Source organism: Desulfosporosinus nitroreducens (genome assembly GCF_023897015.1).
Lineage (GTDB): Bacteria > Bacillota > Desulfitobacteriia > Desulfitobacteriales > Desulfitobacteriaceae > Desulfosporosinus > Desulfosporosinus nitroreducens.
In genome coordinates this window covers 1-115,343 of the sequence record NZ_JAMHFY010000006.1, presented here as the reverse complement: position 1 = coordinate 115,343, position 115,343 = coordinate 1, and the positions used below count along the sequence as shown (strand labels likewise).

Sequence of the window (115,343 nt, the reverse complement as noted above, 5' to 3'; positions counted from 1 at the left end):
GCTGCCTTTTCCCGCATTTTCTCGACTTCCCCTGGATTCATTAGAAAATGGTTTATAAGCTGTCCCAATTCGGCTTCAGTATGAGCGACTATTCCCGCACCAATTTTTTGTACATAATGTGCATTTTCTTCTTCTTGGCCGGGTATCGGCTTATAGATAACAAGCGGCAAGTGCTTGGTAAGTGCCTCAGAAACCGTTAAGCCGCCTGCTTTTGTAATAATCAGATCAGAAACCGACATCAATTCTTCCACATTATGAACATATTCTAACCTTACTATAGGGTTACGGGCCTGAACGATCAGTTCTTTTAAGGATTGATACAGCTTTTCATTTTTCCCGCAAACGATAATAGCTTGGACTGGAACCTTAGAATTTGCAAGCTTTTTGCAGATTCTATTTGCACTTTTTAAAACTCCATATGATCCTCCCATCACTAAAAAGGTAGGGAGATTTGACTTTAGGCCTAACTTGGAAAGTATGTACCCACGATCTGTTTGATCTTCAAATTTTGGGCTTACAGGGATACCGGTCACATGAATACGAGATCCTTCAATCCCCCACGCTATTAAACTATCTTTAACCTCTGTGCAAGCAACTATATATCTATCGACACTTGGATGAACCCAATGACTGTGAACCGTATAGTCTGTGATTATCGTAACCACCGGAACCTTTAGGACCTTTTCGTATCTTAGTTGGGCCAAAACTGAAGAAACGGTAGGATAAGTACATATAATAAAATCCGGTTTAAACACATTAATATATCTAAGAAATTCTTTTCTTCCCAATTTATTTAAAAAACGCTGGCTTAGCGAACGGGGCTGAACCATAGATGTTTTATAATAAAAACGTCCCCAAAGTTTTGGAATATGGTTTATAATTTCACCATAGATATTTTTGATCATTGTATTAATCGGTTTACTCAAAAAATCTCCAAAATCGAGATGCATAATTATTGCAGAAGGTTCCTGAATTCGTATTCCTTCGATAACAGCTTCAGCTGCCCGCAAATGCCCGTTTCCGAACGAAGCGGAAAATACGAGAACCTTTAATTTTTTCAAAGTTGTTACAACCTCCCCTCAACCTTTAAACTTGCAAGAGAAAATTTAATTATACAAATTTACAAGCTCGCAAGATTATAACTTCTATTATAGGGATATCCTTCTTAAAAGAAAAGCAGAATTAGTCTCTGCATCGAATTGATTTTAAAAAGTACCCTTTTAATTACATCATAAGGAGCGGAAAACATGTCTCATAAAACAAACGCAGCTCGTATTCTGGATAAGGGTAGAATACCCTATGAATTAAAGGAATATGTTGTCGATGAATCTGATTTATCTGCGGTAACCGTTGCTCAAAAGGTTGGTTTAAGCATTGAACAAGTATACAAGACTTTAGTCGCCCGCGGCGATAAAACAGGTATCATCGTTGCTTGTATCCAAGGAAATCATGAGCTCCATCTCAAAGGATTAGCAACCCTTAGCAGGAATAAAAAAGTTGAGATTGTCTCCCTAAAAGAAGTTCAACCTCTGACTGGTTATATACGAGGCGGTGTTTCTCCCATCGGAATGAAAAAAAACTATCCCGTCTTCATTGACTTAGCCGTAACTAAACAAGAGAAAATCTCTGTAAGTGCTGGTTTACGCGGGCTTCAACTCTATCTCAGTCCCAACGATTTAATTTCTATAACCAAGGCTCAGTTAGGAATGATTTCGGCAGCGCTTTGACGACTCCCAGGAGCTTCGACATAATTCCACGTTAATTGACCGCTCCCAATGGGGAATTAAGAACATCAAAAAAGGGGTACCTTTCGACACCCCAAAACTTTAACTTCTTTAGTTAATTACATACAAAAAACGGATTGCATCCCTGCAGAGTTATTAAAACTACAACAAACTTCAGAGATCAAATTACTCGTCTGGCTCCTACATAAACGGATTTCCAGTACGGTCCAATTGTATAGATTGTTACTCCTTTAGATGAAGAAGAATTAATAAATTGCCCTCCCCCTAGATAAATTCCATCGTGATCTACAACGCCATTTCCGGAAAACGAAAAGAACACTAAATCACCTGGTTGGAGATTTTCGAAGGATACCTTAGTTCCTACTGTATATTGATCACGTGAAACCCGCGGCAACGTAATTCCATTTTGCTTAAATACATAGTAAACAAATCCGGAACAGTCAAAACCTGTTGAAGGTGAGGTCCCCCCCCATTGATACCAAACGCCAATATATTGTTTTGCAGTACTCAGAATGCTATTAACTTTGTTCTGAGTTTGAGTTTGGAGCTGAGTTTGGGTCTGTTTTTGTAAGTAGACTTTATAAAGTGACTGTACTGTCATGGGACCAACTTTTCCATCGACCACTAGACTGTTTGCTCTTTGAAAATCCATGACGCCCTCTTTGGTCATATTTCCAAAGATACCATCTGCCTTACCCACATTGAAGCCAACATAATTAAGTTTTGTCTGTAACTCCACAACATCCGGGCCTCTAGAACCTACCTGGAGTAAAACATCCCCAAGTGATGCCTTAGCAGTCCCAGGCAAAGAAAGCATGAGACAAATTAAAAAGAATACAAGGACAATTTTCTTTTTCATTCTTTTCCTCCTTAATTGTTAAACTTACTTTTTAGCGGATATCTTACGAGTGAAAAACTCCACTACTTTTATATCGGAATGTATGGTGTATAATCTCATTCTAAAAATGTCCCACTTTTTCAAGTTATTTACAACTAAGGAGACAGTGTGAATAAAGCGTCCTTAAACCTGGCATATTCTCTTGAGGCATAGAAGGCGGGCCCTTTGCCCTTTTGGGCACTGCTTAGAGCTCAGGCACCTGTCAAGTTTTCAAATCTATTAGGCAAACTATTCTTACATGTTTTTACTTTATTTTTCATATTTGGGTAAAATAAGTTGAGCTATGTAAGGAGGGTGACAAATGAACTTTCAAATACCGAAATATAAGCAGCCAAATTTTGAGCAAGAACCTTTTCTATCTGCACCAGACGTCCAGATTGTTGAGGTTAAAATCGATGGGGTGGCGCCAGAGCACTATCACGGCCTCTCAATATATCCAGAGTATTTTAAAATTAGTGGCGAGTGGATTTTAGCCAGCGAAAGTAGAATGGATGGCGTACCAGTCTTAGGATCAGATGGAAACATCCACGTTGTTGAATTTAGAAATCTGAAAATTGGAGATAAAGTAATAGTTGGTCGAACTGAAGATGGCCGTGAGGGAATCTTCGTTTATGCTAAGGGTTTCAGTTCGAACGATACCGATTCGGAGTTATTCGCATTTCGGTCTGGTCGTTCTAGAGAAACGGCTTATTCCAAGGATTACAACGAACTCTATGAACTCTTAAATTATGAGAAGGATAATGGCTATATTGTCTGGGTCTTGGGTCCAGCGGTTGTCTTTGACTTCGATTCAAGGCAAGCCCTTTCCAGCTTAATATCCAATGGTTTTGCTCATGCTATCCTTGCCGGAAATGCCATGGCAACCCATGATCTTGAAGCCGCTTTGTTCGGAACTGCTTTAGGTCAAAATACCTATGACCAACAATCACCTCCGAATGCTCATTACCACCACTTAGACTTAATCAATAAAGCGCGGAGAGCTGGTTCAATTAAAGCACTCATGGAAAAGGAAGGCATTAAAGACGGGGTTGTCTATTCTGCCATTACAAATAACGTGCCCTTGGTCCTTGCGGGCTCAATACGTGACGATGGTCCGCTCCCACCCGTTATCGCAGATGTATATCAAGCTCAAGATGAGATGCGAAAGCACACCCGTAAAGCTACTACACTTATTTGTTTAGCCACTCAGCTTCACACCATCGCAGCCGGAAATATGACTCCTGCCTACACACAAAGAAACGGAGAGATCCGGCCGGTATTTATTTACTGTATTGATATCGCCGAATTTGCAGTAAATAAACTTAGAGACCGTGGTTCGTTGGAGGTTACAACTTTAGTAACTAATGTTCAGGATTTCGTAGTACATGTAAAAAATAATCTTATTAAAATTGGGGTCGGCTCCTGAGTTGACCATATCTAAAAATTCACAGCAGAGCCTAATTCAAAGGCCGCCTACATCTTAGATGCAGGCGACCTTAAGTGCATTTGATTTGAAATAAGCTGTAAGCTAATTAGGGCTTGCTAACACCAACCCCCTTTTTTTCTCTTAGGCAGCCAGAATATTACGATTTTCCGCCTTAATATCCAACTCAGACTTTGGGCAATCCGACAAGGGTGGATTGGCGCTATAGCCCTCACGCTTGTCTGGGGCTCGGCATATCCTATAGCGGGATCTGAAAAGACATTCCATAAAGGGGTTGGCAGCCGGTATGAGGAGGGAAATTTCCAACAGGACGCCTGAGCAAATCCCGTCCGAGGTTAACTTTGTCAAGGAACAAAGCAGCAAAATGCTGCTTAGAACGCCGTTGGGATCGGACGGCGTTTGACGGAACCAAAGAGCTGGTACCCCATGGGGAGTGGCTCAAATGGCTGACTGAATCAGTGAGTTACTCCCCCCGTCGGGGAAGAGAGGCCAAATGGTGCACCGGTGCACCATTTGATTTTAACTCCATGTACACGGTTTTTGACGCCAAAGGCTATTTTTTCATGCACATATTAGGCAAAACTACCCGCAAACCCTTGCAAACTCTATACTTTTCGATAAATTAGCAAACCCTAATTAGGACATTCTTACCTTAATGAAGCAATATTAAAGCTTTTGTAAATGCTGTTATAAATAGCAAAAGAGTAGAGACAAATTTCTTCTTTGTCTCTGCTCTTAAATACATACTTTACTGTTTTAAATAATCAAGAAAATGTCAGCTCTTTGACCTCAGAATTTCTAAGTTTCTGCTGACTGAGCCCGATAGAATCATCTAATTGATTAGTTAGAGTACCATTTTCATTGCCTTCATCCACCTTGGCTTCGCCCTGATCAAGTACAAATTCTTCGTTAGGCATACCTTACCCCCTTTAATATAGTTTCTTCCAGTATCCCCAATAATACTAAAAAAAACCTGATTTATGGGGTAAAGTTAGGAATGCTAAATAAAAGTGATTAAAGGAGACATTTTTATTGTCAGAACCCTCAATTAGAATTTCATAAAAATCGCACTAAAATCCCCCGCTATGAAGTGAAGCGAGGGAATCTTTAGCCTTTTTTATTTAGTTAATTGAAAGGAACTCTTCAAGGATACAATTCTATTGAAAACAAGCTTCTCCTGTTTAGAACTTATAGGATCGACGTTAAAGTAGCCATGCCTAAAGAATTGGAATTTATCTTGGGGCTTCGACCCCTTAATATTCGGCTCAACAAAGCCTTGAACTATCTCTAAAGACTGGGGATTAATATGCTCTATAAATGAGCTCTCGTCGTCCTCATCTTGATCTAAAATCAAAGGTTCATATAATCTAAACTCTGCAGATACGGCTTGCGCAGCATTCACCCAGTGGATCGTACCTTTGACCTTTCTGCCCGTGAAACCTGATCCACTCCTGGTCTCAGGATCATACGTACAGTGCAGTTCAATGACTTTCCCACTCTGATCCTTAACTATATTATTGCATTTAATAAAATAAGCATTTTTCAGCCGGACTTCGTTTCCAGGGAAAAGCCTAAAATATTTTGCAGGTGGGTTTTCCATGAAATCATCTTGCTCAATATAAATTTCGCGTGAAAAAGGAATTTGCCGAGTACCCATTTCCGGGTTTTCCGAATTAATTTCAGCTTCTAACATTTCCACTTGGTCTTCCGGATAATTTGTAATGACAACCTTTAGTGGCTCAAGAACAGCCATCGTTCTCGGTGCTTTGAGCTTCAAGTCTTCTCGAATAAAAAACTCAAGCATTTTGCTGTCCACAACACTGTCAGCTTTGGCAACCCCAATTTCACGGGCGAAGCTGCGAATCGCTTCTGGCGTATACCCTCTGCGCCGAAGTCCTGAAATGGTAGGCATTCTCGGATCGTCCCATCCATCTACAACATGCTCGTCGACCAGTTGCTTAAGCTTCCGCTTACTCATAACGGTATTGGTAATGTTTAAACGGGCAAATTCGTATTGATGAGGTATCTCTTCCATTTCACATTCTCGTATAACCCAATCATACAGGGGACGATGATCCTCAAATTCCATCGTACAGATAGAGTGAGTAACTCCTTCAATAGCGTCTTCCAACGGATGTGCAAAATCATACATTGGGTAAATACACCACTTATCTCCAGTATTATGATGAGTTGCATGAGCAATTCTGTATAGCACAGGGTCACGCATATTGATATTGGGAGAAGCCATATCTATCTTAGCGCGTAAGACTTTTTGGCCATCTTTAAATTCGCCTTTGCGCATACGTTCAAATAATGACAAATTTTCTTCTGCGGACCTGTCTCGATAAGGACTTTTTTGTCCCACCTCTATCAGAGATCCTCGCATTTTGCGAATTTCCTCGGCTGTAGAATCACAAACGTAGGCCATACCTTTTTTGATTAGAAGCACGGCGCGATTATACATTTCCTCAAAATAATCTGAGGCAAAAAACAAATTGTCCCATTCATATCCCAGCCACAATACATCTTCCTTGATAGATTCTACGTATTCTGTGTCCTCTTTCACCGGATTAGTATCATCAAAACGCAGATTAGTCTTACCCTTAAATTCATCCGCCAATTCAAAGTTCAAAATGATGGACTTGGCATGACCAATATGTAAATAACCGTTAGGCTCCGGTGGGAACCGTGTGATAATGTGATCAACTTTACCTGATTTCAGATCCTCGTTAACAATGTTCTTAAGAAAATTCGAGGAGGGCTTGTTTTCCATCTGTTATCAACCTTTCTCACTATGCTGATCCTAATTCTGCCAATTTTAACCTTACCCTAAATAATACTGCATTCATGGCGAGAGTTCAACTTCTTCGCCTCTTTTTTCGTTCAACAAGATATATGACAAGAAACCAGACACAATCTTTGACACGAAAAGGATGCCTCGACCTGTCCCTTGTAACTCTTCTTTAACAAATAGTGTACTTCCAACAATCGTATCAGGTTGAAATTGCTGCGATAAAGCAAGCAATATCGACCTCGACGTGTGGCCAAGGCTCAATTCTATAGGGTGCAGGAAGATGGCCGATAAATCCACTTCTCCCAGCCAGCGAGCAAAGGTCAAGTTTATTTTGTTCCATCCTAACTCCGGTACTTGCAATCAATTTACCCCTCACCATCCCTCTTTAAATCAATCCTATTATTCCTTTCAAAATTACTGCCGAAGTCCTTGTATTCAGGCATCAAGAAATAAGGCTCTAAATCGTATGCTTGAGCCTTTTCTTTTTAGTTTACTCTATATATTTGGAAAATCCGGAGTCAATGCAGGTTCCGGATCTTTAAAAAATTAGGCAGACAGCAGTAAATGCACTTCTTTGTCTAACAGCGTCAAATATCGCTCTTTTCTTTCATTAATCCTTAGTAGTGATTTTTATGATATATCTTTCGCCATTTTATTACAATGTACTAAAGTACAGCCCCCATTAATAAAACTTTCTCTTCCAGGTTGCACAGGCCTAATAACAGTAGATTTGTACAATCTAAAAAGCCTGTAACTTCAGTTGTTTATCAACCTAAGTTACAGGCTTAAGAAATTATCCCTCTATTGCGACTTTATTTCCGTAAGTACTACAGAAACTTCCACGGTCTTATTATCTCGATAAACTGTGACTGTAACCGTATCACCCGGTTTATGCTTCAATAACTGATGGGTTAATTCCAGCGAACTCTTAACTGCTATTCCATTAATCTTAGTCAAGATGTCCCCAGCACGAATTCCTGCCTTTTCAGCCGGGCCGCCAGGAGTAACTTTGGAAATATAGGCACCTTTCGGCCATCCTCGTTGACTGGCATATTCAGGAGTATAACTAGGATCAATTTGAACATTAAGTCCGGGATGACTGGCATATCCCTTCTCAATTAGTTGTTTGATTGTTGGTAAAGCATCTGTAATAGGGATAGCAAAACCCATTCCCTCAAATCCTGGTTCCTGATTCTTAGCCGAATTTATCCCGATCACTTGACCTTGATAGTTCACAAGCGGCCCGCCACTGTTCCCAGGGTTTATGGCAGCATCAGTTTGGATGAGGTTAAAACTTGCTTCTCCCGGAATATTTAAGATTCGATTTGTTGCGGAGACAACGCCTGTAGTAACTGAGCGAGCAAATTCTTGTCCGCCAGGATTTCCAATCGCTACCACCGGTTCACCAACTTGAAGTTTTGATGAATCCCCTATTTGCGTAGCAACTAAGTCTTTAGTATCTGCGATCTGAACCACCGCTAAGTCTGTTCGTTCATCGCCGCCTACAAGTTTTGCATCAAGATTGCGGCCATCAGCCATACTTACGATAATCTTTTCTGCTCCAGAGATTACATGATTATTAGTGACAATGTAACCATGTTGTGCATCGACGATAAACCCCGAGCCACTGCCTACTTCAGTCGACCCACTTCCTCCAAATAAAGATCCTCGGGATTGAAAATTAGCAATCCCGACAACTGCCGGGCCAGTGGCTTTAGCAATCTGAGTTACTGGGAAATTTGCGCCACCGTCTGTTGGAATGGATGGAGTCGTTGGGCCTTCATTCAAACTAACTTGGCTCGTGGGCGTCACTTGTTTATTCCCGTACACGGATGGAACCAGCGCCACGGCGATAATTCCGCCTAATAAGGCACTGACTAAAGCAACTAAAACCGTCGAAAAAAAGCCAGGACCTCTCCGCGAATAATTATTATCCTTATAGTAGTCCATAACTTACCTCCTAATTGCTATTATTCCATTAACCTAATCAATTCATGCGGGGAATGCCTTGGAGCAACATCAACAGGGAGCTTTGAATACTCTTTCGATCTTTTCGAGTCTTGAAGAATACGTAAAACAGTAGCCAAAGCGATTTCCGGAGTATTGTTTTCTTGACTTAAATGGGCCAGCACAACTCGTTGGGTGTTTTCCTTAATCCACTCTAAAAGCCCTTCCGCTAACTGTTTATTTTCCAAATGGCCATATTTTCCCCTGATTCGCCTTTTCAGATAGGCCGGATATGGCCCATTCTGTAACCGCTCATCGTCATAATTCGCCTCAACAACAAATGCATCACACCCTTGCAAATGTCGATGCATTTCCTCTGTAATCATGCCGCTGTCCGTGGCAATCCCGACTGCCAAGTCCCTCTTATTCTTCTGCTTGGGTCGTGAGACCTTCAGACCATAACTCTCTCGACTGTCATGTGATGTAGGGTAGAGCAAGACATCCATACCTGCGCAAGAAAATGATTCTTGAACCTCAATTCGTTGACCTTCTTCGATCTTCCCTAAGGAATGACTCATAACATTCCAAAGTCCAGCTGTAGCATAGATTGGGATTTTTAATTTCCTGGCTAGAATACCCACTCCACGTATATGATCTACATGTTCATGCGTAACTACAATTCCCTCAATGTCTGAGCAGGAGAGGTGAATCTGGGAGAGGTTATGTAACAGACTCTTTCCACTAATTCCACAATCCACAAGTAAATGTCGATTATTCTCTCCAACAAGAATTGCGTTTCCGGAACTTCCGCTCGCCAAGGTTGTAAAATGCAATATTTGTTCCTCCGTTTTCAGCATATAAAGAAACCTTTTTTGGGTGAAGTTCTTCTTAAGCAAAGTTAGTGAACCTATTAGGGTCTAATAGTCACTAATAGAAGAAAAAGATCAGTGACGCCAGCCTTATTCATTGCCGATTTTACTCGCCGTTTTTTAAGATAGGATTCGACACGCCGTCCGTTGTCTGATTAGCATTGAGTTGGCTTTGAGCTTGACGAATCATCTCCTCGATAGTCTCTTTCTCCGAACTGTTCTGAGTCAATGGCAGGGCTTTTTGCCACTGATTGATGGCTCCAGCCCAATCTTGCTTTGCTTGAGACAGGAAAATTCCATAGTTAAACAAGGCATTAATGAAATCCGGTTTAATGACTAATGCCTCATTATAACTTTTTTCTGCTAAGTCATAATCCCCGCTATAAAACGCAGAGGTGGCCATATCTACTATGATATTAGGATCTTTATTTGTTTTTAATACCTTTTGGTAAGCCTCAACAGCCTTTTTGAAATTTTCTTGTATCTCAGTAGGAGCAACCGTTTGAGCTGACATTCCTGCATTATAATATTCATTTCCCAGAGCCGTTTGTAACGGAACATTCTCAGGGTCTTTCTTAGCCTGCTCCACCATCGCATCTATGCGCAACTTTTGAGCTTGGTATTCTGCTTCAGCATTAGCTGCACTATAGGCTCCTGTATTAGGTAAAGGGGTATCAGAATCAAAAAAATAACCGATAAAAGCTGAACCAACCATAGCAATACTTACGAGTACAGCAAGAATGCCAGCAAAAATGCGTTGTGATTTTTTATTCAAACAGTTCGCCTCCTTGACCATTTAATCCCAAATACCATTGTACCATGTCTTTTTAATCCATCCAACTTTTAATCTTCAAAGTGTTCTTATGCCGTTTTCCTCTCTGAGAGTAAATATAATGCTGGTGTTTAAACTTTTACATTAAATCTTGTTGGATTTCTTTAATCTTTATATAAAATGCTACTTCTAAACGCTTTTTCTGAAGCTCACACCCCAAAGTATAAACGTCTGTTAAGCTTTGAGTAAAGGAAACGTTAGCTGCATGGCATCCCCCACTGCAGGCAAAGCGAGCCCAACATTCTCTGCAAAGCGGCTTACTATATACATGAGCTGAACGAAAACTCTTCACCACTTCGTCCTTTAGTTGATGAGGGTTTTCATCGTAAAGTGACCCTAGTTTGTAGGCCTCCTGCCCAACAAACTGGTGACACGGATAAAGATCTCCCTCCGGAGATATGGCCACATACTCATGACCAGCTCCGCATCCTGAAAGGCGTTTAATCATGCAAGGTCCCTGATCTAAGGCAATATTAAAGTGGAAGAAATTAAAATCTCTATCTTGAGCACGGCGTAATAATAGCTCCTCACCGAGGCGATCATAGGCTTCATGTATTTTTTCAAGATCTCCCTCTTGAAAAGCATAAGCGTCCTTAGGGCTTGCTACAACAGGTTCCACAGAAATTTGTTTTATCCCTAAATCTGCCATGTGCAAAACATCCCGATCGAAATCCAGATTAAAATGGGTGTACGTGCCCCTAACATAGTAATATGTCCCCTGCGCATAAGGTGAGCTTTCTGGTCGTTTGGCAGCAAACTGTTTGATTAGAGGGGTAACTTTGGCGTAGCTCCCTCGACCATCAGCGTAGGGCCTCATTCGGTCATGGACTTCTGGTCGACCATCTAAGCTCAAAACCACACTGATTTCCTCTTGCTCAAGAAATTCCTGGATTCTGTCATTCAGTAATACGCCGTTAGTAGTCAGAGTGAATTTGATGGTTTTACCATGGGCTTTTCCAGCCTTTCTGCCGTATTCGACTAAGGACTTGATCAACCCAAAATTAAGTAATGGTTCACCGCCGAAGAAATCAACTTCACAGTGATCCCGATGTCCCGACGACTCTATAACAAAGTCAATCCCCTTCTTACCGGTCTCCACATCCATCATCGTTCGACTTCCGCCAAAAGCCCCTGTCCCTGCAAAACAATATTCACAGCGTAAATTGCAGTCATGAGCCACGTGGAGGCAGATGGCCTTGACAATTGGCTTTTCTGGGTACATCGGAAGCACGTTCTCCGCCTCTGCGGAAAAAAGTGTACCTTCCTTGCGCAGTTCCTCCAGCTCATCAAGAATCTCAGAAAGTTCTTCCGCGATTACTGTTTTACCTGCTTGCCTAAGGATCTGGCAGATCCCCTCTGTGGTTACAGTTTCCAACATCTCCTGCAACTTCTCAATAGCCTTAATTACATCATAAGCTCCCTCATCAAGGACATGTAACGAGCCAGAATTGACATCATGTGCGATGAATAAGTCTCCTTGGCGATAACTGTGTACATTCTTTTTAATAGAATAATCCTTGAAATACACTAAATTTAACATTGATATCCAAATCCTCTCTTTTCTGACCCTTGCCAACAGTTACTCTAAATAAAAACAGAAACAGAACCCAACCCGGTATGCGGGGTGGGTTCTGAGATCCTATGTTTCAAATTAAGCCTGAAGGCCTTATTTAACACACACTTGGTTACCAACCGTGCACGACGTCTTACAAGCAGATTGACAAGAGGTCTGGCACTTGCCACATCCTCCAGTTTTTGCAGTAGAACTTAAGTTTGCTTTCACAATTGTCTGAATGTGTTTTGCCATTCAAACACCCTCCTCTCGAGACTATCACGTCATTTAATTCATTCTCGATTATAACACAATATTAAGCGGAAAGGCAAAGCCTAACCTTCGTCAAACAGTCTTCTCTTAGTGTATTTTATCTCAAAATATTCTCAATATATTTGCAAAGTAAGTCAAAAGAAAATCCTTTAGAAGTAGACCTTAAGTTATTAAAAATTTTCATAAAATGTTGACGAATTTGCTAGGTTATACATATAATGAAGTGTCCCATAAATAATCTCTGTTAGGTGAGGCTCCTGCATAAACATAGGCCACTGCCCAGAAATGTCGAGAGACGCCAATTGGGTAGAACAGGTATTGCCGACATAAGGTTTTACTTAAGGTGGCTGAGAATACTCTACGCTATGCAGTGCTAAAGCTCAACGAGTAGGGAGGTCAAACGTTTGTTGAAGACCTTCTATTTTGCCATAGAGGTCTTTTTTATTTTACCCAATATTTTATCTTTTTTAGGTTCAATAAAGGAGGTGGATTTATGGATTCTGGCCCTTATCATTCGTATTATCCAATAATTTATTGCGTACAGAGTCGCTTTGACATTAGGCGCCAGACTCCGTCGCTGAAAGGAGGAAATTAAATGGAGGACTTGAAAGTTCTAGGAGAATTTTACTTCAGTCAATTGCTTAATAAGCCTATTCGAGATGATAAAGGACGTCGGATTGGTCGATTACTTGACATGGCCATCCGTTGGGACAATGTCTCCCCTCATGTTACAGGGATTCGATATACCAAAGGGGTTCATGATTTAATTCCCATCAAATTTGTCGCCTCTTTGGATCATGACGGGATGCACCTTAATACCACTTTTAATCCCCTGCTGACATGCCCTTTACACGAGGACGAAACTTTTATTGGCAAATGGCTGTTAGATAAACAAATCATCGACTTAGAAGGCTCAAGATTAGTTCGTGTCAATGACATCTCTTTGTCCTGGGTCTCTCACGATGATCATAAATATCTCGTTTTAGTTGCAGTAGATATCGGTGTGCGAGGCTTATTTCGCCGATTAGGTGTAGAGTTTTTCTTGAGTCGGATTGAGAATAAATTTGTAGGTTGCCAGTATATTAAACCTTTAGAAAATCGAACTTCTGCCCTTCAACTCACTCGGGAAAAAGAACAACTTCGTCAACTTCATCCTGCAGATATCGCAGACCTTATTGAAGACATGGACTATAAACAAAGAGCGACTTTCCTCGATGCTCTTGATTCACAACAAGCCATCGATGCATTGGCTGAGATGGAATTGGATGTCCAGGTTGAAGTGATCACTCAAATGGATGAGGAACGGGCTTCAGATATCTTAGAGGAGATGCCCCCAGATGAAGCTGCAGATATTTTAAGCGAATTGTCCTCAGAAAAATCCGAAGAACTTCTGAGCTTAATGGAATCGGACGATGCCGAAGATGTTCGAGAATTAATGCAATACGAAGAGGACACCGCCGGCTCGCTCATGACCACTGAATATATTGGATTACCGATTTGGATCACTGCCGAACAAGCTATCAACGAATTAAGACGCTTAGCTCCCGAGGCAGAAACAATTTATTATCTATATGTTGTGGATGAACAAGAAACCCTTGAAGGGGTTCTTTCCCTGCGGGAACTTATTATTGCTTCTCCCGAAACTACATTAAGAGACTTAATGCACACAAAAATTGTGAAGATCTCTCCGTATGACGATCACGAAAAGGTTGCCGATATCATTCATAAATATGGTTTACTGGCAGTGCCCGTTGTAAATGCTCAAGACCAAATCTTAGGGATCATCACGGTTGACGATGTATTAGAATTATTAATGCCTGATCGTCCACGGGTCGAAATCTACTCCACCTTGATCGCCCGCCGCCGCCAAGCGAAAGGAGGGCATAGTGAATGAACCTAAAAGCACGTTTTGCACTATTCTTTGCCATCATGGGGCCAGGAATAGTCACAGCCTTTGCGGATAATGACGCCGGAGGAATTGCCACTTACGCTGCGGCAGGGGCTAAATATGGCTATTCGCTTATCTTCACTATGCTTATTAGCACGGTACTTCTGGCCATAGCCCAAGAAATCTCAGCCCGTACCGGAGCAGTAACCGGTCGGGGACTATCAGATTTGATCCGAGAAAATTATGGGGTTAAATGGGCATTCTTTGCTATGAGTGTCCTCTTGATTGCTAATCTGGGGACAACTGTTTCTGAGTTTTCCGGGATTGCCACAAGTTTTGAGATTTTTGGAATAAGTAAGTATATCTCAGTACCTGTCATGGCTTTTATCATCTGGTGGCTAGTCATTAAAACAGATTACGCTAAAATGGAGAAAATACTACTGTTCCTCTGCTTAACCTTTTTTAGTTATGTCATCTCAGGGATTATGGTTAAACCTCCCTGGCCTCAAGTTCTTGTAGAATCCATTACTCCTACACTCCTAGGCACCCCTGCCTTTTTACTGATGGTGATCGGAGTGATCGGAACCACAATTACCCCTTGGGGGCAATTTTATGTTCAGTCTTCAGTCGTTGATAAAGGAATAACCGCCCTGGATTATCGCTATACGCGCTGGGACGTTCTCATCGGGACCTTCTTTACAGGATTTATCGCTTTCTTTATCATAGTATCCACTGCAGCTACGCTTTTCGCCAACAATATCCCCATAGAGACTGCTAAAGATGTCGCCCTCGCGCTAAAACCGTTAGCTGGGGAATATGCCAGTTTACTGTTTGGTTTTGGATTACTTGGCGCATCTATGTTAGCTGCCTTTGTACTTCCACTAAGCACCGCATATGCTGTTTGTGAAGCGTTCGGCTTTGAACATGGGATCAGTAAATCCCATAAAGAAGCTCCCGTGTTCTTTAGTCTTTATACTGTCCTTATCGTCTTAGGGGCAGCAATTGTCTTATGGCCCGGATTATCCTTGTACCACGTCATGTTAACAACCCAAGTCGTCAATGGAGTACTATTGCCTCCTATACTCATCTTTATGGTTCTAATAGCCAGTAAGAAAAGTATTATGGGCGAGTACGTTAATTCTAAATTTTTTAATGTCATCTCTTGGACTTTTACCTTAATATTAGTATTTCTCACCCTGCTTTTGCTTATATCAACCTTATTTCCTGAATTTATAACCAGTGTTTTCAAAGTCTTGGGTTTTTAGTTGAGAAGCATTGCTAGTTGTCATTCTCACCCTTTCAAGACGCGATATGACGTGTTTCAGTAATTGAATAATATTTATTGATTAAACTATCTAGTCTTTGGCTCATTTCGATAATACTAGGATCAGTAAGGCTTCGATGTTTTGCTGAAGCATTTAACTTTACTCGTGCATCTTCAATTAAGTGAATCAAGAATTCAATATCTTCGAATATCACAACTAACACCTCCTTTCTTACGATTTGACTTTTCACCATATACTATTAAGCAAAAGCTCTTAACGAAAGGCCTGTAATTTAATTACAGGGCTTTTTGTTTTAGGTTCAAAAGAAGAGATAATTCCTTGACTATAGGTCTTTATGACAGTTCAAGTCTACTTAGATTTGTGCCTTAGCTGTATTCTTGGCTTTATACATTTCCATATCTGCATTTTCAATAAAGGTATGGCGATTACTCTCAGTTAAGGCAACCAATCAAATACTATGCAAATTTTATCATAGAGGTCATTTGTCCTAAAAGAATTTCGTAGGGTAGCGAGTGTTTGCTCACCCTATCTCTGAAAACATTATTACACATAATCAGTAAAAAACGTGTCATAAATAGTCGAGATGACTTAAATGACCTTATTTTCCTGTCGTTAATACCCATATTTTACCTCTCAATGTAATAAAAGTTTGGGGATATATATCAAATCCCTGCTTGGCTGTCAATAAAATGTATATTCCTTCGAATAACGCTTAATCTAGCAGCAGAGATAAATGAAGGAGTGTATTTTATGGGTTTAGGACAGTTGGCATTAGAACTAATTATGGGCTTTTTTAGTTTATTACTTTTTACTAGATTAATAGGTAAAACTCAAATCACACAGCTTACTGCATTTGACTTTATCTCGGCTCTAATTATGGGTGAGCTTCTAGGTAACGCAATCTATGATGATAATACGGGCGTTGTTGAAATTTTGTTTGCTATTTCTGTTTGGGGTCTCCTAATTTTTGCTATACAACTTGTGGGTCAGAAATCCATTACATTTAGAAAGCTTTTAGAGGGTGAACCTTCCTTAGTCATTAAAAAAGGAGTCATCGATCGCCAAGCACTTAAGAAAAACCGTATGAACATCAACGAGTTTCAAAGTTTACTAAGGGATAAGGATGTTTTTTCGTTTCGAGAGGTTGAATATGCTGTACTCGAGGCAAACGGGTCTTTAACTGTTTTACGAAAACCCGAATTCGATGCCCCTACACTTAAAGATCTTAGTCTTAAATTAAGCCCTAAATCTCTACCTATACTTCTTGTAAGTGATGGGATAATTCTCTATCAAGACTTGCTGAAAATAAGTAAAGATGAATCTTGGCTAAAAACTGAACTAGAAAAGCAAGGTTATGTTAATATAGATAATATTTTTTGTGCTGAATGGAGGGAGGAAGATGGTTTATTTGTCATCGAAAAAGATCAATTAATTAATGAAAGTTAAATGCTCGCTTAAAAGATCCTATTGTCGATTGAACTCAGTATTCGAGAGCGCTCTAAGCTCCAATTCAGGAGCCTTGTTCTAAACAAAAACTCTCACGCTTTTCATTCAGCTGAAAACCGTGAGAGTTTTGATATTAATGGCTTTTGCCTTCTAAAAAAACACCATACTAAAATAGGTTATTGAATTAGCGCCATTGTTATATTTGATATTGCATAGAGGAGCTTGTTCAATAACCATAATCCCGAAACTCTCTGTCGCAGGAAACATGCGATTCGGATATCTGCATAGTTTTTCTGGATAAGTACATTTAGGGCATAAGTTACATCCTTCAGTAGATAGAATTAGTGCCTCTCTAAATTCATCTCGAAAAATTCGAGCTACTTGCTCGGTGATTAATTCATGAACTAGACGGGTTTCACTCCATTCGGCCATATCATACTTCTTCTTAAGTTTGGCTAATGAGGTAAACATGAAAGCATTTTCAAAATCAGTACATCTGTTTTTACACTCTTCGACACTTCCAACAGCAGGGGGACAAGCCCAAGAAGTGCCATACATGCCACAGACGTTTTTTTCACATAATCGTCTTACCTCATCCGAAAAGATTACTGTATTGGATTTCATAAAAGCATATTCGTGAATGTTTAGATTAGCTTTTTCTCGAGAAATTATTTCTTCAATTTTGGACATTCGCACCCTCGTTTCATTAATAGACTATCGGTATTAGCTACGTTAGATTTACCAAATAATTTCTTGTATTCTATTTCCATCGTAATACTTTTTATTTCTAGATTGCAAATCGCTTTCATTTGCTTAGATCCAAGATATCAAAAATAAAACGAGATGTATATAGATCATCTCAAACTTTGAACTTCGCATTTCGGTATTAGACTCAAACAACAGAAACACCAAAATCAGGCGCTGATCTGGTGTTTCTTGTTGTGTACCTTTTTTATCAAATGCGAACAGTGATACACATGGAAATAAACTATTAGAGACTAAGATGACTATTTAAGAATACATATTTATTCGGGTCAGGGGCCAAGTATTATTAACCCCCTTCGTAAACAAGAATTGATGAAGATCGATATTACCCGAATGGAAAGAAGCGGCACATGAGTTTAGATAGAGCCGCCACATCCGGATAAAAGTTTCATCTTTGATCTTCATGGCTAATGTGAGGGAACCCTCAAAATTCCTGCTCCAGTGTTCCAAGGTTCGAGTGTAGTGTTCACGAAGGCTTTCTAGGTCAATGAGATAGAATCCATTGGCGGCCATTAGCGAAACTAGTTCTTGCACTGCAGGAATATATCCGCCAGGAAAAATGTACTTATTAAACCAGCTATTAATTGCCGATTCTTTATATCCTGTAATACAGTGTAAGAGAGATACTCCGTTTTCATTCAATAGGGCGCTTACAGCCGAAAAATAACTATTAAGGTGCGCCTTACCTACATGCTCAATCATCCCTACACTTACCACCCGGTCAAAAGTTCTGCCCTCTAATTCCCGGTAGTCGATGAGCTTAACCTCAACCATATCTTGTAATCCCTCGTTTTCAATTCTTTCAGCGGTCTTATAGTATTGTTCCGAACTAAGAGTGATCCCGAGAGCCTTGACCTGATAATCTTTTGCAGCAGCAATAATAAGCTCTCCCCACCCGCAGCCTATATCGAGCAAGGTTTGACCAGGCTGTAAATTCAATTTGCGCAGGATATGCGATACTTTGTTACGTTGAGCCTGAAGCAAACTATCTTCTGGAGACTTAAAATACGCGCAGGAATAAGTCATAGTTTCGTCAAGCCATAAACTGTAAAAATCGTTTCCAATGTCATAGTGAAATTGAATATTCTCTTTGCTTTCTCGAATACTGTTCGAGAAAATTTTAAACAACTTTTTATAACCTTTTTTCTGATGGAGAAAGCTGCTCTGATTCTTATAGAGAGATTCAATGACCTTTTGGACAGTTCCCACAATATCAATCTTCTTCAACATATACCCTTCGCCAAAGGCCATATAAGGATCACTAAAAACTTCTAATTTAGCAATTGGCTTGTTGAAATTAATTCGAAACTGAGGGATCCCCTCTCCATACTTAACAACTTCACCATCCCAAAATCTTACTTCACAAGGATCTGCAAACAGGTTCTTCATTACATACCGGTAAAATACTTTGTCAATATCCATTTTCCCGCCTCCATAAATGGCCTACCAGTTCCTCTTAAGAGATAGTCCATAATATGCATAGCTTGGCCTATGTGGAACAATATGAATATGATAACTCCTATTATTTGCGTTCATGATGGTATATCTTTTACTTATATCCCTATCAAAATATATGCAAACAATCTGTCGGGATGACAGGCGAGACAAAAGATCGGTTTTAACCCGATCTTTTCATTTTGAAGCGTATTTTTACCCAGTTGCAGGAAAATTGCAGTCAAAAGGGATTTTTGAGATTTGTAAATACAAATAAAAAAGCACTGCAATTCCTTGCAGTGCCTACATTACATATGGAGCGGACGACGAGATTCGAACTCGCGATCCTCGGCTTGGGAATTCGATTCCTATGGTTTAGGGGTTTTTCAATTAATCCTCTGCCCCTTGGTATTACTGGCTTTTCTGCTATTGATCTACAATTAACTTCTATCCTTTTTCACTTTCTTTTGTCGTGGTTGCAGTACTCTTTGCAGTCAAAATTCTATTGAATACAATATTAGTAGTTTCATTTCTCGGACTGGCAAATCCGTCAAATACGAAGAGCCGTAGCTGAACAGGGTTGAGTGGCAACGAGGCGGTACTGCTGGTAACCTAAAAAGATCTCGCCCGTTCTATTATTCTTGGTTACCTATTTTCCGGCAAGTGACAAAAGTCTCGATTGTTCTCGACCGTCCTATCCGACAGCTTCTTTGAAAGTGTTACAATCCACCTATTAAATTGCTTATAGCTTAAATATTTTTATTACATTGTTAGATATGCTTTTGAAGCGCGTAATGAATCTATTTACCTTCTTAGAGTTTAATTCACTATTTTTTGCCGTATTATAAACCTGTTCTACTCTTTCATTATGCTTTTCTTCTTGATTTTCTGGTTTTCCGACAGTTGGATCTTCCTTTTTAGCTGCTTCCCCATAGGCACTACCCTCTCGAAAGCTTGCATGGCTCTCTACAGTGTTCCTTTTTTCTAAATTCATTTGCCTGATGGGTTCGTTTACTCTTTTAGTTGTAATTTTTGGGGTCATTACTTTGTATTGAAAGAGTTCTTTTAACTCTTCTTCTTTCATCTTAACAATGCTTAAGTCACTCAATGTATTTAGATAGTATATATTTTTCGGCTCGTAATAATTAACTGTACCAAAGGCAATTATATAGTCATTTTTTCGGATATTTGTTTTATTTTTTTCTGATGGATATTAAAATGAGGTTGCTAAATTTATACCACTATATTCATATGAATTTATATAGATTGTTCCCTTCTGAACTTTTACACTTTCAACTTGATAAATAATAAACCTCTGACGTCGATGTAAGCATGGTTCTAATTCATCAACTAGTTTGACGACTTCATTGATACTTAATTCTTCGTCACCCATCTTATATTTAAATTTAATCTTATTGAGTTCATCAATCGTGTTTTTCTTAATTAATTTCTTCATCTGAGTAACTGTACGAACAATATCGCGAACAACCCTTTGATACTTTAAGTATCTGATGTATCGTTCTTCTTCACCAGATGAATTATCATTTGGTTTAACAGGCTTAGTAGTTTTCTGAAGCGTTCTTCCCATATATCCCAACTGATTAATGTCAATTTTCACCTCGATTTTTCCACCTTGGAGACCTATTGTCTCTACCAGTTTACGACCTTCCCAATCCGCATCTAAATAAATCGCAGCTCTTCTACCACAATTATGACCACCGCGATTAGGAAGAGCACGAAAAAATTTGTTTTCTACTCCTGTTATTTCTAAAGGTGGATTGCAAAATGGACAAAAGACTTCTCCTAGTCTATGGATTGACTTATTATAATCTTCAATTCTTATATAACCATCCTTAAATTTTGCAACTGTTAAACTATTCATAGTGCCTCCCAATATTCTAATTTAAATTTCAACTAGTATCGTTTATCCATTCTATTATCTCCTTTGGCTATATAGATTGACAAACAATAAACAAAACGCGTTACCAATTTCTCACTGATTGATGCTATGTTTGTGCTCATCTTCGAATTTAAACATTTAGCCCTTCACCTTTCTAAACTCCAGCTAAAATATAAACGAGCCTCATTGTGATAATAAGGCTCGTTTCTTAACTACTCCTAGACTTGTTTCAATCTGTCATTTGAAACGTGATGTTACGTTTTTACTAAGGGGTTTATCTATTGTGCATTGCAATTTGATCAAATACCTCAAATGGAATTAGCTGGTTCCTGGGCATATATTGTGTCAATGTTCACAAAACACTTATAAGAGGTGGCAGTCGGCAAGTATTTTTTCAATCGATTCCCAAATTGAAAGGGACGGATTCTCTTTATAATATTTGTACCCTTTGTATTCGTGGAGTGTGTAACCAGCTTGTGCGTTTCTCTGCATAATACATTTTGAACGAGTAATTGCATCCTTCACATCAGCTAGGGTTAGTTTGCTTAAGACACGATGAAAGTTTGTTTCTTGTTTATACTGATCTAGATTCGGGAAATTCTCTATATACGCACGATTAATTGATTGAAGGTATTGGCTTCTACGTGTAAATGACCGATTGCAATCCACCTTGTGTAGAACCATCCAGAGTTCAAATGTGAAGTTGCTATAGCCCAACTGATATTTAATTTGCTTCCCCAAGCGCTCAGATTTTTTCATTGCGTCTAACGTGTCATAAAACTGTTTGGTGTGGACTTCTTCTTCGCTTTCTCGATCAAAAATATGGGTAATCACAGTTTTGTTTTTTACGCCAGTTAAGATTAATGACTTAGCCCGCTTCAGAGGATTTTTTTCGATCGGGCAATTTAAAGTAACTGTATGCGTTGAAGAAGCCTCATTGTTAATTTGACCCTGTAACCATAGTAGGTACCACCTTTCTGTTTCGCCTTCCACAGTAAAGTAGTATTTTTTATTCGATTTCATCTTTGCCAACTTTAGCTAACACCTCATTTTCATCTACAAGTTTTTCGAAAATAGAAGTAAAATCGATGTCATTAATAGCTCCGTACTGACTAATGAAATAATTGTGCATGTAGTCTTCGTGTAGACGTACCCCTTTTTCTCCAGTGGTTCCAAAGTCAGATAATGAGTAGTGCTTGCTAAAATGTGTTTCATCATCGCGTTCAACAAATTTAATCTCATCACGCCTAAATAGATTTGAGTTCAAAAAAATCGGATTATGGGTATTAAAAATAAGTTGTGCGTTTTTCCTATTTATATCATCGTTGTGGAAAATGCTAATAATACTCATCAGCGCCATTGGGTGCAAGGAGGCATCAAATTCATCAACAACCAATGTTCCGCCGGTTAATATTGCCTTGATAACAAGCGGAAACATATTTACGAATCGAATAGTACCATAGGACTCAAACATTTCTGCGGCTATTACTGCTTTTTTATTTTTGAAAATCGAGCATAATTTGGCCTCTAGATCATCTTCTGAAACTACGTATCCAAGGGCGTTAGAGTTGATACCAAACAGTTGTGCAGCATCGTTTGTTGTTTTTTCGATATATACTGTATGCTTTCTAGGATCAGCGAACTTCTGAATCAAATGAAGAGTGTCAGCGCGATATATAACCATGAATTTATTTTCTAACCAATTGAGGATTAGATTTACAAGTTTTGAACTGAACATTGCCTTGAATCCATTTGTCAGGAACATCTCTTCTTGATTTAGATTGCTCCTGGCCAAAGATGTTGCACTATTAGAATTCTCCTCAAACTCATTGATTAAATAGTCTTTTATAGTTTTTAGCGAACCAAATTCTAATTTTTCCTTTCTTGAAAAAACCATCTCTTCATTTACGGTTAATGTTTCGGACAAAATCCTCCGTGGGTATTCAGCATCTAGGAAATTACCAATATCGATAGAAAGATCATATTGAATTAAAAGTTTGTTTTCAATGAACTTAATTGCAAAATCAACGGGATTTAGTTCGGTCAAACTGCTGTTTGGTATTAGCTCTAATGTGCTTCCCGCCGGGTTTGGGGCATTCTTTACATCGGCGTTACGAATATTACCTCTCAGGATAATCGATTTGTAAGCCTCCATTGCCCCAATAATATTCGTTTTACCAGAGGCGTTAGGTCCATAGATTACTGCAGAACTTAACCCTTTATATTTTTTAGAACCAATCTTTTGATTTAAAATGCTATAATTGAGCCCTTTTTGTTTAGGCGCAGGAACCATTGTAAAAACCAATTCATCTTTAAAGGACTTATAATTTTTGGCTTTAAATTCAAGCAACATATTTTTTTCCTCCATTCTGCAATAATTTTGCAAAATTATATTTTATTATATGACTTATCCTGCCCCACAGTCAATGGTTGTATTCTATTTTGCAAAATTTCTACAGAATGAATGATATTATTTGTGTAAATACGAAAAAGCGACGTGTATTTAGAAGGTATACCCCCCTTTTTTTCAAATTGTCGCTCTCTGATCTGGAAGCCCCTCGAAAAGGGCTTTGAATCAGCCCTAGAAGTAGTAAGCAAAAACAGTAATTGGACGCTCAAGCCTTAATTTGAGCGAATATGAGGAAATGAACTTGAGTCAAAGACTCTAATGCAAGGTAAGAATCTAAGCAATAGAATAATTTTATATAATAACTCAAAAATATTAACTATTTTTCACTATGTGTTAACCGTTTGCCAGTTCAAATATGACCTAGCGTGTGATCTGGAGTGTATATGACAGTGATTCCTCCGCAAAATGGCAATTCTTCACCATCGGAAATTGCTTTATTTACATTGGGTTCACTATTTTCATAAAAGGCTTTGAGTTTCTCACCCTGGATATGCTTTTCTTCTTTATGGGCAAGTACTTTGACACTATTAGGCAACTCTCTTAGAATGCATGAGAGGCTTCCAACATGGTCTTGATGAGTGACCATTACCATGTTAAGTTTATCAAATGATATCCCTTTATACTAAATTGTATTTTATCGAGCTATTGTCATAACGACGTTTAAGAATTGTTTAGCAACTGACCTACGCTAAAGACCCGTTTAGTGTACATAATGCAATTGGTGCTAAAAAGGGGTTGCCTCAAAATGATGTCTATGATCATCACGACAAGGCAGTTCCTTCTACTTCAGTTGATACCAAATAATTTTTGAGAGACCACCTTCTAACCTCGGCATTATCTTAAGGCACCGGGATCGCCATCATATTTAATATTGACTTTGTCCATACCAGAGCGTCTGTAGCCTTTACCGCTTACGAGCCACTTAAAACCTTCAAGGTGAATTTGCACGGAAGCATTGTGACCTATACCAGCAACTTCTCAAAGCAAGATCAAACTTGCACCCTCGACTTGGGAATTCAATTCCTGTGATTTATCTTGATACTGGCTAACCTCTAAAATCCCTATGTAAACGTTTTAAGGCTTTGGGCAAGATTGATGTTATGCCTTTTTGAAGCTTTTTTGGGGGTAGTTGTCGTCAAAATTGTCGTCAAGCGAATGCATCTTTATGAACAGTTTCCATCCTACATTTTTAACATTATTTTAAACTATATTAAGAATTAACTATTAAGATCAATAATCGACCAGCCAATGTAAGATGCCCCTGTTCTAGACTCCTAAATAGTCGATGAACCCTAAAGTAAAATTCATATTTTTACTCAAATTACATTGATACATAGAATTTACCGGATTATTTTTCATATATAGAGAATATTTTACAAATAATTCACTAAGTTCTATGTTATGATTATTTCAAACAATTAGCTTTTTCTAAAAATGAAAGGGGATTAACTATGTACTATCTAAGAAAATTCAAAAAGGTAATAGCCGTTTTAATTTGTACAGTATTATTTGTTGCGCCTGTTTTTGGTGGGAGTTTAAGCGCTAAAGAAATGAGTTCTAAATCACCTTATACAAATATTAAAGAGCTTTCAATCTCTGAAAATGTTCAAAAGTTTAAAGCTGTATCAGAGAAAGATCAATATAAAGAATTGCAAAAATCCATACTGGTCGGAGATTATAAAGTTGGTAAAACAAGTTTGATCGAAATAATTGATACTTCGGATAATACACCTGTCCAGGTATTGTCTACAATTTTTGTTAAAGACGGCAAACCTGGAATAATGGGTATTGCCACAAAAAATGGGGAATCTTTTGCTGGTGCAATCATTGGAGAATCTAGCGATTCAGAAGGGATTAATGTTTCTGTAATAAATGTTGATGCTAATAAAAAAATTATTACTGAAACTAATAGAATTCCGAAAAAAGAAAATAAAATTTTGAGCTATTTCATTAAACCTGCATATGCAGATTCTTTTTGTGAAGAATTCTGTAATGGTATGTGTACTATGGGAATATCAATGGGAGGATGTTATGTTTTCTGCACTTCAGCATCTCTTGGTGCAGGAGTATTCACATGTGCATTTTTGTGTGCTGGATTCACTTGGGGAGCGTGCACTTATGGATGCCCTTGGTATTGTGATAATCTATAATCTAAAATTATGGGAGTTAATAATATGACTTTATTTATTTGGCTCGGAGTGCTAGTTGTCGGTATTTTTCTGTATTTATTCTCAAATACACAGATCTATATTGACTTTATAAAGAAATTATCTAACGATATGGATTCAGTAATTATTAAATCCGGGAAAGTGCAAGCAATAATTTTAATAACAATTGGTCTATTAAATGTAATAAAATTATTGCTTTAGGAATATTCAAGAAAAAGCTAATTGTTTTAATATACTTTTCGAACTTGGCTATTTTTACTAAGGATTAGACCAAATGCAAGTTAAATTTTGTTCCTATAAATGGATTATACAAAAAACTGCTCAACCATTCGCTAAAGGGATTCATCATCTATTGGTTCAAAAGAAAGGAGTAATATATAAGGTTATGAATATGAAAAGCATAATTAAATTCCGCAGTCTACTTATTCCTTTTATTTGTTTAATCAATATTATTCTTATAGCTTATACTACTTGGGATAAATATAGAACAAGCAGCTGTGCTATATGCCATAATGTTCCTTACCTACCTATAAATGAAAAGACATTAGCTATTCTGGCAATCGCTTCTATTTTATTATTTTTAATTTTATACTATTTCTCAGATAAATTTAAAATTATTGCTTATATATCCCTATTTTTCAGTATCTTCTTCGTCGGATTTAGTAGTTTTCTTCAAATCAGTCGTTACGAACTTTATCAAGCTATCTGTACAAATTGTGTGATTTCTTCTATTCTTTATTGCTTTATTCTAGTGATAATGCTTTACGATATTATTCTAAAACCGATATGGAAAATGAATCCTTAGTAAGGTTATTTTCTGAACCGAGTGATGAGAATTAGGGCGAAAATAAAAAGACTTAAAATGAAAAGTTCATTGAAATTCCCCCGGTTCGAAGAACCGGGGAATTTTGTTGTCTAAACGAAAACCACGTGCTGAACGGATGGTCATAATTATGGAGTGTTGACTCAGGATGATCGTAAGCGTCAAATAACTCGGTGGATATAAAAAAAGCAAAAACTCGTGTAAACTGAGTTTTTGCTCTATTGGCACGCTTCTTGAACTTCTGGACTCCACGGAAGGTAATCTTCAAGGAATTCCGGATGTGGACCAAACTGCACCCCCGGCAATTCACTAAAGATAAACTGAAGAATTTATACGGATTGAGACTATTTGCCTTAGCACTTTCGATGATGCTGTATACGGCGGCACTTGCTGAAGCTCCTTTTGGACTTCCGCTGAATAACCAGTTTTTCCGTCCGATGGTAAAAGGCCGGATACTGTTTTCCGCAAGGTTGTTAGAAATGGAGCAATTGCCATCCTTAAGATAATTCATAAACTCTTCCTTATGGTTAAGAGCATAAGCCAAAGCCTCACTCAGTTTGGATTTTGGCAGCACCTCACCTCTAGTCGAATCAATCCACGCCCAAAAAGCCTCTAAAACGGGTTTTTCCTGTTTCAGACGCTCCGATTTGCGTTGTTCGGTCGAAAGACTCTCGAGAGTCTTTTCAATCTCGAAGAGTTTGTTGCAGAATGCAATGCCTTGGCTTGGAAGGGTGGCTTCCGGGTTATGGATATCTTTCGGAAGGGCATCGACGAAGTTCCTTCGAAGATGTGTCTTATTCCAGTTCTCGAATAAGAGCCATTATCCAAGAGAAATGATTATCCGAGAAGAATCCCTGCATGTAGCATAAATGCCAGAGATTCTTCTCTTTTTCTTGGATAATCATACACGGTCATTTTAAAAAATCAGGTATATTATCCTTTTTGGTATGTTCTTCTTCGTTCGTCATGTTACGAGGAAACCATTTTTCATTCCACTCTTTTAAATGTTTGTCTACGGTATTTTGAGAAATCTCCGCATAAATCTGAGTTGATTGGAGGGAGGCATGTCCTAAGAAATTTTTAATAACAACCAAAGGAACTCCAGCTTCCAACATGTGGCTTGCCGTTGAATGTCTCATAGAGTGGGGTGGATAACTGTCTTCTTGAAACAACGATGGATTTCCCTTTTTGGCAATGCTTACATATTTCTTAAATATCTCTTCGATACAGGAGACCGTCATCTGCTCATGTGTCTGACTGGAAAAAACATGTCTTTCAGGTTTGTCGTTGAGATTTCTATGGGCCATATAACGTTTTAGCATGACTGCACATGCATTGGGAATACCAATCCTCCTGGTCTTTCCGCCTTTGCCCTTTATATTTAGTGAGGCCCTCTTCGGATGGAACTGTATGTTTCCTACTGTAAGATCGCAGATTTCCTGAGCCCTGGCTCCGCTTGCATACATCAGGCTGAGAAGGACTTTGTCTCTGAGACATGTTTCTTTAGAGCTATCTGGTAACTTTAGTAGTATTGTGACCTCTTGCATTGAAAAAACAGCCCTTTTCTTTTTTGATGCTTTTTTCATAGGAATCTTATTGATACTGTTCCTGAAAACCGATGCTGCCGCAAAGTCACGGTTCTGGGCGTATTCAGAGAAAGATGCCAACGCTGACAGCCTCTGGTTCTTTGTAGATACGCTACAGCCACGTTCTTCTTCGATCCACGTAAAAAACTCCATTAACGTCTCATAATCAAGATTTTCGAAAGCGATCTTATCAGCCTGGATTTCCTTCTGTTGGTACATAAATTCAATCAGCAGACGAAAGGCATATTTATAGGATTTCACAGTGTTAGCGCTTGCTCCGACAGCACGTGGAAGATAACTGGAGATATAAGCATTAAGGAGTTCCAGAAATCCAGAGGAATTATTCTTCATAGTCAACCTCCTGAAAAATCTGTGCAGTGTAATCTTCAAACAATTCCATTGCTTCAGGATACAGTTCGCTACTGAATTTAAGATATTTTTCTGTTTCCTTCAAACTGTCATGTCCAAGATAAATGGACAGGTAAGGAACCGAATCGTTTATCCCACGGCCATCCTTCTCTGCCTTTGCAAACGATTTGAAAGCAAAAACGTGGCGCAAGCAATGTAGGCATGGACCTCTTTGATGTTTTCTTCTCCCAGGTAATGAGATATCGGACAGCTTTAAGATGTTCTCAAACCTATGGAGCGCAGTTTTTGTTGACATAGGAGTGTCCGAAGAGGTACTCGGGAACAAGAATGAATCTGTTTTTCCTATCAATCCCATTGCCATGCAATAGCTTCGCAGAATTAAAACCAGGGATATATGCATCGGCACAAGGCGTTGTTTGTCTCCTTTGGTATGTCTCAGTGTGAGCACCCCGTTATCAAGATCAACGTCCTTCATTCTTAACGCAAGTGTTTCTCCTATGCGGAGTCCACAGCCATACATGAGTCTGAGAACCATAGGATATTCAAGCTGGATATAGGGATTCGGTTGACTTTTCGTCATTGTAATGTTGTCTACAAGTATAAAAATCCTATCCAACTCTATATCTGAAAAAATATATGGAACATAGTCATCAGCAACTTTAGGAACCGGTGGAATGTACGCCTGCATTCCAATGCTGTTGAGACGACTGAGAAAAATCCTGATAACAATCACTTCATTTGCAATGGAACTGCTTTTTCCAGTCAGGGAACTCACCCATCCCATGATCGTATCTTCTGTAAGTTCTTTAATGTAGCATCCGCAACGTACAAGATAATCGTCAAATTTTTTTAGGTAATGGCAGTCATGGTCAAAGGCGTTTTTACTTAAGGATACTTCCCTGATTGACAGGAATTCCGACAGTTCATTTTTAAGGATACTTTCAAACCGAATCATGATTGTATCCCTCCATCAAGGAATTCCTTGAAGATGCCGGATGGCTCTGGCACTTCTATGGCACATTCTCGCAGCCTTTCTATATCCAGTTTTGCATAGTGTTTGACTGCATCCGGATCTGTATGTCCGAGAATACTACGGACAACATCATACGGAATGTCATCATTGACCATAGAGCTGGCCAATGATGAACGGAAAGTATGGGGGCCATGCTTTTTACCGGATATATCAATTCCTGCTTCCTTGAAATATCTCGTTGTAGCAAACCTTAAGGCAGACGTGGTAATCCGCTGGTAAGGCGCATTCATCCGTAAGAAAACATAATTCTCATCAACTTTGGGGCGGCCGTTTTCAATGTAATCATCGAGAGCCTCTTTTATTTCCGGCAACATAGGCAGATCCAGAGGCTGGCTGGTCTTTTCTTGTATCAGATGAATTGTATCCTGCTCAAAGTCCAACTTATCCAGCGATAGTTTTGCAATGTCGCCGGAACGCATCCCTAGTCTGGTGGCAAGGAGTAGCATTGCATAGTCTCTTTTGCCGGTGGCAATGGTTTTGTCAATCGCTGATTCAAACCTATGAACTTCATTTTCGGAATATGTAACGGGTATAATTGTTGCTTTCTTATAATGAGGAACCAGTGTGGAATAGTCTGCATCAACCAGATCACTCAGATTCAAAAATTTAAGGAACATACGGATGACAGCCCATTCGTCCTTGTTCTCAAGCTTTGCATATGTATGAAGAAGTCCATTCACTGAGTTCTTGGCATCCTAAATCGGACAAATACATAAGAAATCGGCTACAGAATGATCTTTTCGCTACAATGGTTCCTTCCTTATTCCCATTTTTCCTGCAGTACGACAGGTAAGACTTCAACAAACCTTCATAGCTTCCCGGAAGGAGTACTATTTCCTGTTTCCTTTGTATGGCATAATCAGTGCCATTGTAATAATCGTTTAACCGATTTACCATAGTAGCAATGGCTTTTTGCCGCGAAATGCCAAGATTATGTTTTGAAAGATAATCCGTGATGAATGCAGTTCCGACCACCGGTGTGTATGTAGCAATTCCATTATCATACATATATGATTCGAGTATTGTCAGCGTACGCCTGTAATTATTTAAAGTTCTTTCTGTGTAGGATTTGGCCTGGAGTATCGCCAACAATCCCTGTTTCAAATCAACAATCGACGGGGTTCTTAGTTCTTCTTTTTTCATGGGGTACCTCCTGTACAACGAAATGGTATTATATGGTTTCTAATTCATTGTACAGGGAAATATATTTATTTGAGAAAAGCAAGAAAAAATCCTGCATTTATGCTACATGCAGAGATTCTTCTCGGATAATCATTTCTCTTGGATAATGTGTCCAACAGAGGCACCTTGTGATGTCTGGAATCTTCTTGTACACAGAGTATGCATCCGAGTGAAGGTATCCTTTGAACCCTTTTAGGAACTTCTGAGGGTATTTGCCGCTCCTGCCTGGCTGGTACTCGAAGATTCTGATGGGGTGTTTGCAATACTGGCCTGTGCTGTATACCCACATGTAGGAATCGGTGGTATTCTTCCGTCCCTCTTCATTCATAACTTGAACGGTTGTTTCATCCGCATGTAGATAATTTTCTTGCAAGAGCTTCTGATGCATGAGCTCTACCAGGGGCACCAACCAGTCGCGGGATGCGGCTAGAATCCAATTGGCCATGGTAGCACGACTTAGGTTCACCCCCAGTGTCTTCCACTCCTTTTCCTGACGGTAAAGGGGAAGGGCGTTGACGAACTTCTGATGCATGACCCATGCCACGGTGGAAGGTGAAGCCATGGAATGTTGGATGACCGGGTAAGGCATGGGTGATGGCTCCATGTAGGGTTCCCCGTTTTTACGACAGGTTCGGCACTCGAAGGTTTCGCGGTAGTAATCGATCACCCTAACTTTGGCAGGAATGAACTCGATCTCATTACGGATGAATTCTTCACCGACCGACACAAGAGCGGTGTTGCACGTTTCACAAAGGCGGTCTCGTTCATCAAGGGTACAAAGACGTTTAACATGAGGTATATCCTTCAAAAGTTCCTTACGCTGACCTTTGAATTTCTTTTTCCGGTAACCCTGTACTTCCTTAAGGTCAGGCTCTGGCGCCAGTGGATCGGCTTGGGTTTCAGCCTCATCAAAAAGAGACATCTGCCCCAAAGCAAGGGACGATGTCTTCTCGTACTTCTGCCGAAGAGCTTGCGCGTCAAATAGTCAACACTATCGTGGAGTCGTTTGTTTTCTAGCTCCAATTCATCTATGCGTTTTTCGAGTACGATTACCTGCTCTTCTGCGCTCATGAATCCAGTTCCTTTAGCGTTTTCTACTGGTTTCATTGATGTGTACCCCATGTCAAGGACAATTTGGGCCACTACTGCGGCATTGACGGACAATCTCAGTCCACTCGCTTAATCGATATTGACTAGTAACTTCCCTTGCGTTCAACTCTAAACCTCCTTTGAAGTTTTTCAAGTTACTTGAAAAACTTTAGTTTAGAGGATTGTCCCACAGTTTTAGGATTGTTTCTATACACTATCTTACTAGACGCTTACTATTTTTCCCCGTTGCAGTAAAATTGCAGTCAAAAGGATTTTGATATACTGTTGCAGTAAATAATAAAAACACCGCAATCCCTTGCGATGTCTACGTTTTCTTATGGAGCGGACGACGAGATTCGAACTCGCGATCCTCGGCTTGGGAAGCCAATGCTCTACCGCTGAGCCACGTCCGCTTAATTTTATAAAGGGTTAATCCTTTGAGCCTCTTTTAGACCATCAGGCCCTTTTCCCAACAAAGAAAATTATAAGCGCTAGGACCGAATATGTCAACTCATACTATTTTATGAAGTTAGCACTTAAAACAATAAGCGCTATTCCTGTTATTGTATTTCGTCTCTAGTTCACTTTCAGTTACTCTAAATTGAGTCTGCCCAATTTGCAAGATCTCCACGAAAGTTTTTCGTCAGTGTTAGAATCTTGCAATAAGGTTGACTCTTAAAGTGTTCCATATATGGGACAAAACCACTTTTAGCAACAGGAATGTCAATTTGACCTGAATGGCCAATACATATAACTTTGCATGAATCATGCACTCTAGTGAATATTTTTCTTAATTCTTGAACCGTAAAATTCTGGCACTCATCGATAATTATAGTCATTTCCTTAAGATTAGTGCCTCTAAGAAATAAGGGAGTTTTAGGATAACACCAAATGCTATCCATTACCCGTTTCATACTTACCTTCCTGCGAATAGCTTCATTGACCAGTGCCTCTTCATTATATACACACTGAGCAGGATTCTCATTGATCTCTAAGAGAGCATCCATCAATGGTTGATGGTAGATGCTTTCCTTCTCAGATTGGGTTCCCGGTCTGAAACCCATCGCAGATTCTTGAACTGGATTAAAAATATATGTTAGTGGTTGCTTAAAGAGTTTAGCACAAGCAACCGCAAGAGTTGTCTTTCCAGTTCCTGCTTTAGCATTGACCATCACTAATTGATAATCGAATATCGCATCAACATATTCCCGTTGTTCTACCGTCAATCTTGGCGCGAACCCAAACAGTAAATTATTCTCAGGTAATGGCACAGATTTCACCAACCTTATTCTATAAGTCTGATTACGGAAAATCTTAAATTAAATATTCAATAAAACTTTGTCGGCTTTCCCGCACTTAAAGACGATCATTCTAGTATTTCTCATAAAGCAAACTTAATTCAAGATTGCTATAAACTTAAGAAGCGGGGGGCACTCTGATAAGGTAAATGCTACAAACCAATGGTAAACACCTTAAAACTTCAAATTACGACAAAAAAGGTTCTGTTATTTCCCAGCGGAAATTACAGAACCTTGAGAGCTATTTTTTATAGTATAAACAACTTGACTTAATTTCCTTAGCTAGACATTATGGTGCCTCAGGACGGAATCGAACCGCCGACACGAGGATTTTCAGTCCTCTGCTCTACCGACTGAGCTACCGAGGCATTAAAGTTTTTGGTGACCCGTACGGGATTCGAACCCGTGTAACCGCCGTGAAAGGGCGGTGTCTTAGACCGCTTGACCAACGGGCCTTATAAATGTCAGAATCTCAATACTCTAAAATACTTTTAAAACCGACTTAAAGTAAAGAAATATTTAAAGGACACTCACAAATATGAATATTACACTATGTTGCTATCTCTGTCAAGACTTTTCTATAATTCTATCGAGCTTTATAGTAAATTTTAAATTTCTACCTTTTTTGAAAAACAGAATTCACTAGGTCATCTATTTTTTTCGTCTAAATACACTCTTAAATGTCAAGAAACTACTCAGGAACGACATTACTAGAATAGGAACGATACCACATATCGTTCCTATCTCTTTAGGTCTTGAACATAAGTTGCTTAATAATTAAATTTCTTCAAGGTTTGTTGCAGTTCCTCCGCCATATTAGCTAACACGTGACTCGAAGAGGCAATTTCTTCTACCGAGGCCGACTGTTCCTCCGTCGCAGCAGACACAGTTTGTGTCTGGCCAGTAATATCTCTACTCGTCTCATATATATCTGAAACCGATGCGACTATTCTTTCACTACCCATAGCCATTTGTTGGATCTCTTCCGAGATCTCTCCAATCTGGGCCGAAACCTGATTAATTAATGACGTTATTTCATTAAATGCTTGGCCTGCGGTCTCAGCTACTTGTGTTCCCAATTTAACTTGTTGTGTGCCCTCATTGATCGATAAAACCGCCTTTTGCGTATCTTGTTGAATACCACTGATCAGCGTGGCAATCTGTTTAGACGCTTCTTGCGATTGTTCTGCTAATTTCCGGACCTCATCAGCTACTACAGCGAATCCTCTTCCTTGTTCACCTGCTCTCGCAGCTTCAATTGCTGCATTTAATGCGAGAAGGTTTGTCTGAGCTGCTATACCGGAAATGGTATCCACAATTTGTCCGATTTCTTTAGAACGCTCTCCTAAATTGGTAACCATATCTGCTGACCCTGTTACTGTTCTTTCAATATTGACCATTTGCTGAATCGTCTTGTCAATGGCTTGAGTTCCCTCAGAAGCAGAAAGAGCAGTTTTTTCCGAGGACTTAACGACTACTTTGGCATTCTCTAACATATGCTGGATTCCTGCTGACATCTCCTCGACGCTTGCGGATGTCTCATTAACTGCACTCAGCTGTTTTTCAGCCCCCAAGGAAACTTCCGATATTGATAATGCAACTTGCTGAGAGGCTTGTGCAGATTGTTCTGCTCCTATACTCAATTGTTGGGATGAGGCAGCAACTTGCCTTGAGGACGATGACACTTGTTCAACAAGCTGAATTAGGTTTTCAGTCATAGTTTTAAAAGCTCTTCCTAGTTGACCTAATTCGTCTTTAGAACTAATATTGAGACCCTCTACTTTAAGATTCCCTTTGGCAATCTCCTCTGCACTAGTTGCCATCGCAACGATCTGATTGGAAAGCTTTTTACTCATAATCGTCCCTAAGACGATTGCTATTCCTAAGGCCAATAAGATTGATATTAAAGTATAGATTATACTTACTCTGCCCTTTTGCTGATAATCAAGTTCCTTCGCCGCAACAAGTTTATCAATATCATCAACCCAGTTCCCAGTTCCGATCACCCAATTATAGGGTTGAAATAACAAAGTATAACTTCTCTTTGGTAACGCTTCAGTTTCATTTGGTTTTGCAAATTTATAATCCGAATAGCCTCCATCGACCTGTGTACCATTCTTGATAAAGTCCTGTACGAATAGTTTGCCATCACCGTCTTTGGAATCATAACGCGATTTACCCTCGGCAGTATCTCTCCCGAGGAGAACAACATTTACCCCCTCTGTGGTATCAATCCAAAAGTAGTTGCCATTATCGAACCGTAAATTTCTCACTAAATCGGCTGCTTTCTTCTTTGCCTCTTCAGGAGTTAATTCTCCTCTTTGCTGACTGGCATAAATATCTTGAACTAAACTGTGAGCAGTCTGAACTTGAAGCTTAATATTTCGATCAAACTGTTCGTACAGTGTATCTCGATATTGTTTTAGGTTAGTTTGTTCTGCTGCTACTAAACTATAAATACTGTACCCTCCGAGAATTGAACCCATAATAAGTGCTGTTATCACTAACAAAAGAATAATGCGGTACTTTATTTTCGTCATTTCTCTCCCGTCCCCCTTTATTAATTTAATTTAAAATAACCTAAATAAAAAGGCCTCATAATTGTTTTGACTACAAAAAAATCGCCCCCCTTAAGGCACGACAGAGTCCCTGATTGGCAGCTCGGCTATCATCACCCTTACGTGGAAGACCCGTAGCTTTGCGTCCTCAGCTTTCGCTAAGTTTGCCTTTGTCAATAGCCTTATGTAATATCGGAAAGATCCTTTTCGATATTTTATTGTTCCTTTTATCTGACTATAGCACAAGGAAAACAATAATTCTATATATTTTCCCAAATTTCATCAAATTCTGCTTTTTTTATGATATGAGCCCAAAAGAAGGCATTTTGCACGAACAATAATTATATATTGTTTTCACTTCAGTTTATTCGATGTTGGTTTTAAGGAAAACTTAAGAAGACAGTCACTAAACACTTTCTGTTTAATCACGTCTTCTTATAATTACAAATTAATACGCATCACTTATTCATTCCTACGTGATTGTTTAGTCCCTATCTTTTGGCTTTAACTAGATTTAATAGTTTTTAATACTAAACTTCTTTAAAGTTTCCTGTAATTCTTCCGCCATATTAGCTAATACCTGACTTGAGGAGGCTATTTCCTCAACTGAGGCTGATTGTTCTTCCGTTGCTGCAGACACAGTTTGTGTCTGTCCAGTGATTTCTTTACTAGTCTCATTAATATCCGATATGGATGAGACTATTCTTTCGCTGCCTGCAGCCATCTGTCTAATCTCTTCTGAGATCTCCTCAATCTGAGACGAAACCTGGTTAATTAGTGACGTTATTTCGTTAAATGCTTGGCCAGCAGTTTCAGCAACCTCTGTTCCAAGTTTGACTTGATGAGTTCCTTCATTGATCGATAAAACTGCCTTTTGCGTGTCTTGTTGAATTCCACTGATCAGCGTGGCAATTTGTTTGGACGCCTCTTGCGATTGTTCTGCTAATTTTCGGACCTCATCCGCAACTACAGCAAACCCTCTCCCTTGTTCACCTGCTCTCGCAGCTTCAATCGCTGCATTTAGGGCGAGAAGGTTTGTCTGTGCTGCTATACCAGAAATGGTATCTACAATTTGTCCAATTTCTTTAGACCGCTCTCCTAAATTCGTAACCATATCTGCTGACCCTATTACTGTTCTTTCAATATTAACCATTTGCTGAATCGTCTTGTCAATGGCTTGACTTCCCGCAGAAGCAGAATGGGCAGTTTTTTCCGAGGACTTAACGACTACTTTGGCATTCTCTAACATATGCTGGATTCCTGCTGACATCTCCTCCACGCTTGCGGATGTCTCATTAACTGCACTCAGCTGTTTTTCAGCCCCCAAGGAAACTTCCGATATTGATAATGCAACTTGCTGAGAGGCTTGTGCAGATTGTTCTGCTCCTATACTCAATTGTTGGGATGAGGCAGCAACTTGCCTTGAGGACGATAACACTTGTTCAACAAGATTAATTAAATTTTCGGTCATAGTTTTAAAAGCTCTGCCTAGTTGTCCTAATTCATCTTTAGAACTAATATTGAGACTTTTTACTTTCAGATTACCCTTTGCAATTTCATCTGCGTTATTCGCTATCGCAACAATCTGATCAGATATTTTTTTACTCATGATCGTCCCTAATACGAGTGCAATTCCTAAGGCTGATAAGATGGATACTAGGGTATAAATCATAATTACTCTACCCTTTTGATGATATTCAAGTTGCTTTGCTTGAACAAGTTTATCGATATCATCCACCCAGTTCCCAGTCCCGATCACCCAATTATAGGGTTCAAATAGCAAAGAATAACACCTCTTCGGTAACGGTTCGGTAACGGTTCGGTTTCATTTGGCTTAGGGAATGTATAATCCGTAAAGTCGCCTCCGACTTGAGCTCCATTAGTAATGATCTCTTGAATAAAAGGTTTACCCTCGCTGTCTTTGGCATCATAGCGCGATTTCCCCTCAGTATCGCGCCCAAGAAGAACAACATTTATTCCCTCAGTGGTATCAATCCAAGGAGTCTGCCCTAAGAAATATTGTTCGTTGAGCCCTTAATGCAATTTTAGCCATGCTGGACAAAGCTTCCGACTTTATAGAGTGAGATTAGAATTTCTCACTGCCGTAAATCATTTGCGATGCCAACATGGCTAAAACGTTCAATTCTGTTATGGTGGGCCATCCGCGACTCGAACGCGGGACACCCTGATTAAAAGTCAGGTGCTCTAGCCGACTGAGCTAATGGCCCAATATTTGTACCACGAATTAGAATTTTACACGAAAGTATTAGAAGTGTCAATGTTTTTCTTAACTAAAAATTTCCCCACGTACAATTGTTTGCTCACGTCCAGGACCAATTGCCACCAAAGTAGCTGGTACACCCGACAATTCCTCAATCCTGAGAATATAATTTTGGGCTGCCTGGGGCAGGTCCTCGAAGCGGCGGACTTGTGTAATATCTTCTTTCCAACCAGGCATTTCCTCATAAACTGGTTGGCATTTCTTGAATATCTTTTGACTTTGTGGAAATTCTCGGATAATCTCATCCTCTACACGATACCCAACGCAGATTCTTAACGTCTCAAATCCGGTAAGAACATCAAGTTTTGTTATAGCAAAATCCGAAATTCCGCTCACACGAACAGCATATCTGGCAATAACCGCATCAAACCAACCGCATCGACGCGCGCGGCCGGTGGTGGTTCCAAACTCATGTCCATTCTTCCGCATTTCTTCGCCGGTCTCATCTAGTAACTCTGTAGGGAAAGGGCCTTCTCCCACACGCGTAGTATAGGCCTTAATAACCCCAATTACACGATTAATACGCGTTGGCCCAACTCCGGCTCCTATACAAGCTCCTCCGGCTATCGGATGAGATGATGTAACAAACGGGTAAGTACCATGATCTATGTCAAGCAAGGTCCCTTGTGCCCCCTCAAAGAGGACTTTCTCTCCTGCTTGAATGCTTACATCAATGGTAAGTGAACTGTCAGTCACCATCGAACGAATTCTATCCGAATAACCCAGATAGGTTTCATAAATTTCTTCAAATTCAAGTGCTGCCTTACCGTAGACTTTCACGAACAAATTGTTTTTCTCGACTAAATTACGCCGTAGTTTCTCAGCAAACTCATCCTTATCTAAAAGATCAATAATTCTAATCCCAATCCTCGACGCCTTATCCATATAAGCCGGACCGATTCCACGTCCTGTGGTTCCAATTTTATGCTCACCGCGTGCCTCTTCTTCCAAGCCGTCAAGCACTCTGTGGTAGGGCATTATGACATGGGCATTACTACTAATGACTAGCTTTCCCGTCTTAATACCTCGCTTGGCAAGGTAATCTAATTCCTCTAACAAGACCTTCGGATCAATCACCACTCCATTACCAATCACGCAAGTCTTGTCTGCATAGAGAATTCCCGAAGGAATTAGATGAAGTTTAAACTCTTCTCCATTTGCAACAACCGTGTGACCGGCATTGTTCCCGCCTTGGTACCTTACAACAACATTCGCTTTTTCGGCTAGGAAATCCGTTATCTTGCCCTTTCCCTCGTCCCCCCATTGAGAACCAATTAAAACAACAGCAGCCATATAGATTTTCCTCCCATCTTTCAAGCTCTAATTTTCTAATTTCAGTCGTTTAAAGATATTATCCACGTGCTGTAGATGATATCTTAAATCAAACAAGCCCTGAATTTCTACTATGGTCAAATAGTTTAGAACACGAGCGTCCTTGGAAACAACTTCTATGAAGTCCAACCCTTGATCCCAGGCTTCAAATGCGTTCTGTTGAACCCAGGCATAAGCCTCTTCTCTCATACAACCATGTTCGACTAAGGCCAAGAGAACGCGCTGGGAGGATGTCAGTCCAAAGGTTTTCTGGAGATTTCGCTTCATGTGATCTTCACGAATCTTAAGCCCGGAAATAACTTTTGTCATCTGTCGAAGCATATGATCTAACAGAATGCAACTGTCCGGAAGTATGATCCGTTCAACAGAAGAATGAGTCATATCCCGTTCATGCCAGAGCGCAATATTCTCCATAGCGGCCACCGCATTGCCTCGAAGAAGCCTCGACATTCCTGATACTTGCTCACAAATGATCGGATTCCGCTTATGCGGCATTGCAGAGGAGCCCTTTTGTCCGTCTGCAAAAGGTTCCTCTACTTCAAGGATATCTGTGCGTTGTAAATTGCGAATTTCTGTTGAGATTTTTTCGATAGAGCCCCCAATTAAAGCTAAGGTTGTCACAAAATGAGCGTGTCTATCCCTTTGCAAAATTTGATTGCTCACCAAAGCAGTCTCCAGACCCAGATGTTGACAAACAGCCTCTTCTACTTCTGGTGAGACGTTGGCATACGTTCCCACTGCTCCTGAGATCTTCCCAGCACTTACAGAAACTATAGCCTGATCAAGACGTTCGATTTGACGATCAATCTCGGCAATCCATAGTGCCAGCTTTAAGCCAAACGTTAGTGGCTCAGCATGTATACCATGAGTCCGACCGACCATCACTGTATATTTGCTCTCCAAGGCTCGTTTAACCAATGCCTCTCGGAACTCTATTAAGTCTTTTTTCAGCAGAAGACCTGAATCTTTTAACACCAGGCTTAACGCAGTGTCTTTAACATCTGAAGAAGTCAATCCCAGGTGTAAGTATTTTCCGGATTCTCCAACCTCCTCTACAACTGCTTGCAGAAAAGCAATTAGGTCATGACGCACTACGGCCTCAATTTCTAAAATCCGTTCGGAATTCACTTTTGCCTTAGCTCTAATATCTTCCATGGCCTTTTGAGGGATTTCCCCACGTTTTGCCATAACTTCAGCAACAGCCAGTTCAACTTCTAGCCAGCGATCATATTCATATCCGTCCTGCCATAACTTTCCCATTTCAGGATGAGTATATCGATCGAGCAACAAACTTCGCCCCCAGTCATTCTTTCCTCTTAAATGATAATTTTGATTATCTTCCACAAGGGAGTGTAAATATTAATTTATTTTACCTTGGCCACAATATCTCGGGCAACAACAATCCCTGTCGCCGAAGCTTGCATTAACCCGCGTGTGATTCCCGCTCCATCCCCAATTGCATATAACCTAGGTATTGCTGTTTCAAAGTTTGATTTTACCTTTACTTTAGAAGAATAAAATTTAACCTCCACTCCGTATAATAACGTATTCTTAGAATACATACCGGGTGCGATCTTATCGAACGCCTTGAGAGTCTCAATAAGGGAAGTCAAGTACCGCTCCGGGAGCACATAACTAAGGTCTCCCGGAACAGCAGAGAGAAGCGTAGGAATAGTCGTAGATTTTCGCAAACGACTTTCCGTCGTCCGCCTGCCCTGCAGAAGATCTCCCAGGCGCTGTACCATTACTCCTCCACCTGTTAGCATGTTCGCCAGCCGGGCAATATATCGTCCATATTCAATGGGTTGATTGAAGGGTTCTGTAAAGCGAGTAGAAACCAATAAAGCAAAATTCGTGTTCTTGGTCTTCTTCTCAGGATCCGCATAACTATGCCCATTTACTACAGCAATATCTCCGTCGTAGTGTTCCTCTGATACCACTCCGCCCGGATTGACGCAGAAACTCCGTGTTTTGAGGTCATAAGTATCTGAATAATATACCAGTTTAGGTTCGTAAAGTTCACGCGTTAAATTGTCAAGAATTGAGTTTGGCACTTCGACCCTTACTCCAATATCGACTTCATTGTTTTCTGTTACAACGCCTAAGCGAACAGTCTGATCCGCGAGCCAATTTGCTCCCCCTCGACCGGGGGCAGCAACCACATAACGAGCAAACACTTCATCCAGCTCTTGTTCATCTCGACGTTGGATAGCAGCCCCTATTGCTCCTTCTGAGTCGGCCAAAATATTCTTAACTTCGGCAAGTTCCCAGAAAATCGTGTTTGTTTTTTGCATGAGATGTTCATACATCCCCTTTAAGACATCATAGGCCAGCTCCGTACCCAAATGCCGTACTGGACAATGAATTAGCGCAATATTGTGACGAGATGCTTCATACTGAATTTCTTCCACCCGGCGGTTATCTAAGCCATATACTGTTTCCTGAGCACCAAACTGACGGTAAATTGAATCAGCATAATCAATCAACTCTTGAGCCTGTTCCTCTTTCATATACTCAACCAAACGACCGCCTACCGCAGGACTCAAAGACAGTTTACCATCACTGAAAGCTCCGGCACCCGACCATCCCCTAGTGATAGCACAAGGATTACATCCTGCACAAACCCCAGTCGTACGAGCGGGGCACTTTCGCTTTTCTATGCTTCGACCATTATCAACAATAAGAATCTTCAAATCTTTATCGTGCTTTGTTAACTCTAAGGCCGTAAAAATTCCGGCCGGACCGGCTCCGATAATTAAGACATCTACATTATGTTTCATTGTTTTCCCTCCTAGAGCCGTTTTCTTTTCTAAATATAAAAAACCCCAGTCGCAAACAATTTTATCTTAACAATCCAGCTCCCCCTTGTCAATCTAATAACCGAACATTAATCAAAAAAATACATAAAACATTCGACATTCTCGTTTCTCTATTTCGCCAAAACAGAACTTGCCATAACAATTATAATATCTATACTTATAAAAATTCCTTCATGTGCTAGTCAATGGATGTATTCTAGTACCTGCAAGCGGCATGTGGCTCTGACTAGTGCAGAAAAACCCCTCGCCGACAAATGGCAAGGGGGATTGTTAAGCACTTTGATGTTGTCGATCCAGGTTTACAAACTTGGTGAATTCTCTAAGAAACCCTAATTCAACGGTTCCTACTGGACCGTTACGGTGTTTTGCAATAATCAACTCTGCTATTCCTTTTTTTTCTGACTCCGGATGATAATAATCATCCCGATAAATGAATGAGATCACGTCTGCATCCGCTTCAATTGCTCCTGACTCCAACAAGTCTGACATCATAGGCCGTTTATCTTGGCGTTGTTCAACCCCTCGATTAAGCTGTGACAAAGCAATGACTGGCACTTTTAGTTCACGAGCAAGCCCTTTGAGAGATCTGGAGATTTGTGCAACTTCCTGTTGGCGGCTTTCAGACTTTTTCCCTACAGACAAAAGCTGCAGATAATCAATAATGATCATCCCTAAATTATGTTCTGTCTTCAATCTGCGAGCCTTCGAACGAAGCTCTGCCAAGGAGATCCCTACGGTATCATCAATAAAGATCGGGGCATCCGAAAGAGGCCCCACTGCTCTCGTCAACTTCGGCCAGTCTGCATCCAGTAAGTCTCCCGTCCTTACACGCTGTTGATCAACCATCGCTTCTCCACAAAGCATTCGTTGTACTAATTGTTCTTTGGACATTTCCAAGCTAAAAACTGCAACCGGGACCTTCGCCCGAACTGCCGCATTTTGTGCCATGTTTAAAACAAGCGCCGTTTTTCCCATGGAGGGCCGAGCTGCAATAATCACCAAATCAGAAGGTTGCCAACCCGAAGTCATTCGATCTAATTCCGTAAAAAAGGTTGGAACACCCGTTAGATTTCCTTTATGAGCATAGAGATACTCTATCTTTTCAAAGGTCTCTAATAGAACGTCACGAATAATACTAAACCCATCTTTAACACGTCGGCGAGAAAGATCCAGAATTAATTTTTCTGCTTCTTCCAGAAGGCTGCGAGCCTCTTCCCCCGGCTCATATCCCCGTTCCAGGATACTGCTTGTTGCTCGAATAAGTTGACGCAACAGAGCCTTTTCCGTTACAAGTTTAGCGTAATATTCTACATTTGCTGCAGAAGGTACAGAACGGGCAATTTCAGAGATTGTCGCTATTCCGCCCACTTGTTCCAGACGCCCCTGACGACGTAAAACTTCTGCAACACTTACTAAGTCAACCGGGTCTCCCTTTTCAGAGAGATCTTGAATTGCTGAAAAAATCAAACGGTGATTATCTCTATAAAAATCATCCGGTTGAAGTATTTCAAAGACAGAACTCCCAGCCTCCGGATCGAGCATCATTGCGCCCAAGACCGCTTGTTCGGCCTCTAAATTCTGTGGTGGAACTTTTATGAGTTCCATATCTTCTCTCCTCCGGTCATACTAACTCTAATATTCTACATTAATATTTAAATATCAAAAACATGGCTCATAGCCTCTTCGATCGTCCTGACAGGCACCACTTCAATGCCCTGTAAACTTAGAGGTACGTCCGCCATATTTTCAAAGGGGATCAAAACCTTCCGAACTTCAACCTGCTTAGCACCAAAAATCTTTTCATAAATCCCGCCGACTGGTTTAACTTTCCCTTGAATAGAGATCTCTCCAGTCACAGCAACATCCTGCCTGAGCGGTTGTTTTTTTAATGCACTGTAAATGGCCAAGGTTGTTGCCAGTCCTGCTGATGGACCGTCAATTTTTGCCCCGCCAATTATGTTAACATGCACATCGTAATTACGTAAATCTTCCCCTGTAAGATCACGAATAACAGCGGCGGCATTAAATACAGCATCTCTAGCCATACTTCCAGCAGTTTCATTAAACCGGATCGTGCCTTTTCCATCTTGTCCTGTAAAGGTAATCGCTTCAATTTCCAATACTGAGCCTAAGAATCCAGCTACCCCCAGCCCTAAAACTCGTCCGATTTCCACGTTGCTTTGGACTTTTCTAAAAATAAAAGGGGTCAGCCGAGCAGAGCGCAGGACTTCATAGACATCCTCACTTGTTACTCTAACTTCCTCTTGTTCTGGGTTGCGATACCTGGCCAGACCGTAAGCATCTGTCAGAATACTATTAGCCTTGCGCCCCTCTATCACATATTCACTAATAATTTCAGGGACATTATCTTCCAAGCTCACGCCAAGCTTATCCCCTGCTTGACGTATAATGTGTTGAACATCTCTCGGTTCTAATGGCACGAAGAAAACTTCTGAACAGCGAGAACGCAAGGCAGGATTAAGTTCAGCCGGATCCCGCGTGGTTGCCCCAATCAGAACAAAATCAGCGGGTGCTCCCTCATCAAAGAGTTTCTTTATCCATTGAGGAACTTGACTGTTTCCGGGATCATAATAGGAAGAATCAAAGAATGCACGCTTATCCTCGAGCACTTTAAGCAACTTATTTAAAAGTAAAGGATCCATTTCCCCAATTTCGTCGATAAAAAGAATCCCTCCATGAGCATCGCTCACCAGACCCATTTTAGGTTCTGGTATACCCGTATCTGCCAGGTCATGCTTCGCACCTTGATAGATCGGATCATGTACCGAACCTAAGAGAGGATTGGTTACATCCCTGGGATCCCATCTTAAGGTTGTACCATCCACCTCAATAAAGGGTGCATCCTTAGTAAAGGGAGAGTAGGGCCGGTTTTTAACCGTTTCTAAAGCAACCCTGGCTGCCGAAGTTTTACCAACTCCGGGTGGACCATATATCAACATATGTTGAGGATAGGGTGTTGCTAATTTGGCCAAAAGTGCTTGTACAGAGCTTTCCTGCCCTACAATTTCTTCCACAGTTTGGGGCCGTAATACATCAAACGCCGATCGTTTAAGTGAAACAGTATTCATCTTCTCGAGAATGGCTAACTTCTTTAGTGTTTGAGCATTTTCCGGTCCAGCAGTTTCTTTTAGCACATTCATTTTAATTTCTTTAACGTAATCCTGATGACGTTCCTGCATCTTTTCTGAAACTACCCGTTCAAGTCGATCTTCAACTGCACGTCGAGCAATAAGATCTGCTATTTGTTCCTCAATTTCATCTAATATCTGGGGTATCTCCTGCATTTTTGGTATCTGTTGAGCCGTAGGATCATCAGATACGATTTTTCGTAATCCGGCGACACGTTCAACAAGTTCATCCGAGCGCATGAGCTTTAGTGCTTCCAATCGACTGGCCTTAAGAACTAGCTTGTCAGTTCCATAATAATTTGAAAGCAGTACATAAAGTGCTTCTACTTCTCGAATCCACTCTTCCTCATCTTGTAACCGATCGCCGAGATTTGTTTGATTTAACCATTTTGTCAAAATCCCTTTCATTGAGGGGACCCCTTTCACGAGAACAGATTATCGTTGGTCATGTTTTGTGTCTTCTTTTAGATAGCACTTACATGTACCTGGAGCTTCGCAATCACTTCCGGATGGATCTTCACATGCACTTCATAGCTGCCAAGAGCTTTAATAGGCTCTTTAATATCCAATTTCCGTTTATCTATTTCTACACTATGCTGTTTCTTTAAGGCATCGGCAATTTCTTTACTTGTCACAGACCCAAACAAGCGACCGCCTTCACCTGTTTTTGTCTTAACTTCGATTTGAAGGGCATTAAGTTTATTACCTAATTGAATTGCATCTTCTTTTTCCTTTACTTTGCGGCGATCTTCCAGAGCTTTCTTATGTGAAATATCCTGAATATTGCCTGTAGTAGCCTCAATAGCTAATTTCTTAGGGAAAAGAAAATTTCTGGCATATCCATCTGCAACCTCTAAAATTTGTCCTTTTTTACCGGTTCCTTTGACATCTGCTTGAAGAATAACCTTCATATAAAATTCCTCCTTACGATTCTTCCGGTAAGCGCCGAAAATTCATTACTAAATCAAACAGTCCAAATATAATTATACTGACAAAACTAAACATGAAATATATGAAGTTAACAAGAATTAAGGCCCATTTAAGAAACCTGGGAATCCTTGGGGATTGTAACAAATAGAGATACGCAGAAATCCCCAACACCAGGGTAAATGCAGCGTAAACAACCATAAGGTTAATTCCTATTCCACGAATAACAGGCCAGGAAAACTGATCCCCTAAGAGATAGCATGCGATTCCCAAAACCGCTCCCCAAACCGCATACCAAGGGAGGCGCCAACGGGTGAATGGAATCCATTCCATGTCCCCTTTAAACAAACGCCTCATAACATAGAAGACAAACCCAAACTCAATTATGGCGAGAATCGCGGCAATACTTGGAATGACTAAAGCATAAATGTCAATTCCTTGTTGCAACAAATCTCGGATCTGCACCTCGTTTATGCCTTGTTGTTTCATTATTTCCAACAATCCAGACGCGTGGTATTGTTGAACTGTTGTATTAATCATGACATTTGCCGTATCAGCATCAAATCCTTGTAAAACAAACGGCAGAGTTTGTACCATACCTAAAACTGCTGCCACGACAGCACTCCAAAAAAAGTTTACACGTATCGGCCAACCCTTTTGCCACCCAAAAACGCCCAGCAATCCCGCTAATGGTACAAAGCCAAGGTAATTAATAGCTTCAATCTTAAAAATCACCAAGGCTGCAATATAGCCAATCGCCAAAAAGAATGCAACAGTAAACACTCCTTTTCGACGACCCACAATAAACACACTGAATAACAAAAATACTTCCCAAAAAAAACCCCATGTTCCCATCGCGATTCCCACCCCGGGAAAGGTCAAAAGAATCATTCTCGCTAAGTAATCTCGTGCCAATTCATCACTTATAAACATTATCTCCAACTTTCTCCTATTAAAAGTTAATCCTCAGGGGCTAGATAACTTAATAATAAGCTCAAATCTCCCCATTGCTTTTCAAGATTCATTTCGTCCGTATTTTTTAGACCTTCCAAGCGTTGCAACAACATACGATCAAGTCGAGAAAAGTCAAAACCCAACCTTCTTGCTAATAAATAGCTCATTCCTACAAGGTCTGCCAAGCCCTGAATCATTTCATCCTCAGAACCGCTCAGAGTTCCATGTTGAACAAGCCACTGAGCCTGAATTAGATTAACCTTGAGTTCATCAATAGCTTTTAAGCCTTTAACAACATCTACTTCAATATCCAGGGATGCCCCCTCCTAATCTCTATCCACTTCAGAGACTCCCACTTCTTTTAAGTGAGAGTTTTTGTTCTCTGCTTCCGATGTTCAGCTTGAGCTAAACAAGTTACCTTTTTGTACGTTATACTCTCTAAGAAACAAACTGTGCCTATCGAATACAGTTCGTGATAAACCTACGAATCTCCTGCACCTTTATTGAATGAAAATTTAACCAAGGAACCTTCCAGAAAGTTATATTTTTTTACGGTACCGTAATTTTATACTCTTTACTAATTTTATACTCTTTACTATTATAAAATAGAAAAGGGAGCTCTCGCTCCCTTTTATCTACTCTACACTATATGGCAATAAGGCAATACTGCGAGCCCGTTTGATAGCCAAGGTTACTTGGCGCTGATGCATAGCGCAGTTTCCAGAAATACGACGAGGCAATATCTTGCCGCGGTCAGTAACATACTTACGCACTTTATGAGTCTCTTTGTAATCCATTGACTCCACTTTGTCTACACAAAAACTGCATACCCGTTTACGTGGGCGACGTCCGCGTTCACGTTTCATACTAATTCTCCCCTTCCCCTGTTAGAATGGGATGTCATCATCCAAATTTACTTCATGTCCAAACGAACTATTTCCGCCTGAAGATTTTGATTCTGTGCTTCCTCCGTCTTTAGGACTCAGGAAACGAACATCTTCAGCAATAACCTCTGTAACCCAGCGTTTTTGACCGTCTTGTCCAGTGTACGAACGCACTTGAATTCGTCCATCTACCGCTGCCAGTTTTCCCTTCGCTAAATAATTAGCACAGAGTTCAGCAAGTTGTCGATAGACCACACAATTAATAAAGTCTGTATCTCTTTCCCCTTGAGCATTTTTGTAATTGCGATCAATCGCTAATGTAAAATTGGCGACCGCTACACCTGTTGGCGTATAACGCAATTCGGGGTCTTTCGTCAAACGGCCAATCAAAACGACACGATTTAACATATATGCCCCACCGTCCTTTTAGTCATCTTTTCTAACGGTTAGGAAACGGATTACATCGTCAGATATTTTCATAACCCGCTCAATTTCCTGAGATGTACGGCCTTCGCCTTCAAAATTCATCAGGATATACTGGCCTTCTTTGTAATCATTGATTTCATAGGCTAACCGACGTTTACCCCACTTTTCGACGGTTAGATTTGCTCCGCCATTGCTGGCAACGAGCCCTCCTAAACGATCAACTAGTGCCGTGGTTGCCTCCTCATCTAGATCTGGCCTGATGATATAAAGTAATTCATACGCTTTCATATTTGCACCTCCCCTCGGACTAAACGGCCCCGATTTTACGGAGCAGGGATATTTAGACTACCAAGCAGAAATTATACCATTCTATCCCTTAAAAAGCAACTTTTCTGTTTCAATTTCTTTATTGGTGAAAATACTTCTTAAGTTTATACGTTAAAGCGGAAGTGAACAATATCTCCATTGTTCATAATATATTCCTTACCCTCTAAACGAACCAGTCCTTTATCTCTTGCACCATTTATACCGTTGTACTCCACGAAGTCCTTGTAAGAGACTACTTCTGCGCGAATAAATCCATGTTCAAAATCAGTATGAATTACCCCTGCAGCTTTAGGAGCCTTTGTTCCCTGGTAAATCGTCCAGGCTTTGACTTCGATAGGTCCAGCTGTAAAAAACGTCATGAGGCCTAATAAATGGAAGGCTACTCGAATTAATCGGTCTAGTCCTGATTCTTCGAGCCCCAGGTCTTCCAGAAAAGCATCCTTTTCATCTGCCTCAAGCTCTGCAATTTCCGCTTCAATCTGTGCGCAGACTACAACAACTTCGGCACCCTCTTCGGCAGCAATCGCCTTAACCTGTTGAACATAGGGATTATCAGCTGCTGTAGCTAGTCCAGTTTCACTAACATTCGCTACATAGAGCACCGGTTTTAGAGTCAAGAGCGAAAATCCCTTTAGAATATCCCGTTCCTCATCTGTAAAGGTCAATGAACGAGCCCCTTTACCCTGATTGAACACTTCCTTCAAGCGTTCTAAGAGTGCAATTTCCCCTTGAGCCTTTTTATCTCCCGTTTTCAAGAGTTTCGATGTACGCTCAGAACGCTTCTCTATACTCTCCATATCCGCTAAGACTAACTCAAGGTCAATCGTCTCAATGTCCCGCTTAGGGTTTACATTACCTTCAACGTGGATAACATTCTCATCTTCAAAACAGCGCACGACATGCACAATTGCATCGACCTCGCGAATGTGGGACAAGAACTTGTTCCCCAAGCCTTCCCCTTTACTTGCTCCCTTAACGAGTCCGGCAATATCTACAAACTCAACAGTTGCAGGAACAATCTTCTTAGGATGAACCATATCCGCGAGTTTTTGTAAACGGGAATCAGGTACTTCTACCATTCCAATATTTGGATCTATCGTGCAAAATGGGTAATTTGCGGCTTCGGCACCCGCTTGAGTAATGGCGTTAAACAACGTCGACTTACCAACATTCGGCAAGCCAACAATTCCTGCATGTAAAGTCATGACTGAACCTCCTCATAATACACTGACGAGCTATCTTAACCGATTATATGTGATGTTTTCTTACTCTGCAACCACTCTGCTCATTTTTCATCAGCACGCTGAAGAATTTCCTTTAAATTGCGTTCGAGTTTTACTCTGGGAATCCAAGCTTGATGCTGACATCCTAAACACTGGATACGAAAATCCATCCCTGTTCGCATTACTTTCCAATCTAGACTGCCACAGGGATGAGGCTTACGAAGACGAACAATATCTCCCACATTTAACGGAATCATCACTAATTCCCCTCTCTAAATCGAGGTTCGAAGTTCGAGGCACGAAGCACGGATATGAAAATCGCACATCATTTCTCACCTTGAATAAACTTAAACTTTTATAAAACAATTTTTATATGTCAGTTAAGAATATGTTTTATCACGTCTTTTCTTTATCGCGTTTCAAGGGATCAGACATAAAAATATTTTGTTGTGGTGTTCGAATTCCTTCTTTTAAAAAAGCGCTGTGAATTTGACGACGCAGTTCTCGCTCCAAGCTCCATTGTTCATTAGGTTGAGTAAATCCAATCACTCTCAAAACAGCATTTCGTTCTCCAAACTGGATGACACCCTGCACTGCAGGGGGATCAATAATTTTATCCTCAAACTCCGTACTGACTGTCTCGCAAACAGAATGCATTACTTTCATGGCCCTGTCTAAGTCTTCATCATAGGGAACCAGTATATCAACTAAAGCCCTCATCTTGCCACGGCTGAAATTGGTAACGGCTGTAATGCTGCCATTAGGAATAATATGAAGTTCGCCGCCCCAGTCCCTTAGATGTGTTGCCCGAATCCCAGTCTCTTCTACAACTCCCGCAAATTGTCCAGTTTGTATATAATCTCCAACGGAAAACTGATCTTCGAAAAGGATGAAAAATCCGCCAATTATATCTTTAACCAGGCTTTGCGAACCAAAACCTAATGCTACACCCAAGACACTAGCCGAGGCTAGAAGAGTCCCAGTGTCAAAATTAAATATGTGTTTAAGCGTATGTAGAATAGCAGTAAAGGTAATTAAATAAAACGACATACTTCTAAGAAGCGAGAACATTGTATTAGCCTTACGTTCATCGAGGATTTTTTTTCCTTTGTGATCCAGTAACGTTCTTCGTAATAAATAAATTATTAACCAATAAGCGACACGCGAAATAACAAGTATTATTACAATATATAATATCGAATTTAAGGCAGCAGTTCCGAATTGCTGCCAATCAAAGTGGTTCAAGCTACTCTGAATCCATGCACTATTCATGTATAAGTCTTCCCTTTCAGTTAATCGGTTAGCTCTGATATTTCAGAAATGCATGATACCCACGTATCATCATCACTAAATCAGCAATCGAGGAGATTTCCCAAGGAGCATGCATACTTAGAATTCCCACACCACAATCCAAGACTTCCATTCCGTATATGGCCATATATTGGGCAATTGTCCCACCGCCCCCTTGATCAACTTTCCCTAATTCGGCTGTTTGCCACGAGATCTTAGCATTATCGAAAATTCTGCGAACTTCAGAAACAAATTCTGGGTTGGCATCACTCGTACCATATTTCCCTCCAGAACCAGTATATTTACTGATAACCAAACCTCGTCCTAAAAAGGCTGAATTACGTTTATCCATAACATCGGCGTAATTAGGATCATATCCACCTGTGACATCCGCGGAAAGTGCTTTAGCTCGAGCCAGAGAGCGCCTGACCATTAACCCGTCGTAGTTTCCATTTTGCAATGTGATAAGTTCCGCAATAAAGTTTTCTAAGAAACGAGCTTTCATACCTGTATTGGAATCGCTGCCAATCTCTTCTTTATCCGCAAAAAGAACAATCGTTGTCCACTCCGGTTGCTTTATTTCTTCAATCGCTTTCCAAGCAGCAAAAGAACAGATTCGATCATCTTGTCCATATCCGGCAATAAAGCTGCGGTCCAATCCTGCATAACGAGCCTTTCCGGCAGGTACGACCTCTAACTCTGCACTTACAAAATCGTCCTCTTCGATACCATATTTGTCCTTAAGAAAGAGGAGTATCGCTGATTTAACCCGTTCATCACCCTCTCCCGGGGAAGGATTGTGTCCTAACAAAAGATTAAGTCCTTCTCCAGCTATAGCCTCGCGTAATTTCTTGTTATATTGATCCTTAGAAAGGTGTGGGAGTAAGTCCGAAATTGTGAAGATTGGATCTTCTTCATCTTCCCCAATCACAATTTCAGCCTTATGCCCATCGCGCAGGATGACAACACCATGAAGAGCCAGAGGCAAGGCCATCCATTGATATTTCTTGATCCCTCCATAGTAATGGGTTTTTAGAAAAGCTAATCCTTCTTCTTCATAGAGAGGGCGTTGCTTAATATCTAACCTGGGAGCGTCAATATGGCTCGCAATTAAACGGAATCCTTCATTTAATGGTCGGAGCCCTGCAATAGCTAAAATGCCGGCTTTTCCCCGAACAGCCAGACGAACCCTCTGACCAAGCTTAAAGTTATCCACTTTATCAAGAGGTATAAACCCGCTTTGATGAGCCCACCCTTCTATGATCTGCCAAGATTCCCTCTCCGTTTTTCCCTTACTCAAAAAGGAGAGGTATTCAATCATCGCTTGATCTTCTTGCTCCGACATCCCTAGTTCATCCCACGCTAATTTTACCTTTTTAAAGCCCACGAGAATCACCCCTACCTGAATTAACTTGGCAAGATTATGCTGCCAGATACTCTAAGTCTTCTTCTTCTTCGTTTGATTTATACGATAGTATGTCCAGCTAAACTCCAGTTGCCTGAAGTAGCTTTCCTAATATACCATGACTAACGGCTGCCTAAATCCCCGCTTCCTAAGCAGACATTAATTAGCGCTTAAAACCAAACTCCCTTACCCATTGATAGTGGTTCAAGGAGCTTTTCCCTAAGTTGTGCCGAAAATATCTGGTCTAAGGCGTTAAAAGTCTCTACCAAATAGGGGTAAAGGTATGAGTTCAGGACGAGCCCACTAAAGCTATGATTCACATCTATTTGTAACAGTGGTGTCAATATACCTGCCAATACAGATAAACCAATAAGGGAGCTTAGTCCACCAAACAAAAGTCCCCCTCCGCGATTAAACGACCCACTCCAAATGCCTAATGGGCGAAGGAGAATAAATACTAATAACTGCATTGCTAACACCACACAATAAAACACAAAGCCAAAGGCTATTAGGCTTAAGATACTGTCAGTAATCGTTCCAGCTAGGCTATGAGTCATTTGTTCAATAGTTTGAGGAATTTCTACACCAGGTAATTCTGCAGAAGGGAGCATACTGCGCCATTCTTCGGGTATTACGCCTATTATGTTACCTAGTACTTTTTGTTGTAAAGTTAAGGCCTTAGACTCTACAGAGGGAAGCAGAGTCCGATAAATTACAGGCTCTATCCATTCCCGAAGCGGAAGGTAATGTTCTGTCCAGCGAAGAGCAGCCATGTATTGCCACGATGCCACTAAGAAGCCGGCAATCCAAATGAAAAAATTAAAAATACTTGTTATTAAGCCTCTTTGATAGCCATGCAACGCTCCTAACAAGACAAACCCTATAATAAGCACATCAATCAGATTCACATAGTCCCCCCCTAATAAATCATCCGCTTATCTTCTTATTCTTATGTCAAAAGGCAGCCTCACGCTGCCTCCAAATAAACAAATAAAACCTTACTAGATTTAGTTCTTCTAAGACTGTCCAATAATTAGACCAAAATGTACACTCCTAATAATTCGGACCTTGGTTAATGGCGGGGATGCGTGCGAATCGAACACACCTCGGAACGTTCTGCGTCCCGACACGCGGATTTGAAGTCCGGGAGCAGCACCAGCCACCATCCATCCCCCTGCTAACGTCAATAATATTATCACATTCATATATATTTGGGAAGTAAATAACTCTACCGAAAGATATTGTTTATTAATACGCTATAAAATAGGTTTAAATTTCCTGAATTTTGTGCACACTAATTATGTGTAAGAAGATTCAAACTCTTTTAATGCTTAAACAAAAGGGGGTTAAAAATCATCATGAATCGATCGGATGTTTTATTTTCTAACTTAACTAGTGACCAGATTGAAGACCTTAAAGCCTTAGAAAACAAGTTCAATGGTAAACAAGGACAAGAAACCATCTTAATAGCTTATACAAGTCCAAAATAATACATACTTTACATTAAGATAAAATTTCATACTGCGAATCAACTTCCTGCAGAATACAGTTCCTCCGCTAATTCACTAATTTAACCCTGCAGATTAGCAAGTCTGCTCATTAGATATAGTACTTACATTAACGCTTTAACAACATTTAAACTTACCTAAGTAATTCTAACGATTTTTAGATCATTATCATTTCATTTTTAGGGATATCTACTCGGCTTATAAAGAAGAATTGAAAGCACTGAGTGAATTTACATTCACTTCAGTGCTTTCTTTAGTCGTACACTAACCTCTATTTTTTGATCTGGTATCCCTTTTTTTCTAGGGACGCTTCAACTTCAGCTACTTGATCACCTTGGAGGCGTGCAAGAATTTGAATTTGATTATCTCTGAGATGATATACGGCTAAACTTCCAATATTAACATCAAACTCCTTGGTTGATAGAGCAAGATCTAGCATAACACCAACTTGATCCTTAGTTTCAATCATTACGCGCTGTCCTGGGCTACGAAATCCCATAATATCTAAAAAAGCATCCATTATATCTGAGCCCGTGATAATCCCGACTACCTTGCCTCCATCTACGACAGGCAATCCTCCAATTTTGTGATCTCGCATTAACAAAGCTGCGTCCTCAATTTGAGTGTCAGGGTGACAGGTCACAACCTTTTTAATCGCTACTTCACGAATAGGGGTTTTAGCTATGAGATAGTTGAGTTCAAAAATACTCAAAGTTGTTGCCGGGGAAGGAGAGACCTCGCGAAGATCCCCATCTGTTACTAATCCAACAAGTTTCCCCTTTTCTACGACCGGCATTCGGCTAATCTTCTTTTCTCGCATAAGAGCCATGGTATCTGCAATAGTTTTTTCCGGAGTGACTGTGAAAACTTGAGCTGTCATAAATTGACGAACATACATGTACAATTACCCCTTTCCACTTTAGATCTCAGCCTTGTTAATGTCACTCTTTGGCACCAAGCTAGTGTAGCCGGCAGATGCTTAGAAGCCGCTTTTGTCATGTCCATAAGGCCAAGTGCCCCTGTTGCCAAAACTCAACCAAGGATGGTTGAGATTAGAGCACCGCCATGACTCGAACAAAGATGTTCGAGGTTAGTACACCACCATGGATGGCATAGTGCCGTGATGGCTAGATGGGGCAGATCTGAAAAATCTGCTCTCTGCCTTGTCTTTATATATGCATTTAGCCTCCTAAGTAGGCCTTACGGACTTCTTCACTAGCCGCTAATTGTTTAGCATCTCCTGAAAGCACAATTTTACCTGTCTCTAATACGTAAGCGCGGTTGGCTATAGAAAGCGCCATATGAGCATTCTGTTCTACAAGTAAAATAGTTGTTCCGCTAGCATTAATTTCTTTTATGATTGAGAATATTTGTTTTACCAAGATTGGAGCTAAACCCATTGAAGGTTCATCGAGAAGAAGCAACTGGGGTTTGGACATTAGGGCTCGACCCATCGCTAGCATTTGTTGTTCTCCACCAGATAAGGTACCCGAAAGTTGGCTTTTCCTTTCAAGCAAACGTGGAAATAACTCATATACTCGTTTCATATCTTCTTTAATACCTGCTTTGTCTTTACGCAAGTATGCTCCAAGTTCCAAGTTCTCGATAACAGTCATATTGGCAAACACTCGCCGTCCTTCTGGAACCTGAGATATTCCCTGGGCAACAATAGTTTGCGGAGCTATACTGGCCAGGTCTGCACCTTTAAACATTACCTTGCCATCTTTTGGTCGCAACAATCCCGAAATAGTCTTTAAACTTGTACTTTTCCCTGCACCATTTGAGCCGATTAGGGTTACAATTTCGCCCTGATTAACCTCGAGGGAAATCCCTTTAAGGGCATGAATGGCACCATAGTAAACATTGACATCTTCAAGGACAAGCATCAGACAACCTCCTCCCCTAGATAAGCCTCAATGACTTTGGGATTGCTCTTGATTTCATCTGGTGCCCCTTGAGCTATAATCATTCCGTAATCTAAAACATAGATGCGTTCACACACACCCATAACTAAAGACATATCATGCTCGATTAACAGAATCGTAAGCTTAAACTTTTCCCGTATCCAACGAATAAGATTCATCAGGTCATGTGTTTCTTGAGGATTCATACCTGCAGCAGGCTCATCCAGCAATAGGAGTTTAGGCTCAGTTCCCAGGGCACGAGCAATCTCCAAGCGTCGTTGTTCACCATAAGGCAAATTCTTCGCAATTTCTTCTGCCTTATGGTCAAGATTAAAGATCTTTAACAACTCCATAGCCTTTTGTTGCATCTCTTCTTCACCAGCGTAATAGCTTGGCAGGCGAAGGAACGCACTAAAAACTCCATATGAACTCCGTTGATGATAGGCTATCTTGACATTATCTATGACGCTCAAATCGCTAAATAATCGGATATTTTGAAACGTCCGTGCCATTCCTCGCTGGGTGACATGATAGGGTTTAAGCCCTCGCATATCCTTATCCTGAAACAATATTTTTCCTTCTGATTGTTCGTACACTCCTGTGAGTAAATTAAAAGCCGTAGTTTTTCCGGCCCCGTTCGGACCTATCAATCCGATTAGTTCCCCTTCGTTAATCTCAATATTTAGATTTGAAACTGCTTTTAATCCACCAAATGACTTAGAGAGTTTTTCAATCTTTAGAAGAGGCATTTTTCTCACCCTTCTTTCCGAGGAAACTTAAGCTAAATTCTTTAGTTCCTAATAGTCCCTTCGGTCTAAAAATCATCATTACTATCAAAAGTATTGCTGTAATCACAAGTCGCCATTCCGGCCAACCAGATAATGCTGCGGAAACAACCGTCATCACCACTGCCCCAAGAATGCTGCCCGTTAAGCTTCCTAAGCCGCCAAGTACAACCATAACTAAAATATCAAAGGATTTAAGAAAACTGAACGTTAATGGTTGAATAATGTATAGATAATTGGCATAAATTCCACCCGCTAATCCAGCGAAGAAGGCCCCAATCGTAAACGCCATGATCTTATATTTAGTAGTATTAATACCCATGACATCTGCAGCGATTTCGTTCTCACGAATAGAGATGCATGCTCGACCGTGCGTAGAATAAATAAAGTTCCGAATAATGATAACACTTATAACCATGAGCCAAAAAGCCCAGGTCCAAGTAATTGTTTTCGGCACTGAAAATCCTGAAGCCCCTCCGACATACTCCATATTCAAAAAGATAATTCGTACAATTTCCCCAAATCCAAGGGTCGCAATCGCTAGATAGTCTCCCTTAAGCCGTAACGTAGGCAGACCAATCAAAAAACCCGCCAATGCAGACACCAGTGCCCCGGCAAGAAGCGCCAGCATAAGCGGCCCTTGAAATTTAACAACGACAATCGCAGCCATGTATGCCCCAATCGCCATAAAACCTGCATGTCCAATTGAAAACTGACCGGTTATCCCATTAATCAAGTTTAAACTAGTCGATAGAATAATAAAGATACAAACCTGAATCAAAGTAAGAGCTATAAAAGGAGGTAAAATATCCATTAGAATACTGCCCTGAACGATGGCATAGACAAGTAGGACCCCCAGTAAGGTTACAACACTTTGACGATTAATTCGCTTACCCATGTTTGTCACCTACACTTTCTCACGGATGTTCTTACCAAAGAGCCCGCTTGGCTTAATGATGAGAACAAGAATTAGAATTAGAAATGCTACTGCATCTCGCCAAGTCGAAGCTCCCAGACCGCTGACAAAGGATTCTGTAAGCCCTAAGAAGAATCCTCCGACCATTGCACCAGGAATAATCCCGATACCCCCTAGGACTGCAGCCACAAACGCCTTAAGTCCAGGGATAATTCCCATCAAAGGATTAATGGTATTAAAGTATACCCCCATTAGTACCCCAGCTGCAGCGGCAAGTGCAGATCCGATTGCAAAAGTCGCTGAAATCGTGTTGTTTACATTAATCCCCATCAACAAGGCTGCTTCATTATCAAAAGATACCGCACGCATTGCTTTTCCTATCTTTGAATACTTTACAATGACATGTAAAAGTATCATAAGAATGATCGAGGTAAGAATCATGACGATATCGCCATATTTAATGATAATCCCACCGACATTCCAAATCGTATCGGGAAAAACAGGAGGATAAGTACGCATCTGTGGAGATACAACTAACATGCCCCCATATTCCAAGAAAAACGAAACTCCAATAGCCGTAATCAATGATGCAATCCGTGTAGCGTTGCGCAAAGGTTTATAAGCGATCCGTTCAATCAACACGCCAAGGATTGCGCTTACAACCATTGCTATAAGTAACGCTGGAATAAACGACAAATGCAATGTCGTTGTCGCAAACCATCCGGCATAGGCTCCGACCATCATTACATCGCCGTGAGCGAAGTTTATAAGCTTAATAATACCGTAGACCATGGTATAGCCTAGAGCAACTAAAGCGTAAATACTTCCTAGCGAAAGACCATTCACTATCTGTTGCAATACTTGCTCAGTTACATTTCCCATCTTTTCAACTCCCAACTCCGAATAACTATTAAGAAAATATGCCTTGCGCAATTAACAGATACCTGCCATGACTTAAACAAGATGTTTGAGTTTTGTAACGACGTCATGGAAGGCGAGAAGGGACCGTTAGCCAAAGATAGCCGAGTGTCCCTGCATCAATGACTCAACCAAGGATGGTTAAGATTAGAGCACCGTCATAGACTCGAACAAGGATGCTCGAGGTTAGTACACCCTATGGATGGATGTCATAGATGCCCTGATGGCGAGAAGGGACCTTTCAGAAAGTATAAACTGACTGGTACAGTCAGTTTATACTTTTCATTCATGGAAAACTCTATATAATATAGATCTTAGTGAGTAGTTCTCCATCCGTCAGGTGTACTACATGGCGGCATGGGAGTCTGACTTTCTACAAAAAGGAGGGAGGGTTTGTCCTCCCTCCTTTTTGTAACAATTGTGACTTTATCCGATAGTTAGATAAGTTTTACTAAAGTTCGGTTATTATTTTGGATTTACCTTTGTCATAAATACACTCTTGCCGTCTTTGAATTGCAAGATGGCGGCACTTTTGACTGGGTTGTGGGTCGCTGGATCTACATTCAATTCTCCACTAATGCCTTGGAAGCCCTTCATGTTTTCCAGAGCACTCCTCAACTTTTCGGATTCTGTACCTCCAGCATTCTCGATCGCCTTAATTAAGAGGTTTGCCGTATCATACCCCAACGCCGCAAAGGTATCGGGTTCGGAACTATATTTTTCTTTGAAGTCTTTAATAAATTGGGTCATTCCTGGATCATCCATTGCTCCGTGATTGACATAATAAGTATTCTCAAGAGCTGCTGCTCCAGCAACGTCCACTAATTGAGGGGAGCCCCAACCATCTCCGCCCATGAATGTTTGCTTCATCTCCATTTCACGAGCTTGCTTAACGATTAGTCCGACTTCTTGATAATATCCAGGGACAAAGACTACATCTGGATTAGAAGCTTTGATACGTACCAAGGTGGCACGGAAATCTAAATCACTGCCAGCAACATACTGTTCTTCTTCAACAATTTTACCGCCTGATTTTTCGAAATTCTCCTTGAAAGAAGTAGCTAAACCTTTGGAGTAATCCCCTTTTTGGTCAATAAAAACTGCAGCGGTCTTTGCTTTAAGTGTGTCCGTTGCAAAATTTGCGGCTACTTGACCTTGGAAAGGGTCTATAAAGCAGGCCCTGAAGATCCATGGTTTTACTTTTCCGTTTTCAAATGTAACATTATCCGATGTTCCTGTTGGAGTTATCAAGGGAACTTTGCTATCTGTGACCACTTGAACGGCAGCTAAAGTATTTCCACTTGTCATAGGTCCAAGAATGGCAACTACTTTATTTTGTGTTGCTAGCTTAGTTGCAGCTACGGTCGATTCTCCAGGGTCAGACTTATTATCCGCGGATACGTATTCCAATTGCTTTCCAAGTACTCCGCCTTTAGCATTTTGCTGATCAAACGCTAACTTAATAGCTTTCTCAGCATATTGTCCAAAAGCAGCTGCCCCTCCACTAAGCTCTAAGTTACCACCAACCTTAATAACTTCGGCTGACTTTTGTCCGCCAGTTGCTCCGCAACCAGTTACGAGAGCAAGACTTAATAAGGCTGCAGTCGCTATTGAAAACATTCTTCTCATCTTTATACCCCTCTCTATATAGGCCCTTTATCGACCTTTCTTTTTCGATCTTTCTTTTCCATCCTTTAACGAATTATGTGTATTCTTTTGATTTCTTTTCCTCAATTCACCTCCAAATTGATATGCCCCCAAAGAATTTAACTTGTGTAACTATTAATAAAACCCCAATCAAATGACAACTCTATTGATCGGGTTACCCTTGAGTCAGAGGCTGTTAGATAACAAACCTCTAATTATATATTCTATATATTATAGAACCATTTGACAAGCTATTACCATACAAAGTGTCGCTAATTTTAATAGCTATATAATTGGCAAATATTAGGTTTTATTCTGAGGGACTTAACTAGGCTCCTAAATAAATTTAAAAGAGTAAGCAGCCTTAAATCCAAAAGTCTGCTTACTCTATATGATTTACTTCTTTATGTTCAAAATAACTAATCAATAGAGAGTTCTTTTATCTCCCTTACGTTGTGTTAGGCGTTTTTGATCAAAATGCTCTAGTAAAGGGACTGTATATTTTCGAGATGTTTCCCATAACTCTCGAACCTCAGCGACCCCAACTTCCCCTTTAAGTTTTAAAACCTCTAACAAACTTAACTTAGCCTGTTGAATGTCATCACTTCTAAAAAAGAATCCCGTGATAGAGACCCATTCTCCTTGCTCACATAAATAAGCAGCGTATTCTTGTATCTCCGCCTTGGGTATTCCACATGTTTCAGCCACTGTTCCTAATTCAGGAGGCATTAGTTTGACATTTTGCCAAATGGCTCGTAATCCATCAAGTCGTTTAATAACTTCAGGAGGAAGTTGCACTCCTTCGTTTGTTCTAACTTTGCTCCCAGAAATACGATAAAAGTTACGTGCATCTCCTTGCTCTAGAATTATTTGCCAACGTCGGTGTGTCCAAGTTATTCCGAGGCGTGTTTTTAATTCCTCTCTGCTGATCCCTCCCCGTAAGGGGTATTCCTCTTCGTGCGCCCTTACAACGCCAATTAGTTTTGACCTCCAAGCTTCTGCTGATGCCTTTCCCCAGTAGAGACAGACCTCATCTTCCATCCAAATTTCCAATCGCTCTGATTCTTTTAGAGAATTTAGATTATCTTCTAAATCAGCTGAATTTACATGCAAGCGAACTGCAAGATCTGCGACGCTTCTAGGTTCGTTCATCTCTCTTTCTAAAAGGTCAAGCGGATCCCCTTGGTCTTTAACCCTCATTTGGTCCAATACGCTTTCTTTAAACCGTTTTAACTTAAACTCTGCTACGCTCAGTATTTTACCGCCTGCAATCGTATGAGTAGGCGAATAAAACCTTAACACAAAACGGTCGCCTGGCGCAGCAAGAACGGGTTCTTCAAGGAGTATTTGTGCGAAACCCTCCTCCCCCGGGGGGATCGTTTCCTGTTCCAAAAGATGTATTCGTCCTAAAACTTCTGTTGTCCCAAGATGAAAACGAACTCGCTGTCTTTGGACTAAGGGCTTTTCTGCGGAAGGAAGATTTGTTATTTTTAAATCTAAAATCTTCCCTACTTTAAATGTCTTTGGTTTTACAATAACTGAACCTCGATCAACTTCTGAAACATCTACTCCGGCAAGATTTACGGCTACCCTTTGTCCAGCTCCTGCAGAGCTAACTTTATTATTATAAACTTGCAGTGAACGCACCTTAGCTATTAGGTGGCTAGGCTCAATTGCCAGCTCTTGGCCTAATTCCATAGTGCCACTATGCAAGGTTCCTGTCACAACTGTACCAAAACCTTGAATGCTAAAAACCCTGTCAATTGGCATTCTAACTGGACCAGTCGATTTTTTACTTTCTACTTCAGATAATAAATCATCAATTGTTTTTCGGAGTTCATCTATACCTTCACCTGTTTGAGCAGAAACACGGCATATTTGTGCCTGGTTAAATGCAGTTTTTTTAAGTTTTTCGCGGACCTCTTCTGCCATCAGTTCAAACCAATCTTCATCCACAAGGTCTGTTTTATTCAAAACTACAATTCCTCGGGGTATCCCCAACAATGTTAAAATATCCAAATGTTCTTGAGTTTGGGGCATAATCCCTTCGTCAGCCGCAATGACAAGTAATACAATGTCCATGCCGCTTGCCCCTGCCAACATCTGACGAACAAAGCGTTCATGCCCAGGAACATCAATCATCCCGACTTGCCTTCCACTTGGCAACAACATATGTGCAAAACCAAGTTCAATAGAGATACCACGTTGTTTTTCTTCTTTAAGACGGTCTGTATCCATACCGGAAAGTGCCCGAATTAACTGTGTTTTACCATGATCCACATGCCCTGCGGTCCCTACTAAATAATGTCGTTCATCCATTTTCTTTCCCCTTATCCAGTTCATGAATCCCACTTCTATATGAGGGTGTTCCATGTTTTGCTTGGGTAACATAGTCTCGATGTTTTGCTTTAGTTGAACGAGTTCACTTACGTCTCTTAGACCACAATTGTTTAAGCCAACTCATGAAGGTTTGTTCTTTAGGATTAAGAGCCTTCTTATTTTCTAATCGTTTTGCTGTTCTTATCTCACGAATGAAATCTCCATAACGGTGGAGTTGCTTGTATACTACGCTTAAATTATTATGGGGCAGCGAATAATCAGGATCAATGTGAATTGCTTTCTGATAATATGCCACTGCTTGTTCTAAATTTCCCTCTTCCTGAGCAATATTACCCAGGTTATTTAAGGCATGTACAAGCCTAGAATCGTGATTCAATGCTTCTTTGAAGCATTCCTTTGCTTCATTACGGTGAAGCTTTTTGGCTAAAGCAACACCTAGTTTATTATAAGCCATTGCATCGGTTGGATTTTTACTAAGGTATTCTTTCAGGGTTGTTTCAGCCTCATCATAGTCTCGCGCTTCCAAATGATCTAATGCTCTTTCATATAAAGATTTCATAGGCCCACCCTTTGTCATCGTGCTGTTTGGCAACAATTATATTCTATAACACAATATGTAACCAACTGATTATTATCCTGATGCACCTAATCTACTATAGCAAAAATTATACTTGTAAAGCAAATCTCTTTTTTAGTTAATTAATAACCTCTTCTCCAGAAATAGAGAATTGTCGGCATAAAAACAAGACCCAAATAGCCAAACAGAGGATATGCCAGTTGTACAATTTGGGAGAATTTAACCCCCGCTATCGGTAAGAGGAGAATAAATAATATGAGCGTTGCCTTACCATAGCTTAACCTACCAGAATCAACAACCCTGCTGATAAGGCTGAAACCATTGCCTACTGCTGCCGTAATCATCGCTAACCATAAGACTACGACGTAGAAAAAGGCTGGCCAATCTCCTAACTTACCTGCAATTCCAACCATAGGTATTTCAAGACCCAATATATCTGGAAAACGAAGTAAAGATGCTCCTATAGAGAATGCAAACAGCCCCAGAGCTATCCCGCCTACGATTGCTCCCAATCGTGCACCAGCCTTTTGAATTTCTCGCCCCAGCGATGCAAATACCACCATGGCTAAAGTTACATTAAATGACACGTATAAGATGGCGGAGACCACCCAATTACTCACAATAGGATTTGCTAGCATTACGATTGGTTCGCAGTCTCGCGAAGTCGTGATAAAAATCGCTGCTGTAGCAATTCCCAAGCAAAAAATAAACTTTAAGGGTATAAGGACTGAGTTTATCCATAATACTCCTTCTCCGCGATACCATAATGCCAGGGCTATGACACAGCCTGTCAAGAGAATACCTAACCATCTAGAGAAGCCAAAATACTCGTAAAAAAGTGCTCCACTTCCTGATATCATTGCCAGCATTCCTACAAATAAGAGGACACTTACGAGCATGTCTGCCCATCTCCCTAAACGCGGGCCCAATAAATAGTCAAAGAAGTCATTGTAGGAAGTGATTTTCCAACGAATCTGTAAGTCTAACATGCCACATCCTAGTAGCGAAAAAAGCACAGAACTAAGAACAACTCCTGCTAAGCCCCAATAACCAAAGCGGGCAAAAAATTGCTGAATTTCTTGTCCAGAGGCAAATCCAGCTCCCATGACTGCTCCCACATAGGTTGCAGCTACCTGAAATGTCGTTTTCCACTGCATGATTACTCCCTCCTCGCCATCATGCTTATGGCCGGAATGGAGATCTCATGCATAAAAATTATATCTTTTGGGAAATAATTTAGAGAATGCTATATTTTTATCAATTTCAGGTAAGGAGGTAGCTTGTGAGTTTATTTTCATTATTTACTGAGACTCAGAAAATTAAGGCCCACGTAGATGATTATACTGCTAAAGCAAGACTAGAGATGCGGCTTTCTGATCTATTTGTTTCCACTCAGAAACGCCCAGCTGTTATTTTGTGCATCGGAACTGATCGCTCGACGGGTGATGCTTTAGGCCCATTAATTGGCACACACCTTTCTCGCCTTAAATTACCTCAGCTTAATGTCTATGGTACATTAGATGACCCTGTACATGCGACTAATCTTGAGCAGAACATAATTAATATACAACACAGTTTTACAAATCCATTCATTATTGCAGTCGATGCCTGTTTAGGACGTTTAGATTCTATCGGCTGTATTACACTTGCGGATGGACCTTTGAAGCCAGGGTCAGGTGTTAATAAATCTCTTCCAGAAATAGGCGAAGCCCACATGACGGGCATTGTTAATGTGGGCGGATTCATGGAATATATGGTTTTGCAAAATACCCGTCTCAACTTAGTCTGGCGACTGTCAGAAAATATCAGTTCTCTAATAACTCGTTCTTACTTAAAAGTACGTGTATAAGCATGAGAGAAGCTTTAGACTTTTTGTTGCCCTATCATCGCTTTTGATATAACCTCTTTTTCTTCATCTGAAAGCGAGTAGACAGACTGTCCTCCATTAATCGGTTTGGCATATATTCTTGCTTCCTCTCGGCTGTAAATGGAGCTAATAACTAGTCCATTACAGTCTTGATTCAAGAACGCTACTGCAAAGCTTAAGTCGCTGCCTACATCTTCAAAGGCTCTAAAACGCAGTAATTCGGCACGATCTATGCTGGCCCTTAATTTTAGTTCAATTGGAGTAAGCCTTTCATTACAACTATTAACATTCTCCTCTATTTCAGTAACTTTATGAACATACTCATTTAATAATGCATCCATTTGTTGTCCATTCATAAATGTCTGCAAGCTTATATATGAACCTTCAAAACGTTTCATTCGACGATATAGTGCAATAGATAGTATAAACACGATAAGTAATAAAAAGGCTAAGACACTTACAGCCCACCAATATAATGGCATTATACCCTCTAGCATTGCCAATTATTTGCCTGGTTTTCAAATTCGAACTATTTATGTTCCAATTTTCTCCTTGTTGACTAAACAAAGTGGTAGATTGAAAGCCTCTTGCTTCCTAATTAGCTACCTTAAACCAGGTTTATTCACTTCCTTTCAATTTCAACTTAACCAGCATTTCAGAAATAATATAATCATTATCTAAACTGCCATTTTGTACTTATTATCTTTACATGCCTAAATGTAGTCTGGTAAACAAAACAGTTAACGGAATAGCAATAAACAATCCTGGTAATAGATTGCCCACTTTAATCTCTTTTATTTCTAAAATATTAAGGCCAATTCCTACGATGAGTAACCCTCCGGTAGCACCCATTTCAGTAATGACCTGTGGTGATAGAACTCCTTGCAATAGTCCCGCCGAAAGAGTTAACAACCCTTGATATATGAACACTGGAATTGCTGAAGCTAATACTCCAATTCCCATTGATGAAGCAAATACCAATGCAGTTACTCCATCTAACATTGACTTCGCGTAAAGTATTGTGTTGTTGCCGGTAAGTCCGCTCTCGAATGCACCCATAATAGCCATTGCGCCAACACAGTATATTAGGCTTGCTGTTACAAATGCCTTTGTGAATCCTGCTTGCCCATTTTTTGATAGTTTTCGCTCAAGCATTTGTCCAAATTTTTGCAGCTGGTGTTCTATGTCTATTAATTCTCCTACTATTCCACCTAATACCAAGCTTGCGATAACTACTAAAGTGTTTTTAGTTTGCAAAGCCATACTTACTCCAATCAGCAAGACGGCAAGTCCGATTCCTTGAATCACGGTTTTTTTGATTTTATCAGGTAAGGTCTGTCCGAACAATAGTCCTAACAGACCTCCAATTAATATGGCTATTGTATTAACGACGGTACCTAACAACTATATTCCCTTCTTCCCTTCTTTCTAATAAATGCACCCATATGTTCCACGTGGAACAATTCTACTTAAAAACTTTTTAATTATGTGAAGAAAGTAATTAATAAATGTTCCACGTGGAACATTTATTACTAGCTAGAAAGCACAACATATAGTTAACACATAATATAAGATTTCTTCCCTCAGTCCTTAGCTACAGGGACACTCGGCAGTCCTTGGCCATGGTTCATTTCCGCCATTCAGGGTACCCGATTCCATCTATAGCGGTGTACCACCCTCGATCATCCTTGCTCAAGTCGCGGCGGTGCTCTTATTACAACCATCTTAGGTTGAGTCATGGCTATGGGGACACATCGGTCCATGGCCAGCGGTCGATTTACGCCATCAAGACACCTATAACATCAATGGGGTATACTAACCTCAATCATCTTAATTCTAGTTATGTTTGCAGGGACACTTGTCTATAAATATGCCGGCGCATAAGGCTACGGAGACCGCTTAAGCAAGTGTCTTGCCCTTACAACGTATAATTACTCAATTTTGATGTTCCATAATTCTAAAAGTCGGTTTAACTCATCTTCGGAAAAATATTGCACCTCAATACGACCGCGTTTATAATCTCCTTTAACAATAACTTTGGTCTGGAAACTGGTCCTTAATTTATCTTGTACATTATGAAGTAAAGGATACCGTTCAGGAGCAGGTTTATCCTTTTCTACTCTTTCTGTAAGCCTATTAATAAGATTTTCGGTATCTCGTACAGACAATTGTTCTTTTGCGGCCTTTTGTGCTGTTAATACCTGTAATGAAGTATCTTTGACTCCAAGTAATACCTTAGCATGGCCTAAAGAAATCAAATTATTTCTAAGTAAGTCGAGAACTGCCTCTGGTAACTGTATTACACGTAAAAGATTAGTCACAGTTGTTCGTGCTTTTCCCACACGCTGTGCAACTTGCTCTTGACTTAATCCATATTCATTAATTAATCTTTCATAGGCTAAGCCTTCTTCCACTGGAGACAAATCTGCACGTTGAATATTTTCAATCAAGGCTCGTTCAGCCATTTCTTGATCACTGCAAACTTGGACTATACATTTAATTGCAGTTAGACCGGCAATTTTGGCGGCTCTTAAACGTCGTTCACCAGCAATAACGAAATATCGTTCTCCAGCCGGCCTTACTAAAATTGGCTGTAAAAGGCCATGGAGTCGCAACGAGTCTGCCAGATCATTTAACGCTTGTGGTTCAAATTCTGTTCTCGGTTGTTCGGGATTAGGATCAATAATAGTAACAGGAATTTCCTTGATGCCTGGATCGTCACCTATTTCATCAGGAAGTAAAGCTTGAAGTCCACGGCCTAGTCCTTTTTTAGACACGTTCTAAGACCTCCTTCGCTAAATCACGATATACTTCTGCACCTCTAGAACGAGAATCGTAAGTATTAATTGCCTTTCCATGACTGGGAGCTTCACTAAGGCGAACATTTCGCGGCACAATATTCCGGAACACCTTCTGCGGAAAATATTTTTTGACTTCATCAACGACCTGAATAGAAAGATTAGTACGAGCATCAAACATTGTTAGAAGGGCACCTAAAATATTTAATTTAGGGTTAAGATGCTTGCGAACTCTATCCAATGTATTCATCAAGAGAGTTAACCCCTCAAGTGCGTAGTATTCACATTGGATAGGAATAATAACATCCGTAGCTGCTGTTAAAGCATTCAAGGTAAGAAGCCCTAATGACGGTGGGCAATCAATAAGAATAAAATCATATTCATTCTTAATAATTTCGATAGCATTTCTCAATTTACACTCACGTGAATTCTGTGTGACTAGTTCTATTTCTGCACCTGCTAATTCGATTCGAGCAGGAACAACCTTTAAGCCCTTTTGTTCAGTTTTCATAATGACTTGATCCAGAGGGACGTCATTTATAAGAACATCATAAATGCAACGAGTTAGCTTATTCTTGGCAACTCCCATACCACTAGTAGCATTTCCCTGCGGATCCAAATCTAAAAGCAGAACGCGTTTTCCTAGTTCAGACAAACAAGCACTCAAATTTATCGCAGTTGTAGTCTTAGCGACACCACCTTTTTGATTAGCGATAGCGACAACCCTAGTTATCAATAGCCCACACTTCCTTCATCACTCATTACTAAAACCATAATAATTACTATACTCTATGATAGTATCAAACCCCCCCCAATAAAAAAAGCGTATTTAACGCTTTTTTTAAAAATATAAAAAATATTATTATTTAATTTATGATCCAACAGCAATAATTTTTGGTAAAGGTGAGTATCGACTCTCTTTAAGAGTCTCAGTTTTAATTACTTGTCCATTCATCTTAATTGTACGAAAAGATTTAACAATATATCCAGGCTGACCTTCCTGTTTAATAATCGATTCGCCATGAGCAAGAGTCTCATCAACAAGACGTTGTTCTACAAAGGGAATAACAGATTCAATCGTATCCGAAATGAGTACTTCCTGTCCAGGAATTACTTTTCCGTACAATTCGATAGTAACAGCATTATTACTCATTTTAGCGCGTACGAGCAAATATCCGCCTGTGTTGTTGTTAAATTTTAAGTCTAAGTCTGGATAAGCCACCGTAGCATCTTGTCCGAGTGGAACATAAGAAATAGCCAAATCGTGATTGCTTCTTTGAGTTACGGCTAAATTTGCAAGTAATCCAGTGTTATACAAAGTGCTGGAAACTTGACATATTCCTCCCGCTAATCCAGGAACAAACTTACCGTTAACGATTATATAGGCATCTTTATAACCTGCTTCTACAGTTCTTTCGCCCACAATCTTATTAAAAGATAAGGTATCCCCTGGCTTGATTATTTTCTTATCCATCGCGAGTGCCGCCAGTCGGACATTTCCCGATCTAGCGGTTTGCGCTGGATCAAAACGCGTTGTATAACTCGCTAATAAACCTGTAATTTTTTGATCTTCTAATTGAGCCGCAGTTAAGAGAGGAAGTTGCTCTTTATATTTTACAGTGATTTCTGGAGCTTTAGTAAAAACGTCAATATCTTTAATTTTAGAGACTAAATCCTCAGTATCAATAACTCGTCCAACTTGCTCCTTTTTAATAATCATCGAATTTTGAGGAGAAATCTCAACAGAAGCATCTGCAGCTGGTTTATTAAATGACTCCAAATTTTGATTAAGCTTTTGTAATAATTTTTCGTTATCCCACTCTTGACTTAAAGTTAAGTTTACTCCTTTTTTAGAAGTAGACAATTTATTGATCAACTTGTTCGCAATTGAACCATTCCTGCTAATTTCGTAGGCTTCCTTCAATGCTGAATCAGCAGAAACTATAAGACCTAAATCTTCAAATCTAAGATCTTGCGAATAATGATCAACTTTCAGTGTTACATTTTGTCCCATCAAACGTTCAATTTCTTTTTCCATTGTCTCTTTTGCTTGGTCCTGTGACATATTACCAACATTTACATCTGAAATAGAGACACCTTCTGCTATGAGATGGTGGTCCCAAGTATAAAGCAGAGCTGAGAGAGCAGCAAGAACTAATACTGTAAGAATAAGTCCTAAAGAAATATAAAACTTCTTACTCTTTTTGAAATTTAGTCCTGTCCTAGGTCTCTTTGCAGTACCCCGATTTCTTCTGCCACTATCAGTTGCAGAAACTGCATCATCATTCTTTCTACCTAGCCCATGATTTTGTGATTCTTCCAAATTGCCCACCCCTATAACTCCACTAATAATGTACTATATTCATAAATTCGACGTTCTATCGTCATTTTCCTTCACTGTCCATCATAAAAAGACTATTACATATAAGGAAGTAAATGGCGATTACTAAAAATATCAAACAATAGGACTTTTCGAAGGAGTTCCTGCCTTACGCGGGTATTGTGAAGGGGTTTGTCCAACCTTTCGGATTAATATAACAGCTCGATGTTCCGCACTGCCTCCTAAATTAAAATGTTCAATTCCCTCTGACATGCCACCTAGAATCTCTAAAGCCTTACCTGACTCTGCCAATTCTTGATCTGCCTGCAGTCCTTTAGCAGCTAGAAAACGACCCTTAATTTTAAGGACAGGAAGAGCATACTCTAATAGAATTGGTAAACGTGCCACAGCACGCGAACTAACTGTATCAAAATATTTCCTGTATTTTATATCCCTTCCAAAATCTTCCGCCCTTGCATGAATCGTATTAATGTCTTTCAAATCTAACTTTTCAATAATAACATCAAGAAAATCTAATCTCTTCTTTAAAGAATCTATTAGTACAACTTTCAGTTCTGGACGCAAAATTTTTAACGGAATGCCAGGAAACCCTGCCCCAGTACCCAAGTCTGCTAAATGAATGCCTTGAATGAATTTCGCAAGAACCATCGAATCAATAAAGTGCTTTAAAATCACTTCTTGAGGATCGGTAATCCTCGTTAAATTTAGTCTCTGGTTCCACTCAAGCAAGAGATCACCAAATTGGCAAAGTTGATTGACTTGTAACTCTGTTAATTCACACCCGATGTGCCTATAGGTTAACCCTTTAATCAGGGCCGCATACTCATTGAACACCCATTACTTCTCCCTTCTGCGCCGCTGTTCTAGGGAAACAAGTAAAACGGAAATATCTGCAGGGCTTACTCCAGTAATACGAGATGCTTGTCCCAGATTTAAAGGATTTACTTCCATAAGTCTCTGTCTTCCTTCCGTAGATAAGCCTCGAATTTCTTCATAATTGAGGTTTATGGGCAGTATTCGCTCTTCTAACTTGGAAAACTTTTCGATATCAGCCCATTGTTTTTCAATATAACCAGAATACTTTGCTTCAATCTCGGCCTCTTCCAACACTTCCATATCATAGCTGTCTAACTCAGGAAGGAGCATAATTAAATGTTTAAGAGAAATCTCCGGCCTTCGAATTAAATCTTGAGCACTAATTCCTCCTCGTGTCGGAGTAGATTTTGCCTCAATCATTACTTTTTGAAGTTCTTCACTTAAAGGAGAGAAAAAGGTAGATTTCAAAAGCACTTTGATACTCTCAAAGTTAATCTTCTTTTTATTAAACCGTTGCCAACGTTCCTCATCGACCAGTCCAACTGATCTGCCTTTTTCAGTCAGCCTTAAATCAGCATTATCTTGTCTGAGAACAAGCCTGTATTCAGCTCGAGATGTTAAAAGTCGATAAGGCTCTTTGACCCCTTTTGTAACTAGATCATCCACTAGAACCCCTACATAACCATCTGAACGACGGATGACAAAAGGATCCCTATTTAATGCACGCAGTGCGGCATTAATTCCAGCCATTAAACCTTGAGCAGCCGCCTCCTCATACCCAGAAGTTCCATTTAACTGACCAGCTGTAAATAATCCTTTTAATTGGCGAACTTCTAAGCTAAGAGAAAGTTGGTGAGGCAGAACATAATCATACTCAATTGCATACCCAGGCCGTAACATTTGGACATGTTCTAACCCAGAAATACTTTGTAATATTTTAACTTGTACCTCTTCAGGCATACTAGTTGATAGGCCCGCAACATAAAGTTCATCGCTTTGCCATCCTTCAGGTTCTAAGAATATTTGATGCGCTTCTCGTTCTGCAAAACGTACCACTTTATCCTCAATTGAAGGGCAATAACGAGGACCTATGCCCTCAATTTTACCTGAATATAAAGGTGCACGATAGAGGTTATCACGTATAATGTCATGGGTTTTGTTAGCTGTATATCCCAGCCAACAGGCCACTTGTTTAGAAGTATCCCCTTGCCAAAAAGTGCTAACTGTAGGCATAAAGGAAAAACGCCAAGGAGTCTCGTCACCCGGTTGTATACGAAATTTAGAATAATCAACAGACTGACGATGTATTCGGGGCGGTGTTCCTGTTTTAAATCTTCCTAATTCAACTCCAAACTCTTTGAGCGAATCAGACAGTGACATTGCAGGCATCTGACCGTTAGGTCCGCCTTGATACATAGAATCACCAATGATAATTCTTCCACGCAAATAGGTACCACTTGTTAAGACAACATTGCCTGATTCAAATCGTGCTCCTGTGTGAGTCACTACACCGTTCACCGCACCATTTTCTACGACAAGTCGTTCAACTAACCCTTGAATAACAGTCAATTTTTCTTGAGAAAGTAAAGAATTGCGCATATGAGTTTGATAGGCCTGCTTATCAGATTGTATTCTCAACGCATGAACAGCCGGTCCCTTGCCAGTATTTAGCATTTTGACCTGTAAGGACGTCTCATCTGCGATAATTCCCATTTGGCCGCCTAAAGCGTCTATTTCTCGAACCAAATGACCTTTGGCTGGTCCCCCAAGAGAAGGATTACAAGGCATATGTGCAACAGTGTCTAAATTTAATGTCAGCAAGAGCGTCTCACACCCAATTCGTGCGGCAGCAAGCGCAGCCTCACACCCAGCATGTCCGGCTCCGACAACTATTACGTCGTATTTTCCAGCAAAGTATTCCAAAGCAAATCCTACTTTCCTATACAAAATCGGGAGAAAATATCCTCGAGAAGAGATTCTTGAACATTATGACCCGTTATTTCTGAGACATATTGTAAGGCTTGTCGGATATCAATAGAAAGTATATCCCAGGGCATTCCCTGCTGCAAGCTCTCCATAGACTGTTTTAAGGCATTGTCACAATTCATTAACGAGGAAATTTGTCGCACATTAGAGAGTAACGGATCTGTTGAGAGAACAGTCTCTCCTTGATAAACCCTATCTCTAATTGCTTCTTCTAACTCAGAAAATCCTTTATGCTCCCTTACAGAAAAAGGGATCCACAGCCCTTTTTCATAAATTGAAACAGCTTGCTGTTCTTCTTGTAGTAAATCTATCTTATTTAAAAGAACAATAACTTTGTCTGAGTATGTACTTAGTATTTGATATTCTACTTCTGTAAGAGGAAGATTGGCCTGAACCACCAATAATATCAAGTCTGCAGTTGTCAATGCCTTCCTGGCTCTTTCAATTCCCAGACGTTCTACGAAATCATTACTCTCACAAATGCCAGCGGTATCCACCAATTGAAGAAGAATCCCACCCACACTGACAGATTCCCTAATTTCATCTCTTGTTGTTCCAGGAATATCAGTAACTATAGCTCTATCCTCATTTAGCAGTGCATTAAGTAAACTTGATTTACCAACATTCGGCTGACCAACAATAACTGTTAATAAGCCGTCCCTTAGTATTTTACCAGTTTTACTACCAGCTAATAGAAGAGATATATCCTTAAGAGTTTTATTAATAAGAGATTCCAGAGTTGTTCTATCCAAGGTTTCTACATCATCTTCTGGAAAATCAATACCTGCTTCAATAAAAGCCAGAATTTCTAAAATTTCTTCCCTCAAATTAGTAATTTGATCCGAAAGACCACCATTTAACTGAGATAAAGCTAGATTTGCAGATGTTTCAGTTCGGGAACTGATTAGATCAATAACTGCTTCTGCTTGAACTAAGTCAAGCTTGCCGTTTAAAAATGCTCGTTTAGAAAATTCTCCGGGCTCAGCTAATCGTGCGCCATGACGAATGCATGCTTGCAAAATTCTTTGAGCCACAAATGGACCTCCATGGCAATTGACTTCATAAACATCTTCGCCGGTATAAGAAGAAGGAGCCAACATTCTGCCGATTAAAACTTCATCGAGAACCATGTATCCATCATAAAACTTACCGAGATTTAAGGTAAAGTTTTCATTGAGAGACCAACGTTCTCTATTCTGAGGAGTAAAACACTTTTCGAGAATATGTCCTGCTTTAGAACCGCTCAATCTTAAAACATGAATACTTGCTTCCCCCATGGCCGTTGCCATTGCAACGATTGTATCTTCCAAAGCATTCATCTCCATTTTCAAAAATATAACCATTATCTATCAGATTTCTAACCTCAAATAAAACTTAAATTAAAGTAAGTCTCCTATATTCTTATCTGACATGTAATGTCACATACCCTTTTAAAAATAAAAAAGAGGGGTTTACCCCTCTTAGCTTCTTTTAAGTGATATGACAACCCTTCGATTTGGATCATCGCCCTCACTAAAGGTTGAAATTCTAGCTTCTTCCTGCAAAGAAGTGTGTATAATCCGCCGTTCATGAGGGTTCATCGGCTCTAACACTATTCTGGTGCCTGTCCTCTTTACCTTTTCCGATAATCTCTTTGCAAGACGAACCAACGTTTCTTCACGTCTCAACCTATATCCTTCTACATCAACAATAATTCGAACTCTTTCAGACAGTTGTTTAGCTACTGCTAAATTCGTTAAATATTGAAGTGCATCCAGTGTATCTCCCCGCCGTCCTATCAGAATCCCAAGTTCTGGACCAGTAATATCAATATGCCAATGTTCTCCATCTTTACTTACCTGGGTATCTGCATTGACTTTAATAGCTTGACAGACTTTCTTAATAAAATCTGCTGCCAACATACCTGGATTTTCCTCGTAAGAAACACGTACCCTTGCCAGACGCGTTCCAAAGAGGCCGAAAAAACCCTTCTTGGCAGGTTCCTCCAGTACCTCTACCTTTACTCGATCACGATCTACCGCTAATTCCATAATTCCAGCATTAATAGCCTCTTCAACTGTTTTCCCAGTTTTCTCTGCAATCCTCATGAACGATCCTCCTCACGCCTTACACGTTCCTATATTGCTTTTTTAGTTTTATTAGCTAACCTGCTATTAATATAAAGTTGTTGAAAAATCGATACAACGTTCATCGTTACCCAATATAAAGCTAACCCGGCTGGAACTGTAACGCTAATGTAAGCAAAAAACACTGGCATGATATATAACATTGTTTTTTGGGTAGGATCTGTGGTAGCATTTGGACTCGTTAATTTAGTTTGCAGATAAGTTGTGGCTGCAGCAAAGATCGGTAAAATTATATGATATGAGAGAGCAAACCCATATACAACTGTTAAGTCAAAGCCTAAAAACAAATGAGCGGAAGGATTTGTTGGGTCATAAGGAAAATGTAACAATGTACTGTATAAAGCCCAAAAAATCGGCAACTGAATGATAATAGGAAGACAGCCGCCCAAAGGATTTACTTGATGTTCTTTATACAGCTCCATAACGGCTGCATTCGCCTTTTCTTTATTATTTTTATGTTTTTCTTGAAGTGCTTTAATTTTTGGTTGTAAATCCACAGTTTTTCGCATTGAAGCCATTTGTTTATAAGTTAGCGGAAAAATCAAGGTCTTAATTAAAATCGTCAAAAGTATAATCGCAACACCATAATACGGTAGACCTATAGCAGCAGACATACTATAGAGTATGTTTAATAAATAAGTCATTCCTTCAACAATAGTACTCACAGAAGCCCTCCTTAAACTGGGTCGTGCCCACCTGGATGAAACGGATGACATTTTAATATCCGTTTAATTGATTTCCAACTTCCTTTAATTAGGCCGTATTTTAATAGAGCCTGAGCAGAATATTCCGAACAACTTGGATAAAAGCGACAAGTTTGTCCCTTTAGAGGAGAAATTAAAACTTGGTATAAACGAATCATCCCAATTAAAATACGTCTCATTAATTTACTCACTTTTTATTAAGGTATTGGCTTTTTTTAAAATATTCATCATATTGCTTTCGACTTCAGAGTAGGAAACTCCTTTGATTCTTGCTCTTGCTATACAAATAATTTGTATATCTTTCCTGATTTCCTGCAGATGAAGCCGGATGACTTCCCTCATAAGTCTCTTTGCTCGATTTCTTTGAACAGAATTCCCTACCTTTTTAGAGGCAATAAAACCAAAACGATTAGGGCCTTTGTAAAAAACATATATTGCAACATATTTTACAGAGTAATTTTTTCCGAGTTCGAAAATTGATTTGAAGCCCGATTTTTGACGCAAGCGAAACTTTCTTTGTAGCATAACTCCTCCAGGCTTACATACCTTCTATCATATTCTAACTCACTATGCCTTAGTTTAAACGTTTTACGAGCTAGTATGACAGCTCAGAAAATTTATTTATCAGATAAACTTGGTTTCCGTCAAGCCACAGGCGTTGGCGGTCGCCATAGTTACACTTAATCGCTGGCCATAGACGGCCTGAGTGTCCCTGCAGCCAAGACTCAACCAAGGATGGTTAAGAAAGAGCACCGCCATGGATGGCACTAGGTACCGTGATGGCGAGAAGGGATCTTCCATAAAGTATGTAACGATAAGTTATACTTTGAGACTGTAAAAAAAAGGCCACATAATTGCGGCCTTAAACTGATAACTTCTTCCGACCCTTTAAACGACGGCGCTTTATTACATTTCGCCCCGTTGGCGTACTCATCCGACTTAAAAAACCGTGAACACGCTTATGACGCCGATTCTTCGGTTGATATGTTCTCTTCAATTTAACGACACCTCCTTTATTTCAAACGAAAAAACATTCGAAGACAATCAAACTTACTTAGAGATTATACTCTAATAAATTTTAATCTGTCAAGCAAATGACTTTGACACAATGTGGATAACTTAATAGGTAAAAAAGTTATCCCCTGTGAATAATTTTATAAACAGACGATATTCCTGTTGATAACCCTACCGAAACTTGATATTATATTTCTACAATACCTGACGACAACAACAAATCGTGTTTTCTGTTATTCACAACACGTAATTTGTTTAAGTTATCCACAAATGTGTATAAGTTTGTGTATAACTTTTTTATTGTCATATTTCTTTCATTTTTAGACAAGGGAGGTCCATCAATGCCACCACAGTCGAACTCACTCCAATTATTGTGGCAGGAAACGCTAGAAAAACTAAAAAATGAACTTTCTAAGCCGAGCTTTGAAACTTGGTTGAGTTCTACACGACTTCTTAATATTGATGGAGATACACTTGTCATTAGTGTCCCCAATGAATTTGCAAAAGATTGGTTAGAAAGTCGTTATGCACCTATGATTAGGTCTTCTGTTCAATCCGTTTTAGGTCATTCTGTAAGTCTTCGCTTTATTTTATCTTCTTTAGGAGATACTTATAGTGATGATATATCCTCAACTGAGCCTACAGTTGCAGTTTCTAAACATAATGAACCTATTCCTAATTCACTGAATACCAAATACACCTTCGACACTTTTGTTATTGGTAATAGTAATCGTTTTGCTCATGCCGCTTCCTTAGCTGTGGCTGAATCACCGGCCAAGTCCTATAATCCTCTATTTATTTACGGTGGAGTAGGTCTGGGAAAAACCCACCTCATGCATGCAATAGGGCATCATGTCCTTCAACGATCACCTAATACTAAGGTTATTTATGTTTCTAGTGAAAAATTTACAAATGAACTGATAGATTCCATCAGAGACGAAAACCCCGAAGAATTCCGCAATCATTACCGAAACGTTGATATCCTGCTAATCGATGATATTCAGTTTTTAGCTGGCAAAGAACGAACTCAAGAAGAGTTCTTTCATACATTCAATGCGCTTCATGAAGCTAATAAACAAATTATTATTTCATCTGATCGTCCTCCAAAAGAAATACCAACGTTAGAAGACCGTTTACGATCACGTTTTGAATGGGGTTTAATAACTGATATTCAGGCACCCGATCTAGAAACACGCATAGCTATTCTTCGAAAAAAGGCAATGATGGAAAACCTCCAGGTTCCTAATGAAGTAATGGTTTACATTGCTGACAAAATTCGTTCAAACATACGTGAGCTCGAAGGTGCACTAATAAGAGTAATGGCTTTTGCCTCCCTTAGTCTAATCCCTATAACTGCAGAAGTAGCAGTAGAAGCATTAAAAGATATTATCCCAGCAAATAATACTAAGCAAATAACCATTGATATTATTCAAGAATCTGTAGCAAGATTTTTTAACTTATCACCTACTGATTTTAAAGCTAAGAAAAGAACCCGTGCCGTTGCCTTTCCCAGACAAATCGCCATGTATCTTTCTCGTCAGCTTACAGATTTCTCTTTACCTAAAATAGGAGACGAATTTGGGGGAAGAGATCATACGACTGTAATGCACGCTCACGATAAAATCACACAAGCCCTAAGCAATGATCCGTTGCTCGAGAAAAAAGTGAATGAAATAATACAACGTATTCAATCCGATTAAAGCTTTAAAATATTTGTTCATAACCTGTGGATAAAATAATAATAAATTTTTAAATGTGGACACGTGGATAATTTGATCCGGTTGTCCACAACTTTTTCAACATAGCTTTTATCAGTCGTTTAGACATGTCAGTCTACTTATACACATGTTGACAAGCGATACTACTACAACTACTAACTATTATCTTATTATTAATAACCCGGATTTAGAACGAGCAAGAAATAGAAAAATCAAATTAAAATTTCCTTACTCAAAATTAGCGATCAATAAAAAAACTACTTCATATTCTGAAGTCTATTTAATCTTATCCCGGGGATAAAATTTATAGGAGGATTCGATTCATATGAAAATCTTCTGCTCAAAAGATGCACTGCTTTCTGGTGTAAATGCTGTTCAACGGGCTGTTTCTAATAAAAACCCATTGCCGGTCCTTCAAGGAATTTTAATTCAGGCCGATAATCAGTCTTTACAATTTGCAGCTACTGATCTTGAAATGGGGATTCGTTGTGACGTTCCAGCGCAAGTCACTGAGGAAGGGACAATGATCGTTCCTGCTAAACTCTTTACAGAAGTTGTGCGTAAATTGCCAGATACTACAATCACATTAGAAGAAAAAGATCAACAAATAACAATAGGTTATTACCAATCAGAAATTATTTTGCATGGGTACGATCCTGAAGAATTCCCTTTGCTTCCAGATCTTATAGAACCCTTATCCTTTGAATTACCTACTATGATCTTTAAAAATATGATTAAACAGACCATATTCTCCTGTGCTGCAGAAGAAAATAGACCAGTTTTTAATGGGATACTCTTGCAAATTGAGGGTACGAATATTCGACTAGTGGCCACAGATACTCATCGATTAGCCTATATTATTTCTGAAATAACTAATTCGGGAGAATCACGTTTCAGCGGCATTATTCCCTCGAAAACTCTTTCAGAAATTTATCGTTTGTTAAGAGATGAAGATGAGGTCTTGAACATTAGTTACAGCAGTAATCAGGTAGTTTTTCAATTTGGTTCAATTTATTTAATATCAAGACTTATTGAGGGTCAATTTCCTAACTATAAACAAGTTATCCCTCAAACATGTGAGACAAAAGTTTATTTATCAGTTAGAGAATTTCTTGACGCGGTGGAACGGGCTTCATTGCTTTCTCGCGACAAAAGTGGTGCTAATATTATAAGGATAAATGTAGAAAATAATGAGTTGAGAATTGATCAAAGTTCTGAATTAGGCAAAATATCTGAGCAAATAGGCATAGAAATGGAAGGTAAGGATGTAAGGATTGCTTTTAATGCAAAATTTTTGATTGATGCTTTAAAAGTAATAGACAGCGATCGCATTTTATTTGAATTATCTGGACCATTTAGCCCAGGTGTAATGCGACCATTAGACAATCCGAATTATATTTATCTGGTATTACCGGTAAGAACGTCTTAATAATAATTATGATGATAAATAATATGCGCTTACAGAATTTCCGTAATTATGAAAATGAAACTATCCAATTCATGCCTGGAACAAATATTTTAATTGGAGATAATGGTCAGGGTAAGACAAATATTATTGAAGGAATTTATTACTTATTGACTGGTAAATCCTATCGAGTACATCGTGAACAAGAATTGTTACGTTGGGATCAAAGTGAATTTCATCTTTATGGGGATTTTTTAATGAATGACCGCAAAGTATTGTTGGAAAGTCATTATAAAGATAAAAGGAAAATGGTCAAAATAAATAAAGTATCTTGTCAACGTTTATCCGATTTTGTTGGGACCATAAATGTAATCTTCTTTTCTCCGGATGACCTTGTTATGATAAAAGGGGGGCCTTCGGAAAGAAGAAGATTTTTGGACTTGCATATCGCACAAATGCGCCCAGGACATGTAAGTATTCTAAACGCGTATAATAAAGTGATTCAGCAGAAAAGTGCATTATTAAAGTCTTTTACTGACAAGCATATGAAATACTCACAATTACAGCTTTGGAATGAACAAATTATTGAATTGGGAGAAAAGATTATTCTCAATAGAGCGGAGTTAACGCAACGCTTACAAGATGCAGCTGACCCCATTTATGGAAATTTGTCCTCAAAAAAAGAAAAATTGATGATCCTCTACTATGCTTTAGGTAAAAGAACTGTAAATGAAGCTATATCTGAATTTCCAAAATTACTAAATGATAAATTAGATCAAGAGATAGAACGTCAAATGATTCTTGTAGGACCTCATCGTGATGATTTACAGATACTCCTAAATAATAAGCCAGCACGACTTTATGCATCACAAGGGCAACAGCGGTCTTTAGTGTTGAGCTTAAAACTTGCTGAACTTGAGCTAATACGTCAAGAAAAAGGGGAATACCCCCTTCTTTTACTTGATGACGTGTTGTCTGAATTGGACCGTTTTAGGAGAGACTATTTAATAAAGTTCATAGAGTCTTCACGCATACAAACTCTTATAACTATGACAAGTGCTGATAATCATCTTGAGTTAGGAACGCTTTATTTTGTGGAACAAGGGCACATAAGGAGGGAAACTTAGTTGTATTTACATCTTGGTGGAGATGTTTTGATTAAAAAAGATGAAATTGTTACAATTATAGACTTAGATATGACAAAAATAAGTCAAACTAACCAAGTATTTTTAGATAAAATGAAAAATCATTATAAAAATATTTACTATATTTCAGATAAAGGTAAGGAAAAAACCTTAATTGTAACGATAAAAGATTTGTATTTTTCTCCAATTTCTTCGATTACATTATTTAGGCGTTCTTTTACCGAAATTGGAAATGAAAGTTAAAAAATTAAAGCATTTAGTTTAAATTAGCTTTAAATTGATACATCTTAAATTTTAGTGTACAATAATAAGGTTGAAGGTATTTTTTGGTACTAGTCAAACTTTCATGCTAATAAGACACCACTGCCATCTATGTGATGCTCTAACTTTGAACATTTCTGTTAGAGTTATGGCCTGCGCATAAGTGCGACTATGGCGAACGCCGGCGAATAAAAGTCTTGGCGCTAGCCAAGTTTTCTATAGGAGGAAACAGCTTTGCAAGAAAATAAAGAGCTACAAGTTCAAAATACGGGTGATAATTATAATGCAGGGCAAATCGAAGTTCTTGAAGGTTTAGAGGCTGTTCGTAAACGTCCTGGTATGTATATTGGGACCACAGGTCCTCGTGGTCTCCATCATCTTGTCTATGAAATCGTTGATAACAGTATTGATGAAGCGTTAGCAGGATATTGTGATAAGATTGATGTGCTAATTCACTCAGATAACAGTATTACAGTTATCGATAATGGACGCGGAATTCCAGTAGATATACATCCTAAAACAGGTAAACCTGCTGTTGAAGTTGCTTTGACCGTATTACATGCTGGGGGAAAATTTGGTGGAAGTGAAAGTGCCTATAAAGTATCAGGGGGGCTTCATGGAGTTGGTCTAAGTGTTGTAAATGCATTATCCAAATGGTTGGTTGTTGAGGTTTCCAAAGGAGGCCATGTATATCATCAGGAATATGCCAAAGGCAAACCAACTACAGAACTGGTAAATATCGGGACAACCGAAAATAATGGAACTAAGATATCATTTATCCCTGATTCAGAAATATTTGAGGAGACTGTTTACGACTTTGATATTTTGGCTCATCGACTTAGAGAACTATCGTTTTTAAATAAAAGTATTACTATTAATTTAACGGATGAACGTACTAATGTTAAAGAAACTTTTTTACATACCGGTGGTATTCAAGATTTTGTAATGTACCTCAATAAAAGTAAGGATTGTTTGCATCCGCAACCAATATATATTGAAACAACAAAAGACAATGTTCAAGTTGAGGTTTGTATTCAGTATAACGATAGTTATGCGGAAAATTTGTTTTCCTATGCTAATAATATTAATACTCAAGAAGGGGGAACCCATGAGGCGGGTTTTAAGTCGGCTCTAACGAGGGTAGTCAATGATTATGCCCGCAAAAGTAATATGTTAAAAGCTGCAGATTCTAATCTTTCTGGAGATGACATCAGAGAAGGATTAACTGCTGTAATTTCGGTTAAGGTTCCTGATCCTCAGTTTGAAGGACAGACGAAGACGAAGTTAGGAAATAGTGAAATACGAGGTATAGTGGACTCTGCAACAGGAGAAGGCTTAAATATTTTCCTTGAGGAGAATCCGTCTATTGCTAGAAAATTTATTGATAAATCAGTTCAAGCAGCCCGAGCACGGGACGCGGCCCGAAAAGCGAGGGAGTTAACTCGTCGAAAGAGTGCCTTAGAAGGTACCTCTCTTCCCGGTAAACTGGCAGATTGTTCGTGGAAGGAACCTGATTTGTGTGAAATGTACATTGTCGAGGGAGATAGTGCAGGCGGCTCGGCAAAACAAGGCAGAGATCGTCGATTTCAAGCCATTTTGCCCTTGCGCGGGAAAATTATTAATGTAGAAAAAGCCAGGCTCGATAAAATATTAGGAAATACAGAGATCAGAGCAATGATTACTGCGATGGGAACAGGTATATCTGATGATTTTGATATTACAAAAGCACGCTATCATAAATTAATTATTATGACAGACGCTGACGTAGATGGTGCTCACATTAGGACTCTATTGCTAACCTTCTTTTATCGTTATATGAGACCCCTCATCGAAAATCATTATGTTTATATTGCTCAACCGCCACTTTTTAAGATAAAAAAAGGGCGAGACATTCAATATGCTTATTCGGATGTTGAATTGGCAAATACCCTTGAAAAAATAGGTAGGGAAAAGGTAGAACTTCAGCGTTACAAAGGTTTGGGAGAAATGAATCCTGATCAGTTGTGGGAAACCACTATGGATCCTGCAAATCGGACTATCTTACGGGTGACTATGGAAGATGCTATGAGAACTGAAGAAATGTTTACTGTATTAATGGGTGATAAGGTTGAACCTCGTCGTGACTTTATTAATCGCTATGCTAAAGATGTTCGTAATCTAGATACTTAAAGGGGTGCTCATTCATGGCGGATGAACTATTGGGAGGGAAGGTCCTTCCCATTGAAATTGCGGAAGAAATGCGAAAGTCATTTATCGATTACTCTATGAGTGTTATCGTTAGCCGTGCTTTGCCCGATGTGCGAGACGGGCTCAAACCGGTACATCGCAGAATTCTTTATACTCTTCATGAGTTGGGTTTGACTCCGAACAAGCCTTATAGTAAGTCGGCACGACTTGTCGGAGATTGCATGGGTAAATTCCACCCCCACGGGGATTCTTCAATTTATGATGCGGTTGTTCGTTTGGCTCAAGATTTTGCAAGTCGCTATCCGCTTGTTGACGGACACGGTAACTTTGGTTCAATTGATGGAGACTCTGCAGCTGCTATGCGTTATACTGAACTGCGAATGGCTAAACTGGCGACTTATATGTTGGCAGATATCGACAAAGATACTGTTGATTTCGGCCTTAACTATGATGAAAAACAAGAAGAACCTACAGTATTGCCTTCAAAATTTCCAAATTTGCTTGTAAACGGTTCTTCAGGAATTGCAGTAGGAATGGCAACGAATATTCCACCTCATAATTTATCAGAAGTGGTCCAAGCGACAATTGCTTTAATGGAAAATCCTGAATTATCAATTGATGAACTAATTAATTATATAAAAGGTCCAGACTTCCCAACAGGTGCAACGATCATGGGTCACGAAGGAATCAGATCTGCTTATCTGACTGGAAGAGGTTCAATAAAAATAAGAGCTAAAGCACAAATTGAAAACATGGAAAAGTCAGGTAAGACTCGTATCCTTATCACAGAAATTCCATTTATGGTCAATAAAGCTAGAATGATTGAAAAAATTGCTGACCTTGTTCGTGATAAGAAAATTGATGGGATCACCGACCTTAGGGATGAATCGGACAGGTCAGGGATGCGTATTGTTATAGAGCTAAGACGGGATGTCAATCCGAAGGTTATTTTAAACCAACTCTATAAACATACTCAGTTGGAAGATACTTTTGGCGTAAATATGCTGGCCTTAGTCAATGGACAGCCAAAAACTCTTACGCTTAAGGATATGATTCATTATTTTATTGAACATCAAAAAGATGTAATTGTTCGAAGAACTAGGTTTGAACTCAATAAAGCAGAGGCAGAAGCTCATATAATTGAGGGACTGAGAATAGCACTTGATCATATAGATGAAGTTATTGAAACCATTCGCTCTTCATCTGATGAATCAAAGGCTAGAGAAAATCTATCAATGCGTTTTGGTTTAAGTGAAAAACAAGCTCAAGCCATAGTAGATATGAGATTAAAGCGCCTGACCGGATTAGAACGAGAAAAATTGGAGAATCAATACAAGGAACTGATGAAGACTATTGATTATCTTAAATCAGTTCTTGCCTCAGAAGCTATGGTTATTGGAATTGTTAAGGCTGAATTGGAAGAAATAAATCATAAATTTGGAGATTCTCGACGGACACAGATAACGGTTGATGTCAGTAAAATGGATATTGAAGATCTTATTGCGGTGGAAGACGTAGTTGTCACCGTTACTCATTATGGGTATATCAAACGGTTGCCTCTAAATACATACAAGAGCCAGAACCGAGGGGGCAAAGGGGTCCATGGGATGGCTACTAAAGAACGAGACTTTGTTGAACATCTCTTTACAACGACCACCCATCACTATATTCTTTTCTTTACTTCCCAGGGAAAAGTGTATCGACTGAAAGCTCATGAGATTCCTGAAGCGAGTCGAACTGGTAAGGGAACTGCCGTTATAAACCTCTTAAATTTAAGCCAACATGAAATGATAACAGCAGTTATGGCAATTAAAGAGTATAGTCCTGACTTCTTCTTGATCACAGCTACTAAAAACGGCATCATGAAGAAGACAGCATTGCAGGAATATGATTCATCCCGAAGAGATGGGTTAATTGCTTTAACCTTAGATGAAGAGGATGAACTTATCGGGGTTAAGTTAACCCAAGGATTGGATGATATTCTTTTAGCTACTAAAAATGGAATTGCCATTCGTTTTCCAGAGTCTGATGTACGTTATATGGGACGTACAGCGCGTGGAGTCAAAGGGATAAAGCTTGAAGCAAACGATTTAGTTGTTGGAATGGATGTTATTGGTGACGAAGGTGAACTCTTAACAATGAGTGAAAACGGATTTGCTAAGCGAACTAACCTTAAGGAATTCCGTGTTCAAGGACGTGGCGGCCGAGGAGTTATTGTCATGAAATTGAATGCTAAAACGGGCACTTTAGTTGGAATCAAAGTTGTTCAAGTAGAAGATGAGCTTATGGTAATTACCAATAATGGAATTATGCTTAGAATTCCTGTTTCAAGCATTTCGAATCAAGGACGATCTGCACAAGGAGTTATGGCCATGCGGACCGGTGAAAGTAGTGTTGTAGCGATTGCAAAAGTCTTGATGAAGGATGATGAAGAAATTGAGGAAGGTGATAATTCCGAAGACTCAGATGATGAAGTCTAAAATTGACAAAATTTGAGCAAGGTGTTACCATGTCTGAGATTCATAGATTATGTTTATATACATAATCTATTGTTTAACAATTTATCTTGAGGAGGAACTATTATAATGACTGATATTGGCTCATTTAAAGTAAAGACTGGACTTGCAGAAATGCTTAAGGGTGGCGTTATTATGGATGTAACCACTCCTGAGCAGGCAATAATTGCAGAAGAGGCTGGAGCATGTGCTGTAATGGCTTTAGAGCGTGTTCCTTCGGATATTCGTGCAGAAGGTGGAGTTGCACGGATGGCGGATCCCTCAATTATAAAGAACATAATGGAAGTAGTGTCTATTCCAGTCATGGCTAAAGCACGTATCGGACATTTTGTCGAAGCTCGAATTTTAGAAGCTTTAGGTGCTGATTATATTGATGAGTCTGAAGTATTAACTCCTGCAGACGATTCTTATCATATTAATAAACATGATTTCAAGGTGCCTTTTGTTTGCGGTTGCCGTAATCTGGGTGAAGCATTACGGCGAATCGGAGAAGGAGCCGCCATGATCCGTACCAAAGGAGAACCTGGAACAGGTAATGTAGTTGAAGCAGTTCGTCATATGCGTACCGTAATGAGTGAAATGCGTGCTTTGACATTGATGCCGCAAGAGGAGCTTATGACAGCAGCCAAAGATATGGGTGCTCCCTATGATTTGGTTCTTTATGTGGCGGAACACGGTAAACTTCCCGTCGTTAACTTCGCAGCAGGGGGTATAGCTACGCCTGCTGATGCTGCTTTAATGATGCAACTGGGAGTGGATGGTATATTTGTAGGCTCAGGAATCTTTAAATCAGGTGATCCAAAAGCACGTGCTAAAGCAATTGTTATGGCAACGACCCATTATAAGGATGCAAAATTGCTTGCGGAAATCTCTAAAGATCTAGGACAACCTATGTCGGGAATTGAAATATCTACCCTGACCGAATCTCAGCGTATGCAAGAACGGGGTTGGTAAAAATGAAAAAGCGTGTTGGCGTATTGGCACTGCAAGGTGCTTTTCGCGAGCACCGGCAGGTTTTAGAAAAATTGGGCTGCGATGTTACAGAGGTGCGTCGAACAAGTGATCTTGATGGAATACAGGGTCTCATTATTCCAGGTGGAGAAAGTACAACCATTGGTAAACTCCTGATAATTGATGAGATGGGTGAAAGAATTAAGGAGCTTGGCGCTAAGGATATGCCAATTTTCGGAACTTGCGCAGGTATGATTCTACTTAGTAAAACTATTGTAGACAGTGATCAGTATCGCTTGAACCTTATGGATACAGTAGTAGAACGAAATGCTTTTGGAAGACAAGTAGCAAGTTTTGAAACGGATCTCCAAGTACCTGCCTTAGGAGTTAATCCCCTGAGAGCTGTGTTTATTAGAGCACCCTATCTTAAGGAAGTGGCCCCTAATGTAGGTATATTAGCAGAGTATAATGGTAAGATTGTCTTTGTGAGACAAGGAAATTTATTAGCCAGCGCGTTCCATCCGGAACTTACTCCAGATAATAGAGTTCATCAGTATTTTTTAAACATGATTGATGAACATTAAGTTCACTAAGGCGAACGCCAAGCGCCAGAAGGGGTCCCTTCTCGCCATCCATGGCTACAGGGACACTCGGCCATCCTAGGCCAGCGCTTGGCGCTATCCAAGTTTTCTTTTTACAGGCATGGGAGGGTGTTAGTATGTTGGATCTCAAATTTGTTCGTAATAACCCTGAAGCAGTTAAAGAGGCATTAGAAAAGCGTCATGTTTCTATTAGTCTCGACCACTTCTTAAAACAAGAAGAAGAAAGGCGCAAACTGCTTTTTGAAATTGAGACTTTAAAGGCCCGTAGAAATTCGGTTTCTGAAGAAGTTGGGCGTCTCAAGAAAAATGGAGAAGATGCTGAAAGTCTTGTTCTAGAAATGCGAGAAGTTGGTCAAACCATTAAAGACTTAGAAGAAACATCAGCGGACATTGTACGAGAGATGGAAAGAGTACTCTATGAAATTCCAAACATACCTCACGCTTCTGTGCCAGTAGGTTTAGACGAAAGTGCCAATGTTCAAGTTCGTGCATGGGGAACCCCTCGAATTTTTGATTTTGAGCCAAAAGCCCATTATGAAGTCGGTGAAAAGTTGGATGTTTTTGATTTTGTCAGAGCTGCTAAGGTTACTGGAGCACGGTTTACCTTTTACAAAGGGTTAGGTGCTAAGCTGGAGCGTTCTCTTATTTCATTTATGCTTGATCGTCACACAACTAGGGGATATACAGAGATACTTCCTCCCTATATGGTCAATCGTGCTTCTATGATGGGTACAGGTCAATTGCCCAAATTTGAGGATGATGCCTTTAAAATTGTTGGAACAGACTACTTTTTAATTCCTACGGCAGAAGTGCCTGTGACAAATCTTTATCGTGATGAAATATTAGATGGCAGTCAATTGCCAATTCGCCACTGCGCATACAGTTCATGTTTTCGCTCTGAAGCGGGTTCGGCAGGGCGGGATACGAGAGGGCTTATTCGCCAACACCAGTTCAACAAAGTAGAACTGGTTAAGTTCTCACTGCCTGAAAATTCTTATGAGGAGCTTGAATTACTGACAAAGGATGCTGAAAGTATTCTTCAAGAATTAGAACTTCCTTATCGAGTCATGACATTAGCTACAGGAGATCTCGGCTTTACGTCTGCCAAAACCTATGATTTAGAAGTATGGTTGCCCAGCTTTAATACCTATAGGGAAATATCTTCTTGCAGTAACTTCGAAGACTTTCAAGCGCGCCGGGCAAATATTCGTTTTCGCAGAGGACCTAAGGATAAGCCAGAGTTTGTCCATACCTTAAATGGCAGCGGATTGGCGATTGGACGCACAGTTGCGGCTATTATGGAGAATTATCAGGATCAGGATGGCAGAGTTCGTGTTCCTAAAGTGCTGCAGCCTTATATGGGCGTTGAATATATCGGTTGATAGATCATCAAAAATCCTATGTAATTTCCAATTAATACTAAGCATTGCTAGTTGATATTTTTGGACATATATGATATGCTTTTATTCGGTTGTTTTACTTGGAGGGGTGTTCGAGTGGTTTAAGGACCCGGTCTTGAAAACCGGTGACTTCGCAAGGGGTCCGTGGGTTCGAATCCCACCCCCTCCGCCATTAAAGTTTACCATTATGCGTTCGTAGTTCAGCTGGATAGAGCGTCAGACTTCGAATCTGAATGTCGGGGGTTCGAATCCCTCCGAACGCACCATTATTGATGTTCGTGGTTCGATATCCGAGATTCGTATATCGAACTTTTTAATCTATTTAAACCATTCTAGACATTATTTGATGGCTATTAATGTTGCTGTTATGTTCTACTATGGCCTCGTAGCTCAGTGGATAGAGCGGGGGTTTCCTAAACCCTGTCTTGCGGAGGTTCGACTCCTCCCGGGGTCACCATAATCGAGGTAATTATGCTTCATCAAGATTGGATGCGTATGGCGCTTGAACAGGCTCAAATGGCTTTTGAACAAGGAGAAGTTCCGATTGGAGCGGTAGTTGTTCATAATGGTCAACCAATAGCCTTAGCGCATAATGAAAGAGAACAGAAAAACGACCCTACAGCACATGCTGAGGTCTTAGTAATTCAACGGGCAGCCAAAGTATTAGGAAGTTGGCGGCTGACGGATGCCACCTTGTATGTTACGTTAGAGCCTTGTCCGATGTGCGCAGGAGCTATCATGCAGTCTCGCATAAAGCAACTTGTCTATGGGGCAATGGATTTAAAAGGTGGGGCTACAGGTTCAGTTATGAATGTCTTAGACTATACTCTATGGAACCATAGAGTCGATGTAGTTGCCGGGGTTCTAGAAGAAGAATGTGCTGACATTTTAAAATCGTTTTTCAGAAGATTGCGCTGAATTTTCAGCGGTATCTGATAGTATAGTTTTGGGTGACGCTATATACGGAGGAGTATCGAAGTGGTCATAACGAGAGCGACTCGAAATCGTTTGACGGTGTGAGCCGTCCGTGGGTTCGAATCCCACCTCCTCCGCCATTACATAAATAAATCAAGTGCCTTCGCGGGTGAACGCGAAGGCACTTTTACGTAACTTTAAAAATATATTTCCTTTTCTTAAACCCTGTTTACATGGTTGTTTTGCCTAACATAATTTGGACGTAATAGGAAACGTTTAGGACGGAAAAACTAAACTGAAATATTACACACGAGAAAAAAATGAGAGGTGAAGCTAAGTGAAGAAAATTACAGACAGATTTTGGTTAGGTGTGATATCTGGTTTAGGTGGTAATTTGGCTAAAATAGTCGTTGAGCAGGTTTCTAATAGAAAAGGATTTTCTAAGAGTAATGGTTACACTACAGCAGCTGGTATTTTTCTAAAAAAACTCGATATTTTATCTCCATATGGGAAAGCCGTAGGTATTATTGCCGACAATATGATTGCAATGGGACTTGGAGTCACCTGCATATATTGGCTTACTCTAATGGGGAAAGACAAGCACTTTATAAAGGGAGCTGGCTTAGGTGCTGCTGAATGGGGCGTTTTATACGGAGTTGCCTCGAGGCTCGGTGCAACTTCCATTTTTCCAGTCAAACCCAAAGATGCCATAGCTACTTTCATATCTCACCTGGCTTTTGGAGTAACTAAAATGACTATTGCAGTGAATTTAGGAGATGAGCGTTTGTTTAAACCTAAAAATTTGACCATGGAAATTGATGAGCCACAAAATTTACTTTCCAAAATTTAATAAGACTAGTGAGCCGATTCATAAAAATGGCGAGAACTTTTAAACACACCAGTTTTAATAGCTTCTCGCTATTTTATAGTTTAGACTCTAGGGATGTTCCTCCCATGGAATATTTCGGCCATTTCTTTGGTCAGACGCTGTTTAATTCTTTTCTTTTCGTTGGGAGAAAGTTCTTTTTTCGCTGTGCCAAATAAATAATTATCGAGATTAAAATCTTTTAAGATCATTTTAGTATGAAAAATATTTTCTTGATAGACATTTACATCAATCATTTGATAGAGCTCTTTTTTTTCCTTAGCTACGTAATTTTGAATGGAATTTATTTTATGATCTATAAAAAACTTTCTTCCTTCAAGATCACGAGTAAATCCTCGAATTCGGTAATCGACGATAGCAATGTCGGAAGAAAAACTCGTCAGAAGATAATTTAGTGCTGTCAGAGGAGAAATCTTACCGCAAGTTGAGACATCAATATCTGCCCTGAAGGTGCTAATCCCTTTATTGGGATGGCTTTCTGGATATGTATGAACTGTAATATGACTTTTATCAAGGTGGGCAACAACATCTGAAGGAAAGGGTTCATTGAGATCTGTTGAGGATGTTGTTTTTTCTAAAATCGTATCTTCCTGTTCTTCTGAAACAAGCATAGTAACGCTAGCCCCTTGTGGATCGTAATCTTGTTTAGCGATATTTAAAACATGTGCACCAATGATGTTAGATACTTCTGTAAGAATCCTTGCCAGACGTTCTGAATTGTATTCTTCATCAATGTATTGAATATATTCCTGTCGATGCTCAGGTGACTTGGCATAGCAAATATCATACATATTAAAACTCAGAGTTTTTGTAAGGTTATTAAATCCGTATAATTTAAGTTCTTTGAGTTGTTTAATTTCCATATTTGTCCTCCAAAAACTTATTAAATTTTAGTTAATAGTAATTAATAAGCAATAAATTACTATTAACTAAGTTTTGACTTTAGATTAATCAATGGAGTAAGTAATAGTCGTATCTTAAACCTCGAACTTATATGTGATACACAGCATACTGTACGATATTTAGGGTGAAAATATTCATTAATCATTAAATAAGCAAGGGAAATAGGATAATACATATATTTACAGGCCTTTAGGCATTGACGTGTCTGCCTGTTTGCGATATAATCACTCTTGTTCACTAAATTCATTGAAAAGCAATATGTTTTTTTAGTTTAAGGGACATTGGAGAGGTGGCTGAGTGGTCGAAGGCGCCCGCCTGGAAAGCGGGTACATTGGGCAACCGGTGTCGAGGGTTCAAATCCCTCTCTCTCCGCCATTTTAGAGGTTTTGAGCCAAAGTATTCGACTTAGGCTTTTTATTTTGCTATAATTGATTTAGCCGTACTAGATGGGGAGGTAGCGGTTCCCTGTAACTTGCAGCCCGCTCTAGCAAGGTGGAATTCCCGCGAAAGGTCCACGCCTGTGAAGCTGTCTTTGGAAGGCAACGATGAGATTTTGGTCTCACGCAACAGGACACTCCGAACCGTGTCAGATCTTGACGGAAGCAGCACTAAGGAGAGCGTTTTGTGTGCCGTGAGGTTGCCTGAATTGAGTTTGCCGACCAAGGTAACGTTCGGAGGCGATGGTTCGATCAAGGGTGTACGGCTATTAATTTGAGATAAAGGTGGTCATGTACCATCTTTTTTGGTACTAATCACAAAGTTTAAACTGACTTTTACCAGTCAGAAACAATATAATACACTCTGTTTATCGAGGGTGAAAAAAATGGCTTATTTAGCACTTTATCGTGAATGGCGCCCGAAATTATTTAGAGACATAGTAGGACAAGAACATATTACTAAGACCTTGCTTAATGCTCTAAAACAAGAGAAAATCGCTCATGCCTACTTATTCAGTGGCCCGAGAGGTACGGGTAAAACGACCGCTGCAAAAATCTTAGCTAAGGCCATAAACTGCGAACAGCGGGATGGTGAAGAACCTTGTAATCAATGCTCTTCCTGTATCAGTATTGATCAAGGCTCAGCCATGGAGGTTTTCGAAATTGATGCTGCTTCAAACCGCGGTATTAATGAAATCAGAGATTTGCGAGAAAATATTAAACTGAGTTCGATACAAGGGAAACATAAGGTTTATATTATTGATGAAGTACATATGTTGACGACAGAGGCGTTCAATGCCTTGCTTAAGACCCTGGAAGAACCTCCTCCGCAGGTAGTTTTTATTTTAGCTACGACAGAAGTACAAAAAATACCTTTAACAATTTTGTCACGCGTACAACGTTTTGAATTCCATCGGATTTCAGTTGAAAATATCCAAAAGCGATTGACTGAAGTATGTACGTCTTTAAAGCGGCAGGTTAATTCAAGTGCGTTAGTGGTGATTGCACAGAAGTCTGAGGGAGGACTTCGAGATGCCTTAAGTATCTTAGATCAATGTCTTCTCCAGGATGATCCGATTGGAGTGGAAGAGGTGTATCTGGTACTGGGGATGGTTGGGGAGACCTATAGTTCCCGGTTAGTGGATGAATTGGCTTCTGCTGATTATGGCAAATGTTTAAACTTTTTATCTGAAGGTATCCAACAGGGACGAGATCCCCGGCAGATTATCAGGGAACTCTTAGATTATCTGCGTCAAATGTTATTAACTGCGTCAACAGGAGAAACTCCTTTAGTGGCACCCCATATTCAAGATTGGTTGATTAAACAGAGTGGACAAATTGGGATTTCCCGAATTCTGCGCTGGATTTCTATACTGTTACAAGGAGAAGGCCAGCTTAAATATGCGTCTAATGCTCGATTAGCTGCCGAACTCTTATTGGTCCAGACCATTCATGAAAGTCAACTTGTAACATTTAATGGGCAGGAAGAGATTTTGAAGCGGTTGTCTGCCATTGAACAACAGATACAAGGGGCACCTGTAATTAGTAAAGAAAATCCAGACGTGAAACCACTTGTCAGTTCTAAAATGGGTGGAGTGAATACACGAAACGCCGCAGTTAAAACTGTTGAATCAGGGAACACTATAATCTCAAAGAACACTGCAACAGATAACAAGCTTGACTTAAGTATAGAGGGTATCCAAGCACGTTGGAATGATGTTACGGATCAGGTCAAAAAAATAAAAAAGTCTACTCAAGCCTTTTTGATGGAAGGAAAACCAGCCCAACTTAATGGCAATACATTGATAATTCTATTCCGCGAAGGTTGCTCCTTTCACAAGGACAAAGTTAATCAAGTTGAGAATAGACAGACCATCGAAGAAGTTCTCAAACAAATATTTGGTACCGCCTTAATAATACAAAATCACATGGAAAATGAATTTCAAACTATTGAAACTCCTGAGAGCCGAGACTTAAAAAATCAAGAACAGGCTTTAATAAACAAGGCTAAGGACATGTTCGGTACAGATCTCGTGGTGGTTAGAGAATAATAGTGATTAAGAGTAATGCTTAGAATAAACAAAGATAGGAAGTGTTTTAAAAATGGCAGGTTTCAAAGGAATGGGCGGCGGCGGTATGGGCGGTAATATGAGCCAGATGTTAAAACAGGCTCAAAAAATGCAAGAAGATATGGCAAAAATGCAAGAAGAACTTCAGACTAAGACCGTGGATGCTTCTTCCGGGGGAGGAATGGTTCAAGTAGTAGTGAGTGGGAAGATGGAATTGGTTGAGTTAAAGATCAAACCGGAAGCTGTCGACCCTGAGGATGTAGAAATGCTGGAGGATCTGGTAAAAGCAGCCTTAAACGAAGGCTTAAGGAAGGCACAAGAAATGACTAGCAACGAAATGGGCAAATTGACCGGTGGTTTAAAAATCCCCGGATTATTCTAGGTGATCTATGGATTTCTTGAAATACCCACAGCCTTTAGCGGATCTCATAAGCAGCTTGGCCCGTTTACCTGGGATTGGACCTAAAACAGCTGGACGGTTAGCCTTTTACCTTCTTCAACAACCTCAAGTTTCTGAGAATTTAGCAAAAGCTATTGTTATAGCTAACCGAGATATCAGGAAATGCTCAATTTGTTCGAACTTTACGGACCAAGACCCCTGCGCAATTTGTAATAATACACAAAGAGATCAAACCGCTCTCTGCGTCGTTGAACATCCCAGAGATGTAGTTTCCTTGGAGAAAACCAGGGAATTTAAAGGAGTATATCATGTACTCCACGGTGTGCTTTCCCCCATGGATGGCATTGGGCCAGAGCAGTTGACTATAAAGCAACTTTTAAAACGTTTAGACGGCATCAGAGAAGTTGTTATGGCAATGAATCCTACTGTCGAAGGGGAAGCCACGGCATTATATTTAGCACGCTTGCTAAAGCCTATGGGAATAAGAGTATCCCGAATAGCGCACGGTTTACCTGTGGGTGGAGATTTGGAATATGCTGATGAGATTACTATTGCTCGGGCATTAGAAGGCAGAAGAGATTTATAAGAAACTAAATAGAGACTTTCAATGTGGTGTATTTTAGAATCACTTAAAGTCTGTAAACTAATCTAAAGGCTAATGCGCCACTAATCAGCTGCTTAATAAGCGGGAAATTAGTGGCGTTTACTATTTAAAAATATCAGTTCAGGGATAGCTGCTATTTGTGAAAAACTAAACTTGTCAGATATAGATTTTATTATTGACCGGTATAATAATAAAAGATATACTGTGTCAAAGGGAACTATTTAGGGCAAGGCCTGAATGTGTTCCCTCAGTCTTTTTTTGTATCAGTTTTACAAACATTCAATCTTTTCAAGGCATGGTTTTCTCTTCCTTAACTTGCTTAACGGAATTGAAAGCGAGATTGCCATAAGTAGGATTAATTAACTACGAGTCCTAAAAAAATTAAATTAATCACATAATTAGGAGGAGAAAAATTATGGCTAAAATGAAGACTATGGATGGGAACGAGGCGGCCGCTCACGCTTCATATGCGTTTACTGAGGTCGCTACTATCTTCCCAATCACTCCATCATCGACGATGGCCGAATTAGTTGACGAGTGGGCTGCTCATGGACGAAAAAACGTTTTTGGACAAACAGTGAAAGTCGTAGAGATGCAATCTGAGGCAGGAGCCGCAGGTGCAGTTCATGGATCACTGCAGGCAGGGGCTTTAACAACTACATACACGGCTTCACAAGGCTTACTTTTAATGATTCCTAACATGTATAAAATTGCTGGGGAACTTTTGCCTTGTGTATTCCATGTGAGCGCTCGCGCTTTAGCAACCCATGCACTATCTATTTTTGGTGATCATCAAGACGTCATGTCCGTACGTGCTACGGGATTTGCCCAACTTTCTTCTCATAATGTGCAAGAAGCTTTAGACTTAGGTTTTATTGCTCACTTAGCGACTGTTAAATCCAGAGTTCCGTTCCTTCATTTCTTTGATGGATTCCGCACTTCTCATGAAATTCAAAAAATTGAAGTGCCAGAATATGAAGAGGTTGCTAAACTCTTAGATATGGATGCAGTTCAAGCTTTCCGCGATGCTTCTTTGAATCCTGAACGTCCTGTACTTCGTGGAACGGCTCAAAATCCTGATGTATACTTCCAAGGTCGAGAAGCTTCTAATCGTTTTTATGATGTTATACCAGACATGGTTGAACATTATATGCAAGAATATAAGAAACTTACTGGCCGCGAATATCATCCATTCCAATATTATGGTGCAGAAGATGCAGAATATGTTATTGTGGCCATGGGCTCGATCTGTGATACAATTGAAGAAACTATTGATTATCTCGTAGCCAGAGGAGAAAAAGTCGGCGTTGTTAAGGTTCACTTATATCGTCCGTTCTCCAGCGATTACTTCTTTAAAGTATTGCCTAAATCCGTTAAGAAAATTGCAGTTCTTGATCGTACCAAAGAACCAGGAGCTAATGGAGAACCACTTTATCTGGATATAGAGGATATTTTCTACTCCAACGATATGAAACCTGTGATTGTCGGCGGTCGTTATGGTTTAGGTTCTAAAGATACGACTCCTTCTCAAGTCCTGGCTGTTTACAAAAACCTTAAGTCTGAAAGCCCTAGAAATGGTTTTACCATTGGTATAGTGGATGACGTAACTAATAAATCTTTGGCAGAAGACGAAATCATTGATACTGCTCCAGAAGGTACAATTTCCTGCAAATTCTGGGGTCTGGGTGCTGATGGTACTGTCGGTGCTAATAAACAAGCGATTAAGATTATTGGAGATCATACCAAGCTTTATGCTCAAGCGTATTTCCAATATGACAGTAAAAAATCCGGTGGAATTACAGTTTCCCATGTGCGCTTTGGTAAAAAGCAAATTAAATCCCCTTATTATGTGACTGGTACGAATTATATTGCATGTCATAACCAAACTTATGTCTACCAATATGATCTTTTAAAAGGGCTTAAACAAGGCGGCAATTTTGTTTTGAATTGTCAGTGGACTCCAGAAGAACTGCAAGAAAAACTCCCTGCTTCAATGAAACAGGCCTTGGCGAAAACCAAAGCTAACTTCTACATCATTGATGCTGTATCAATTGCTCGCAAAATTGGTCTTGGTTCCCGCATTAACATGGTCATGCAAGCTGCTTTCTTTAAGCTTGCCAACGTCATTCCTGTCGAAGAGGCTGTCGACTACCTAAAAGCCTCCGTTGTAAAAACCTATGGTAAAAAGGGTCAAAATATCGTTGATATGAATATAGCAGCTATTGATCTTGGAGTATCTTCCCTCGTCAAAGTTGAAGCGCCTGCTGCTTGGGAAAATGGTGACAACGCACAAGCACAAGCTGCTGCGGCTGTTGAAGAACCAGATTTCATCAAGAACATTCTTCGTCCAATGAATGCATTAGAGGGAGACAGCCTCCCGGTAAGTACGTTCGCAGGTCGTGAAGACGGAACTTTCCCAGTCGGAACTGCTAGTTTCGAAAAACGCGGTATTGCCGTTATTGTTCCAGAATGGCAGATCGAAAATTGTATCCAATGTAACCAATGTTCTTATGTATGTCCGCATGCAGCGATTCGACCGTTCCTAATTGATGAAGCAGAAGCAAAAAATGCTCCTGAGACCTTTGTGGGTAAGAAAGCAATCGGTAAAGAAGCAGCTGGTTTGCAATTCCGTATGCAAGTGAGTACGTTGGATTGCACAGGGTGTGGAAACTGTGTTGAAGTTTGCCCAGCTAAAGAAAAGGCTCTGATTATGAAATCAGCGGCAGAGCAGATGGAACAACAAACTAAGAACTGGGAGTATGCCATTACTCTTAAAAACAAGAGCAAGCTCTTCGATGTAACGACCGTAAAAGGCAGCCAGTTTGCACAACCGTTATTAGAGTTTAACGGCTCGTGCCCAGGGTGTGGTGAGACAGCCTATGTTAAACTTATTACCCAACTATATGGTGATCGCATGATGATTTCCAATGCTACCGGCTGTAGCTCCATCTGGGGCGGCAGTGCTCCATCAGTGCCATATACCACGAACCAAGAAGGCAAAGGACCCAGTTGGGCTAACTCCTTATTTGAAGACAATGCTGAGTTTGGCTATGGTATGTACTTGGGTGTTCGCCAACAACGCGAAAAACTCCTTGATTTGATGAAGCAAGCCCTCGAAATGGAGATTAGTGTTGAGTTAAAAGAAGCATTCCAAGAGTGGATTGCGGGTTGGGACGATGCTGACGCTTCTAAAGCTGCGACAGCTAAGATCCTTGCAGTTCTCAACGGCTACGCAGGAGATAACAAAGTCCTCGCTGAAATCAATGCTAAGAAAGATCATCTTATCAAAAAATCCCAATGGATCCTCGGTGGAGACGGTTGGGCTTATGATATCGGATTTGGTGGCTTAGACCATGTACTAGCTTCTGGAGACGACGTAAATATCTTCGTTATGGATACCGAGGTATACTCCAATACTGGAGGACAATCCTCCAAGTCAACTCCTCGTGCAGCTGTAGCTAAATTTGCTGCTGCAGGGAAGAAGATTCGTAAGAAAGACCTTGGCATGATTGCCATGAGCTATGGCTATGTTTATGTTGCGCAGATTGCTTTAGGTTCTAACATGGCTCAAACGATTAAAGTTATTAAAGAAGCTGAAGCTTATAAAGGACCTTCCTTGATCATTGCTTATGCTCCTTGTATCAATCACGGTCTGAAGGCTGGTATGACGAAGAGTGTACAAGAGCAGAAGAAAGCGGTTGACGCTGGTTACTGGCACCTCTATCATTATAATCCAGATTTGATTGATCAAGGTAAGAATCCATTTAGCTTAGATTCCAAGGAGCCCAGTGCCTCATTCCGTGACTTCATCATGGGAGAAGTTCGTTACTCTTCCTTGCTGAATACTTTCCCGGAAAGTGCCGAGGAACTGTTCGTAGGCGCTGAAAAGTATGCCAAGGTTCGTTATGAATCCTATAAGCGTTTAGCTGACCAAAAGTGGGACTAAGAAATAGTAAACATGTAGCATAGATCATTACACTCAAAGAGAGCAGGCAAAACCCTGCTCTCTTTTTGCTTTAAAACTCTATTGAGTTTAAAGCAACTAAGGAAACATAATGATTGGCTGGTTCTACTTTGTCCTTGAGAGCATATGATGTACTATGCTTTAGGCAAAGGAGGATTTTCATGACCTTTGTTTTTTTAGGACTATTTATAATTTTATTAGCGTTAATTGTACGCTCTTCATTAGGACAACCTCGATTAATTCTCAAAGTCCTGATACATATTTTAGGGGGAATTGTTGGGTTGTGGCTTTTTAACTTAATACTAAATGTCATTGGATTAGATATCCCGATTAATCTCTTTACAATTCTAATTGTAGGTTTGCTGGGTTTTCCTGGTGTTTTAGCTTTATTAGTGTTACAGTTGCTTGGGATTTAGACGTCTTGCTTTTTACCTAAGAATTAGATTATGAACTAGTAAATAATTACGGAAAGGATATAGAGAGTGTATGGAGTGTATGGGGGACTACTTACTGTAGTTCCCCATGTTTCTTTTTTATATAGAGTTAGTAAAAGGCCAAAATTTAAAAACTAAGGCGGAAGAATAATTGGTGAATCAACAAGGGGAAGGGGTTAGGTTACACGTAATAAGGAAGAGAACTGAAGACTGACGCATAATCAACTCTTTGTCGGACAAAATAAGCTATCGGAGGGAGTAATATGCGCAGTTGGCTGAAAATGATCAAAGAACTTACCATTCGTCCAAAAGGAGAGCGAAAGGTAAGGAAGTCTCCCTCGTATTCAATTGACGAGGATTTGAAAAAGCCCTTATCAGGACAGACGGTGAAGGAAATTTTATCGAAGAGCAGCGATATTGTATTTCGTGAGTTTTTCCTCCAAGGGAAAGAACGAATTCCCTGTCTGTTAATAGTGGTAGATGGACTGGTTGATAAAAATCTGTTGGACGAATTTGTCTTAAAACCTCTTATGGTGGAATTGGTTGGACATCCAGAATTAGCTAAAGCGACATTATCCAATGTTATCGATATAACAATTCAAAGTCTGCTCCCTGGCGTAGAGATTAAGAAAATATCCGAAATGAAAGATGCTGTAAGTTCAATTTTATCAGGGGATTCGGTTATCTTTTTTGGTGATTCTTCAGAGGCGATCGTCATTGGTGCCAGGGGATGGGCTCATCGCGGCGTCAATGAACCAATAGCGGAGTCAATCGTCAAAGGGCCGCATGAGGGTTTTGCGGAAACCCTTCGAATTAATACCTCGCTTTTGCGGCGCAAGATTAAACACCCTTCCTTACGTATAATATCTTTAAAACTGGGAGACATGTCTAATACGGATCTTGTGGTTACTTATATAGAGAAAATAGCAAGTCCTGATATTGTCTCCGAAGTGCTAAAGAGATTAGCTAAAATCAAGATGGATAGTGTGATAGACGTTGGATATATCGAGGAAATGATTGAGGATAACCCCTACTCGCCTTTTCCACAAATCGCTTATACAGAGCGCCCGGATGTTTTGGCGGGAAAGCTTTTGGAAGGGAAAGTAGGAATTATTGTCGACGGAACCCCCATAGTACTTGTGGTACCAGCAATATTAACGCAGTTTTTAAATGTCAATGAGGATTACTACCAAAGAGCCATGACGGCAATTCTTTCTCGTTTTGTGAGGTATGTAGGAGCATTTGTAGCCGTTGTAGCCCCTAGCGTCTATATAGCAGTGACGACGTTTCATCAAGAAATTATACCGACAGATCTTCTGATGAGCATATCGGCAGGTAGACAGGGAGTGCCCTTTCCAGCTCTCTTAGAGGCCATAACAATGACGGTAGTTTTAGAAATATTGCAGGAAGCGGGGCTTCGCTTACCAAAACCAATTGGACAGACGATTGGTATTGTAGGGGCGCTTATTATCGGCGATGCGGCGGTGAACGCCGGCCTTGTCAGCCCACTGATGGTTATCATCATTGGACTGACTGCTGTAGCGAGTTACGCCATTCCTTATTACGATCTAAGTCTTGCGGTCAGGTTGATTCGATTCCCACTTATGATCTTGGCAGGTATTCTTGGTTTTTTTGGGGTAGCTGTGGGTCTTTATGCTATCATGATCCACCTGCTAGGCCTTCGTTCATTCGGAGTGCCATACACTAGTCCGATAGCCCCGTTGCGTATTCGGGCCTTGTTGCAGGATACGTTCGTTCGGGCTCCTTGGTGGGCGTTAAAGAGTCGCCCCCAACTCATGGACGTAGAGGAACCCCGACCAAATGGGAAGGGGTAACAATGGAAAGGATTTCACCACATCAATTTACAACTCTAGGAGCGGCAGTACTTATGGGTACAACATTTCTTCCTGTAGCATCGTTAGTGACCGGAGTTGGCGGACGAGATGGCTGGATGAGTGTTCTACCAGGATTTGCAGTGGGGATCCCTTATAGTTTGATGATACTTTCCCTTTCAGAACAGTATCCACGCAAAAATTTATTACAAATTTCAGAGGCGGTTTTTGGAAAGTGGATAGGAAAAAGCCTAGGTTTTTATTATACATTAATTGTGGTTTATCTTGGAGGCTTGTTGCTGGGACAAATCGGGGATATCTATCAGGCATCAACTATGCCCGTAACCCCTCTCTGGGTGTTCTTCCTAGGCGGGATCTTTCTTGTTTTGTTCTTGATAAAGTCTGGGATCGAAGTATTTGCCCGTTTTTCTGAGGTAGTCTTTCCACTGATCGTAATCGCATTACTTTTAAATGTTGGGCTTTCTGTACCAAGAATCGAACAAGGGGAACTTCTGCCTATTCTGAGTGAGGGTTTTAAGCCGATCTTTTTGGGAGCGACAAAAGTAATACCCTTTGTGATGACCTATATGCTCTTTCTAGCAGGAATTATTGCTTTTCTCCCTACCGGTAAGCAAGAACTTAGTCAACTAAAAACTGGAGTCTGGCGAATTATTTTCTTGGTGGGTATCCTAGACACTTTCGTAGTCTTAATTCAACTGCTTATTTTTGGACCAGCCGAGACCATTCGTATAGTCTATGGCCTGCTTGTTTTAGGGAAATTGGTGGAAGTAAGCAGGACGGTTGCTGGAGTCGAATCCTTGTTTTTGGGTGTTTGGCTTTCTGCGGCGGTCATTAAAATAGGTTCTCTCTTTTACGCAGTAATTTGGGGTTTAGAAAGTGTCTTTGGCTTGAAGGGAGTTAATTGGAGACATGCAATAGCAGTCGTATTTTTAGGAATCGCCTTCAGGTTTGTAAGGGGACCTTCATTGATTATAGAGATTGGACTTGTTGACGAGTATCTGATTATGCCCTTTGTATCTCTTTGGATACCCATTCTTTGGGGAGTCTCGCGCTGGAAGAGGGGAGCTGGCATTTGACGAATGGAAAGAATCTCCTCACATCAATTCATGGTTTTAGGCGCAGCGGTACTTATGGGTACAACATTTCTTCCCATAGCCTCGATGGTGACAGGGGTCGCCAGTCGGGATGGCTGGATGAGTGTTCTGCCAGGCTTCGCTGTTGGAATTCCTTACAGCTTAATGGTTATTTCACTGCTGGAACAGTATCCACAAAAAAACTTACTGCAGATTTCGGAAATATTGTTGGGAAAATGGATCTGTAAAATCATTGGGATAGTTTATATCTTAATCACGGGTTACTTTGGGGGGCTGTTGCTAGGCCAAGTTGGGGATATCTATCAGTCTTCAATTATGCCACTGACCCCCATAGGGATGTTCTACCTCGGAGGAATTTTATTGGTTTTTTGCTTGATCAGATCGGGGATTGAAGTATTTGCGCGCTTTTCCGAAATAATCTTTCCATTGATTGTCATAGCATTGGTACTGAATATGGGACTCTCCATGCCGCGAATAGAACAAGGAGAATTTTTGCCTATTTTAAGCGAGGGAATAAAACCCATTATTTGGGGTGGGCTCAAAGTAGCACCCTTTGCAATGGAATATATTCTTTTCATAGCGGGAATCCTTACCTTTCTACCTACTGGTAAACGAGAGCTTGCCCAATTGAAGAGAGGGGTTTGGCAAGCAGTTTTTTGGGTCGGATTTTTGAATACGTTGGTTGTCTTAATACAAATTTTAATTTTTGGACCTGGAGAAACTGTAAGTTTGGTCTATGGCTTACTTGTCTTAGGGAAGATGGTGGAAATAAGCCGGACCTTTGCAGGAGTTGAATCATTATTTTTGGGGGCTTGGTTTGGGGCCTTGGTTATAAAGGTTAGTGCCTTCTTTTTTACAGTGAATTGGGGCTTAGAAACCGTCTTCAATTTGAAGGGATTAAAATGGAATCTCGGAGTAGGAGTCGTATTTATGGGGATTGCATTTAAGTTTAAAAGAGGGCCTGTCTTAGTTATGGAAATTGGATTTGTTGATAATTATTTGATTCTCCCTTTTGCATCCGTATGGATACTTACCCTTTGGGGAATCTCGCGCTGGAAGAAGGTAGCTGGTATTTCATGAAAACCGATAGAAGCAAAGAACAGAAATTTATTCTTATATTGACCGTTTTTGCTTGCCTCTTGTTTTTGACGGGATGCTGGGGAAAGAAGGAAGTAGAGGATTTGGCTCCTTTATTAGGAATAGGGTTTGATGTGGGAGAAAAACCGGGTACTTTCCTTATTACACAACAATTTGCACGGCCAAAAAAAGATAGTTCAACTGGTTCAGAGATTGAGGACCGGACATTTAGCATAGAGGCCTCGAGTTCCAGGGAAGCTTTCGAGAAGTTATCTAAAGTCACCTATCGAACACCGTTTATGGGCTCATTAAAGGTTATAATATTTAGTGAGGATGTCGCAAAAGCTGGCGGTTTTAATAATATGTTGGATTTTGCTCAGCGTTATGCTGAATTTCGTCGATCTATGTACCTAGTTTTAGCTAAAGGGAAGGCTCAAGACATCTTAAATTTGAAGTTACGCTCTGGACTAATACCAGCTATGGCAATTAAAAGTAACATTGAAGGTGGAGATGAAATATCAATTTTTCCGACGGTACGGTTAGGGCATTACCTTACAATTTTAGGTACAAAAAGTACGGCACCGATTCTTCCAGTAGTTGAGAGTGTTAAGTCCGGAGAGGATATGGAATATAAAGCGGATGCCAAAAATGAGGCAGGAGAGATACGGATACAAAGTGCCGGGGTTATGCGTGGGGATAACTTGGCTGACTTTCTGACTGACGAAGAAACCAAAGGGTATATGTGGTTGGAAAATGACGTTATACATCGTTTAATTAATACCGTAGATCTTGAAGAAAATAGCGTAAAGTTTGGAGGGCAAGTGCTAGAATCCAGAACAAAGTATAAAGTGAAAACTAATAACGAAAAAAAAGAGTTACAATATCAGATCAAGACAAGTATTGCAATTGATGAAATTCTGGGACTAAAGAAACAACTGTCAGGGCCGGAGTGGGTAGAATTAGTTAAAGAGGCAGAAAAGGACTTTGCCAAGGTTATTGAGAAAGAATGCGAGAGCTCGATTAAAAAGCAACGAGAGTTAGGGCTTGATTTTCTGGGAATTGGACGGCATATTGAACAGAAAAATTCAGCGTATTGGAAGACGATAAAGGATCAATGGGAGGAGGAGATTGCGGATTTTTCGGTTTCTATAGAGGTAAAAGTCACGATTCATCATTCCGGAATGTCAAGCAGCAGTGCGACTAATTTAGTGGGAGAGGGGCAAGACTAGGGGGAGAAGTAACTAGGGGGAATATAATGATGATTAAGACAAGCCATACCCGAACTCAAAGCCCTTCAGAAATCTCAGACAAGGCTGAAGAGCTTGTGCCGAACGAAGGAAAGCTTCTTCCCGTGTGTTATCGTTGCACACAGGTTCCGAAAAAGGGGTTATATGATGGCTTTAGAGTACAGGGAATGTTTTTTTGTTCGGATTGCCAGCAAGAACTTTTCACAGCGGAACCAGACTCCCCGGAATACCAAGAATTCTTATTTTTAATTAAAGGTATTTTTTATTAAAATATAGGCATTAATTAAATGTTTATTGCAACAGATTACCATTTGGATGAAAATTTTTCTAATTCATGTTAAACTATAAGGAATACCATGTGTAAACTATAGGTCGTACATTAATGGGTAAATGGAGGTTCATTGTTCAGTGGGTGATCTTGGAGAAGGATTGAGCCATTATCATAAACAAGGATTTTGCTCTTTCCATACTCCTGGCCATAAAGGTCGACAGGAGTTTTTTAATGATTTCGACTTTGTGAGTTTTGACTTAACCGAACTGCCGGGCCTTGACATGCTTCATTCTCCAAGCGGGATTATTGCTAAGGCCCTGAAAAAAGCAGCGGAGATTTTTGGAGCAGAAGAAACCTTTTTTCTGGTTAATGGTGGGACAGTTGGCAATCAAGCTATGTTTCTCGCTTTAAAAGATACTGCTGATAAACGAGTTGTTGTGGAAAGAAGTTGCCATCGTTCTGTTATGTCAGCTTTAGTTTTGAGTGGATTAAAGCCAGATTATGTGATGCCAATAGTCCATCCGGATTTTAATCTTTCGTTAGGAATTAATTTGGAGAAGCAAAAGATTTTGTGGCATGAGGTTTCTGCCTGTCATGTCACGTATCCAAGTTATTATGGAACGGCTTTTGACTTAAGCGGATTATTGGCAGAAAGAATGAATTCGGGTTCTAATTCACCGATTCTCGTTGATCAGGCACATGGGTCACATTATCTTAGCGAGCTATTTCCCACGAGTGCTTTAAAGCTTGGAGCAGATCTTGTCTTAAATAGCTGTCATAAGACATTGAGTTCCTTGACTCAGTCAGCTATGTTACATGTTCAAGGATCAAGGATTAGTCGAACCCGTCTGAAACAAAGTCTGGAGCTCCTGCAATCATCAAGCCCGAGTTATTTGCTTATGTCTTCATTAGAACGAGCGGGAGAATTGGCCTTGGAATTATGGCGCTGGGAAGGTCTTAAAGAAGAAGTCGATGATCTTCATAGAAAAGTAGGAACTTGTTTTCGAATTCTTAGTTCAAAGGATGTCGGAACTTTTGGCATTCACGCAGTGGATTGGTCAAAGATTCTTATTAATACACGTCCACTGGGCGTTTCAGCTCCTCGCTGTGTGGAATACCTTAGAGCAGATTTCGGAATTGAACCAGAATTATGGGATGAGGAAAACATTCTGTTTATGTTAGGCATTGGAAATACTCCTGAGGATGTCCGATTGCTTACGAAAGGGTTAGAAAGTTTAAGAGATTTCGCATCTTCTCTAGCCGTTTGCGAATCGAAAAAGCGACGGGAAAGAGTACAGGGACAAATTCTGACCTTGCCAAACCCCATTCTCTCTCCACGGGATGCCTTCTTTGCCCGCAAACGTAAAATCCCACTTAAGGAGAGTTTGGGTCATATTATTGGAGAAACAATTTCTCTTTATCCTCCTGGAATTCCAGCGGTTGTAATGGGTGAAGAAATAACTCATGAGGCACTATGTATGTTGCTTGCCTCCAAAGAAGGACAATGGCAAGGGTGGGATGGCTTCGAGAGCCAAACAATATGGATAGTTGAGGGGGATTAAGAGATGAAGATGGTGATTGTTCCAACCTTATGAAACTACAGTTAGCTCTTTTAGAGAAAGCAGCGCGTGAAAACCGAGTGGCGCATCTCTTACTGTTTCACGGAGGAAGTGCACTTCATCAACGAGAGGTGGCTCTCCGTTTGGCGCAGATTTTAAATTGCCCCAACGCTGCGTCAGAGGGTCCGCGCCAAGAGTGTCCAACCTGTCGCAAGATCCTTAGCGGCAATCATCCGGATGTTTCATGGTTGAAACCGCTTAAAGCAACTATCGGAATTGAGCAAGTCCTTGCCTGGCAAGAAAAGGCATACCTTAAGCATTATGAGAGTGAGTATAAAGTTTCTGTCATTGAACAAGCCGATACCTTGACATTGCCGGCAGCAAATTCACTGTTAAAAGTTATCGAAGAACCACCGGAGCGTACCGTTATTATATTATGTGCTGAAAATGCAGAAGGAATATTGCCTACAATTCAAAGCCGTGCTCAGCTGGTATTCTTCCCTAATCTTTCCGAAGAAACTTGGTTAAGGGGATTGGCAGAGGTGGATGAGCAGGAAGCATCTCTCGCTTTTCGCTTAAGCGGGGGGAATCAGAATTTGGCTGCGGACATTCTTCAGCATGGCGTATTGTGGCTCCAAGAATGGGTAGGAAAATTTCGTACTGTCGTTGAAGAGGAAGATTTTCTAAAACTCTTCGCTCTTTTCCCGATTGATAAGAACCAAGCCCTTCTTTGCTTACAGGTAATGGCGGTACAAGCTCAGGAAGGGATAAAAAATGGTACGATTCGTCCGTTTGAATTTTTGGCAATTGGGAAAGCGATCGATGTACTGCGACAACAAGCTAATCCGAGATTAGTGATTGAAGTGTTAGCATTAGAATTATTTCAACAAGGAGGGGCTCGCTGTGATTGAGGTCGTAGGTGTTCGCTTTAAACACGCAGGAAAAATTTATTATTTTTCCCCAGGAGACCTTACACTTGCTGTATCAGATAAGGTAATCGTTGAAACAGCAAGGGGTATTGAATTTGGGGAATTGGTTATTCCTTCTCGTCAAGTTGCAGACGAAGAAGTGGTTCTGCCTTTGAAGCAGGTTATGCGTAAGGCAACGATGGCAGATGAATTATTTGTAGAACAGAATAGAACTAAAGAAAAAGATGCTTTTCAAATCTGCCTAAAGAAAATTTCGGAACACCATTTGCCAATGAAATTGGTAGATGTTGAATATACGTTTGATGGAAATAAGATAATATTTTCCTTCACGGCAGAAGGGCGAGTAGACTTTAGAGAATTGGTTAAGGACTTAGCAGCAATTTTTAGGACGCGTATTGAGCTCCGCCAAATTGGGGTGCGCGACGAAGCTAAGATGCTCGGAGGAGTTGGTTCGTGCGGACGAATTCTTTGTTGCACTTCTTTCTTAGGAGATTTTGAACCGGTTTCAATTCGCATGGCTAAAGACCAAAAGCTCTCTTTAAATCCAACCAAAATCTCTGGAATTTGCGGGCGTCTTATGTGTTGCCTAAAGTATGAAAATGGTTGCTATAGGTCTGAGGATAAAGACCATTGTTCGCGGCAAAATCCTCAAGCTGGGCATAAAGTAATAGAAGTCACGGACGAACATAATACCCGTGCAGAAAGTGTTCTTTCTAAATCTGAGGGGAAACCGCAACGCAATAGGAAAGGGGAAAAGTCCAAAGAAAAGAGTGAGAAAGTATGAGCCAATTGACACAGGCCCTTACAGAAGTGGAAGAGAAATTGCGCTCCCTGCTTGAAGAAGTAAGCCGCTTAAAACCCTATGTTCAAGCATTAGAGGATGAAAATACTAAGTTAAGGCGGGAGTGTACTCTACCGGAAAAAGAGACCGAACGTGTTATTGCTAATGCTGAGCACATTCAAGGGGTAGCTCATGATAATCTTGTCCGTCTATATCAAGAAGGTTTCCACGTCTGTCACCTTCATTTTGGTCAACCATTAGAAGGGGATTGCCTATTCTGTATGGGCTTTCTGAGGAAGGATTAATTTAGGCATGGGAGTACCCTGAGAACTTTGAAATACAAGGAGTCGAAGTCATGTTAGCGAAAGGTACATTATATATTTGTGCGACTCCGATCGGGAATTTGGGGGACATTACCTTGAGGGTGTTGGATACGTTGCGGGAAGTGGACCTAATTGCGGCGGAGGATACACGCCATTCTCGGAAACTATTGCAACATTACCAGATTAATACTCGGATGATTAGTTATCACGAACACAATGAAAAGAAAAAATCCCTGGAACTGGTTGAAAAGCTTAAATGCGGTCAAACGATTGCACTAATTTCTGATGCAGGCTTACCAGGAATTTCAGATCCAGGAACTGAGGTTATACGTCTTTGTCTGATCGAAAATATTCCTGTTGATGTCTTACCTGGACCTAATGCCGCTCTTACAGCTTTAGTTTTATCAGGAATGCCCACCGAGCATTTTGCTTTTCACGGATTTCTTCCATCGTCAAGCGGGGCAAAGAAACGAAGCCTCGAGCAATTGGCAAATCTTACACAAACTCAAATATTTTATGAAGCACCTCATCGATTGGTAGCAACACTTAAAGGAATGTCAGAGTACTTTGGAGATCGCCCGGCAGCTGTGGTGCGTGAGTTGACAAAGTTGCATCAGCAAGTGCATAGAGGGACTGCTTTAGAGTTGAAAGAAGAATTCGAGAAGTCTGAGCCCCGTGGAGAGTGTTGTATCATCATTGCGCCATATGTCCCTATTAAACCCGTAGGAGGCCCCGAAGAATGGCGCTCAGAGGTTAATGAAAGAGTTAATCAAGGATTAAGTAAGAAAGAAGCCATGAAAGAAGTGGCAAAACGTTATGGGGTAAGAAAATCCGAGGTTTACCAAGCACTGCTGGGCGGGGAAATGTCAGATGAATAGAGTCACGAGTATCATGTTATTTTCTTATATTAAGTTATGCAGCTTAGAGCCTGGAGGGCTGCCCAGAATAAAAAAAGAAGGCCTTTAGGCCTTCAGTCGATTCTGAATTAATGATAGTTCAGTCATCTATGTACTTAGTATGAAATTATACGGCTTTTGAACTTGATTCTGTACTGGCAGCCACATTTTCCCCCATGGCAACAGCGCATTCTCTGCAGACGTTTTTGCCGTGGAAAAGTTGGATATCACTGGCATTACCACAAAATACACAAGCAGGCTCATACTTCTTGAGAATGATTTTTTCTTGATCTACATAGATTTCCAAGGCGTCTTTCTCGTCAATACCCAAAGTGCGGCGAAGCTCTATCGGTAAAACAATACGACCAAGTTCATCTACTTTTCTGACGATTCCAGTTGATTTCATCATTTTTCCCCCACTCCCTTACAACAACATTCGACACAAAACTACAGACTTATGATACCAATCGTTCCATATAAAGTCAACCCATTTTTTAAAACATTTTCGTGGTATTATTAACCTATAAAGAAATTTACTTTTGCTCACATAATAATTCTTAATCATGGGCAGACTTGACGAATATAATTTTTTATTTACAAAGATATTTGAGAGGGAGACTTAAACGTGAAATACTACATAACGACTCCAATTTTTTATCCGAATTCCAGCCCCCATATCGGAACCGCGTACACAACAGTTGCAGCAGATACCTTAGCTCGTTATCATAGATTGCAGGGCGATCAAGTACACTTCTTAACAGGGACGGATGAAAATGCACAGAAAATTGTCCGCACCGCGGAAGCCAATAATACCGACCCTAAGATTTATGTTGATGGGGTAGTAGAACGCTTTAAAGAGTTGTGGCAAGCTTTAGATATTTCTAATGATGACTTTATTAGAACAACAGAGGAACGTCATCAAGTAGTTGTACAACGAATTTTTACTAAACTGTTCGAACAGGGGGACATCTATAAGTCTGAGTATTCAGGCTGGTATTGTACTCCTTGTGAAACCTTCTGGATGGAAAATAAGTTGATTAACGGAAAATGCCCTAACGCTGATTGCGGCCGAGAAGTGGAATTGCTGAAGGAGGAAAGTTACTTCTTCCGTCTTTCAAAGTACCAAGGTGCCTTGCTAAAGTATATCGAAGAGCATCCAACATTTATCCAACCTGTTTCTCGACGTAATGAAATGCTGCGTTTTATTGAAGGCGGTCTAGAGGATCTCTGTGTTTCACGCACCACGTTTCAGTGGGGGATTAAAGTGCCGTTTGACCCAAAACATGTTGTTTATGTATGGCTTGATGCTTTGATAAATTATATTTCTGCGCTGGGTTACCCTGATGGAGAGAACTATAAACGTTTTTGGCCTGCCGATGTGCATATTATGGGGAAAGATATTGTTCGTTTTCATGCGGTCATTTGGCCGATTATTCTTATGGCTATCGATATTCCTCTCCCTAAGGTTATCTATGGTCATGGCTGGTACTTGACTAAAGATGGTGGAAAAATATCTAAATCCCGTGGAAATGTACAGGACTCTTTTGCGTTGATCCAGAGATATGGCTCTGATGCCATACGTTACTTTTTATTGCGTGAGATGCAAGCAGGAACTGATGGTACCTATTCAGAGGATAATGTGGTTGAACGTATAAATAGTGATTTGGCTAATGATTTTGGTAATTTTGTATCCCGAAGCCTAGCGATGATTGTCAAGTATCGAGATGGGATGATTCCTCGTCCAGGTCAAGATGGGGCGCTGGAGCTGGAATTGAAAGCTCTGAGTTCTGAGGTTAAAAAGGCAGTCGATGAAAGTTTAAGAAAGTGCGATCCTGCAAGTGCTCTTGAAGAAATTTGGCGTTTTGTGGCACGATGCAATAAATATGTCGATGAGACATCTCCGTGGGCATTGGCTAAACATGAGGAACAAAAAGAGCGCTTAGATACTGTTCTCTATACCTTTGCAGAATGTATTCGAATTATGGCAATTTTGACTGCTCCGTTTATGCCAGGGTTGCCCTCTAAAATTTGTGAGCTCCTTGGCAAAGATGAAAGGCTGATCAGATGGGAAGAAGCGGATCAATGGGGCATAGCAGAAGCAGGTATAAAGGTCCAAAAAGGTGAACCTCTCTTTCCAAGAATTGATTTAGCACAGTATTTGACAGCAGAGGAGACGGCAACGGTGGACAAAAATCTAAATGAGAGCCCAGAGAGTTTACAGGCACCGGAATTTGAATTTGAGCCAATTAAAGAAGAAATCACCATTGATGAATTTGCTAAAATAGATTTGCGTGTAGGGAAAGTTCTAAGCGCAGAAAAAGTAGAAAAGACAGATAAACTGATGAAGTTGGAAGTTGAAGTAGCAGGAGAAGTACGCACGATTGTCTCTGGTATTGCCAAGCATTATTCCCCGGATGACCTCGTAAATCAATACATCGTCCTGGTGGCTAATCTAAAACCTACAAAACTAAGGGGAATTACATCACAAGGCATGATATTAGCGGCCTCAAAAGGGGAAGTGTTGGAAGTTATCACCATCAATAAAAAGCTTCCTGGAGGGGCGCAGGTCAAATGATTTGGGATACGCATGCACATATAGATGACCCCAGCTATGCGGACGATTTTCAAGAAGTCGTAACTCGCATGAAATCGGCGGGGATTTCCCGGGTGACGAATGTAGGATACGACCTCCCTTCCTCCGGACGATCTGTGAAGTTAGCACTAGACTATAATTTTATCTATGCGGCGATAGGGGTACATCCACATAATGCTGAAGGGGTGACAGCGGAAACCTGGGAAAAACTCCTGGAGTTAGCTAAGCAACCCAAAGTAGTGGCTTGGGGTGAAATTGGGCTGGATTATTATCGCGACCTGTCTCCACGCTCTGTTCAAAAAGAGGTCTTTATTCAACAGATAAAACTAGCGAATGAAGCCGGCTTACCAATTATTATCCATGATCGTGATGCTCATCATGATATCTTGGAGATTGTTAAGGCCCATCCTCCTCTATATGGAGGGATATTCCATTGTTATTCCGGATCTTGGGAAATGGCCGAGATTCTCTTAAAGCTAGGATTTTATCTCTCTTTTGCCGGACCAGTGACGTATAAAAATGCTCGACATACAGTCGAAGTAGCAAAGAAAGCCCCAATAGATCGGATTCTCGTCGAGACAGATTCCCCCTATTTGACGCCAGAGCCGCGACGTGGAAAGCGTAATGAACCAACCTATGTTCGAGAAGTTGTCATGAAACTTGCAGAAATTAAAAATCTAAGCTTTGAGGATACAGCATTTCACACTATGCACAATGCGGAAAGCGTTTTTAAGCTTGTTTAAGGGACCTTCGTTGCGGAAGGTTCTTTTTTTTTAGGGAATTTCATAGGTTTTGATAAGGAGGGGTAAAATGTATTCTTTGCCGATTACTACTTATTCCGATTATTGGCGTAAAACTAAGTTATGGAGCGCGTACTTTGGAAGCTTGGCAGTTTTAGTCGCTGGTACGAGGTATTCGTCATTAAATGATCAGGATGTCGGGAGAACAATTAAGCCGTCACTGCAATTAGTTAATTCCTTAAGTATAGACAGTGTAAGAAAGGATGAACTAATAGAAGGAGCGCCTGTAAGAAAAGTGAGCAGTGAAGGTCTAGCCGTTCAAGGTTTAACTAACAAAGGACAAATTAGTCGAGGTATTGGAAGTTCGACTCAGGATTATCAAGAAGCACTAAGCCCTGAAGTTGAAACAAGGGTAACAAGTAAGATCGAAATAATTGATAAAGAGCTGCCTTTTGACACGCAATATGTAGAGTCGGATAAACTTCACCCAGGTGAGAGTCAAATACAGGTAAAAGGGGAAAAGGGCACTAGACGTGAGGTCGTAAAGACGTTCAAGGTTGGTGGACAACCCGTCGATCAGCAAGTGCAGTCCTTCTTTGAGCTCAAAGCACCAAAGAAGGAGGTAATTATTCGAAACACCCAACCTATTCCAAAGAAGAAAGTGATTATTCAAAATTCCAGTCCGGGATCTGCTAAGGTTGATGTCGATTTAACGAAATTGAATATCAGTAAAACCTTGACTGTTGAAGCGACGGCTTATACGTATACCGGTAATAATACTGCTACAGGCGTCAAGCCGAGAGAGGGCTTAATAGCTGTTGACCCCAAAGTGATCGCTATGGGAAGTCAGGTCTATGTGGAGGGATATGGATATGCCATAGCCGCCGATACAGGTGGAAGTATTCGCGGGAATAGGATTGATGTCTTTTTCTCTACCTTCCGTCAATGTATTGACTGGGGACGAAAGCCAGTCAAAATTCATATCCTTAGTACCATATAATGGAAAATTTTTTTGACAACTGACTACTTATGCCTTAAAATGAAGTTGTTATCAGCATTTTGGAGGGATTTAATGTTTCAGAAGAATCCAACTCAGGTATGGACCTTAGTTCGGACATCTCGTATTGCTCAAATCGTCGCAGCCGTATTTACTATTTGCTTGATTGCAATCGTAACAGTGCTATACAATGTAAAAACTATCAATGCTAACATTGATGGAGAACAAGTGCGTATTAGCACAATCTTTGGAACGGTGGGGCAGGCTCTTGAGCATTCATCGAAAATTGAGTTTTATCCAGAAGATATTGTAAGTCCTTCAAGAGATACTAAGGTTACAGATGAGTTGACAGTAGATGTAACAAGCAGCGTACCAGTTCAGCTCTCAGTTGATGGGCAAATATTCAATATACGAACAGCTAAAGAAACTGTAGGAGAGGCTCTTAGCGAATTATCGGCACGTTATGCACTGGACATTAAAGAGGTAGATGAAGTCAATGCAGAGCGTTCAGAATCAGTAACTGATGACATGGATATTAAGGTGTCTAGGGCGATCCCTATTCAAGTAAGTGCAGACGGCAAGAAGTATGATACTTATCTAGCTCCGCGGACTGTTGCTGATACGCTTAAAAAGCTGGGTATTACCTTAGGTACTAAGGATAAAGTTTCCTTAGCTCTTGACCATATGTTAGAGCCTAACGACCAGTTGAACGTGGTGCGGGTTTCAAACCATATTGAAACGGTGAAAAGCGAAATTCCCTTTCAAACGGTTGCTCAGCCTGCAGATTACCCAGTTGGGTTACCAGACAGACTTGTCAGTCGTGGATCCAACGGTCTTCAAGAGCAGACGGTCAGACTAACACTTGAGGATGGAAAAGAGGTTGACCGTGAGATACTCGGTCAACGAGTGGTTAAACCGCCTACTAACCAAATCGTTTCTCGTGGTGCTCAAACTACAATTTCAAGGGGAGGCAGTACCTTCAGTTTTAAGCGAGCTTATGTCATGAAAGCAACTGCTTATTGTATGCCTGGAGGAAAAACAGCCACAGGGGCATCCGTTAGTGAAGGAATTATTGCAGTCGATCCTAGAGTCATTCCTTTAGGAAAATCAGTGTATGTAGAGGGTTATGGTTCTGCTCGAGCTTTAGATACCGGAGGATCAATCAAAGGTGATCGTATCGACCTTTACATGGATTCCACACAAGAAGCACTGTCATGGGGAGTGCGTACCGTTACGGTTTATGTTCAGTAACTTGTTTCTGAAAGAGGCCTTCGCGTTTAATAAACTGGTCCCCATGTCAAGGACATTTTGAAAAAGGGGCATTATAAAATCAAGATATTTCATATACACTCCT

The 115,343-nt window shown here is 40.2% G+C and carries 105 protein-coding genes, 10 tRNA genes, 1 other RNA gene, 2 pseudogenes and 2 riboswitches (1 of these 120 running past the window's edge); of the genes and pseudogenes, 45 read left to right on the top strand and 73 right to left on the bottom strand.

Annotation, left to right across the window (positions count from 1 at the left end):
- Positions 1-1,061: the 5' portion of an MGDG synthase family glycosyltransferase gene (locus M8E35_RS09040; protein ID WP_252468532.1), read on the bottom strand. It extends 79 nt beyond the left edge of the window; only the first 1,061 of its 1,140 coding nucleotides appear in the window; its start codon is at positions 1,059-1,061; its stop codon lies beyond the left edge, outside the window.
- 186 nt (positions 1,062-1,247) lie between these two features.
- On the opposite strand from M8E35_RS09040, the gene ybaK reads away from it, so the two are divergent.
- Positions 1,248-1,727: a Cys-tRNA(Pro) deacylase gene (gene ybaK, locus M8E35_RS09035; protein WP_252468531.1), complete on the top strand. Its 480-nt coding sequence runs from the start codon at positions 1,248-1,250 to the stop codon at positions 1,725-1,727.
- A 178-nt stretch (positions 1,728-1,905) separates the two neighbouring features.
- On the opposite strand, the gene M8E35_RS09030 is transcribed toward ybaK, so the two are convergent.
- Entirely contained in the window at positions 1,906-2,604 is a 699-nt protein-coding gene (locus M8E35_RS09030) for a C40 family peptidase (RefSeq protein ID WP_252468530.1), read from the bottom strand.
- Positions 2,605-2,944: 340 nt separating this feature from the next.
- On the opposite strand from M8E35_RS09030, the gene M8E35_RS09025 reads away from it, so the two are divergent.
- Both M8E35_RS09025 and M8E35_RS26855 read left to right on the top strand, forming a co-directional pair.
- On the top strand, positions 2,945-4,048 hold the full coding sequence (locus M8E35_RS09025; RefSeq protein WP_252468529.1) for a putative NPN-dependent ornithine cyclodeaminase: 1,104 nt from the start codon (positions 2,945-2,947) through the stop codon (positions 4,046-4,048).
- A 359-nt stretch (positions 4,049-4,407) separates the two neighbouring features.
- A complete protein-coding gene (locus M8E35_RS26855) occupies positions 4,408-4,692 on the top strand; it encodes a DUF3102 domain-containing protein (RefSeq protein ID WP_252468528.1) in 285 nt (94 codons plus the stop codon).
- 138 nt (positions 4,693-4,830) lie between these two features.
- Here M8E35_RS26855 and M8E35_RS09015 read toward each other — a convergent pair whose 3' ends face one another.
- From M8E35_RS09015 to scfA, 8 genes are all read right to left on the bottom strand, one after another.
- Entirely contained in the window at positions 4,831-4,983 is a 153-nt protein-coding gene (locus M8E35_RS09015; protein WP_252468527.1) for a hypothetical protein, read from the bottom strand.
- A gap of 200 nt (positions 4,984-5,183) precedes the next feature.
- Positions 5,184-6,839, bottom strand: a complete 1,656-nt coding sequence (locus M8E35_RS09010) for a glutamine--tRNA ligase/YqeY domain fusion protein (RefSeq protein WP_252468525.1) — start codon at positions 6,837-6,839, stop codon at positions 5,184-5,186.
- Positions 6,840-6,911: 72 nt separating this feature from the next.
- Positions 6,912-7,220 (bottom strand): hypothetical protein, encoded by a 309-nt coding sequence (locus tag M8E35_RS09005; RefSeq protein WP_252468523.1) that lies wholly within the window; start codon positions 7,218-7,220, stop codon positions 6,912-6,914.
- Between the two features lie 441 nt (positions 7,221-7,661).
- Positions 7,662-8,810, bottom strand: a complete 1,149-nt coding sequence (locus M8E35_RS09000; protein WP_252468521.1) for a S1C family serine protease — start codon at positions 8,808-8,810, stop codon at positions 7,662-7,664.
- A 20-nt stretch (positions 8,811-8,830) separates the two neighbouring features.
- Positions 8,831-9,640 carry an MBL fold metallo-hydrolase gene (locus tag M8E35_RS08995; RefSeq protein WP_252468519.1) on the bottom strand — a complete coding sequence of 270 codons (810 nt, stop codon included), beginning with the start codon at positions 9,638-9,640 and terminating at the stop codon, positions 8,831-8,833.
- A gap of 142 nt (positions 9,641-9,782) precedes the next feature.
- Complete coding sequence (locus tag M8E35_RS08990; RefSeq protein WP_252468518.1) at positions 9,783-10,451, bottom strand: tetratricopeptide repeat protein; 669 nt, start codon at positions 10,449-10,451, stop codon at positions 9,783-9,785.
- 136 nt (positions 10,452-10,587) lie between these two features.
- Positions 10,588-12,048, bottom strand: coding sequence for a thioether cross-link-forming SCIFF peptide maturase (scfB, locus tag M8E35_RS08985; RefSeq protein WP_252468517.1), 1,461 nt, complete (start codon positions 12,046-12,048; stop codon positions 10,588-10,590).
- 126 nt (positions 12,049-12,174) lie between these two features.
- Positions 12,175-12,315, bottom strand: a complete 141-nt coding sequence (scfA, locus tag M8E35_RS08980; RefSeq protein WP_073027411.1) for a six-cysteine ranthipeptide SCIFF — start codon at positions 12,313-12,315, stop codon at positions 12,175-12,177.
- Between the two features lie 251 nt (positions 12,316-12,566).
- Positions 12,567-12,732, top strand: a riboswitch (M-box (ykoK) riboswitch).
- A 196-nt stretch (positions 12,733-12,928) separates the two neighbouring features.
- Here scfA and M8E35_RS08975 point away from each other — a divergent pair.
- The gene (locus tag M8E35_RS08975) at positions 12,929-14,227 is read left to right on the top strand and encodes a magnesium transporter (protein WP_252468516.1); all 1,299 of its coding nucleotides are present in this window, start codon (positions 12,929-12,931) and stop codon (positions 14,225-14,227) included.
- A complete protein-coding gene (locus M8E35_RS08970; protein ID WP_252468515.1) occupies positions 14,224-15,486 on the top strand; it encodes an Nramp family divalent metal transporter in 1,263 nt (420 codons plus the stop codon). The genes M8E35_RS08975 and M8E35_RS08970 overlap by 4 nt, the downstream gene beginning before the upstream one ends.
- 34 nt (positions 15,487-15,520) lie before the next feature.
- On the opposite strand, the gene M8E35_RS08965 is transcribed toward M8E35_RS08970, so the two are convergent.
- Positions 15,521-15,700, bottom strand: a complete 180-nt coding sequence (locus M8E35_RS08965) for a Spo0E family sporulation regulatory protein-aspartic acid phosphatase (RefSeq protein WP_252468514.1) — start codon at positions 15,698-15,700, stop codon at positions 15,521-15,523.
- Between the two features lie 557 nt (positions 15,701-16,257).
- On the opposite strand from M8E35_RS08965, the gene M8E35_RS08960 reads away from it, so the two are divergent.
- Complete coding sequence (locus tag M8E35_RS08960) at positions 16,258-16,953, top strand: DUF421 domain-containing protein (RefSeq protein WP_252468513.1); 696 nt, start codon at positions 16,258-16,260, stop codon at positions 16,951-16,953.
- A 150-nt stretch (positions 16,954-17,103) separates the two neighbouring features.
- Here M8E35_RS08960 and M8E35_RS08955 read toward each other — a convergent pair whose 3' ends face one another.
- The 7 genes from M8E35_RS08955 to M8E35_RS08925 form a co-directional block, all read right to left on the bottom strand.
- Positions 17,104-17,643 (bottom strand): DUF2284 domain-containing protein, encoded by a 540-nt coding sequence (locus tag M8E35_RS08955; RefSeq protein ID WP_252468512.1) that lies wholly within the window; start codon positions 17,641-17,643, stop codon positions 17,104-17,106.
- Positions 17,644-17,964: 321 nt separating this feature from the next.
- Entirely contained in the window at positions 17,965-19,140 is a 1,176-nt protein-coding gene (locus M8E35_RS08950) for an SAM-dependent methyltransferase (RefSeq protein ID WP_252468511.1), read from the bottom strand.
- A 754-nt stretch (positions 19,141-19,894) separates the two neighbouring features.
- Positions 19,895-20,236, bottom strand: coding sequence for a hypothetical protein (locus M8E35_RS08945; RefSeq protein ID WP_252468510.1), 342 nt, complete (start codon positions 20,234-20,236; stop codon positions 19,895-19,897).
- A gap of 129 nt (positions 20,237-20,365) precedes the next feature.
- Positions 20,366-21,034 carry a hypothetical protein gene (locus M8E35_RS08940; protein ID WP_252468509.1) on the bottom strand — a complete coding sequence of 223 codons (669 nt, stop codon included), beginning with the start codon at positions 21,032-21,034 and terminating at the stop codon, positions 20,366-20,368.
- A gap of 381 nt (positions 21,035-21,415) precedes the next feature.
- Complete coding sequence (locus tag M8E35_RS08935) at positions 21,416-22,075, bottom strand: RloB family protein (RefSeq protein ID WP_252468641.1); 660 nt, start codon at positions 22,073-22,075, stop codon at positions 21,416-21,418.
- Complete coding sequence (locus M8E35_RS08930) at positions 22,062-23,405, bottom strand: AAA family ATPase (protein WP_252468508.1); 1,344 nt, start codon at positions 23,403-23,405, stop codon at positions 22,062-22,064. The genes M8E35_RS08935 and M8E35_RS08930 overlap by 14 nt, the downstream gene beginning before the upstream one ends.
- A 406-nt stretch (positions 23,406-23,811) precedes the next feature.
- Positions 23,812-24,054: an MBL fold metallo-hydrolase gene (locus tag M8E35_RS08925; RefSeq protein ID WP_252468506.1), complete on the bottom strand. Its 243-nt coding sequence runs from the start codon at positions 24,052-24,054 to the stop codon at positions 23,812-23,814.
- Between the two features lie 859 nt (positions 24,055-24,913).
- Here M8E35_RS08925 and M8E35_RS08920 point away from each other — a divergent pair.
- A complete protein-coding gene (locus tag M8E35_RS08920; protein ID WP_252468504.1) occupies positions 24,914-25,612 on the top strand; it encodes a hypothetical protein in 699 nt (232 codons plus the stop codon).
- Between the two features lie 1,059 nt (positions 25,613-26,671).
- Here M8E35_RS08920 and M8E35_RS08915 read toward each other — a convergent pair.
- The 31 genes and pseudogenes from M8E35_RS08915 to M8E35_RS08765 all read right to left on the bottom strand — a co-directional run.
- A pseudogene (locus M8E35_RS08915) lies at positions 26,672-27,243 on the bottom strand (IS66 family transposase); the annotation flags it as partial.
- 121 nt (positions 27,244-27,364) lie between these two features.
- Entirely contained in the window at positions 27,365-28,390 is a 1,026-nt protein-coding gene (locus M8E35_RS08910; RefSeq protein WP_252468502.1) for a tyrosine-type recombinase/integrase, read from the bottom strand.
- A complete protein-coding gene (locus tag M8E35_RS08905; protein WP_252468500.1) occupies positions 28,380-29,363 on the bottom strand; it encodes a tyrosine-type recombinase/integrase in 984 nt (327 codons plus the stop codon). The genes M8E35_RS08910 and M8E35_RS08905 overlap by 11 nt, the downstream gene beginning before the upstream one ends.
- The gene (locus M8E35_RS08900; RefSeq protein ID WP_252468499.1) at positions 29,360-30,121 is read right to left on the bottom strand and encodes a tyrosine-type recombinase/integrase; all 762 of its coding nucleotides are present in this window, start codon (positions 30,119-30,121) and stop codon (positions 29,360-29,362) included. Before M8E35_RS08900 ends, M8E35_RS08905 begins: the two co-directional genes overlap by 4 nt.
- The gene (locus M8E35_RS08895; protein ID WP_252468498.1) at positions 30,087-30,584 is read right to left on the bottom strand and encodes a hypothetical protein; all 498 of its coding nucleotides are present in this window, start codon (positions 30,582-30,584) and stop codon (positions 30,087-30,089) included. Before M8E35_RS08895 ends, M8E35_RS08900 begins: the two co-directional genes overlap by 35 nt.
- Positions 30,585-30,711: 127 nt before the next feature.
- Positions 30,712-31,694 (bottom strand): annotated as a pseudogene (gene tnpC / locus M8E35_RS08890) (IS66 family transposase); the annotation flags it as partial.
- Positions 31,695-32,050: 356 nt separating this feature from the next.
- Positions 32,051-32,125, bottom strand: a tRNA-Gly gene (locus tag M8E35_RS08885).
- 183 nt (positions 32,126-32,308) lie between these two features.
- Positions 32,309-32,983 (bottom strand): PhoH family protein, encoded by a 675-nt coding sequence (locus tag M8E35_RS08880; RefSeq protein WP_252468497.1) that lies wholly within the window; start codon positions 32,981-32,983, stop codon positions 32,309-32,311.
- Positions 32,984-33,302: 319 nt separating this feature from the next.
- Positions 33,303-33,378: transfer RNA gene (locus M8E35_RS08875), tRNA-Phe, on the bottom strand.
- A gap of 11 nt (positions 33,379-33,389) precedes the next feature.
- Positions 33,390-33,465, bottom strand: a tRNA-Glu gene (locus M8E35_RS08870).
- Positions 33,466-33,780: 315 nt separating this feature from the next.
- Positions 33,781-35,550 (bottom strand): methyl-accepting chemotaxis protein, encoded by a 1,770-nt coding sequence (locus tag M8E35_RS08865; RefSeq protein WP_252468496.1) that lies wholly within the window; start codon positions 35,548-35,550, stop codon positions 33,781-33,783.
- Positions 35,551-35,662: 112 nt separating this feature from the next.
- Positions 35,663-35,747: riboswitch (cyclic di-GMP riboswitch) on the bottom strand.
- Positions 35,748-36,082: 335 nt separating this feature from the next.
- Positions 36,083-37,351 carry a methyl-accepting chemotaxis protein gene (locus M8E35_RS08860; RefSeq protein ID WP_252468495.1) on the bottom strand — a complete coding sequence of 423 codons (1,269 nt, stop codon included), beginning with the start codon at positions 37,349-37,351 and terminating at the stop codon, positions 36,083-36,085.
- Positions 37,324-37,545, bottom strand: coding sequence for a cache domain-containing protein (locus M8E35_RS08855; RefSeq protein ID WP_252468640.1), 222 nt, complete (start codon positions 37,543-37,545; stop codon positions 37,324-37,326). The genes M8E35_RS08860 and M8E35_RS08855 overlap by 28 nt, the downstream gene beginning before the upstream one ends.
- 174 nt (positions 37,546-37,719) lie before the next feature.
- Positions 37,720-37,796, bottom strand: a tRNA-Lys gene (locus M8E35_RS08850).
- Between the two features lie 59 nt (positions 37,797-37,855).
- Positions 37,856-39,142, bottom strand: coding sequence for an adenylosuccinate synthase (locus M8E35_RS08845; RefSeq protein ID WP_252468494.1), 1,287 nt, complete (start codon positions 39,140-39,142; stop codon positions 37,856-37,858).
- A 27-nt stretch (positions 39,143-39,169) separates the two neighbouring features.
- The gene (purB, locus tag M8E35_RS08840; RefSeq protein WP_464244812.1) at positions 39,170-40,468 is read right to left on the bottom strand and encodes an adenylosuccinate lyase; all 1,299 of its coding nucleotides are present in this window, start codon (positions 40,466-40,468) and stop codon (positions 39,170-39,172) included.
- Positions 40,469-40,545: 77 nt separating this feature from the next.
- A complete protein-coding gene (locus M8E35_RS08835) occupies positions 40,546-41,961 on the bottom strand; it encodes an NAD(P)/FAD-dependent oxidoreductase (RefSeq protein WP_252468492.1) in 1,416 nt (471 codons plus the stop codon).
- 309 nt (positions 41,962-42,270) lie between these two features.
- Positions 42,271-43,605: a replicative DNA helicase gene (gene dnaB, locus M8E35_RS08830; RefSeq protein ID WP_073027047.1), complete on the bottom strand. Its 1,335-nt coding sequence runs from the start codon at positions 43,603-43,605 to the stop codon at positions 42,271-42,273.
- Positions 43,606-43,652: 47 nt separating this feature from the next.
- Complete coding sequence (lonC, locus tag M8E35_RS08825) at positions 43,653-45,557, bottom strand: Lon family ATP-dependent protease (RefSeq protein WP_252468491.1); 1,905 nt, start codon at positions 45,555-45,557, stop codon at positions 43,653-43,655.
- 56 nt (positions 45,558-45,613) lie between these two features.
- Positions 45,614-46,060, bottom strand: a complete 447-nt coding sequence (gene rplI / locus M8E35_RS08820) for a 50S ribosomal protein L9 (RefSeq protein ID WP_073027043.1) — start codon at positions 46,058-46,060, stop codon at positions 45,614-45,616.
- A gap of 13 nt (positions 46,061-46,073) precedes the next feature.
- Positions 46,074-47,009, bottom strand: coding sequence for a DUF2232 domain-containing protein (locus M8E35_RS08815; protein ID WP_252468489.1), 936 nt, complete (start codon positions 47,007-47,009; stop codon positions 46,074-46,076).
- Between the two features lie 26 nt (positions 47,010-47,035).
- Complete coding sequence (locus M8E35_RS08810) at positions 47,036-47,338, bottom strand: MazG-like family protein (protein WP_073027039.1); 303 nt, start codon at positions 47,336-47,338, stop codon at positions 47,036-47,038.
- Positions 47,339-47,665: 327 nt separating this feature from the next.
- A complete protein-coding gene (gene rpsR / locus M8E35_RS08805) occupies positions 47,666-47,896 on the bottom strand; it encodes a 30S ribosomal protein S18 (protein ID WP_007787675.1) in 231 nt (76 codons plus the stop codon).
- A gap of 21 nt (positions 47,897-47,917) precedes the next feature.
- Complete coding sequence (locus tag M8E35_RS08800) at positions 47,918-48,322, bottom strand: single-stranded DNA-binding protein (protein WP_073027037.1); 405 nt, start codon at positions 48,320-48,322, stop codon at positions 47,918-47,920.
- A gap of 18 nt (positions 48,323-48,340) precedes the next feature.
- Positions 48,341-48,628 carry a 30S ribosomal protein S6 gene (gene rpsF, locus M8E35_RS08795; RefSeq protein WP_073027035.1) on the bottom strand — a complete coding sequence of 96 codons (288 nt, stop codon included), beginning with the start codon at positions 48,626-48,628 and terminating at the stop codon, positions 48,341-48,343.
- A gap of 143 nt (positions 48,629-48,771) precedes the next feature.
- Positions 48,772-49,872 carry a redox-regulated ATPase YchF gene (ychF, locus tag M8E35_RS08790; protein ID WP_252468488.1) on the bottom strand — a complete coding sequence of 367 codons (1,101 nt, stop codon included), beginning with the start codon at positions 49,870-49,872 and terminating at the stop codon, positions 48,772-48,774.
- An 80-nt stretch (positions 49,873-49,952) separates the two neighbouring features.
- A complete protein-coding gene (locus tag M8E35_RS08785) occupies positions 49,953-50,147 on the bottom strand; it encodes a DUF951 domain-containing protein (RefSeq protein WP_229250642.1) in 195 nt (64 codons plus the stop codon).
- Between the two features lie 139 nt (positions 50,148-50,286).
- Positions 50,287-51,162 (bottom strand): mechanosensitive ion channel family protein, encoded by an 876-nt coding sequence (locus M8E35_RS08780; protein ID WP_252468487.1) that lies wholly within the window; start codon positions 51,160-51,162, stop codon positions 50,287-50,289.
- Between the two features lie 28 nt (positions 51,163-51,190).
- Positions 51,191-52,567, bottom strand: a complete 1,377-nt coding sequence (locus tag M8E35_RS08775) for an aminopeptidase (RefSeq protein ID WP_252468486.1) — start codon at positions 52,565-52,567, stop codon at positions 51,191-51,193.
- A gap of 188 nt (positions 52,568-52,755) precedes the next feature.
- Complete coding sequence (locus M8E35_RS08770) at positions 52,756-53,493, bottom strand: CvpA family protein (protein WP_252468485.1); 738 nt, start codon at positions 53,491-53,493, stop codon at positions 52,756-52,758.
- A 168-nt stretch (positions 53,494-53,661) separates the two neighbouring features.
- A tRNA-Sec gene (locus M8E35_RS08765) sits at positions 53,662-53,759 on the bottom strand.
- A gap of 184 nt (positions 53,760-53,943) precedes the next feature.
- On the opposite strand from M8E35_RS08765, the gene M8E35_RS26475 reads away from it, so the two are divergent.
- On the top strand, positions 53,944-54,075 hold the full coding sequence (locus tag M8E35_RS26475) for a hypothetical protein (RefSeq protein WP_289710746.1): 132 nt from the start codon (positions 53,944-53,946) through the stop codon (positions 54,073-54,075).
- A 289-nt stretch (positions 54,076-54,364) separates the two neighbouring features.
- Here M8E35_RS26475 and M8E35_RS08760 read toward each other — a convergent pair whose 3' ends face one another.
- The 9 genes from M8E35_RS08760 to M8E35_RS08720 all read right to left on the bottom strand — a co-directional run bounded on the left by M8E35_RS08760 (position 54,365) and on the right by M8E35_RS08720 (position 64,337).
- Positions 54,365-54,991 carry a CBS domain-containing protein gene (locus tag M8E35_RS08760; protein ID WP_252468484.1) on the bottom strand — a complete coding sequence of 209 codons (627 nt, stop codon included), beginning with the start codon at positions 54,989-54,991 and terminating at the stop codon, positions 54,365-54,367.
- Between the two features lie 283 nt (positions 54,992-55,274).
- Positions 55,275-55,979, bottom strand: coding sequence for an ABC transporter ATP-binding protein (locus M8E35_RS08755; RefSeq protein ID WP_252468483.1), 705 nt, complete (start codon positions 55,977-55,979; stop codon positions 55,275-55,277).
- A complete protein-coding gene (locus tag M8E35_RS08750) occupies positions 55,979-56,746 on the bottom strand; it encodes an ABC transporter ATP-binding protein (RefSeq protein WP_252468482.1) in 768 nt (255 codons plus the stop codon). Before M8E35_RS08750 ends, M8E35_RS08755 begins: the two co-directional genes overlap by 1 nt.
- A complete protein-coding gene (locus tag M8E35_RS08745) occupies positions 56,727-57,680 on the bottom strand; it encodes a branched-chain amino acid ABC transporter permease (protein WP_252468481.1) in 954 nt (317 codons plus the stop codon). Before M8E35_RS08745 ends, M8E35_RS08750 begins: the two co-directional genes overlap by 20 nt.
- A gap of 9 nt (positions 57,681-57,689) precedes the next feature.
- Complete coding sequence (locus M8E35_RS08740; RefSeq protein ID WP_073027015.1) at positions 57,690-58,580, bottom strand: branched-chain amino acid ABC transporter permease; 891 nt, start codon at positions 58,578-58,580, stop codon at positions 57,690-57,692.
- A gap of 501 nt (positions 58,581-59,081) precedes the next feature.
- On the bottom strand, positions 59,082-60,245 hold the full coding sequence (locus M8E35_RS08735) for an ABC transporter substrate-binding protein (RefSeq protein ID WP_252468480.1): 1,164 nt from the start codon (positions 60,243-60,245) through the stop codon (positions 59,082-59,084).
- A gap of 441 nt (positions 60,246-60,686) precedes the next feature.
- The gene (selB, locus tag M8E35_RS08730; RefSeq protein WP_252468479.1) at positions 60,687-62,582 is read right to left on the bottom strand and encodes a selenocysteine-specific translation elongation factor; all 1,896 of its coding nucleotides are present in this window, start codon (positions 62,580-62,582) and stop codon (positions 60,687-60,689) included.
- Positions 62,583-62,685: 103 nt separating this feature from the next.
- Positions 62,686-63,162 carry a tetratricopeptide repeat protein gene (locus M8E35_RS08725; protein WP_252468478.1) on the bottom strand — a complete coding sequence of 159 codons (477 nt, stop codon included), beginning with the start codon at positions 63,160-63,162 and terminating at the stop codon, positions 62,686-62,688.
- Between the two features lie 140 nt (positions 63,163-63,302).
- Complete coding sequence (locus tag M8E35_RS08720) at positions 63,303-64,337, bottom strand: YkvI family membrane protein (RefSeq protein WP_252468477.1); 1,035 nt, start codon at positions 64,335-64,337, stop codon at positions 63,303-63,305.
- Positions 64,338-64,462: 125 nt separating this feature from the next.
- Between M8E35_RS08720 and yyaC the strand changes: the two genes are divergently transcribed.
- Positions 64,463-65,029 (top strand): spore protease YyaC, encoded by a 567-nt coding sequence (gene yyaC, locus M8E35_RS08715; protein ID WP_252468476.1) that lies wholly within the window; start codon positions 64,463-64,465, stop codon positions 65,027-65,029.
- A gap of 14 nt (positions 65,030-65,043) precedes the next feature.
- Here the strand turns inward: yyaC and M8E35_RS08710 are convergent, their stop codons facing one another.
- The 13 genes from M8E35_RS08710 to rpmH form a co-directional block, all read right to left on the bottom strand.
- Complete coding sequence (locus M8E35_RS08710; protein WP_252468475.1) at positions 65,044-65,529, bottom strand: DUF4446 family protein; 486 nt, start codon at positions 65,527-65,529, stop codon at positions 65,044-65,046.
- Between the two features lie 223 nt (positions 65,530-65,752).
- Positions 65,753-66,451 (bottom strand): DUF554 domain-containing protein, encoded by a 699-nt coding sequence (locus M8E35_RS08705; RefSeq protein WP_252468474.1) that lies wholly within the window; start codon positions 66,449-66,451, stop codon positions 65,753-65,755.
- 527 nt (positions 66,452-66,978) lie between these two features.
- Entirely contained in the window at positions 66,979-67,824 is an 846-nt protein-coding gene (locus M8E35_RS08700; RefSeq protein ID WP_252468473.1) for a ParB/RepB/Spo0J family partition protein, read from the bottom strand.
- Positions 67,817-68,578: a ParA family protein gene (locus tag M8E35_RS08695; protein WP_252468639.1), complete on the bottom strand. Its 762-nt coding sequence runs from the start codon at positions 68,576-68,578 to the stop codon at positions 67,817-67,819. Before M8E35_RS08695 ends, M8E35_RS08700 begins: the two co-directional genes overlap by 8 nt.
- Positions 68,579-68,716: 138 nt before the next feature.
- Positions 68,717-70,177, bottom strand: a complete 1,461-nt coding sequence (locus M8E35_RS08690) for a VanW family protein (protein ID WP_252468472.1) — start codon at positions 70,175-70,177, stop codon at positions 68,717-68,719.
- 123 nt (positions 70,178-70,300) lie between these two features.
- Positions 70,301-71,020 (bottom strand): 16S rRNA (guanine(527)-N(7))-methyltransferase RsmG, encoded by a 720-nt coding sequence (rsmG, locus tag M8E35_RS08685; RefSeq protein ID WP_252468471.1) that lies wholly within the window; start codon positions 71,018-71,020, stop codon positions 70,301-70,303.
- A gap of 3 nt (positions 71,021-71,023) precedes the next feature.
- Positions 71,024-72,925, bottom strand: coding sequence for a tRNA uridine-5-carboxymethylaminomethyl(34) synthesis enzyme MnmG (gene mnmG, locus M8E35_RS08680; protein WP_252468469.1), 1,902 nt, complete (start codon positions 72,923-72,925; stop codon positions 71,024-71,026).
- An 8-nt stretch (positions 72,926-72,933) separates the two neighbouring features.
- Positions 72,934-74,298, bottom strand: coding sequence for a tRNA uridine-5-carboxymethylaminomethyl(34) synthesis GTPase MnmE (gene mnmE, locus M8E35_RS08675; protein WP_252468467.1), 1,365 nt, complete (start codon positions 74,296-74,298; stop codon positions 72,934-72,936).
- A 150-nt stretch (positions 74,299-74,448) separates the two neighbouring features.
- Complete coding sequence (jag, locus tag M8E35_RS08670; RefSeq protein ID WP_252468465.1) at positions 74,449-75,075, bottom strand: RNA-binding cell elongation regulator Jag/EloR; 627 nt, start codon at positions 75,073-75,075, stop codon at positions 74,449-74,451.
- A gap of 29 nt (positions 75,076-75,104) precedes the next feature.
- Positions 75,105-75,779 (bottom strand): YidC/Oxa1 family membrane protein insertase, encoded by a 675-nt coding sequence (locus M8E35_RS08665; RefSeq protein ID WP_252468463.1) that lies wholly within the window; start codon positions 75,777-75,779, stop codon positions 75,105-75,107.
- An 11-nt stretch (positions 75,780-75,790) separates the two neighbouring features.
- Complete coding sequence (yidD, locus tag M8E35_RS08660; protein WP_252468461.1) at positions 75,791-75,997, bottom strand: membrane protein insertion efficiency factor YidD; 207 nt, start codon at positions 75,995-75,997, stop codon at positions 75,791-75,793.
- 4 nt (positions 75,998-76,001) lie between these two features.
- Positions 76,002-76,343, bottom strand: coding sequence for a ribonuclease P protein component (rnpA, locus tag M8E35_RS08655; RefSeq protein WP_252468459.1), 342 nt, complete (start codon positions 76,341-76,343; stop codon positions 76,002-76,004).
- A 337-nt stretch (positions 76,344-76,680) separates the two neighbouring features.
- Positions 76,681-76,815, bottom strand: a complete 135-nt coding sequence (rpmH, locus tag M8E35_RS08650; RefSeq protein WP_007777819.1) for a 50S ribosomal protein L34 — start codon at positions 76,813-76,815, stop codon at positions 76,681-76,683.
- A 358-nt stretch (positions 76,816-77,173) separates the two neighbouring features.
- Here rpmH and dnaA point away from each other — a divergent pair, with 358 nt between their 5' ends.
- The 15 genes from dnaA to M8E35_RS08575 all read left to right on the top strand — a co-directional run bounded on the left by dnaA (position 77,174) and on the right by M8E35_RS08575 (position 90,782).
- The gene (gene dnaA / locus M8E35_RS08645; RefSeq protein WP_252468457.1) at positions 77,174-78,532 is read left to right on the top strand and encodes a chromosomal replication initiator protein DnaA; all 1,359 of its coding nucleotides are present in this window, start codon (positions 77,174-77,176) and stop codon (positions 78,530-78,532) included.
- Positions 78,533-78,875: 343 nt separating this feature from the next.
- Positions 78,876-79,979 carry a DNA polymerase III subunit beta gene (gene dnaN, locus M8E35_RS08640; protein WP_252468455.1) on the top strand — a complete coding sequence of 368 codons (1,104 nt, stop codon included), beginning with the start codon at positions 78,876-78,878 and terminating at the stop codon, positions 79,977-79,979.
- An 8-nt stretch (positions 79,980-79,987) separates the two neighbouring features.
- Positions 79,988-81,082, top strand: coding sequence for a DNA replication/repair protein RecF (recF, locus tag M8E35_RS08635; RefSeq protein WP_252468453.1), 1,095 nt, complete (start codon positions 79,988-79,990; stop codon positions 81,080-81,082).
- Positions 81,083-81,343: an extracellular matrix regulator RemB gene (remB, locus tag M8E35_RS08630; RefSeq protein WP_252468452.1), complete on the top strand. Its 261-nt coding sequence runs from the start codon at positions 81,083-81,085 to the stop codon at positions 81,341-81,343.
- A gap of 252 nt (positions 81,344-81,595) precedes the next feature.
- Positions 81,596-83,530, top strand: coding sequence for a DNA topoisomerase (ATP-hydrolyzing) subunit B (gyrB, locus tag M8E35_RS08625; protein ID WP_252468451.1), 1,935 nt, complete (start codon positions 81,596-81,598; stop codon positions 83,528-83,530).
- Positions 83,531-83,544: 14 nt separating this feature from the next.
- Positions 83,545-86,028: a DNA gyrase subunit A gene (gene gyrA / locus M8E35_RS08620; RefSeq protein WP_252468450.1), complete on the top strand. Its 2,484-nt coding sequence runs from the start codon at positions 83,545-83,547 to the stop codon at positions 86,026-86,028.
- A gap of 105 nt (positions 86,029-86,133) precedes the next feature.
- Entirely contained in the window at positions 86,134-87,018 is an 885-nt protein-coding gene (pdxS, locus tag M8E35_RS08615; RefSeq protein WP_252468449.1) for a pyridoxal 5'-phosphate synthase lyase subunit PdxS, read from the top strand.
- A gap of 2 nt (positions 87,019-87,020) precedes the next feature.
- Entirely contained in the window at positions 87,021-87,599 is a 579-nt protein-coding gene (gene pdxT / locus M8E35_RS08610) for a pyridoxal 5'-phosphate synthase glutaminase subunit PdxT (RefSeq protein WP_252468448.1), read from the top strand.
- A gap of 134 nt (positions 87,600-87,733) precedes the next feature.
- A complete protein-coding gene (serS, locus tag M8E35_RS08605; RefSeq protein ID WP_252468447.1) occupies positions 87,734-88,999 on the top strand; it encodes a serine--tRNA ligase in 1,266 nt (421 codons plus the stop codon).
- A gap of 100 nt (positions 89,000-89,099) precedes the next feature.
- Positions 89,100-89,189: transfer RNA gene (locus M8E35_RS08600), tRNA-Ser, on the top strand.
- 17 nt (positions 89,190-89,206) lie between these two features.
- A tRNA-Arg gene (locus M8E35_RS08595) sits at positions 89,207-89,283 on the top strand.
- A 113-nt stretch (positions 89,284-89,396) separates the two neighbouring features.
- A tRNA-Arg gene (locus M8E35_RS08590) sits at positions 89,397-89,474 on the top strand.
- 14 nt (positions 89,475-89,488) lie between these two features.
- Entirely contained in the window at positions 89,489-89,935 is a 447-nt protein-coding gene (gene tadA / locus M8E35_RS08585) for a tRNA adenosine(34) deaminase TadA (RefSeq protein WP_252468446.1), read from the top strand.
- A 46-nt stretch (positions 89,936-89,981) separates the two neighbouring features.
- Positions 89,982-90,072: transfer RNA gene (locus tag M8E35_RS08580), tRNA-Ser, on the top strand.
- Positions 90,073-90,269: 197 nt separating this feature from the next.
- Positions 90,270-90,782 carry a hypothetical protein gene (locus tag M8E35_RS08575; protein ID WP_252468445.1) on the top strand — a complete coding sequence of 171 codons (513 nt, stop codon included), beginning with the start codon at positions 90,270-90,272 and terminating at the stop codon, positions 90,780-90,782.
- Positions 90,783-90,862: 80 nt separating this feature from the next.
- Here M8E35_RS08575 and speD read toward each other — a convergent pair whose 3' ends face one another.
- Positions 90,863-91,681: an adenosylmethionine decarboxylase gene (speD, locus tag M8E35_RS08570; RefSeq protein WP_252468444.1), complete on the bottom strand. Its 819-nt coding sequence runs from the start codon at positions 91,679-91,681 to the stop codon at positions 90,863-90,865.
- 323 nt (positions 91,682-92,004) lie between these two features.
- On the opposite strand from speD, the gene M8E35_RS08565 reads away from it, so the two are divergent.
- The 17 genes from M8E35_RS08565 to rsmI all read left to right on the top strand — a co-directional run bounded on the left by M8E35_RS08565 (position 92,005) and on the right by rsmI (position 109,641).
- A tRNA-Ser gene (locus M8E35_RS08565) sits at positions 92,005-92,096 on the top strand.
- Between the two features lie 62 nt (positions 92,097-92,158).
- Positions 92,159-92,424: signal recognition particle sRNA large type (gene ffs, locus M8E35_RS08560), an RNA gene on the top strand.
- Between the two features lie 120 nt (positions 92,425-92,544).
- Positions 92,545-94,209 (top strand): DNA polymerase III subunit gamma/tau, encoded by a 1,665-nt coding sequence (gene dnaX / locus M8E35_RS08555; protein WP_252468443.1) that lies wholly within the window; start codon positions 92,545-92,547, stop codon positions 94,207-94,209.
- Positions 94,210-94,261: 52 nt separating this feature from the next.
- Entirely contained in the window at positions 94,262-94,609 is a 348-nt protein-coding gene (locus tag M8E35_RS08550; protein WP_252468442.1) for a YbaB/EbfC family nucleoid-associated protein, read from the top strand.
- A 7-nt stretch (positions 94,610-94,616) separates the two neighbouring features.
- Positions 94,617-95,213, top strand: coding sequence for a recombination mediator RecR (gene recR / locus M8E35_RS08545; protein ID WP_252468441.1), 597 nt, complete (start codon positions 94,617-94,619; stop codon positions 95,211-95,213).
- A gap of 433 nt (positions 95,214-95,646) precedes the next feature.
- Entirely contained in the window at positions 95,647-99,177 is a 3,531-nt protein-coding gene (gene nifJ, locus M8E35_RS08540) for a pyruvate:ferredoxin (flavodoxin) oxidoreductase (RefSeq protein ID WP_252468440.1), read from the top strand.
- 179 nt (positions 99,178-99,356) lie between these two features.
- Positions 99,357-99,611: a pro-sigmaK processing inhibitor BofA family protein gene (locus M8E35_RS08535; protein ID WP_252468439.1), complete on the top strand. Its 255-nt coding sequence runs from the start codon at positions 99,357-99,359 to the stop codon at positions 99,609-99,611.
- Between the two features lie 281 nt (positions 99,612-99,892).
- Complete coding sequence (locus tag M8E35_RS08530) at positions 99,893-101,464, top strand: spore germination protein (RefSeq protein ID WP_252468438.1); 1,572 nt, start codon at positions 99,893-99,895, stop codon at positions 101,462-101,464.
- A 2-nt stretch (positions 101,465-101,466) separates the two neighbouring features.
- A complete protein-coding gene (locus M8E35_RS08525) occupies positions 101,467-102,558 on the top strand; it encodes a GerAB/ArcD/ProY family transporter (RefSeq protein ID WP_252468437.1) in 1,092 nt (363 codons plus the stop codon).
- 3 nt (positions 102,559-102,561) lie between these two features.
- On the top strand, positions 102,562-103,656 hold the full coding sequence (locus tag M8E35_RS08520) for a GerAB/ArcD/ProY family transporter (RefSeq protein WP_252468436.1): 1,095 nt from the start codon (positions 102,562-102,564) through the stop codon (positions 103,654-103,656).
- Positions 103,653-104,882: a Ger(x)C family spore germination protein gene (locus M8E35_RS08515; protein ID WP_252468435.1), complete on the top strand. Its 1,230-nt coding sequence runs from the start codon at positions 103,653-103,655 to the stop codon at positions 104,880-104,882. Before M8E35_RS08520 ends, M8E35_RS08515 begins: the two co-directional genes overlap by 4 nt.
- Before the next feature lie 26 nt (positions 104,883-104,908).
- Entirely contained in the window at positions 104,909-105,169 is a 261-nt protein-coding gene (locus M8E35_RS08510; protein WP_252468434.1) for a sigma factor G inhibitor Gin, read from the top strand.
- Positions 105,170-105,308: 139 nt separating this feature from the next.
- Complete coding sequence (locus M8E35_RS08505; protein ID WP_252468433.1) at positions 105,309-106,733, top strand: aminotransferase class I/II-fold pyridoxal phosphate-dependent enzyme; 1,425 nt, start codon at positions 105,309-105,311, stop codon at positions 106,731-106,733.
- Between the two features lie 29 nt (positions 106,734-106,762).
- A complete protein-coding gene (locus M8E35_RS08500) occupies positions 106,763-107,641 on the top strand; it encodes a DNA polymerase III subunit (protein ID WP_252468432.1) in 879 nt (292 codons plus the stop codon).
- Positions 107,634-108,443 (top strand): PSP1 domain-containing protein, encoded by an 810-nt coding sequence (locus M8E35_RS08495; protein ID WP_252468431.1) that lies wholly within the window; start codon positions 107,634-107,636, stop codon positions 108,441-108,443. Before M8E35_RS08500 ends, M8E35_RS08495 begins: the two co-directional genes overlap by 8 nt.
- Positions 108,440-108,745 (top strand): initiation-control protein YabA, encoded by a 306-nt coding sequence (locus M8E35_RS08490; protein ID WP_014182624.1) that lies wholly within the window; start codon positions 108,440-108,442, stop codon positions 108,743-108,745. Before M8E35_RS08495 ends, M8E35_RS08490 begins: the two co-directional genes overlap by 4 nt.
- Positions 108,746-108,795: 50 nt before the next feature.
- Positions 108,796-109,641 (top strand): 16S rRNA (cytidine(1402)-2'-O)-methyltransferase, encoded by an 846-nt coding sequence (gene rsmI / locus M8E35_RS08485; RefSeq protein ID WP_252468430.1) that lies wholly within the window; start codon positions 108,796-108,798, stop codon positions 109,639-109,641.
- A 145-nt stretch (positions 109,642-109,786) separates the two neighbouring features.
- On the opposite strand, the gene M8E35_RS08480 is transcribed toward rsmI, so the two are convergent.
- Positions 109,787-110,065: an AbrB/MazE/SpoVT family DNA-binding domain-containing protein gene (locus M8E35_RS08480; protein WP_073026933.1), complete on the bottom strand. Its 279-nt coding sequence runs from the start codon at positions 110,063-110,065 to the stop codon at positions 109,787-109,789.
- A 219-nt stretch (positions 110,066-110,284) separates the two neighbouring features.
- Between M8E35_RS08480 and metG the strand changes: the two genes are divergently transcribed.
- From metG to M8E35_RS08460, 4 genes are all read left to right on the top strand, one after another.
- Complete coding sequence (metG, locus tag M8E35_RS08475; RefSeq protein ID WP_252468429.1) at positions 110,285-112,234, top strand: methionine--tRNA ligase; 1,950 nt, start codon at positions 110,285-110,287, stop codon at positions 112,232-112,234.
- On the top strand, positions 112,231-112,995 hold the full coding sequence (locus M8E35_RS08470) for a TatD family hydrolase (protein ID WP_252468428.1): 765 nt from the start codon (positions 112,231-112,233) through the stop codon (positions 112,993-112,995). Before metG ends, M8E35_RS08470 begins: the two co-directional genes overlap by 4 nt.
- 67 nt (positions 112,996-113,062) lie before the next feature.
- Complete coding sequence (locus tag M8E35_RS08465) at positions 113,063-113,992, top strand: 3D domain-containing protein (RefSeq protein ID WP_252468427.1); 930 nt, start codon at positions 113,063-113,065, stop codon at positions 113,990-113,992.
- A gap of 72 nt (positions 113,993-114,064) precedes the next feature.
- Positions 114,065-115,240: a 3D domain-containing protein gene (locus M8E35_RS08460; protein ID WP_252468426.1), complete on the top strand. Its 1,176-nt coding sequence runs from the start codon at positions 114,065-114,067 to the stop codon at positions 115,238-115,240.
- Positions 115,241-115,343 lie beyond the last annotated feature (103 nt).

Excerpts from the sequence above, each read along its gene's own strand:
- M8E35_RS08865 (WP_252468496.1), bottom strand. The coding sequence starts at position 35,550 with ATGACGAAAATAAAGTACCGCATTATTCTTTTGTTAGTGATAACAGCA.
- M8E35_RS08740 (WP_073027015.1), bottom strand. The coding sequence starts at position 58,580 with ATGGGAAATGTAACTGAGCAAGTATTGCAACAGATAGTGAATGGTCTT.
- M8E35_RS08970 (WP_252468515.1), top strand. The coding sequence starts at position 14,224 with ATGAACCTAAAAGCACGTTTTGCACTATTCTTTGCCATCATGGGGCCA.
- M8E35_RS08975 (WP_252468516.1), top strand. The coding sequence starts at position 12,929 with ATGGAGGACTTGAAAGTTCTAGGAGAATTTTACTTCAGTCAATTGCTT.
- M8E35_RS08785 (WP_229250642.1), bottom strand. The coding sequence starts at position 50,147 with ATGATTCCGTTAAATGTGGGAGATATTGTTCGTCTTCGTAAGCCTCAT.
- M8E35_RS08925 (WP_252468506.1), bottom strand. The coding sequence starts at position 24,054 with ATGGTAATGGTCACTCATCAAGACCATGTTGGAAGCCTCTCATGCATT.
- M8E35_RS08930 (WP_252468508.1), bottom strand. The coding sequence starts at position 23,405 with ATGTTGCTTGAATTTAAAGCCAAAAATTATAAGTCCTTTAAAGATGAA.
- M8E35_RS08720 (WP_252468477.1), bottom strand. The coding sequence starts at position 64,337 with ATGCAGTGGAAAACGACATTTCAGGTAGCTGCAACCTATGTGGGAGCA.
- M8E35_RS08895 (WP_252468498.1), bottom strand. The coding sequence starts at position 30,584 with ATGAAAAAAGAAGAACTAAGAACCCCGTCGATTGTTGATTTGAAACAG.
- M8E35_RS08490 (WP_014182624.1), top strand. The coding sequence starts at position 108,440 with ATGAGCCAATTGACACAGGCCCTTACAGAAGTGGAAGAGAAATTGCGC.
- M8E35_RS09015 (WP_252468527.1), bottom strand. The coding sequence starts at position 4,983 with ATGCCTAACGAAGAATTTGTACTTGATCAGGGCGAAGCCAAGGTGGAT.
- gyrA (WP_252468450.1), top strand. The coding sequence starts at position 83,545 with ATGGCGGATGAACTATTGGGAGGGAAGGTCCTTCCCATTGAAATTGCG.
- M8E35_RS08725 (WP_252468478.1), bottom strand. The coding sequence starts at position 63,162 with ATGAAATCTTTATATGAAAGAGCATTAGATCATTTGGAAGCGCGAGAC.
- M8E35_RS26475 (WP_289710746.1), top strand. The coding sequence starts at position 53,944 with ATGAATCGATCGGATGTTTTATTTTCTAACTTAACTAGTGACCAGATT.
- scfB (WP_252468517.1), bottom strand. The coding sequence starts at position 12,048 with ATGTTAAATTTAGTGTATTTCAAGGATTATTCTATTAAAAAGAATGTA.
- M8E35_RS08955 (WP_252468512.1), bottom strand. The coding sequence starts at position 17,643 with ATGTCCAAAATTGAAGAAATAATTTCTCGAGAAAAAGCTAATCTAAAC.
- tadA (WP_252468446.1), top strand. The coding sequence starts at position 89,489 with ATGCTTCATCAAGATTGGATGCGTATGGCGCTTGAACAGGCTCAAATG.
- M8E35_RS08460 (WP_252468426.1), top strand. The coding sequence starts at position 114,065 with ATGTTTCAGAAGAATCCAACTCAGGTATGGACCTTAGTTCGGACATCT.
- M8E35_RS08710 (WP_252468475.1), bottom strand. The coding sequence starts at position 65,529 with ATGCCATTATATTGGTGGGCTGTAAGTGTCTTAGCCTTTTTATTACTT.
- jag (WP_252468465.1), bottom strand. The coding sequence starts at position 75,075 with ATGAGGATTGCAGAGAAAACTGGGAAAACAGTTGAAGAGGCTATTAAT.
- M8E35_RS08960 (WP_252468513.1), top strand. The coding sequence starts at position 16,258 with ATGGGTTTAGGACAGTTGGCATTAGAACTAATTATGGGCTTTTTTAGT.
- M8E35_RS08835 (WP_252468492.1), bottom strand. The coding sequence starts at position 41,961 with ATGAAACATAATGTAGATGTCTTAATTATCGGAGCCGGTCCGGCCGGA.
- M8E35_RS09030 (WP_252468530.1), bottom strand. The coding sequence starts at position 2,604 with ATGAAAAAGAAAATTGTCCTTGTATTCTTTTTAATTTGTCTCATGCTT.
- ybaK (WP_252468531.1), top strand. The coding sequence starts at position 1,248 with ATGTCTCATAAAACAAACGCAGCTCGTATTCTGGATAAGGGTAGAATA.
- selB (WP_252468479.1), bottom strand. The coding sequence starts at position 62,582 with ATGGATGAACGACATTATTTAGTAGGGACCGCAGGGCATGTGGATCAT.
- rpsR (WP_007787675.1), bottom strand. The coding sequence starts at position 47,896 with ATGAAACGTGAACGCGGACGTCGCCCACGTAAACGGGTATGCAGTTTT.
- dnaA (WP_252468457.1), top strand. The coding sequence starts at position 77,174 with ATGCCACCACAGTCGAACTCACTCCAATTATTGTGGCAGGAAACGCTA.
- M8E35_RS08780 (WP_252468487.1), bottom strand. The coding sequence starts at position 51,162 with ATGAATAGTGCATGGATTCAGAGTAGCTTGAACCACTTTGATTGGCAG.
- M8E35_RS08735 (WP_252468480.1), bottom strand. The coding sequence starts at position 60,245 with ATGAGAAGAATGTTTTCAATAGCGACTGCAGCCTTATTAAGTCTTGCT.
- M8E35_RS08500 (WP_252468432.1), top strand. The coding sequence starts at position 106,763 with ATGAAACTACAGTTAGCTCTTTTAGAGAAAGCAGCGCGTGAAAACCGA.
- M8E35_RS08815 (WP_252468489.1), bottom strand. The coding sequence starts at position 47,009 with ATGTTTATAAGTGATGAATTGGCACGAGATTACTTAGCGAGAATGATT.
- dnaN (WP_252468455.1), top strand. The coding sequence starts at position 78,876 with ATGAAAATCTTCTGCTCAAAAGATGCACTGCTTTCTGGTGTAAATGCT.
- nifJ (WP_252468440.1), top strand. The coding sequence starts at position 95,647 with ATGGCTAAAATGAAGACTATGGATGGGAACGAGGCGGCCGCTCACGCT.
- M8E35_RS08530 (WP_252468438.1), top strand. The coding sequence starts at position 99,893 with ATGCGCAGTTGGCTGAAAATGATCAAAGAACTTACCATTCGTCCAAAA.
- pdxT (WP_252468448.1), top strand. The coding sequence starts at position 87,021 with ATGAAAAAGCGTGTTGGCGTATTGGCACTGCAAGGTGCTTTTCGCGAG.
- M8E35_RS08750 (WP_252468482.1), bottom strand. The coding sequence starts at position 56,746 with ATGCCTCTTCTAAAGATTGAAAAACTCTCTAAGTCATTTGGTGGATTA.
- M8E35_RS08940 (WP_252468509.1), bottom strand. The coding sequence starts at position 21,034 with ATGAATAGTTTAACAGTTGCAAAATTTAAGGATGGTTATATAAGAATT.
- pdxS (WP_252468449.1), top strand. The coding sequence starts at position 86,134 with ATGACTGATATTGGCTCATTTAAAGTAAAGACTGGACTTGCAGAAATG.
- rsmI (WP_252468430.1), top strand. The coding sequence starts at position 108,796 with ATGTTAGCGAAAGGTACATTATATATTTGTGCGACTCCGATCGGGAAT.
- M8E35_RS08800 (WP_073027037.1), bottom strand. The coding sequence starts at position 48,322 with ATGTTAAATCGTGTCGTTTTGATTGGCCGTTTGACGAAAGACCCCGAA.
- M8E35_RS08755 (WP_252468483.1), bottom strand. The coding sequence starts at position 55,979 with ATGCTTGTCCTTGAAGATGTCAATGTTTACTATGGTGCCATTCATGCC.
- recR (WP_252468441.1), top strand. The coding sequence starts at position 94,617 with ATGGATTTCTTGAAATACCCACAGCCTTTAGCGGATCTCATAAGCAGC.
- M8E35_RS08470 (WP_252468428.1), top strand. The coding sequence starts at position 112,231 with ATGATTTGGGATACGCATGCACATATAGATGACCCCAGCTATGCGGAC.
- M8E35_RS09025 (WP_252468529.1), top strand. The coding sequence starts at position 2,945 with ATGAACTTTCAAATACCGAAATATAAGCAGCCAAATTTTGAGCAAGAA.
- speD (WP_252468444.1), bottom strand. The coding sequence starts at position 91,681 with ATGGAAATTAAACAACTCAAAGAACTTAAATTATACGGATTTAATAAC.
- M8E35_RS08920 (WP_252468504.1), top strand. The coding sequence starts at position 24,914 with ATGTACTATCTAAGAAAATTCAAAAAGGTAATAGCCGTTTTAATTTGT.
- M8E35_RS08945 (WP_252468510.1), bottom strand. The coding sequence starts at position 20,236 with ATGAAAGAAGAAGAGTTAAAAGAACTCTTTCAATACAAAGTAATGACC.
- M8E35_RS08480 (WP_073026933.1), bottom strand. The coding sequence starts at position 110,065 with ATGAAATCAACTGGAATCGTCAGAAAAGTAGATGAACTTGGTCGTATT.
- M8E35_RS09010 (WP_252468525.1), bottom strand. The coding sequence starts at position 6,839 with ATGGAAAACAAGCCCTCCTCGAATTTTCTTAAGAACATTGTTAACGAG.
- M8E35_RS08910 (WP_252468502.1), bottom strand. The coding sequence starts at position 28,390 with ATGAAGAATAATTCCTCTGGATTTCTGGAACTCCTTAATGCTTATATC.
- M8E35_RS08760 (WP_252468484.1), bottom strand. The coding sequence starts at position 54,991 with ATGTATGTTCGTCAATTTATGACAGCTCAAGTTTTCACAGTCACTCCG.
- M8E35_RS08845 (WP_252468494.1), bottom strand. The coding sequence starts at position 39,142 with ATGGCTGCTGTTGTTTTAATTGGTTCTCAATGGGGGGACGAGGGAAAG.
- lonC (WP_252468491.1), bottom strand. The coding sequence starts at position 45,557 with ATGAAAGGGATTTTGACAAAATGGTTAAATCAAACAAATCTCGGCGAT.
- M8E35_RS08525 (WP_252468437.1), top strand. The coding sequence starts at position 101,467 with ATGGAAAGGATTTCACCACATCAATTTACAACTCTAGGAGCGGCAGTA.
- M8E35_RS08905 (WP_252468500.1), bottom strand. The coding sequence starts at position 29,363 with ATGATTCGGTTTGAAAGTATCCTTAAAAATGAACTGTCGGAATTCCTG.
- rpsF (WP_073027035.1), bottom strand. The coding sequence starts at position 48,628 with ATGAAAGCGTATGAATTACTTTATATCATCAGGCCAGATCTAGATGAG.
- dnaB (WP_073027047.1), bottom strand. The coding sequence starts at position 43,605 with ATGGAACTCATAAAAGTTCCACCACAGAATTTAGAGGCCGAACAAGCG.
- ychF (WP_252468488.1), bottom strand. The coding sequence starts at position 49,872 with ATGACTTTACATGCAGGAATTGTTGGCTTGCCGAATGTTGGTAAGTCG.
- M8E35_RS08550 (WP_252468442.1), top strand. The coding sequence starts at position 94,262 with ATGGCAGGTTTCAAAGGAATGGGCGGCGGCGGTATGGGCGGTAATATG.
- M8E35_RS08465 (WP_252468427.1), top strand. The coding sequence starts at position 113,063 with ATGTATTCTTTGCCGATTACTACTTATTCCGATTATTGGCGTAAAACT.
- M8E35_RS09000 (WP_252468521.1), bottom strand. The coding sequence starts at position 8,810 with ATGGACTACTATAAGGATAATAATTATTCGCGGAGAGGTCCTGGCTTT.
- M8E35_RS08745 (WP_252468481.1), bottom strand. The coding sequence starts at position 57,680 with ATGGGTAAGCGAATTAATCGTCAAAGTGTTGTAACCTTACTGGGGGTC.
- serS (WP_252468447.1), top strand. The coding sequence starts at position 87,734 with ATGTTGGATCTCAAATTTGTTCGTAATAACCCTGAAGCAGTTAAAGAG.
- rplI (WP_073027043.1), bottom strand. The coding sequence starts at position 46,060 with ATGAAGGTTATTCTTCAAGCAGATGTCAAAGGAACCGGTAAAAAAGGA.
- rnpA (WP_252468459.1), bottom strand. The coding sequence starts at position 76,343 with ATGCTACAAAGAAAGTTTCGCTTGCGTCAAAAATCGGGCTTCAAATCA.
- M8E35_RS08520 (WP_252468436.1), top strand. The coding sequence starts at position 102,562 with ATGGAAAGAATCTCCTCACATCAATTCATGGTTTTAGGCGCAGCGGTA.
- recF (WP_252468453.1), top strand. The coding sequence starts at position 79,988 with ATGATGATAAATAATATGCGCTTACAGAATTTCCGTAATTATGAAAAT.
- M8E35_RS08950 (WP_252468511.1), bottom strand. The coding sequence starts at position 19,140 with ATGGATATTGACAAAGTATTTTACCGGTATGTAATGAAGAACCTGTTT.
- M8E35_RS08510 (WP_252468434.1), top strand. The coding sequence starts at position 104,909 with ATGATGATTAAGACAAGCCATACCCGAACTCAAAGCCCTTCAGAAATC.
- M8E35_RS08515 (WP_252468435.1), top strand. The coding sequence starts at position 103,653 with ATGAAAACCGATAGAAGCAAAGAACAGAAATTTATTCTTATATTGACC.
- M8E35_RS08535 (WP_252468439.1), top strand. The coding sequence starts at position 99,357 with ATGACCTTTGTTTTTTTAGGACTATTTATAATTTTATTAGCGTTAATT.
- dnaX (WP_252468443.1), top strand. The coding sequence starts at position 92,545 with ATGGCTTATTTAGCACTTTATCGTGAATGGCGCCCGAAATTATTTAGA.
- M8E35_RS08935 (WP_252468641.1), bottom strand. The coding sequence starts at position 22,075 with ATGAAATCGAATAAAAAATACTACTTTACTGTGGAAGGCGAAACAGAA.
- scfA (WP_073027411.1), bottom strand. The coding sequence starts at position 12,315 with ATGGCAAAACACATTCAGACAATTGTGAAAGCAAACTTAAGTTCTACT.
- yidD (WP_252468461.1), bottom strand. The coding sequence starts at position 75,997 with ATGAGACGTATTTTAATTGGGATGATTCGTTTATACCAAGTTTTAATT.